General features: G+C 43.7%; 106 protein-coding genes. 37 read left to right on the top strand and 69 right to left on the bottom strand.

What is annotated here, in order from left to right:
- The 5 genes from GVN20_RS25530 to GVN20_RS25510 all read right to left on the bottom strand — a co-directional run.
- Nucleotides 1–2,074 (bottom strand): GEVED domain-containing protein (locus GVN20_RS25530; protein ID WP_166561049.1); only part of this gene is annotated, 2,074 nt, incomplete at its 3' end.
- A 245-nt stretch (nt 2,075–2,319) separates the two neighbouring features.
- Nucleotides 2,320–3,075, bottom strand: a complete 756-nt coding sequence (gene mtgA, locus GVN20_RS25525) for a monofunctional biosynthetic peptidoglycan transglycosylase (protein ID WP_166561048.1) — start codon at nt 3,073–3,075, stop codon at nt 2,320–2,322.
- A 94-nt stretch (nt 3,076–3,169) separates the two neighbouring features.
- Entirely contained in the window at nt 3,170–4,324 is a 1,155-nt protein-coding gene (gene hemW, locus GVN20_RS25520) for a radical SAM family heme chaperone HemW (protein WP_166561047.1), read from the bottom strand.
- 27 nt (nt 4,325–4,351) lie between these two features.
- On the bottom strand, nt 4,352–5,062 hold the full coding sequence (locus GVN20_RS25515; RefSeq protein ID WP_166561046.1) for an OmpA family protein: 711 nt from the start codon (nt 5,060–5,062) through the stop codon (nt 4,352–4,354).
- A 413-nt stretch (nt 5,063–5,475) separates the two neighbouring features.
- Nucleotides 5,476–5,673, bottom strand: coding sequence for a ribbon-helix-helix domain-containing protein (locus tag GVN20_RS25510; RefSeq protein ID WP_166561045.1), 198 nt, complete (start codon nt 5,671–5,673; stop codon nt 5,476–5,478).
- Between the two features lie 207 nt (nt 5,674–5,880).
- Here GVN20_RS25510 and lysS point away from each other — a divergent pair, with 207 nt between their 5' ends.
- Both lysS and GVN20_RS25500 read left to right on the top strand, forming a co-directional pair.
- The gene (gene lysS / locus GVN20_RS25505; RefSeq protein WP_229599183.1) at nt 5,881–7,593 is read left to right on the top strand and encodes a lysine--tRNA ligase; all 1,713 of its coding nucleotides are present in this window, start codon (nt 5,881–5,883) and stop codon (nt 7,591–7,593) included.
- A 47-nt stretch (nt 7,594–7,640) separates the two neighbouring features.
- Complete coding sequence (locus GVN20_RS25500) at nt 7,641–8,678, top strand: ferredoxin--NADP reductase (protein WP_166561043.1); 1,038 nt, start codon at nt 7,641–7,643, stop codon at nt 8,676–8,678.
- On the opposite strand, the gene GVN20_RS25495 is transcribed toward GVN20_RS25500, so the two are convergent.
- Entirely contained in the window at nt 8,675–9,835 is a 1,161-nt protein-coding gene (locus GVN20_RS25495) for a cysteine desulfurase family protein (RefSeq protein WP_166561042.1), read from the bottom strand. The genes GVN20_RS25500 and GVN20_RS25495 overlap by 4 nt on opposite strands.
- Before the next feature lie 199 nt (nt 9,836–10,034).
- Between GVN20_RS25495 and GVN20_RS25490 the strand changes: the two genes are divergently transcribed.
- Nucleotides 10,035–10,994: a YheT family hydrolase gene (locus GVN20_RS25490; protein ID WP_166561041.1), complete on the top strand. Its 960-nt coding sequence runs from the start codon at nt 10,035–10,037 to the stop codon at nt 10,992–10,994.
- Nucleotides 10,995–11,035: 41 nt separating this feature from the next.
- Here GVN20_RS25490 and GVN20_RS25485 read toward each other — a convergent pair whose 3' ends face one another.
- Nucleotides 11,036–11,293: a hypothetical protein gene (locus tag GVN20_RS25485; RefSeq protein WP_114462471.1), complete on the bottom strand. Its 258-nt coding sequence runs from the start codon at nt 11,291–11,293 to the stop codon at nt 11,036–11,038.
- A 43-nt stretch (nt 11,294–11,336) separates the two neighbouring features.
- Nucleotides 11,337–11,861, bottom strand: a complete 525-nt coding sequence (locus GVN20_RS25480; RefSeq protein ID WP_166561040.1) for an NADPH-dependent FMN reductase — start codon at nt 11,859–11,861, stop codon at nt 11,337–11,339.
- Between the two features lie 296 nt (nt 11,862–12,157).
- On the opposite strand from GVN20_RS25480, the gene GVN20_RS25475 reads away from it, so the two are divergent.
- Complete coding sequence (locus GVN20_RS25475) at nt 12,158–12,688, top strand: RNA polymerase sigma factor (protein WP_114068091.1); 531 nt, start codon at nt 12,158–12,160, stop codon at nt 12,686–12,688.
- A 20-nt stretch (nt 12,689–12,708) separates the two neighbouring features.
- Nucleotides 12,709–14,292: a hypothetical protein gene (locus GVN20_RS25470; RefSeq protein ID WP_166561039.1), complete on the top strand. Its 1,584-nt coding sequence runs from the start codon at nt 12,709–12,711 to the stop codon at nt 14,290–14,292.
- A 26-nt stretch (nt 14,293–14,318) separates the two neighbouring features.
- On the opposite strand, the gene GVN20_RS25465 is transcribed toward GVN20_RS25470, so the two are convergent.
- From GVN20_RS25465 to GVN20_RS25445, 5 genes are all read right to left on the bottom strand, one after another.
- A complete protein-coding gene (locus GVN20_RS25465) occupies nt 14,319–15,176 on the bottom strand; it encodes an SDR family oxidoreductase (RefSeq protein ID WP_166561038.1) in 858 nt (285 codons plus the stop codon).
- Nucleotides 15,177–15,246: 70 nt separating this feature from the next.
- A complete protein-coding gene (locus GVN20_RS25460; RefSeq protein ID WP_166561037.1) occupies nt 15,247–16,785 on the bottom strand; it encodes a 4Fe-4S dicluster domain-containing protein in 1,539 nt (512 codons plus the stop codon).
- A gap of 117 nt (nt 16,786–16,902) precedes the next feature.
- Nucleotides 16,903–17,142, bottom strand: coding sequence for an ATP synthase F1 subunit epsilon (gene atpC / locus GVN20_RS25455; protein ID WP_166561036.1), 240 nt, complete (start codon nt 17,140–17,142; stop codon nt 16,903–16,905).
- Nucleotides 17,143–17,158: 16 nt separating this feature from the next.
- Entirely contained in the window at nt 17,159–18,679 is a 1,521-nt protein-coding gene (gene atpD / locus GVN20_RS25450) for a F0F1 ATP synthase subunit beta (protein ID WP_114068095.1), read from the bottom strand.
- 343 nt (nt 18,680–19,022) lie between these two features.
- Entirely contained in the window at nt 19,023–20,222 is a 1,200-nt protein-coding gene (locus GVN20_RS25445; RefSeq protein ID WP_166561035.1) for a PAS domain-containing sensor histidine kinase, read from the bottom strand.
- Nucleotides 20,223–20,632: 410 nt separating this feature from the next.
- Here GVN20_RS25445 and hemA point away from each other — a divergent pair, with 410 nt between their 5' ends.
- Nucleotides 20,633–21,904, top strand: a complete 1,272-nt coding sequence (gene hemA / locus GVN20_RS25440) for a glutamyl-tRNA reductase (protein ID WP_166561034.1) — start codon at nt 20,633–20,635, stop codon at nt 21,902–21,904.
- 9 nt (nt 21,905–21,913) lie between these two features.
- On the opposite strand, the gene GVN20_RS25435 is transcribed toward hemA, so the two are convergent.
- The gene (locus GVN20_RS25435; RefSeq protein WP_166561033.1) at nt 21,914–23,044 is read right to left on the bottom strand and encodes a P1 family peptidase; all 1,131 of its coding nucleotides are present in this window, start codon (nt 23,042–23,044) and stop codon (nt 21,914–21,916) included.
- A gap of 238 nt (nt 23,045–23,282) precedes the next feature.
- On the opposite strand from GVN20_RS25435, the gene GVN20_RS25430 reads away from it, so the two are divergent.
- Nucleotides 23,283–24,863, top strand: coding sequence for a hypothetical protein (locus GVN20_RS25430; RefSeq protein ID WP_166561032.1), 1,581 nt, complete (start codon nt 23,283–23,285; stop codon nt 24,861–24,863).
- 102 nt (nt 24,864–24,965) lie between these two features.
- Here the strand turns inward: GVN20_RS25430 and GVN20_RS25425 are convergent, their stop codons facing one another.
- Both GVN20_RS25425 and mdh read right to left on the bottom strand, forming a co-directional pair.
- Nucleotides 24,966–26,984: a plastocyanin/azurin family copper-binding protein gene (locus tag GVN20_RS25425; protein ID WP_166561031.1), complete on the bottom strand. Its 2,019-nt coding sequence runs from the start codon at nt 26,982–26,984 to the stop codon at nt 24,966–24,968.
- Nucleotides 26,985–27,094: 110 nt separating this feature from the next.
- On the bottom strand, nt 27,095–28,024 hold the full coding sequence (gene mdh / locus GVN20_RS25420) for a malate dehydrogenase (RefSeq protein WP_114068101.1): 930 nt from the start codon (nt 28,022–28,024) through the stop codon (nt 27,095–27,097).
- 453 nt (nt 28,025–28,477) lie between these two features.
- Here mdh and GVN20_RS25415 point away from each other — a divergent pair, with 453 nt between their 5' ends.
- Together GVN20_RS25415 and GVN20_RS25410 are read left to right on the top strand one after the other, a co-directional pair.
- Nucleotides 28,478–29,104 carry a hypothetical protein gene (locus GVN20_RS25415; protein ID WP_166561030.1) on the top strand — a complete coding sequence of 209 codons (627 nt, stop codon included), beginning with the start codon at nt 28,478–28,480 and terminating at the stop codon, nt 29,102–29,104.
- An 89-nt stretch (nt 29,105–29,193) separates the two neighbouring features.
- On the top strand, nt 29,194–30,366 hold the full coding sequence (locus GVN20_RS25410) for a glutathionylspermidine synthase family protein (protein WP_166561029.1): 1,173 nt from the start codon (nt 29,194–29,196) through the stop codon (nt 30,364–30,366).
- A 33-nt stretch (nt 30,367–30,399) separates the two neighbouring features.
- Here GVN20_RS25410 and GVN20_RS25405 read toward each other — a convergent pair whose 3' ends face one another.
- Genes GVN20_RS25405 through GVN20_RS25385 form a run of 5 tightly spaced genes read right to left on the bottom strand, consistent with a single transcriptional unit; the run spans nt 30,400 to nt 35,359 of the window.
- Nucleotides 30,400–31,086 carry an ABC transporter ATP-binding protein gene (locus GVN20_RS25405; protein ID WP_114463860.1) on the bottom strand — a complete coding sequence of 229 codons (687 nt, stop codon included), beginning with the start codon at nt 31,084–31,086 and terminating at the stop codon, nt 30,400–30,402.
- 43 nt (nt 31,087–31,129) lie between these two features.
- A complete protein-coding gene (locus GVN20_RS25400; RefSeq protein ID WP_166561028.1) occupies nt 31,130–32,386 on the bottom strand; it encodes an ABC transporter permease in 1,257 nt (418 codons plus the stop codon).
- A 38-nt stretch (nt 32,387–32,424) separates the two neighbouring features.
- Nucleotides 32,425–32,838 (bottom strand): hypothetical protein, encoded by a 414-nt coding sequence (locus GVN20_RS25395; protein WP_166561027.1) that lies wholly within the window; start codon nt 32,836–32,838, stop codon nt 32,425–32,427.
- Nucleotides 32,839–32,852: 14 nt separating this feature from the next.
- Nucleotides 32,853–33,959, bottom strand: a complete 1,107-nt coding sequence (locus tag GVN20_RS25390) for an efflux RND transporter periplasmic adaptor subunit (RefSeq protein WP_166561026.1) — start codon at nt 33,957–33,959, stop codon at nt 32,853–32,855.
- 32 nt (nt 33,960–33,991) lie between these two features.
- Nucleotides 33,992–35,359: a TolC family protein gene (locus tag GVN20_RS25385; RefSeq protein ID WP_166561025.1), complete on the bottom strand. Its 1,368-nt coding sequence runs from the start codon at nt 35,357–35,359 to the stop codon at nt 33,992–33,994.
- Between the two features lie 213 nt (nt 35,360–35,572).
- Here GVN20_RS25385 and GVN20_RS25380 point away from each other — a divergent pair, with 213 nt between their 5' ends.
- The 9 genes from GVN20_RS25380 to GVN20_RS25340 all read left to right on the top strand — a co-directional run bounded on the left by GVN20_RS25380 (nt 35,573) and on the right by GVN20_RS25340 (nt 48,578).
- Nucleotides 35,573–36,445, top strand: a complete 873-nt coding sequence (locus tag GVN20_RS25380) for a glycosyltransferase family 2 protein (protein WP_166561055.1) — start codon at nt 35,573–35,575, stop codon at nt 36,443–36,445.
- Between the two features lie 57 nt (nt 36,446–36,502).
- A complete protein-coding gene (locus tag GVN20_RS25375) occupies nt 36,503–36,856 on the top strand; it encodes a hypothetical protein (RefSeq protein WP_166561024.1) in 354 nt (117 codons plus the stop codon).
- Nucleotides 36,857–36,968: 112 nt separating this feature from the next.
- A complete protein-coding gene (locus tag GVN20_RS25370) occupies nt 36,969–38,159 on the top strand; it encodes a TolC family protein (RefSeq protein WP_166561023.1) in 1,191 nt (396 codons plus the stop codon).
- A complete protein-coding gene (locus GVN20_RS25365) occupies nt 38,156–39,958 on the top strand; it encodes an efflux RND transporter periplasmic adaptor subunit (protein ID WP_166561022.1) in 1,803 nt (600 codons plus the stop codon). The genes GVN20_RS25370 and GVN20_RS25365 overlap by 4 nt, the downstream gene beginning before the upstream one ends.
- Before the next feature lies 1 nt (nt 39,959).
- On the top strand, nt 39,960–43,115 hold the full coding sequence (locus GVN20_RS25360) for an efflux RND transporter permease subunit (RefSeq protein ID WP_166561021.1): 3,156 nt from the start codon (nt 39,960–39,962) through the stop codon (nt 43,113–43,115).
- A 35-nt stretch (nt 43,116–43,150) separates the two neighbouring features.
- Nucleotides 43,151–45,544, top strand: coding sequence for a TonB-dependent receptor domain-containing protein (locus GVN20_RS25355; protein ID WP_229599182.1), 2,394 nt, complete (start codon nt 43,151–43,153; stop codon nt 45,542–45,544).
- 21 nt (nt 45,545–45,565) lie between these two features.
- A complete protein-coding gene (locus GVN20_RS25350) occupies nt 45,566–46,189 on the top strand; it encodes a hypothetical protein (protein WP_166561019.1) in 624 nt (207 codons plus the stop codon).
- A gap of 15 nt (nt 46,190–46,204) precedes the next feature.
- Nucleotides 46,205–48,154, top strand: a complete 1,950-nt coding sequence (locus GVN20_RS25345; RefSeq protein ID WP_166561018.1) for a heavy metal translocating P-type ATPase — start codon at nt 46,205–46,207, stop codon at nt 48,152–48,154.
- A 4-nt stretch (nt 48,155–48,158) separates the two neighbouring features.
- Nucleotides 48,159–48,578 carry a DUF1801 domain-containing protein gene (locus tag GVN20_RS25340; protein WP_166561017.1) on the top strand — a complete coding sequence of 140 codons (420 nt, stop codon included), beginning with the start codon at nt 48,159–48,161 and terminating at the stop codon, nt 48,576–48,578.
- A gap of 52 nt (nt 48,579–48,630) precedes the next feature.
- On the opposite strand, the gene GVN20_RS25335 is transcribed toward GVN20_RS25340, so the two are convergent.
- From GVN20_RS25335 to GVN20_RS25325, 3 genes are all read right to left on the bottom strand, one after another.
- Complete coding sequence (locus GVN20_RS25335; RefSeq protein WP_206023373.1) at nt 48,631–50,658, bottom strand: OmpA family protein; 2,028 nt, start codon at nt 50,656–50,658, stop codon at nt 48,631–48,633.
- 157 nt (nt 50,659–50,815) lie between these two features.
- A complete protein-coding gene (locus tag GVN20_RS25330; RefSeq protein WP_166561016.1) occupies nt 50,816–52,234 on the bottom strand; it encodes an inorganic phosphate transporter in 1,419 nt (472 codons plus the stop codon).
- A gap of 186 nt (nt 52,235–52,420) precedes the next feature.
- A complete protein-coding gene (locus tag GVN20_RS25325; protein ID WP_166561015.1) occupies nt 52,421–54,874 on the bottom strand; it encodes an AsmA-like C-terminal region-containing protein in 2,454 nt (817 codons plus the stop codon).
- A 163-nt stretch (nt 54,875–55,037) separates the two neighbouring features.
- Between GVN20_RS25325 and GVN20_RS25320 the strand changes: the two genes are divergently transcribed.
- Nucleotides 55,038–56,009: an aldo/keto reductase gene (locus GVN20_RS25320; RefSeq protein WP_166561014.1), complete on the top strand. Its 972-nt coding sequence runs from the start codon at nt 55,038–55,040 to the stop codon at nt 56,007–56,009.
- A 50-nt stretch (nt 56,010–56,059) separates the two neighbouring features.
- Here GVN20_RS25320 and GVN20_RS25315 read toward each other — a convergent pair whose 3' ends face one another.
- Together GVN20_RS25315 and GVN20_RS25310 are read right to left on the bottom strand one after the other, a co-directional pair.
- Entirely contained in the window at nt 56,060–57,442 is a 1,383-nt protein-coding gene (locus GVN20_RS25315; protein WP_166561013.1) for a DUF2254 domain-containing protein, read from the bottom strand.
- Nucleotides 57,443–57,531: 89 nt separating this feature from the next.
- A complete protein-coding gene (locus GVN20_RS25310) occupies nt 57,532–58,431 on the bottom strand; it encodes a DMT family transporter (protein ID WP_166561012.1) in 900 nt (299 codons plus the stop codon).
- Between the two features lie 97 nt (nt 58,432–58,528).
- Here GVN20_RS25310 and GVN20_RS25305 point away from each other — a divergent pair, with 97 nt between their 5' ends.
- The 4 genes from GVN20_RS25305 (at nt 58,529) to GVN20_RS25290 (ending at nt 61,312) form a co-directional block, all read left to right on the top strand.
- Nucleotides 58,529–59,710 (top strand): acetyl-CoA C-acyltransferase, encoded by a 1,182-nt coding sequence (locus GVN20_RS25305; RefSeq protein ID WP_166561011.1) that lies wholly within the window; start codon nt 58,529–58,531, stop codon nt 59,708–59,710.
- Between the two features lie 146 nt (nt 59,711–59,856).
- The gene (locus GVN20_RS25300; RefSeq protein ID WP_166561053.1) at nt 59,857–60,243 is read left to right on the top strand and encodes an antitoxin Xre-like helix-turn-helix domain-containing protein; all 387 of its coding nucleotides are present in this window, start codon (nt 59,857–59,859) and stop codon (nt 60,241–60,243) included.
- Nucleotides 60,244–60,245: 2 nt separating this feature from the next.
- Complete coding sequence (locus GVN20_RS25295) at nt 60,246–60,719, top strand: RES family NAD+ phosphorylase (RefSeq protein ID WP_166561010.1); 474 nt, start codon at nt 60,246–60,248, stop codon at nt 60,717–60,719.
- On the top strand, nt 60,716–61,312 hold the full coding sequence (locus GVN20_RS25290) for a pseudouridine synthase (protein ID WP_166561009.1): 597 nt from the start codon (nt 60,716–60,718) through the stop codon (nt 61,310–61,312). The genes GVN20_RS25295 and GVN20_RS25290 overlap by 4 nt, the downstream gene beginning before the upstream one ends.
- A gap of 16 nt (nt 61,313–61,328) precedes the next feature.
- Here GVN20_RS25290 and pyrF read toward each other — a convergent pair whose 3' ends face one another.
- Nucleotides 61,329–62,228 carry an orotidine-5'-phosphate decarboxylase gene (gene pyrF / locus GVN20_RS25285; protein WP_166561008.1) on the bottom strand — a complete coding sequence of 300 codons (900 nt, stop codon included), beginning with the start codon at nt 62,226–62,228 and terminating at the stop codon, nt 61,329–61,331.
- Between the two features lie 2 nt (nt 62,229–62,230).
- Nucleotides 62,231–62,866, bottom strand: a complete 636-nt coding sequence (locus GVN20_RS25280; protein ID WP_166561007.1) for a histidine phosphatase family protein — start codon at nt 62,864–62,866, stop codon at nt 62,231–62,233.
- A gap of 139 nt (nt 62,867–63,005) precedes the next feature.
- Here GVN20_RS25280 and GVN20_RS25275 point away from each other — a divergent pair, with 139 nt between their 5' ends.
- Nucleotides 63,006–63,425, top strand: a complete 420-nt coding sequence (locus tag GVN20_RS25275) for a hotdog fold thioesterase (RefSeq protein ID WP_166561006.1) — start codon at nt 63,006–63,008, stop codon at nt 63,423–63,425.
- A gap of 55 nt (nt 63,426–63,480) precedes the next feature.
- On the opposite strand, the gene GVN20_RS25270 is transcribed toward GVN20_RS25275, so the two are convergent.
- From GVN20_RS25270 to GVN20_RS25250, 5 genes are all read right to left on the bottom strand, one after another.
- Nucleotides 63,481–63,792 carry an isoamylase early set domain-containing protein gene (locus GVN20_RS25270; RefSeq protein WP_114070338.1) on the bottom strand — a complete coding sequence of 104 codons (312 nt, stop codon included), beginning with the start codon at nt 63,790–63,792 and terminating at the stop codon, nt 63,481–63,483.
- Between the two features lie 165 nt (nt 63,793–63,957).
- A complete protein-coding gene (locus tag GVN20_RS25265) occupies nt 63,958–64,356 on the bottom strand; it encodes a group III truncated hemoglobin (protein ID WP_166561005.1) in 399 nt (132 codons plus the stop codon).
- 79 nt (nt 64,357–64,435) lie between these two features.
- Nucleotides 64,436–64,900: a thioredoxin family protein gene (locus GVN20_RS25260; protein ID WP_166561004.1), complete on the bottom strand. Its 465-nt coding sequence runs from the start codon at nt 64,898–64,900 to the stop codon at nt 64,436–64,438.
- Complete coding sequence (locus GVN20_RS25255; RefSeq protein WP_166561003.1) at nt 64,897–67,191, bottom strand: TonB-dependent receptor; 2,295 nt, start codon at nt 67,189–67,191, stop codon at nt 64,897–64,899. The genes GVN20_RS25260 and GVN20_RS25255 overlap by 4 nt, the downstream gene beginning before the upstream one ends.
- A 94-nt stretch (nt 67,192–67,285) precedes the next feature.
- Nucleotides 67,286–67,666, bottom strand: coding sequence for a hypothetical protein (locus tag GVN20_RS25250; RefSeq protein WP_166561002.1), 381 nt, complete (start codon nt 67,664–67,666; stop codon nt 67,286–67,288).
- Nucleotides 67,667–67,784: 118 nt separating this feature from the next.
- On the opposite strand from GVN20_RS25250, the gene GVN20_RS25245 reads away from it, so the two are divergent.
- Nucleotides 67,785–68,198, top strand: coding sequence for a DoxX family protein (locus tag GVN20_RS25245; protein WP_166561001.1), 414 nt, complete (start codon nt 67,785–67,787; stop codon nt 68,196–68,198).
- Nucleotides 68,199–68,266: 68 nt separating this feature from the next.
- Here GVN20_RS25245 and accC read toward each other — a convergent pair whose 3' ends face one another.
- Nucleotides 68,267–69,766 carry an acetyl-CoA carboxylase biotin carboxylase subunit gene (accC, locus tag GVN20_RS25240; RefSeq protein ID WP_166561000.1) on the bottom strand — a complete coding sequence of 500 codons (1,500 nt, stop codon included), beginning with the start codon at nt 69,764–69,766 and terminating at the stop codon, nt 68,267–68,269.
- 156 nt (nt 69,767–69,922) lie between these two features.
- On the opposite strand from accC, the gene GVN20_RS25235 reads away from it, so the two are divergent.
- Both GVN20_RS25235 and GVN20_RS25230 read left to right on the top strand, forming a co-directional pair.
- On the top strand, nt 69,923–70,408 hold the full coding sequence (locus tag GVN20_RS25235) for a TlpA disulfide reductase family protein (protein WP_166560999.1): 486 nt from the start codon (nt 69,923–69,925) through the stop codon (nt 70,406–70,408).
- 44 nt (nt 70,409–70,452) lie between these two features.
- Nucleotides 70,453–71,094: a thioredoxin family protein gene (locus GVN20_RS25230; RefSeq protein WP_166560998.1), complete on the top strand. Its 642-nt coding sequence runs from the start codon at nt 70,453–70,455 to the stop codon at nt 71,092–71,094.
- Between the two features lie 53 nt (nt 71,095–71,147).
- Here GVN20_RS25230 and GVN20_RS25225 read toward each other — a convergent pair whose 3' ends face one another.
- Together GVN20_RS25225 and GVN20_RS25220 are read right to left on the bottom strand one after the other, a co-directional pair.
- Nucleotides 71,148–71,891, bottom strand: coding sequence for a glycosyltransferase family 2 protein (locus GVN20_RS25225; RefSeq protein WP_166560997.1), 744 nt, complete (start codon nt 71,889–71,891; stop codon nt 71,148–71,150).
- A 57-nt stretch (nt 71,892–71,948) separates the two neighbouring features.
- Nucleotides 71,949–74,054: a molybdopterin oxidoreductase family protein gene (locus tag GVN20_RS25220; protein WP_166560996.1), complete on the bottom strand. Its 2,106-nt coding sequence runs from the start codon at nt 74,052–74,054 to the stop codon at nt 71,949–71,951.
- A gap of 229 nt (nt 74,055–74,283) precedes the next feature.
- Here GVN20_RS25220 and GVN20_RS25215 point away from each other — a divergent pair, with 229 nt between their 5' ends.
- Nucleotides 74,284–74,526: a type B 50S ribosomal protein L31 gene (locus tag GVN20_RS25215; protein WP_013927405.1), complete on the top strand. Its 243-nt coding sequence runs from the start codon at nt 74,284–74,286 to the stop codon at nt 74,524–74,526.
- Between the two features lie 84 nt (nt 74,527–74,610).
- On the opposite strand, the gene GVN20_RS25210 is transcribed toward GVN20_RS25215, so the two are convergent.
- From GVN20_RS25210 to rplC, 33 genes are all read right to left on the bottom strand, one after another.
- Entirely contained in the window at nt 74,611–75,237 is a 627-nt protein-coding gene (locus GVN20_RS25210) for a LysE family translocator (RefSeq protein ID WP_166560995.1), read from the bottom strand.
- Between the two features lie 32 nt (nt 75,238–75,269).
- On the bottom strand, nt 75,270–76,037 hold the full coding sequence (locus GVN20_RS25205; RefSeq protein ID WP_166560994.1) for an SDR family NAD(P)-dependent oxidoreductase: 768 nt from the start codon (nt 76,035–76,037) through the stop codon (nt 75,270–75,272).
- Nucleotides 76,038–76,049: 12 nt separating this feature from the next.
- Entirely contained in the window at nt 76,050–76,988 is a 939-nt protein-coding gene (locus tag GVN20_RS25200) for a bile acid:sodium symporter family protein (RefSeq protein ID WP_166560993.1), read from the bottom strand.
- Between the two features lie 155 nt (nt 76,989–77,143).
- Nucleotides 77,144–78,277 (bottom strand): glutamine-hydrolyzing carbamoyl-phosphate synthase small subunit, encoded by a 1,134-nt coding sequence (gene carA, locus GVN20_RS25195; RefSeq protein WP_409033849.1) that lies wholly within the window; start codon nt 78,275–78,277, stop codon nt 77,144–77,146.
- Between the two features lie 139 nt (nt 78,278–78,416).
- On the bottom strand, nt 78,417–79,184 hold the full coding sequence (gene rplQ / locus GVN20_RS25190; RefSeq protein WP_166560992.1) for a 50S ribosomal protein L17: 768 nt from the start codon (nt 79,182–79,184) through the stop codon (nt 78,417–78,419).
- A gap of 137 nt (nt 79,185–79,321) precedes the next feature.
- On the bottom strand, nt 79,322–80,311 hold the full coding sequence (locus GVN20_RS25185; RefSeq protein WP_166560991.1) for a DNA-directed RNA polymerase subunit alpha: 990 nt from the start codon (nt 80,309–80,311) through the stop codon (nt 79,322–79,324).
- Nucleotides 80,312–80,441: 130 nt separating this feature from the next.
- Nucleotides 80,442–81,053 carry a 30S ribosomal protein S4 gene (rpsD, locus tag GVN20_RS25180; protein WP_166560990.1) on the bottom strand — a complete coding sequence of 204 codons (612 nt, stop codon included), beginning with the start codon at nt 81,051–81,053 and terminating at the stop codon, nt 80,442–80,444.
- Between the two features lie 103 nt (nt 81,054–81,156).
- Nucleotides 81,157–81,552 carry a 30S ribosomal protein S11 gene (gene rpsK, locus GVN20_RS25175; protein ID WP_114068142.1) on the bottom strand — a complete coding sequence of 132 codons (396 nt, stop codon included), beginning with the start codon at nt 81,550–81,552 and terminating at the stop codon, nt 81,157–81,159.
- A 111-nt stretch (nt 81,553–81,663) separates the two neighbouring features.
- Nucleotides 81,664–82,041: a 30S ribosomal protein S13 gene (gene rpsM / locus GVN20_RS25170; RefSeq protein WP_114463897.1), complete on the bottom strand. Its 378-nt coding sequence runs from the start codon at nt 82,039–82,041 to the stop codon at nt 81,664–81,666.
- Between the two features lie 9 nt (nt 82,042–82,050).
- Nucleotides 82,051–82,167 (bottom strand): 50S ribosomal protein L36, encoded by a 117-nt coding sequence (gene rpmJ / locus GVN20_RS25165; protein ID WP_013927415.1) that lies wholly within the window; start codon nt 82,165–82,167, stop codon nt 82,051–82,053.
- A gap of 106 nt (nt 82,168–82,273) precedes the next feature.
- Entirely contained in the window at nt 82,274–82,492 is a 219-nt protein-coding gene (infA, locus tag GVN20_RS25160; protein WP_013927416.1) for a translation initiation factor IF-1, read from the bottom strand.
- A gap of 22 nt (nt 82,493–82,514) precedes the next feature.
- Nucleotides 82,515–83,309, bottom strand: a complete 795-nt coding sequence (gene map, locus GVN20_RS25155) for a type I methionyl aminopeptidase (protein WP_166561051.1) — start codon at nt 83,307–83,309, stop codon at nt 82,515–82,517.
- Between the two features lie 8 nt (nt 83,310–83,317).
- Nucleotides 83,318–84,631, bottom strand: coding sequence for a preprotein translocase subunit SecY (gene secY, locus GVN20_RS25150; RefSeq protein WP_166560989.1), 1,314 nt, complete (start codon nt 84,629–84,631; stop codon nt 83,318–83,320).
- Between the two features lie 60 nt (nt 84,632–84,691).
- A complete protein-coding gene (rplO, locus tag GVN20_RS25145; protein WP_166560988.1) occupies nt 84,692–85,138 on the bottom strand; it encodes a 50S ribosomal protein L15 in 447 nt (148 codons plus the stop codon).
- 13 nt (nt 85,139–85,151) lie between these two features.
- Nucleotides 85,152–85,331, bottom strand: coding sequence for a 50S ribosomal protein L30 (rpmD, locus tag GVN20_RS25140; protein WP_013927420.1), 180 nt, complete (start codon nt 85,329–85,331; stop codon nt 85,152–85,154).
- 12 nt (nt 85,332–85,343) lie between these two features.
- Nucleotides 85,344–85,859: a 30S ribosomal protein S5 gene (gene rpsE / locus GVN20_RS25135; protein ID WP_114068145.1), complete on the bottom strand. Its 516-nt coding sequence runs from the start codon at nt 85,857–85,859 to the stop codon at nt 85,344–85,346.
- A 6-nt stretch (nt 85,860–85,865) separates the two neighbouring features.
- Nucleotides 85,866–86,222: a 50S ribosomal protein L18 gene (gene rplR, locus GVN20_RS25130; RefSeq protein ID WP_114068146.1), complete on the bottom strand. Its 357-nt coding sequence runs from the start codon at nt 86,220–86,222 to the stop codon at nt 85,866–85,868.
- Nucleotides 86,223–86,249: 27 nt separating this feature from the next.
- A complete protein-coding gene (rplF, locus tag GVN20_RS25125; protein WP_166560987.1) occupies nt 86,250–86,807 on the bottom strand; it encodes a 50S ribosomal protein L6 in 558 nt (185 codons plus the stop codon).
- Between the two features lie 19 nt (nt 86,808–86,826).
- The gene (rpsH, locus tag GVN20_RS25120; RefSeq protein WP_013927424.1) at nt 86,827–87,225 is read right to left on the bottom strand and encodes a 30S ribosomal protein S8; all 399 of its coding nucleotides are present in this window, start codon (nt 87,223–87,225) and stop codon (nt 86,827–86,829) included.
- A gap of 77 nt (nt 87,226–87,302) precedes the next feature.
- Nucleotides 87,303–87,572 (bottom strand): 30S ribosomal protein S14, encoded by a 270-nt coding sequence (rpsN, locus tag GVN20_RS25115; RefSeq protein ID WP_013927425.1) that lies wholly within the window; start codon nt 87,570–87,572, stop codon nt 87,303–87,305.
- Nucleotides 87,573–87,599: 27 nt separating this feature from the next.
- On the bottom strand, nt 87,600–88,154 hold the full coding sequence (gene rplE / locus GVN20_RS25110; protein WP_166560986.1) for a 50S ribosomal protein L5: 555 nt from the start codon (nt 88,152–88,154) through the stop codon (nt 87,600–87,602).
- 83 nt (nt 88,155–88,237) lie between these two features.
- Nucleotides 88,238–88,591, bottom strand: a complete 354-nt coding sequence (gene rplX, locus GVN20_RS25105) for a 50S ribosomal protein L24 (RefSeq protein WP_166560985.1) — start codon at nt 88,589–88,591, stop codon at nt 88,238–88,240.
- A gap of 5 nt (nt 88,592–88,596) precedes the next feature.
- Nucleotides 88,597–88,965 carry a 50S ribosomal protein L14 gene (gene rplN / locus GVN20_RS25100; RefSeq protein WP_114068150.1) on the bottom strand — a complete coding sequence of 123 codons (369 nt, stop codon included), beginning with the start codon at nt 88,963–88,965 and terminating at the stop codon, nt 88,597–88,599.
- Between the two features lie 2 nt (nt 88,966–88,967).
- On the bottom strand, nt 88,968–89,252 hold the full coding sequence (gene rpsQ / locus GVN20_RS25095; RefSeq protein ID WP_114068151.1) for a 30S ribosomal protein S17: 285 nt from the start codon (nt 89,250–89,252) through the stop codon (nt 88,968–88,970).
- Nucleotides 89,253–89,291: 39 nt separating this feature from the next.
- Nucleotides 89,292–89,492 (bottom strand): 50S ribosomal protein L29, encoded by a 201-nt coding sequence (gene rpmC / locus GVN20_RS25090; RefSeq protein ID WP_013927430.1) that lies wholly within the window; start codon nt 89,490–89,492, stop codon nt 89,292–89,294.
- 11 nt (nt 89,493–89,503) lie between these two features.
- On the bottom strand, nt 89,504–89,938 hold the full coding sequence (rplP, locus tag GVN20_RS25085; protein ID WP_114068152.1) for a 50S ribosomal protein L16: 435 nt from the start codon (nt 89,936–89,938) through the stop codon (nt 89,504–89,506).
- A 48-nt stretch (nt 89,939–89,986) separates the two neighbouring features.
- Complete coding sequence (gene rpsC, locus GVN20_RS25080; RefSeq protein ID WP_013927432.1) at nt 89,987–90,841, bottom strand: 30S ribosomal protein S3; 855 nt, start codon at nt 90,839–90,841, stop codon at nt 89,987–89,989.
- Nucleotides 90,842–90,855: 14 nt separating this feature from the next.
- The gene (rplV, locus tag GVN20_RS25075; protein ID WP_114068154.1) at nt 90,856–91,221 is read right to left on the bottom strand and encodes a 50S ribosomal protein L22; all 366 of its coding nucleotides are present in this window, start codon (nt 91,219–91,221) and stop codon (nt 90,856–90,858) included.
- A 77-nt stretch (nt 91,222–91,298) separates the two neighbouring features.
- Nucleotides 91,299–91,577, bottom strand: coding sequence for a 30S ribosomal protein S19 (rpsS, locus tag GVN20_RS25070; protein ID WP_013927434.1), 279 nt, complete (start codon nt 91,575–91,577; stop codon nt 91,299–91,301).
- A 10-nt stretch (nt 91,578–91,587) separates the two neighbouring features.
- Nucleotides 91,588–92,412 carry a 50S ribosomal protein L2 gene (gene rplB, locus GVN20_RS25065; protein ID WP_166560984.1) on the bottom strand — a complete coding sequence of 275 codons (825 nt, stop codon included), beginning with the start codon at nt 92,410–92,412 and terminating at the stop codon, nt 91,588–91,590.
- A 36-nt stretch (nt 92,413–92,448) separates the two neighbouring features.
- Nucleotides 92,449–92,739 (bottom strand): 50S ribosomal protein L23, encoded by a 291-nt coding sequence (gene rplW, locus GVN20_RS25060; RefSeq protein WP_013927436.1) that lies wholly within the window; start codon nt 92,737–92,739, stop codon nt 92,449–92,451.
- Between the two features lie 4 nt (nt 92,740–92,743).
- Nucleotides 92,744–93,373, bottom strand: coding sequence for a 50S ribosomal protein L4 (rplD, locus tag GVN20_RS25055; RefSeq protein WP_114068156.1), 630 nt, complete (start codon nt 93,371–93,373; stop codon nt 92,744–92,746).
- A 31-nt stretch (nt 93,374–93,404) separates the two neighbouring features.
- Nucleotides 93,405–94,025: a 50S ribosomal protein L3 gene (gene rplC / locus GVN20_RS25050; protein ID WP_114463903.1), complete on the bottom strand. Its 621-nt coding sequence runs from the start codon at nt 94,023–94,025 to the stop codon at nt 93,405–93,407.
- A 432-nt stretch (nt 94,026–94,457) separates the two neighbouring features.
- On the opposite strand from rplC, the gene GVN20_RS25045 reads away from it, so the two are divergent.
- The 9 genes from GVN20_RS25045 to GVN20_RS25005 all read left to right on the top strand — a co-directional run bounded on the left by GVN20_RS25045 (nt 94,458) and on the right by GVN20_RS25005 (nt 103,006).
- Nucleotides 94,458–95,315 carry a hypothetical protein gene (locus tag GVN20_RS25045; RefSeq protein ID WP_166560983.1) on the top strand — a complete coding sequence of 286 codons (858 nt, stop codon included), beginning with the start codon at nt 94,458–94,460 and terminating at the stop codon, nt 95,313–95,315.
- An 86-nt stretch (nt 95,316–95,401) separates the two neighbouring features.
- Entirely contained in the window at nt 95,402–96,229 is an 828-nt protein-coding gene (gene purU, locus GVN20_RS25040) for a formyltetrahydrofolate deformylase (protein ID WP_229599181.1), read from the top strand.
- 95 nt (nt 96,230–96,324) lie between these two features.
- Entirely contained in the window at nt 96,325–97,938 is a 1,614-nt protein-coding gene (locus tag GVN20_RS25035) for a sodium/sugar symporter (RefSeq protein ID WP_166560982.1), read from the top strand.
- A gap of 150 nt (nt 97,939–98,088) precedes the next feature.
- A complete protein-coding gene (locus tag GVN20_RS25030) occupies nt 98,089–99,525 on the top strand; it encodes a DUF1800 family protein (protein ID WP_166560981.1) in 1,437 nt (478 codons plus the stop codon).
- A 28-nt stretch (nt 99,526–99,553) separates the two neighbouring features.
- Nucleotides 99,554–100,756 carry a DUF1501 domain-containing protein gene (locus GVN20_RS25025; RefSeq protein ID WP_166560980.1) on the top strand — a complete coding sequence of 401 codons (1,203 nt, stop codon included), beginning with the start codon at nt 99,554–99,556 and terminating at the stop codon, nt 100,754–100,756.
- A 114-nt stretch (nt 100,757–100,870) separates the two neighbouring features.
- Nucleotides 100,871–101,587: a phosphatase gene (locus GVN20_RS25020; RefSeq protein WP_166560979.1), complete on the top strand. Its 717-nt coding sequence runs from the start codon at nt 100,871–100,873 to the stop codon at nt 101,585–101,587.
- Between the two features lie 12 nt (nt 101,588–101,599).
- Nucleotides 101,600–102,142: an NADH-quinone oxidoreductase subunit NuoB gene (gene nuoB, locus GVN20_RS25015; protein ID WP_166560978.1), complete on the top strand. Its 543-nt coding sequence runs from the start codon at nt 101,600–101,602 to the stop codon at nt 102,140–102,142.
- Nucleotides 102,143–102,146: 4 nt separating this feature from the next.
- Nucleotides 102,147–102,644, top strand: a complete 498-nt coding sequence (locus GVN20_RS25010) for an NADH-quinone oxidoreductase subunit C (protein WP_166560977.1) — start codon at nt 102,147–102,149, stop codon at nt 102,642–102,644.
- Nucleotides 102,645–102,784: 140 nt separating this feature from the next.
- Nucleotides 102,785–103,006, top strand: coding sequence for a DUF2795 domain-containing protein (locus GVN20_RS25005; protein WP_013927448.1), 222 nt, complete (start codon nt 102,785–102,787; stop codon nt 103,004–103,006).
- Nucleotides 103,007–103,171: the final 165 nt, after the last annotated feature.

Raw genomic sequence — 103,171 nt, 5'->3', positions numbered from 1 at the left:
TGCCAACTGCGCTTAAAGCAGACGCTGTTTGGCCTTGACAGTAACTTATCGGTGTGACTACTCCTGGGGAAGTGGGAAGCGCATTGATGGTAAATGTGCTACTTGCCGACCCAGTGACGCTCGGAGAATTGGAAATAACCCTTACCTTATAACTCGTTCCAGAAGTTATATTTACTGGTATCTCAGCGATTAGCGGACTTGCCGTACCAGTAGTAGGAAGAATAATAAAATTATTTCCAGTATTATCAGAAAGCTGTACGGCATAAGAAGTCGATGAAAGATTAACCGCCGTAAATCCCACATTGATTGTACTCCCCGCACATACAGGATTTGGAGTAACTGTATTAGTAGTGATTGTTGGAGGAGACATAGATGTTACCTCCAACATATAGTCTTCAGCTTCACCAAAAGAAAGTAGCCCACATGGATCTGTGACAGCACTACCTGGTCCAAAATTATAACCTGAACGTACCCGAACCCGTACTAATCCTTGAACGGAGCTAGGTATAAGAAAGGACCCGGATGCCGTTGGATTCATACGAGGCATCGACGCCAAACTATCACTTCGATACACCCTCTCGTTTAATTCAAAATTACCATCTTGGTCAAAATCTGCCCACACAGACACATGTTGGTCATAATAATTACCCGCACTTTGTCCAATAGTAAAAGTATACGTATTCCCAGCCGTTACGGGGTAGGCAGTACTCGTGTAGTCTCCATAGTTGGCGGGGGAACAATTTGAGTCCTTATTATTAATAATAGTCGTTGTTCCTTGCTTCAATACAAATTCATTTATAAGAACTGCCGTAGTGCTACAAGGATAGGTATATTTAGGTACACAGTAATTTAGTCCTGTTGAAACTGAAAGCACCTCACTATATTGCACAGAAGAATTAGAAGCTTTGACACGATAATAGTAATTTGTGTACGAGGTAATTGTTTGGTCTATGTAATTGGTTGTGTTGGGAGGTAAGCCGCCAATCGGCATAAAACCCTCTGCTGCTGAAATGCTAGATCGCTCGATGACGAAGCCTGCCTCATCGGAGGAGTTATCAGCAAAGGTCAAAGAACACCCTGAAGCCAACAACATTCCCGTCAAATTTCCTGGCGCATTATTTCCCGTGACGGTAGGTCCACAGGAAAAATTATATTGATTGGAAGGGTCGCTACGTAGCAGAAAACCGTCGGCCATTCTTGCGTATTGACCTGAGGTAAAATCGCTACCACAACTCAACGGGTAATAGGACATCACATTTGACAACGACGGCATGTATAATTGACCCTGGGGGTCACGGGCAGTTCCAGTATAAGTACAGCCTTGGATGGTGACCGAATCCCGTCCGTACGGATCCGCTGGCGTATCGCACAATAAATCACCCTTAAGTGTGCAATTTGCCCCCTGCATTGTATTACGCGTTACATATTCTCGCTCTGCATTATTTGTATTATTACTGTTTTGAAATGTGTGTAGTAAATTAAAATAATGGCCTAATTCATGCGCCAATGTACGATTATCCGTTGCTGACTGCGCCTGAACGAAGATACTATTTGAAATACTTAACGTACTCGGAAAATAAGCATAACCCGAAACCATGAGTGTGCCAAAGCGAATACTGTTGGGAAAATAGATATTGATTGCATTCGAAACATTATTAGCATTGCATAATGCTAGTTCATCCGTTTTGTTGTAGTCGTAGTACGCGGTATTGTTGATGATGTTGGGAAAACCGCAAAAATATAATTGCAGCCCCGAACCTACATTCTGAAAATACTGATTGATCTGTACCAATGCCGTGTTTAAATCCGCCAAGCTGAGGCCTCCAGTGCCATCATTTTTACGAAGAATATGCGCTTTAACAGGGATATACTCAACAGCAGTCAAGCCCGAAGTCCGGGCATTTTTAACAAATTGACTTTTTAATTTTAAAAGCCTTTTTTCCAAAGCGAGGACACTGTCGCTAGATGGGTCGGCCACGGCACAAGGTACAATCTGTGCAGTAGCCTTGTTGCAAAGCCACACCCCACTTGAAACCATTATCAAAATAAGAAAACGTAAACCGTTTAATCTCATAACCCTACTTCTTTATTTCCTTATTATACCCCGTAATTTGTTTCACAGGGATAGAGATTCATTGTTTTGATTTACGGTCAGGTAAATCAAATAATTATCAGGATAAGTAGGGTATTTATTGATTTTTTTGAGCAATTAGTATGCCAAATATTAGAGAAACTTAGCAGAGCACGATTTGTGTTATTCGTCTAAATAATATGGTTTTTATCTATTCTCCAAGGGATAAACAAAAATACTTAATGGATTTATAAATTCAGTATATAGTCGCGACCCAGCATCCGCATTTGGCGCGCTATTTGGGCCGTGCGCCGTTGGACATAACTAGATGGATTTTTGGCCGAAAAACGAAGCGGACTTGGTAGCACCGCGGCAATCCTTGCCGCTTCATTTCGGGTTAGGGAAGATACTGGTTTATAAAAAAAACGCTGCGCTGCCGCCCCATACCCAAAAGTCATATTGCCTGTTTCGGCTACGTTTAAGTATACCTCCAAAATGCGTTCTTTTCCCCATATTATTTCAATCAAGACCGTGAAATACGCTTCCAATCCTTTTCGAATGTAACTACGTCCTTGCCAGAGAAATACGTTTTTGGCTACCTGCTGAGAAATAGTGCTGGCCCCCCTGATTTTTTTGCCTCGGAGGTTGTGTTTGAAAGCGTTGCCCATTGATTTAAAGTCAAATCCCCAATGTTCTGGAAACAACTGATCTTCAGAAGCTACGACTGACAACGGCGCTTCTTTAGACATCTCACTCATCGGTGTCCAATCTGAATAAATTTTACTACTACGCCCTTCTGAAATGGCCTCCATTTTTCGGGCAATCATCAATGGCGTAACCCAAACGGGAACAAACTTTAAAACCGTTACCCATATCACTGAGCCAATCACAAAATAAAGAATTGTTTTGAGTAAAATCCGCACAATAAGTGAACGCCACCCAGCAGAAGCAGACTTAGATTTCGGTACGGTGCCGGTAGCAGGACGTATACGATTAGCGGCCATAAAAATATCTTTGTTGAGCTATTAAATATATTAAAAATTAGAGAGATGATTCAAAAATTCAGTGGCACAAAAATTACAATTTTGGCGAAAACCCTTAGATAACAAATAAATCTGACGCGATTCGGTCGGCAAATAATTTGCCTTTGGGCGTAAGAAACAGAACGTTATTTTCAATAAGTATCCACCCATTATCCATAAACGCCGCCATATATTTTTTTTGTATTTCTCTCAAATCAATTCCCGCCAGTTGTTCAATAATTCCTAAATCACACCCCCAAATCGTGCGTAGGCTAGTGAGAAGATAATCATTTACCTGATCAAAAGGGCTCAGGATTTCGGCTTCAAAAGGCAAATTCCCCGCTTTAATTGACTGAATGTAAAGGGCATTATTAGCAATGTTGTAGTGCCTGGAAGTTCCGTTAAATGAATGCGCACTTGGACCGACGCCCAAATAAGAACGACGCTTCCAATAGCTGCTGTTGTGCCGAGCGTACTGACCATCGCGGGCAAAATTAGATATTTCATATTGCTCGTACTCCTTTGAGCCAAGGTACGTGAACATTTGCTCAAAATGACGCGCCGAGACCTCCTCATCTACGGGATTTATTTTCTCCTTTTTGAGCCAATTTCCCAAAGTTGTTTTGGGCTCAATGGTTAGATTGTAGGCCGAAATATGGGGGGTATTTAAGGCAACGGCCATTTCCAAATCCCTCTGCCATAATTGCTCATCAGAAGCTGTCGGTATATGTTCTATTCCCAATTGTGTTTCGCTCATCCCGTACATCAAATCAATGGTCAAGTTATGAAAACCATAATCTTGCGCCCGTTTTACCGAGGCTTCTGATTCAACTGCGTTGTGTGCCCGATTCATAAAACGTAGGTACGGTTCATGAAACGACTGCAGCCCGATACTGAGGCGATTAATAAAAGGCTGTAACGAAAGGAGTTTCTGGGAAGTTAAATCATCTGGGTTGGCCTCCAAAGTAATTTCGGCCGACGGCCGAACGTGGTAAATTTGGTGAATAGTTTCAAAAATTTGCCCTAATTCTGCCTCTGTCAGCAACGAGGGCGTACCTCCCCCAAAGTAAATGGTTTCGAGCTCGCGCGTTGGCAAATAATCTTTTTGAAGCACTATTTCACGACAAATAGCCGTCACCAATTCTGCTTTTGACTTCAGACTAGTACTGAAATGAAAATCACAGTAATGACAGGCTTGCTTGCAGAAAGGAATATGGAGGTACAGATGCATCCAGCAAAATTACGCAAAAGCCTCCCATCACAATACAACAAACTCCACCCGGCGGTTCTTTTTTCTGTTTTCTTCAGACGTATTGGGGGCAATGGGGTCAAGGCTACCGCGCCCCTTGCTTTGAAGGCGCGAGCGTTGAATTCCCTTTTTAATCAGATATGATTCTACCGCTTGGCAGCGCTCTTGGGAAAGCTTTACGTTCAGGTCAAAATCACCCGCATTGTCGGTATGACCGCGTATTTCAATACGGACTGTAGGGTTTTGGCGCAATGCTTCGGCCAGCGCATCCAATTCGGGCTGTGAGTCGGCGCGAAGCACAGGGCTGCTGCGGTCAAAATAAATATTTTTCAGTGTGATGGTTTTGCCTTTTTCGAGTTGAGCAAAAGTTTCCACTTCCTTCTTGGCCGGAATCATTTTAAACTGTACCACATTTTGAGGACGCAAATCACGAATGGGCATAACAAGCGTCATAAAGCCTTCCGCTATGCATTCTACGAGGTAATTGGCTTTACGCGGAAGTTTGGCCGAAGCCTTACCAGCGGCATCGGCCCGTAATTCAAAAACGCGTTTGCCTTCTTCATTGGTCACAAAAAATTTAGCACTTGAGACGGGTTGTTTTGTTTCTATATGGGAGGCATCAATCAAAACATAATATTCTGCGGGTTTTGCACTTTCCTGCGCAAATGTCGTAATAGAAAAACATGCGTACAGGGCCCAAAAAAGGGAGGTGATTTTCATTGTTTGAAGTGATTTTCGCCCCCAAGTTAATAAATGTGAAGTGCAGAAAAGCAAAAAGTTTATATCTATTATAAAGCTATTTACCTTTTTAAGCAAATGCCTGCGGATATAAGCACTTACCTTCTACCCGCATCCGTTCATAGACCTCAATCGTTGCCCATGTACACAAAATACTCGTTACGATAAGAAATGTAGCAAAAACGGCAAAGTGGGGAGCACGTAATCCTGAAAAGAGTGAGCCTAAGAAAAAGTTTAAAAGTACTTTGAAGAACTGCGGGGTGAAAACTCAGTCTAGACAAGCATTATTATCAATAATTTAGTGATTCATAACCATTTATTGTTCCCGTAATTATATTTTTACTTTGTATAACTACGGGAATAATACATCTTAAAGACAATGATTTTTAAGCGGTTTAAATGCCATTTGCATCCGATGGGTCAACTGCTGGCGGCAGCTTCCCCAGCGACTTTCGTCGTTTTTTGAGCGCATCGCTCAAAAGAAATTCAATTTGGCCGTTTGTGCTTCTAAATTCTTCCTGTGCCCATCGCTCCAACTCTTTCAGCATTTCGGCACTGACGCGAAGCACAAACGCCTTTTTTTCGTTGGCCATTGGGACACATAAGCTGATTTTACAGCGACAGCACAAAGGATTAACCCAACGTAACCCATTATTTTTGCCCCAGTTGGCCTTCTAAGAAAAGCATTCAAAATCAACCGAAAGGGTAGCAAAAACACAGATTAACCGTAATTTTTTTTAATTTTGCGGCCTCATAAAATGACAAAAGCGGTAATTCCCTGCCGCAAACTGCTGAATACAATGCTAAGCGAACAAGAAATATTGCGCCGACAAAAGCGCGAAGATTTGATGAAACTGGGGATAGACCCCTACCCTGCCGAATCGTTTGATGTAAACGTCACTGCGGCCGACATCCATAAGAACTACGAAAACGATAAGTTAAATTATAAGAATATCTCCATCGCTGGCCGTTTGATGAGCTTCCGTATCATGGGAAGTGCCTCTTTTGTGGAGCTTCAGGACAGTACCGGTCGTATTCAGTTATATTTCCGTCGCGATGATCTTTGCCCGGATGAAGATAAAACGCTGTACAACACGGTATTCAAAAAACTGCTCGACATCGGTGATATCATCGGTGTTAAAGGATTTGTATTTACGACTCAAACCAACGAGATTTCCATTCACGTACAGGAATTTAAAATCCTGAACAAGTCATTGAAACCGCTCCCTGTGGTCAAAGAAGCCGACGGAAAAACCTACGACGGTTTTACCGACCCCGAGCAACGTTATCGTCAGCGGTACGTGGACCTGATCGTGAATCCGCACGTAAAAGATATTTTCATCAAGCGCGCCAAAATCATCAGTACCATGCGGCGCATTTTTGATGATAAAGGTTGGTTGGAAGTAGAAACGCCTATTTTGCAGCCCATCCACGGCGGTGCAACGGCCCGTCCTTTCAAAACCCACCACAATACGTTGGATATGCCGCTGTATATGCGTATTGCTAACGAATTGTACCTCAAACGCCTCATCGTAGGTGGTTTTGACGGGGTGTATGAGTTCGGAAAAATGTTTCGCAACGAAGGCATGGACCGCACGCACAACCCCGAGTTTACATCCTTGGAATTTTACGTGGCCTACAAAGACTACCACTGGATGATGAGTATTACCGAAGAACTGCTGGAAAAAGTAGCTTTGGCGGTAAATGGTCAAACAAAAATACAATCATGGGGTAACGAAATCGACTTTGCGGGTCCGTATGAGCGGCTGAGTATTTTTGAAGCCATCGAAAAATTCACGGGAGTCAATGTTGAAGGAAAAACCGAAGCCGAATTGATTGCGCACTGCAACGAATGGGGCATCGAAACCGACGGAACCATGGGCGTCGCCAAATTGATCGATGAAATCTTTGGGGCTAAGGTGGAAGATAACCTGATTCAACCGACGTTCATCATTGATTATCCCGTCGAAATGTCGCCGTTGACCAAAAAGCACCGCAGCAAACCGGGTCTGGTGGAGCGTTTTGAATTATTCATCAACGGAAAAGAAGTTGCCAACGCGTATTCTGAGTTGAATGACCCCATCGACCAACGCGAACGCTTTGAGGAGCAACTCCGTCTGGCCGAGCGCGGCGACGAAGAAGCCATGGCGATGGACGAAGATTTCATCCGCTCACTAGAATACGGAATGCCGACCACGTCGGGTATCGGTATCGGCATCGACCGTCTTACGATGATGATGACCGATCAGACGAGCATTCAGGAAGTGCTGTTCTTCCCGCAAATGCGTCCTGAAAAGAAAGTGGAAATGGCGTCCGAAAATGATTACATGACACAGGGCGTACCGACCATTTGGATTCCGGCGTTGCAGAAAATGGGCTTTTTGACCATCGAAGCACTCAAAGCCGCTAACCCCAACAAAGTCTTCAACGATCTGGGCGGCCTGCGTAAAAAACTGAAAATCGAAGCTCCCATGCCGAAGAAAGAGGAAGTGGAGAGCTGGATAAACGGATAATCACCCAAGCACAAGGCGAGGCAAACCCCTCGCCTTCTTTCTGACCTATGGACCTGACTACTCGCAAATTCCGCATCGCGCAAATCATCCCCGAAACAGCCGATACAAAGACGTTTGTCTTACAGCCCATTGATGATGCTCCTTTTGAGTATCAAGCAGGGCAATTTGTGACGTTGTTATTTGATGAATACGGTCAGGAGGTCAGGCGCTCTTTTTCTTTTTCGACCGCACCAGGAGTAGATGATCTGCCTGCGATTACCATCAAGCGCGTACCCAACGGGCTGGTTTCCCGCCGATTGCTTGATTATGCAAAAGAAGGTGATGTACTCACGGCCTTAGAGCCGTCGGGACGCTTCATTGTTCCAAGCCAAGCGGTACCGCGACATGTATTTTTGATGGGGGCCGGGAGTGGTATTACCCCGTTGTTTTCGTTGCTGAAACATCTTCTGTACGCTGCCCCGGAAACGTCCGTTACGCTGCTGTACAGCAACCGAACCATTGAGTCCACTATTTATTACGAGCAACTACAGAAGCTGCAAGTGGCTTATCCGGACCGTTTGAAGGTAATCTTCTTTTGGGGAAACGCCAAAAACCTGCGTCAGGCGCGTCTTAACAATTCGATGTTGGAAGAGATCGTGACCCAACACCTTATATCTTCCAAAGACGATGTGCTTTTTTACACCTGCGGGCCGTTGCATTTTATGCTTATGGTGCAAATTACCCTCCTTACCATGGGCTTCGCCAAAGACAGCATCCACCGCGAATTTTATACAGTCGATACCAAACCCCCTACTCCAAAGCAGTACAAACCGCAATTCGTTACACTTGATTTTAAAGGCACATCTACAACGGTTGAAGTCAGCAACAACCTAACCATTTTGGATGCGGGATTAAAAGTAGGCTTGCCTTTGCCTTACAACTGCCGCTCAGGCCAATGCGGAAGTTGCATTGCCCAATGCGCAAAAGGAGTAGTTGAAATGGAATACAACGAAATCCTAACCGACGAAGAAGTAACACTCGGCCGCGTGCTCACCTGCATGGCGCACCCACTCACGGCCGATGTGCGCGTGTCGTGGGATGTTTAGACCGTCACTGCTTTATACATTTCTGCAACGGTATTTACGGCGTAGTCAATATCCGCTTCGGTATTATATTTTCCAAATGAAAAACGCACATTCCCACGGTCTGGAGCCACGCCAAGGGCCCCTAACACGTGCGAGCCTACTTCTGAGCCGCTAGAACATGCACTTCCGCCCGAAGCTGAAATCTTGGCAATATCTAAATTAAAAAGCAACATATCGCTGATGTCCGACGGCGGCAGGCTGACGTTCAGTACGGTATAATTACTGCGCTCCATGTTTTCACAATCACCGTTAAAACACACATCTTCTATCTTTTCGCGGAAGCCCGCAATCATACGTTTTTTCAAATGTTCAATATGAGCACGGTGGCTGTCCATGTCGCGATACGCAATTTCTAGGGCTTTTCCCAACCCCACAATTCCGTACACGTTCTCTGTTCCGCCGCGCATATTGCGCTCCTGCGAACCACCATGAATGTAAGGGTGAATTTTTACATCGGCATTGATGTACAAGAAGCCAACGCCTTTCGGGCCGTTGAATTTATGAGCCGCTCCAACGATAAAATGCGTTTTGAGTTGTTTCATATCATGACGTAAATGCCCCACAGTTTGAACCGTGTCGCTGTGAAAAATGGCGTTATACTGCGCACACAAATCACCTACTACATTCAAATCCAGCAAGTTGCCAATTTCATTGTTGCCGTGCATCAAAGATACCAACGAACGCGGATTCGTCTGAAGTAATTCCTCCAAATGATTCAAATCTACATGGCCTTTGGCATCGATATTCACAAGGCTTAACTTGATTTTGCCCGCTTTGGCCAGATATTCCAAGGTATGCAATACCGCGTGGTGTTCCAACGGTGACGTAATGGCGTGCGTTAAGCCATAATTATCAATGCTGCACGTAATAGCCGTATTGTCGGCTTCTGTACCACCCGAAGTGAAAAATATCTGTGCTGGTGAAGTATTCAACAGCCCCGCTACTGTTTTACGCGCCTGTTCAATGGCCGATTTCACCACACGTCCGTGTCCATGAATAGAAGATGGATTGCCGTACTGCTCCGTCATCCAGGGAAGCATGGCTTCGATAACTTCGGGGGATATACGGGTGGTGGCGGCATTGTCCAGATAAACGCGGTCGGCTACGGAGCGAATCATGGGAGTAGTTTTGGGAGATGTTGAAGTGTTTTAAGACACTGAAAAATTATTAACTGCAAAAATACGCTGAAAGTTCTACTCTATCAACCTATCGAGTCGACCGAGTAATGATTTTTTTGAACAATATCCAAAGAATGTTTGGCGCAAAAATTGACGATTTCTTAAAAATTACCGTCAATTTTGTAAAAAATATGTTCTAATGCCCATTATTAATCAGTCAACCTATCCAGGCCCACCTCGTTATCTGTTCAATGGTCATTTGCAAACCATCGTTCCCAGCGTTTTTCGAAAGGTTGAAGGAGTAATATATGAGCGCGAACGATTCTTGCTCTCAGACGGTGATTTTGTGGATATAGATTGGCTAGATACACGTAGTAAAAAACTGGTGGTACTAACGCACGGTTTGGAAGGTGATTCGGGAAGACATTATATCAAAGGAACTGCCAAATTGTTTTCGCAAAACGGGTGGGATGTATTGGCATGGAACTGCCGCTCCTGTAGCGGTGAAATGAACAAAGCCTTTCGGTTATACAATCACGGTGAAATTGGTGACATCAGCGAACTCATCAACCACGCCCTGCGCACCAAACACTACGAAAAAATAGTACTTGTGGGATACAGCATGGGCGGAAATATCTCCTTGAAATACGTGGGAGCAAAGGGCAAAGAGCTGCCAGACGTTGTACGAGGCGCGGCCGCCTTTTCAGCCCCTACCAATCTAAAAACCAGCGCAGAACTGCTCGATTTACCAAAAAATCGGTTTTACCGCGACCGGTTTATGAGAAAACTAACGAAAAAAATCAGCGCTAAATCGGAGCTATACCCAGGCAAATTGGACATGAGCCGCTTAAAAAACGTTAAAGTTTGGAAAGATTTTGACGATTTTTTTTCTGCGCCCGTCAACGGCTACCGCGATGCCGACGATTTTTACGAACAGGCATCCGCCGTCAATTTCATCAAAGAAGTATGCATTCCCATTTTGATTTGTAACGCCCAAAACGACCCTATTTTAAATGCCGACTGCGCTCCGAAAGCATTGGCAGAAAAACACCCCTTTATTTTTGTAGAAACCCCAAAAACGGGCGGACACGTAGGTTTTTTGGTCAAAAATGATGAGTTTACATGGGCAGAACGTCGAGCATTAGATTTTTTGAGTTAAGGCTAAAAGCCCTCGGAATTTGGACTTTCGAGGGCTTTTAGTTACGAAAGGTGCTTTTTGAGAATATTCTCAATCATGTCGCCACTTACATAAATCGGCTTGTCGGTAATGGTTATTTTGAGTTTGTTATCTTCTACTGCGTATTCACCTTTTACCTTGCTGATTCCAGCAGGAAGCGAAAAAGAACCCGCTGCGCTGTCGCCAGTCATGGTGCCGTTTCCTGATTCAATGGCGCGTTTTGCTTTCGCCAAAATTGTTTCTGCGGTTCCTTCAAACGGAATATCGAAATTGTGTGCCATAAGTTCTGTTACTTTAATACATTGACCAGTTTAGGCCGCGAAGTTAAAAATTTACCAACAATTCCGCTTGCTCCCGAATAAGTTGATTGATAAGAGCATCTTTAATTTCTCCTTCTTGAAAATTTTTCTTCATAAACGGGATCTTCACCCGCTGGGCCAACACATTCAATCCTAGGTAATGAAATACATCAATCAAGTGACTCAACGCCAACGCTGACCCTTGCACACCGTCTGAAATTCCGACCAAGGCGGCTTTTTTATGCTTCAATTCGCTAGGATAACCCAGCCCGTCAATGAATCCTTTTAGTGCCCCAGGATAAGATCCGTTGTATTCTGGTACGATAAAAACAAATTTATCGGCCTCCTTCATCATCTTACGATAGGCATTAAAAACTTCATTTTTTCCGTTATTTTCGTACAAGGCGGTCCTTATAAAGTCATCAGGAAGTTCGGCAATGTCCAAAATTTGACTTTCGGCATTGAATTCGGCGAGTAACTTTTGATAAAACAAAGCTACGTCTTTTGATTTGGAGTTTCGCCGATTGGTACCGACTACGATTGTTATCATTTTGATAAATGGAACGTTATATACCAGATAAATGACAAGCAGCCCTAAATTGTTCAATAAAAACAAAAATCATCTTGTATTCGCCTAAACTTTTCTGGCCCAATGGTCTGTTTTTTTCATTTGTCGGAAACAAATCACACTCATTATCACGTTTTTACCTTTAATTGAGAGTCCGTAATAATGATAACTCGTCAAATCACCTCTGCAGTTTTTCTCTAAAAGAAATGCATACAAAATTTTACAACCCATTCCAACCTTTCTTTAAACCTGTGCGTCATTAGAACATACCGGCATACATGAAAGATGAACGAACGTTAGTTGAAGGGTGTCGAAATAAAGACCGCATAGCCCAGCGAACGCTTTATGAGCGTTTTGCGGGGAGAATGTTTGCCGTTTGTCAACGCTACACGCGCAGCCGTTTTGAGGCCGAGGATGTTCTTCAAGAAGCGTTTATTAAGGTTTTTTCCCAGATACATACGTTCAGATATGATTGTCCGTTGGAAGCGTGGATTAAACGTGTGGTCATCAATACCGCCATTTCATACTTGCGCAAAGAAAAAGCGTATTTAGAGCAAGCAGATATTGATAATCATACCGATGCCGTAGCAGAAAACGAAACAGCCCTGTCGGGTATTCAATACCAGCAGTTGCTGTCGTTGGTACGCGAATTACCCCCTGGCTGCCAATCGGTGTTCAACCTGTACGCAATCGAGGGTTATCAACACAATGAAATTGCCGAAATGCTAGGAATTTCAGAAGGTACGTCCAAATCGCAATACGCCCGGGCAAAACAGTTGTTACAGGCAAAGATGTTGGAAAGTTTTTAATTAGGTTTCAGTTAGAAAAAATGGATACGTCGGAACAGAATAATTTTGAGGAAAACTGGCGCAGAGCGTTTGACGACACCTCTGAGACGCCCCCCGATTCGGTGTGGGCGCGGATAGAGGAACGTTTGGACGAAGAGGAGAAGGAGCGCGTGGTAGTGCTGCCGTTGTGGCGTCGTTGGCAAAATATGCATTGGATGGCGGCGGCGGGTGTGGCTTTGTTGGCTATTTCGTTAGGTGGCTGGTGGTTGAGTCAAAACACCAGTTCAGATACGTTGCGTGGAAACATCGCCCAAAATGAAGCGAAAGTAATTGTCCCCAATAAAGAGGCTATTTCAAAGGAACAAAACAAAAAACCAGCCCCTGAAATCGCTTCTGCCGAACAAACTGCCCAATTGACGATTGAACAAAAAGAAGATAAACAAGTTTACGAAAATCCACTCCAACTTTCTAAAAAAACATCTTTTGCCTCAACAGACAATTCATCTAACAAAAAAAACAAGGCGAGCGATACCGATATTGTTAAAAAATTGCCCAAAAATTTGGCGATAAAAGAAGAGAGTGCCGTTGCTAAAACGCAGTCTTCCAGCCCAATGCCCGTTTTATCCGCCACTCCACCATCAAATTCAATCCTTAAAGAAAACAGCCTGCAAACGAATGATTTGATTACTAACCAATTGACTATATCTACACCTATTTTTGAATCAACACCAGCGGCAGAGATTAATGCGCTCGACGGCAAAAATCTTCGCAACTTACCTGGCTTACCAAAAAAACAAATTTGGGTAGCCTATCAGGCACCAGAAAGCAGTACTGAAGCACCCAAAAAAGCCTCAACGAAAGAGTACTGGGCGTCGGTTGGTATTATGCCTGCCAGCTATAACGCAGGGGTGGCTATTGGAGGAAGCTCTGCAGGTCGGGCATTTGCAATGTCGGGCCAAAATGCATTGGCCAATACAACCAACTCTACCAACGCTGGCTCAAACCGCGCGGCCCTTTCGTACGCGGTTCAGTGGCAGGGAGGTTTACAACTGAACCAACGTTGGTCTATCGAAACAGGAGTCAACTATTTACAGGGGAATTCTGTCTTTGAAGGGACAAATGGATTTAATGTGTACACCAACAGTTACGTGAACAACCTCGAAGCAGCCGTCAACCTGAGCAATAATCTTACAAAACAGTATGATTTTGTCAGTGCAGGGAACGATAAATCCCAAATTCAGTCGTTTGCCACCAATCAAAACATTTCGAACGCTTACCAGTATTTACAAGTCCCAGTACAAGCTGGATTTGCGTTGGTCAAGCCCAAACGCAAGCTATCTCTTTGGCTTATAGGCGGATTTATCAATAATATTTTCTTACGAAACAGCTTTGAATCAGGACAGGAGCGCATCGTTTCAGTAAGCGGAGCCGACAATCCTTACAAGACACTGTCACTGTCGGCAAGTACGGGAATGCGGGTTCAATACAAAATGAGCAAGCGCTGGACCACGTTGATTTCGGGAAATTACCAACAGGCGCTTGGCTCCAATACCCGTTCTAACGCACTTTTTGACGCCAAACCTCACCTTTTTGGTGTAGGAGCCGGATTGCGGTACGGATTTTAAACAGCAGTCATTGCTGGATCATTTCGCTACCGACTTTTTGCAAACTGAGCCAAAGTAATCGTTGGTTTTCCGAGTTCATCCCACGTGTTTTGGGCCTGAAAAGGCTCTGGATGTTCAATCATGGCTTTTACAACATGGTAGCCGTAGCCCGCCTGTGCGTTGAACAAACCGGCCCATTTTAATACCCAAAGCGGCACCTTGGCTATTTTCAGCTTTGGCTGAGTTGTATTTTTAACATACACGTCGGCTCCTTCGTCTACGGTGAGCGCTTCGGGGCCCTGTACTGCGTAATCGCGGTTTTCAGAAGTAAGCTTGAGAAACGATTGTGCCACCTGTCGTCCATAATCCTCGCCTGCGATCCAATAGTTTTTGACTTTGGGTGTGCCCGCCAGCAATACACGATTATTCTGGATCATCCGCCCCGGCAGGGTTTCCATAAAATTGGAAGGATAAAAAATTGTATACGGAATACCCGTTGCCTTGATGAGCGCAATCGCTTCGCGTTTCCAATCAAAAATCCACCAACGAAATCCTTCATAGGCCTGAATGATGGACGACAAATAGGCAATGCGCTGAATCGGGTAGTCATGAATAACCGACAGGATGTTGCGGAGCCCGTCGCGTTCTCCGATAAAATCGGCGGATTTGGCGGTTTGTTCGAACGATAAACTTAGATAAACCCCTTCTGCTCCTTGCAGCGAGCGGCGAATTGCGGCTATATTTTCTAAATCCCCTTCGACTAACGTCACGGTTGAAGGTAACACGACGCTGGCTTTTTGGGTATTTCTTACCAAAGCCGTTACTTCAAATCCCGCGTCTGCCAAGGCTTTTACTACGGGCTGGCCCAACATACCCGTTGCTCCAAAAACAGTTATTTTTTTCATGAATAAGTTTACTGCAAAGTCATTTCCACCAAGGTTGACCCTTTGCGTCGGTTTTGATTTATGAAACTGTTTAGTGTTTCATATCATTGCCTAACATCACTTCCGGGGCCACCATTACGCGCGTGCCTTCGGAAGCATTTTCCAAATTAAGTACTCCACGCGGACATACCGCCGAACAAATACCACATCCCACGCATGAGGACCGTACGATGTCTTGTCCGCGTTGCGCATAGGCACGAACATCAATGCCCATTTCACAATACGTCGAACAATTTCCGCAGGAGATACATTGCCCGCCGTTGGTTGTAATGCGGAAACGCGATTTTTTACGTTGCCAAAGACCTAAATATGCAGCCAATGGACAACCGAAACGGCACCAAACGCGGTTGCCCATAAGCGGATAAAAACCCGTTCCGACCACGCCTGCAAAAATACCTCCAATCCAAAAACCATAAGCCGACCGCACACTGTAACTGTCAATAAATAGGACATTGGACGAGCCCGTAAAGTACGTGTAAAGAACCATCGCAGTCATCAACACCGCAAATACCAACACCCCATGCACAATATAACGCTCTATTTTCCAAGACTTTAATGACTTATCCGAAAGTTGGCGATACGGGTCACCTAGGGTTTCGGCCAAGCCTCCACAGCCACACACCCACGAGCAGTACCAGCGTTTTCCAAAGAAATACGTCATAATCGGCACCCCGATTAGAAACAACAAGATGCCCCAAACCAACATAAAAATCCCCAAACCACCACTTTGAACCAAACTATTGAGATTGTAATCAAAGAAAAAGTCGTAATCAAGCGGCCAGATATTTTTAAAATCGTAATAAGGCTTGTTCAAACTCACCAGTATCTCGGGAATAATAAACGCCACCGCCGTCTGAAAAAACATCACCGATAGTGTCCGTACCTGCTGATACCTGCTGTGGCGGTATTTGATCAACATTCTAATGCCCATCACCATTACACAAATGGTGTACAAAAATCCGTATAAAAACCACCGACTTGCCTCGCTACCGTTAAGGGCTTTACTCAGTGGGTCTACAAGCAGTGTCCAATTGACGAGGTACTGTGGGAAATAATAAAGTAAAATATAAAAACCAATCAGAAAAGTACCTACCATCCACCCCAAAGCCCCTCTTGCAGTAGATGATTGTTGAAAGATATGATTGTTTTTAATACCAGGTAGTAACCGTAATTGGGGCAATATGTAAAGCAATGCCCCTAAAATAGCCAAGCCAAAGGTTAAGAAAAACCACTTGGAAGGGGTATCTTTCAACGGCCCGTGGGCGGCGGCTTTGGTAATGGCAAAACTATATTCATCATAAATCACCTTATCCCACTGTTGGGCGGCTTTGTACTTCGAATTGAGTCCATTTAGCTCATTATCAAACGCATAAGTAAAGGCCCAACCGTTACTGTAGGTTTTGTTGAGCATAGGTTGCAGGCATGTACCCAATGTAGACTGATGCTCTGGCTTGAGGTTTTGTTTCAAAATGGCGGAAGTGAGTGTAAACTCATTCATAGTCAACGTATAAAGCCATAACCCGAAACCTGCCAAAAACAGGCCTAAGCCCAAACCAGAGAGAATTTTCATGCCAAAAAGGGAGTTTTACTTCCCCTAATATACAGCAAAAACCGTTAAAAACATTTCTGCATAAAAAAGCGCGGGGCTCAAAGAGCTCCGCGCCTGTAATATATTCGAAAAAAAATCTTACGAAATAGATTCGGCCAGTACTAGTACTTTGTTGTTCAGTACTTCTACTACGCCGCCATCTACCGTGAAGGTCTCCTTGTGGGCCCCTTCTACAATGATAGCGCCTTGTCCGAGGGTACTTACAAGGGCAGCGTGGTTATTTAAAACCTGAAACTGTCCTTCTGTACCTGGAAAAGTTACCGCAGAAACTTCGCCAGAGAAGATTTTTTTATCGGGAGTGATGATTTCTAAATTCATATCGGAAACGATTTAATTATCTACCCGCCGCTTCTTTCAACAGACGCTCTCCTTTTTCGATGGCATCTTCGATGGTTCCAACAAGGTTGAACGCTGATTCGGGCAAGTGGTCAAACTCACCGTCCATGATTTGATTAAAGCCTTTGATGGTATCGTTGATATCTACCAAAACTCCTTTCAAACCTGTAAAGGCTTCTGCCACGAAGAACGGCTGTGATAAGAAACGCTGTACACGACGAGCGCGGTTTACCGTCAACTTATCTTCTTCCGACAATTCTTCCATACCCAAAATCGCGATGATATCCTGCAATTCTTTGTAGCGTTGGAGGATTTGTTTTACGCGTTGAGCACAGTTATAGTGCGCATCTCCTAGGTTTTCAGCGCTCAAAATACGGCTTGAAGAATCGAGTGGATCCACCGCAGGATAGATACCCAACTCGGCAATCTTACGGCTCAATACCGTCGTAGCGTCCAAGTGAGCAAATGTCGTAGCAGGAGCAGGGTCAGTCAAGTCATCGGCAGGTACGTAAACGGCCTGTACCGAAGTGATTGAACCACGCTTGGTAGATGTAATACGCTCTTGCATCGCACCCATTTCGGTTGCGAGTGTAGGCTGATAACCTACGGCTGATGGCATACGACCCAAAAGAGCAGATACCTCAGAACCAGCCTGCGTAAAACGGAAAATGTTATCAATAAAGAAAAGGATATCACGACCTTGACCAGTACCGTCTCCATCACGGAAATACTCAGCAATCGTCAAACCTGACAACGCCACGCGGGCACGTGCTCCTGGAGGCTCGTTCATCTGACCAAACACGAACGTAGCTTGCGATTTTTTCAATTCTTCGTAATCTACTTTCGATAAGTCCCAACCGCCTTCTTCCATGCTGTGTTTGAACGCGTCACCGTATTTGATGATACCCGCTTCAATCATCTCACGCATCAAGTCGTTTCCTTCACGAGTACGCTCACCTACTCCGGCAAACACCGAAAGACCAGCATACGCCTTAGCGATGTTGTTAATCAGCTCTTGGATCAATACGGTCTTACCTACCCCAGCACCACCAAACAAACCGATTTTACCTCCTTTTACGTAAGGAGCCAAAAGGTCAATCACTTTGATACCTGTGAAAAGAACTTCGGTAGCCGTAGCCAAATCCTCAAACTTAGGAGCTGAACGGTGAATAGATAAGCCATTTTCTTTGCTTACCTGCTTCATTCCGTCGATAGCATCTCCCACTACGTTGAACAGACGCCCTTTGATATCTTCACCGATGGGCATTGTGATGGGGCTTCCCAAGTCAAATACGTCCATCCCGCGTTGAATCCCTTCGGTACCCTCCATTGCGATGGTGCGTACGCGGTCTTCGCCGAGGTGTTGCTGACATTCCAGAATTACCTTCTGTCCGTTGGGTTTGGTTAGTTCCAAAGCGTCAAGGATAGATGGTAGGCGCTTGCCTTCCCCCTCAAAACTCACGTCCACAACTGGGCCAATCACCTGCGTTACTTTGCCTATGTTTGTTGTGTTTGCCATTGTATATGTTATAGTGTTATTCGTTATGAGTTTATACGTTAGTAGTTAATTTTTCAATCTTTGACCGCAACGGAGTGCAGCGGCGGATTTGCTACTAAGCATTAACTGTTTAAGTTTCAGGCCGCAAAATTAGTCGTTTGTTTTATTAAAGCCAAACACCCTTGAGTAGTATTTTGGATATTTTCTATAGAAATGCCATTTTTTTTCAATAATCCTTGTGCAAAAACGGGTTTTGGAAAAATTTAGTCGCACAAAAACTACCTGCTTAAATTAGCTAAATGACTTGCCAGAACGGAGTTTTGAGTAAATGTTTTTCAACCCTTAAAAAAACTTTAGCCATCTACTATGAAGTCGACGGTTGTTTGAGGATAATCCGGAAAGTCGTTCCTTTTCCTACTTCCGAATTTTTGACGAATAATTTTCCCCCGTGATACTCCTCAATAATCCGCTTGGCAAGCGTCAGGCCTAAGCCCCAGCCGCGTTTTTTGGTACTGATGCCAGGTTTGAATACTTTTTGCCAGTTTCCTCTCGAAATCCCTTTCCCAGTATCGCTGATATCAATGGCTATTTCTTGCTTGTTCAACACAAAAATTCGCACTTTAAGCGCACCGACGCCCGTCATGGCATCGACGGCGTTTTTACAGATATTTTCAATCACCCATTCAAATAAATTTCGATTGATGTTCATTTGACGCTCTTCGGGCAGGTCATTCACAAATGTTACTTTTACTTTGGTTGAAATTCGTCGTTTGAGATAATCTAAAAAAGTGGACACAACCTCGGCCACATTTTCATGCCTCATCGCGGGCGTTGAACCGATACTAGAAAAGCGCGTAGTAATCATTTCCAAGCGTTTTACATCTTTCTCAATCTCACCAGTGTATTCATCGGGATAACGTTCGGGGTCGGTCCGAAAAAACTCCACCCACCCCATAAGAGAGGCAATCGGTGTTCCTAACTGATGCGCTGTTTCTTTCGCCAATCCTACCCAAACGCGGTTTTGTTCGGCGGTGCGCGATGCACTGAACACCAGATAGGCGAGGAACCCCAGCACCAACAAGCTCAACAACTGAACATAAGGATAGTACCTCATTTGTACCAATAGAGAAGAATCGCTGAAATAAATGTACTGTTTGGTACCAGCCACATCCACTTCAATCGGCGGATGTTCATCTTTCATTTCCTCGAAGGCTTCAATGAGTAACTTTTGTTTTTCTGAAGGGTCGTGCGCAGGCAAATCCAAGTTCGTGCCGTCGATGGGCACTTTGTCCTCTCCCACCAAAATAGTAGGGATTCGACTTTGAAAAATATTGTCTTTTACAACTTCAAACAGGAAAGTATAGTCTTCCGTAATCGAGTGATTGGCCGAATATTCAATCAATTGGGCATATAATTTCAACTGACGTTTTTCACGGGCATCTACATTTTCAACAATATTGTAGGTATAGATAATGGAAGCGATGCCGATCAAAGCTAGATTGATTCCGATAAAAATTTGATAAAGATTCTTTTGACTGTAAATGTCGATTGCCGGTAGCTTCATAGCATTGATAAGACGCAAAGGTTTCTATAAAAATACATTGAAAATGGCGAAAACACCTTTGCTCCTTTGATTAATTTAGAATGAGTATAAATTACAGCGCCTAATTTCAATCACGCATCTAATTTTTGAGAGAATGCGTACGTACAATCAAACGATGGCATAAAATTAAAAGTACAGACATTCTTTTGATTAATCAAAGCTTGGGGATGCACCTCTTCAGTTTCCAAAATATGACTTTAATCATATTATAAACTTCCAAAGGTCATCTTACGCATTCTCAACTAATCAGATATTGTCAAGGAATTACGGTTAATAATTTATACTCATTCTAAATTACTAACTAGGCGCATTTTAATTCTTTGAAATAGGTTTTTGAAATAACTTTGTAGACTTTTTGTTAGGCAAGTGACATGGAATCATTACAGTTTAGAAGTATAGGCATTTCGTACAAAACCGCTCCCCTCGAAATCCGGGAGCAAATTGCATTAAACGAAGACGAAGCGAAAGCTTTGATGTTGAAAGTGCAGGAATTTTTTGGTGGTTCAGACATCCTGGTGGTTTCAACCTGTAACCGCACGGAAATCTATTACAACGCACCTCAGGATTTCAACGTAGCCATTGCCAAGTTACTTCTGATTGAAAAAGGCCTAATCAATACCGAAGCCTATCTCTCCTATTTCACTTTTTACGCTTCTCAAGATGCCGCGGCACGTCATTTATTTGAGGTAGCCACAGGATTGCACTCGCAGGTAGTAGGTGACATGCAGATTCCCAATCAAGTCAAACACGCATACCAGTGGTCGGTTGATTTGGGCATGGCGGGGCCGTTTTTGCACCGATTATTGCACACAATTTTCTTTGCCAATAAGCGCGTAGCCCAAGAAACCTCTTTCCGGGACGGTGCCGCTTCAACTTCGTATGTTGCAGTAGAGCTGATTGAGCACGTTACTACTTTAAAAGAAAACCCTTCCATTTTGGTCGTGGGTGTGGGTGAAATCGGAACGGATGTTTGCCGCAATTTGAAAGAAAAGAAATATACCAATATAAAGGTTATCAACCGTACCCGCGCCAAAGCAGAACAACTCGCCCTTGAACTCGGATTTGAAGTAGGAGATTTTGAAAATGTAGAAGAAGAAATCCGTAAAGCAGACGTGGTTATCTCTTCGATTCAGCGCGACGAACCTTTTATTACCAAAGAACTTCTCCGTAAACAATCCCTGTACTCATTCAAATACCTGATTGACTTATCGGTACCACGCAGCGTAGCAATGGATGCTGAACAAGTTCCTGGGGTGATTGTATACAACATTGATAACATTCAGCAACGCGCCAACGAAGCACTCAGCCGCCGTTTGGCTTCTATCCCACAGGTCGAGGCCATCATTACACAAGCCTTGGATGAGTTTGGAGACTGGTCGAAAGAAATGGTTGTTTCTCCCACCATCCAAAAGCTAAAAAATGCGTTGGAGCAAATTCGTCAAGAAGAATTGGCTCGTTATATGAAATCAATGAACGAAGATGAAGCTGCAAAAGTGGATAAAATCACATCGAGCATGATGCAAAAAATCCTCAAGCTGCCCGTTCTTCAGCTCAAAGCAGCCTGTAAGCGCGGAGAAGCCGAAACACTCATTGACGTGCTCAATGATTTGTTTAATCTGGAACAACTGCCAGAGCGCAAATAAGCCAGCTCCTTATTTTACCTTTCCGTACTTTTTCATAATTTCTACCACTTTCTGCACAGGAAGAGCCTCTACGGTGTGCCCTTGGTAGCCTTTTGTCGTTTTTGCCATCAATAATGAATTAAGGATGGCTTCTTCGGTTGCTTCAATCACAGCCAAAAACAAGGGCGACGTATCGTCATTTCTAAGCAATTTCTGCTCTTCAAATTTTGACTTCGTATCGTGCGGAATGGTGTACGCCGTCGAAAATGCAATGACATAATCGCCGCTTCCATTGGCCATGATTCCCCCCGTTTTACCCAAGCCAATCAAGGCTCGTGTTGCCAAACGTTTCAGGTTTCGGGCGTCCAAAGGCGCATCGGTGGCTACGACAATCATACAAGAGCCATCGCCAGATTTATCAAGGGTTTCTTTGAAAGAATACTTACCAAGTTCTACTCCTACGGGTACTCCAGCCACTTCTAATACACCCCCAAAATTGGTTTGAACCAACACACCTACCGTGTATCCACCCAACAGGGCGGGCAGTTTTCGGGAAGAAGTACCGATGCCGCCTTTCCACCCAAAACACACTGTTCCTGTGCCCGCACCCACATTCCCTTCTTCCACGCTGCCCGAGGAAGCCGTTTGCAAAGCCTTTATCACATGCGCCTGTTTTACATGCCGCCCTCTAATATCATTTAAGTAACTATCGTTGGTTTCGCCCACAATCGGATTGACCGAACGCACATTTTCGTTCCCTTTTTGGGTTAATGTCCAATCGACCAGCGCGGCGGCCGCCGTCGAAACATTTAAGGTGTTGGTCAAGACGATGGGAGTTTCGATGTTACCCAATTCGGCCACTTGGCTATAACCTGCGAGTTTCCCAAATCCGTTTCCTAATTCAATGGCAGCGGGGATTTTTTGTTGGAATACATTACCATCGTGTGGTAAAATAACCGTTGCACCCGTACGTATACTATCTCCCGCATTCAGCGTGGTTTGCCCAACTTTTACCCCTGCCACATCCGTAATGGCATTTAATTTACCCGTTGGCAGTATTCCTATTTTTGCCCCAAGGTCGCGCAGGCGTTTGTTTTGGGCAAAAGTAGCATGGTGGATTCCAACAACTAATCCTATCAAGAGGGCATAATAGCGATTCATTTTGAGATGATATTTTTTCGTGAACAAAGGTCTCGTTTATTAAATATCGAGTATTTAGAGTACGATACAAATGAAGAATGAATGATTTTAAAAGATTCTTAAAATTATACAATTAAACGTCGTCATTTTCAATCTTTTAAGTAGATTAGTGTAGAAATAAAGCAATTTTTTAGGGAGAGGTAAAATCAAAGCCGTAATTTTACGTTTTATTAAATCAGATGAGAATTTAGCTGTTATTATGAAATATTCGGTTCATTTCCTTGTCCTGCTGTTTCTTTTCTCCTATACATTACTCCGAGCGCAGGACAATCGTTCCAGTTTCCAAATCGAAGTCCCTACCGAACCCAATTGGAATTGGGTGTCGGAAGGAAGTCGTTTAGAATTTACATTAAAAACATCAGGTGGCAAAGGCGACTCGGTGACTTTCGTCATTATGCAAGGGTTGATTGAAGGAATGTCGTTTGACTCAACGGGCCACTTTGCGTGGGTTCCCTCCTATGACTTGGCCGACCGCACCAATACACAAAAAAATATTCAAGTTATTTTTGAGGCCCGAAACAATCAAAACGAAACCACTACCCGTTCGGTAGAGCTTAAGGTATTTCACGTCAATCGCCCACCACGGGTCGAAGATTTAAAGCCTTTTTACGTACAAAACCGCACGCAGAATGTTTATAAAATAGACGCCAATACGCTCAAAGACGATGATAGCGACCCTTTGGTTATCATTCCCGTCACGGAGACCTTACCCGAAGGCGCAAAGCTTAGTTCGGCAGGAGAACTTACGTGGCAACCTTCATTGACGCAGTTTAATAACCTCAAATCAAACCCGATTTTTATTGATTTTTTTGTGGAAGACCAGCCCGCCAAAGCGCGGGCCAAAGGACGTCTAAAAATTGAGGCTACGCAGATGGATTTGCCACCGAGCATTATTCAGATTCCTAAAGGAGAATATTTTAAGTCCAAAGAAAACGCCACTATCAATCTTAAGTTTTTCCTGTCTGACCCTAATGGCGATGATGATATTGCCACGTTTGATCTGGTGACCGACAATCCCGAAGTGCCAGGCACCACGCTGGTACAAAATACGCCCAACCAATATGAGTTTATTTGGACGCCCACGTACGACTTTGTCAAAGACCCCTACGATTCATTGTCTTTTCAAATAACGTTTTTTGTGATCGACAAAGAACAGAATCGTGACGAACGAAAAGTACGATTTACCATTCTTAATGCTGTCAATGAAGCCGAAAAAGACCGTCAGCTATATGATATGTACCGGGCGGCATTGGTAGAGGCCTGGAATCTGGTCACGCAGCTCAGCGAGAAAGAACAGGAGCTGAAAAGGTCATATTTGAAAGCGAAAAAAGGGAAAAAGAACCGATCAATGGTCAATGCCGGCTTAGGAGCTACCACGGGTCTTTCTCCGGCGGTCATCAAAACCCCGCAAACCAAATCCATCGTATCGGCGGTAGGCGGTACGACCATTGTCACCATCAGTTCGCTCGAGGCCGCCGAGGTCATTGGAAAACCGTTACGCGATTTGCTGGACCGATATAATTATGTGTTGGAAAAGAAAATCGAGATTCAAAATAAAGGCGACGTTTTTGCGCGTGAATATGCACTCAAAGCGGCCCGGCGTCAGCCAGATTACGCCAAAAAACGCGATGAATTCAAAGCAGCACTATCCATCAAAGGACTCGTAACGCTTGATTTAGATGCTGGTTGGGAAAACAAAAAAGAAGCCACCGATAAAGCCATTGGTCGCGCTTTCAAGGATTTTACACCGTTGGAATCACAGAATCGCGCCCGTCAATAAGTAATAAATTAATTAACAAAAAACGACCGTCAAGCAAGCTTGGCGGTCGTTTTTTGTTAATTAATTGTCAGTAGTAAAGCCCCCTGTCAATCATCCTATTTTTTATTTGGTCACTTTCAACTTGCCTTGCATCAAGGTATGGTGTCCAGGAAATGTACACAGGAAAGTGTAGTCGCCAGGTTCGTTGGGGGCAATAAAATAAATGGCTTCGCTTGTTTCGGGCTGCAAAATATTGGTATGAAACAACACGTTTGCTGACTTAGGAACATATTGTAAATCAGGTCCTTTGAGCCCTAACTTAATGGCGGCTTCGCCGATTGGATTGGCCGTTCCAGGTTTTACAATGACGCAATTGTGAAGCATATCATCATTGTTGTTGAATACCCATTTTATCCGGCTTCCCGCTTTTACTTGTACCTGAGTTATGTCAAACTTTAATCCTGGCACTGTACCAAGGGTTATCACTTGATCTGGACCGTTTGTCCAGTCCGCAGGTTGGTCAACGTTTCTTTTTGCAGTACTTGGCCCTTTGGGCGCAGCGGTGGTAGCCGCAGGCATGGTATGCCCGCTGTGGGCCGTCATTGAATTATCGGCTGGCTTTGATACACTTACCGTCCATTGAGACGCGGGGATTTTTTCACCTTCTGCAATTTCATTCAGAGTATAATAACCTACGTTATGTAACAAAGGCAAACCCGCCGCCGACCGAATTCCTTCGGCTTTGATTTCGTGGATGTATCCCAGTTTCAAGCTATCCAACACAATTCTAGCTTTCAGGCCATTGTCCGACACAACAATGTGGCGTATTACGCGCTCAGAAGCATTGATGATGGGGCTTCCGTAGTTGTGGTGATATTTGTAGGTAAACGAATTGAACTGGTACGAGGCTGGATCCTGCGCCGTTTTTTTATCAACTGGCAACGTAAATTCTACTTCAAAACCATCAGGCTTCGAGATAACTTTTTTCATTTCAAAAGGCATTTGTCCAGTCCACACCAACCGTTGGATACCAAACGGGTCTTTGCCAGTAGCCGACCAACCCCGACTGGTTTGCCCTACAAACATCGAACCATCCAATCCCCAGACCATCCGTAAAATCCCCGACTGAAATCCTTCCCGAAAAGGAAAACAGATACCCTGCCAGCGGCCTTTTACTTTCTCAAGCATCACCCGCATAATTTTACTATGGCCTTGGTCCCCCACAAACAATTGCCCTTCAAAAGGCCCAAAAGCCCCTTTTGTCATGTCTTCTTTAATATCTGACGTTGAAATCCCCATCAAAGTATGCGGAAACCAAACCGCCGGAGCTTTCAGGCCAGGCACCCGTTTGGCAACATCATATAAAGGCTCGCCCGTATCAGGGATGTCTTTCATGGTCAATTTTACAGGGGATTCGGGGTCTTGACTCCAAACAAGCCCTTCGGGATTACCCGCAAAATCTCCTGTTTCTAAGTGCGTCATGCGGCCAGACCCAACCCAGTCACCTTGGTTTTCGGTATAAAACATGTCGCCGTTTTGTAGCGCAATATAACCCGCAGGTGAGCGCAAGCCCGTGGCAATGGGCTTCATATTGGCTTTGTCATCGAACTTCAACAACCAGCCGCGCCACTTTGCCAAACTCGCCCCGTGGCCAATCCAGTCCAAATTGAGCGTAACCAGCAAATCACCGTTGGGGGCCAATACTGGGCCATACGAATATTCGTGGTAATTGCCCGACAAAGGCCATTTATAAAATGACTCGTAAACATCTGCAACCCCGTCGCCATCAGAGTCTACCAAATGCGTAATTTCTCCCCGTTGCGAAAGCAAAAAGGAGCCATCTGGACGGTACAGGAGGCCCAATGGCTCGTGCAAACCGTGCGCGAATCGCTTGTAAGTAGGTTGTCCAGAACCTTTTAGGTAAGGATTGTTAATCATCCAAACTTCTCCGCGACGGGTAGAGGCCGCCAAACGGCCATCTGGTAATACTGACAAGCCCCCGACTTCCAGTTGGATATTTTCGGGAATGGGAAGCGTGACAATTCGATAATAATCATCTTCGGTCATGGGACGGTTTTGCGTCTGGCCCACGAGTACCGAAGCAAACGACAGAATGAATGAATATAAAACGATTTTTTTCATAAACAGCAACCTTATTTTAACTGATAAAGACCACTTAGCCCTGCTTTTACCCAAAAGAAAAGCGAGGTACACAAGGCGCCCCGCTTTTCTTGTTAAGAACTTAACGTCAATTACATCGTTGAAAGTACGTTGTTCATCGTACGAACAGCATCGGCCGATTTGGCAAACGTTGCTTTTTCAGCTTCGCTCAAGCGTAGGCTGATGATTTTTTCCCAACCACCAGCACCGATTACTACTGGAACACCTAAGCAAATGTCTTTTTGGCCATATTCGCCATTAAGATACACTGAGCAAGGGAAAATGCGCTTTTGGTCACGAACGATGCTTTCTACCAACGTAGCTACCGCCGCACCTGGGGCGTACCAAGCTGAAGTACCAATCAATTTAGTCAGGGTAGCTCCGCCCACCATGGTGTCGGCGGCTACCTGTTGCAATTTTTCTTCAGATAAGAAACGGCTTACAGGAATACCGTTGTAGGTAGCCAAACGGGTCAAAGGAATCATGGTGGTGTCACCGTGCCCACCGATTACCATCCCGTGAAGGTCGTTTGGAGATACGTTCATCGCCATTGATAAGTAGGTTTTGAAACGTGCGCTGTCCAAAATACCACCCATTCCGATGATGCGTTTTTTGGGCAATCCCAATTCTTTAAACGCCAAGTATGTCATGGTGTCCATTGGATTGGAAACGATGATGATGATGGCTTTTGGAGAATATTTTAGAATATTTTCGGCAACTCCCTTAACGATACCCGCGTTGATGCCAATGAGTTCTTCGCGCGTCATGCCAGGCTTGCGCGGAATTCCTGAAGTGATTACTACTACTTCCGAACCTTTGGTTTTTTCGTAGTCGTTGGTCGAACCAGTGATTTTGGTATCGAATCCGTTCAAAGTAGCGGTTTGAAACATATCAAGGGCTTTTCCTTCCGACAAGCCTTCTTTGATGTCGAGCAATACTACTTCCTGAGCCAACTGACGGCGAGCGATGTTGTCAGCGCAGGTTGCGCCTACTGCCCCTGCTCCTACTACGGTAATTTTCATTGGGATTATGAATTTATTGGTGAATTAACGTTTTTTTTAAACCGGCCGTAAATATAGGGTGAAAACCTTTTAAAGCTACTCTTAAAGGCATTTTTAATGCTAAAAACATATAGTGAAGCGGTAGTTAGAAAGTTACAGAGCAAACTTTCTTCCATCTGTGAGAGAGGGCTAGGAACAAGACTTCCTAACCTGTTCGAAGGAACCATGCGTCTGACGATTCTTAACCGTCGGTCAGCGTGATACTGCATCTGGCTGCCTGAGTGCACCCGTTCAAACCGTCTGGCGCATTCTTTCTTTTACCGTTCATCCAAGGTTTACAAGAGCGACTTTCAAAAAAATGGCTGTTCATCCGATTTCGTTGGTGGCCTTTAAATCAATACCTTACCTTTACATTACCTTTTTCAGCCATGAAACATTAACTTTATCGTTGATTATCAAACAACCTTTACACACATGACACCTAAACGTCAAGGGGCCGTCGTCAAGACTGTCAAAGACATTACAATCGGCGCTGCCCTGACGGTGGCGTTATTGAACGGAGGAATGATGCTCCAAAGCTGCGGCAGTTCCGACGACGAGCAAAAGCAACAGGAGGCCCCTTTTAAAGGACGTCCTGTAAAAACGTACATCACCGAAATGAAACCCGGTGAGTATAAAATCACGGACGAAGTCGCCGTGAGTAGTGATAAAGAAGCGGGCGCCATAGTACGTTATTTTGACGGGCGACGCGACACGCTCACCGTGGCGGAAGCACAAAGATTGGTCAAAACCGACTCGACCACCCGCGACTATTACAACAACCCGAATCACTACCATTCGCATCATCATCACAGTAGTTCATTATCAAATGCTCTGCTGTGGGGCGGCATGGGCTACATGTTGGGTCGGAACAATAATTCTCAATTCTATAATGAAGGGCGCGAGCGCCAATACAGCTCAGGGGCTTATGCCAACTCTTCCGTTTATCAGCGTTCGGCTGGTATTCATGAAAGTTACCACAGCCACCGCAAAAGTTTTGCTTCACGGCCCAGCAGCAGCCGAAGTGGATTTTTCAGCCGCAGCCGTAGTTCTGGGAGTTAGTTTTTTATTCACTTAAAGAAGCATAAGATGCAGAGACGCAAAAACACTGCGACTTAGCGGCTCTGCGTGAACTTATATTTGATAAATAAATGATCAACACAAGATATTTGAATAACAGCCCGGAAGCCCAATTGCGTAATGTAGGCTGGGACTGGATGCTCGGGGCTGATACGTTACCTTACCTGACCAATGAGGCGGTCACGGTGAAGACCTACGAAGCAGACGCTTATTACAATGCCGCCAACGAACTGTATGAGATTTATGCAGAGGCCGCTCAACACGCCATTGACCGCAATCTGTGGAAGGAAATGGGCATTCCAGAAAGTCTCATTGAATTAATAAAACTGACGTGGGAAGACGACCGTCATTGGCACATCTATGGGCGTTTTGACTTGGCGGGAGGCGTAAGCAGAGAACCCATCAAACTCATTGAATTCAACGCCGACACTGCTACCTGCATTCCCGAAACGGCCGTAGTGCAATGGGCGCACCTCAAGGCCAACCACATGGATGAAAGCAAGCAGTTCAACAATGTGTATGAGGCCTTGAAAGAGCAGTTTGCCGAGCTTCGCCGCCGCAATATGCACCTCACGCCCACACTGCTGTTCTCAACCATGCGCGACGCCCCCGAAGACGACACCAACGTGGCCGTACTCGGAGAAGCCGCTCGTGAAGCTGGTTTTGACGTAGAATTCAGCTACATGGACGAAGTGGAATTTACGGCCACCGAAGGGATTTTCAAGCAAAATCTCAAAAACGGGAAGTTTGAGCAATTTGACTTTTGGTTTAAGCTCGTACCCTGGGAATACATCGGCTACGACGAACCTGAATTGGCGGAATTATTAACAAAAATCGTTAAAAACGGCAAAGCGGTCATCATCAACCCCGCGTATACGCTGTTGTTTCAATCAAAATATATCTTGAAATTGTTGTGGGATTTGTACCCGAATCACCCTCTTTTGTTGCCCACTACGGCACAGCCGCTTCCCAACAAAGTAAGTGTGGAAAAGGTACTCTTTGGCCGGGAAGGGGCCAATGTACGCATTCTGGAAACCAACGGCACGGTCATCACGGCCGCCGACGGCGATTACGGGGATTATGACAAAATCTATCAGGAATACGTAGAGTTCCCGCGCGACGCCCTCGGCCAGCGCTACCAAGCTGGCGTGTTTTGGGCGGGCGACGCTTGCGGTCTGGGCTACCGTCGTGGTGGAAAAATCATTGACAATACCGCCCAGTTTGTGGGGCATTTGGTGGAGTGAAAGTGATAATTTGAAGGTTGCAACGACTTATCGCTACCTTCCCCCGCTCACAATCTTCCCATCCGACATTTCAATGATTCTATCGCCTCCTTTGGCGAAGTCGGGGTCGTGGGTAACGGTGATGATGGTTTGATGGTTTTCGTGGGAGATTTTACGAAAAATATCAAAGACCAAATTTGAATTGGCTTTGTCGAGGTTGCCTGTGGGCTCGTCGCCCATGATGATGGTGGGGTCGTTGATGAGCGCACGGGCAATGGCTACACGCTGCTGCTGTCCGCCCGACAGTTTGGAAGATTGCTTTCGGGCGTAGTCTTCCATGTTGACCAATTTTAGTTTTTCGTAGGCGCGCGCTTCAATCTCTTTGGTGCTGTATTTTCCCAATTTTTGCGCGGGCAACATCACATTTTGTAATACCGTAAACTCCGCCAGCAAAAAGTGAAACTGAAACACAAAGCCCAGATGCTCATTGCGAAAGTCGGCAAGGCGGTCTTGACTGAGGCCCGTGAGGCGACTGCCGTTCATTTCCAGATTGCCTTCGTAGTCGGTATCCATGGTCGAAAGGATATACAGCAATGTAGACTTGCCGCAACCAGATTTACCGACGATTGACAAAAACTCCCCTTTTTTCACTTCAAAGTTGACATTCTCCAACACCTGAAACTTTTCTGGCTCGTAGAAGTATTTGTTGATATGGCTGGCTTGAAGAACCGTATTGCTCATGGTTAGTGTTGTTTGTTGCTAAGCAGACACAGAAAAAAAACAATTACCCTCTCAATATCGCTACCGGGTCAATTTTAGAGGCTTTTTTGGAAGGGAAATACCCCGCTAAAATGGTCGTAATCAAGCCAAAAGCCAGCCCCATCACGTAATATTCGACGCGAAAAACCACGGGAAATGTTTTGAGACTAATCATATCGCCCGTTTCAAACGGGGAAATGGACAAAAGATAGCTGATTCCGAATCCAATAACCAACCCCAACAATCCTCCCGCCAAGCCAATGATGATGGCTTGCAACAGAAATACCGCCACCACATCTTTGCCGCCAAAACCCGTCGCTTTCAGAATGGCAATGTCTTTGAGTTTATTAATAACGTTCATGTTCATGATGTTGTAAATTCCAAAACCTGCCACCACTAGCAGTGTCATGGACACCACAAACGTCATTACATTACGGATTTTCTCGCCCGCCAGAATGGCCTGATTGGCCGTAGACCAATCTTCGGTATAGGTATTGAATTGCTTGCTGAGATTTTTACCAAAGGCAATGGCTTGCAACGGGTCGTTCATTTTGATGTGAATATCAGTGATATAACTCGCGTCTTTTCCGAGTATCTCCTGCACCGTGCTGATGCTCGTATAACAACGAATATTGTCGACCGTACCAATGCCAAATCCAAAAGTACCGACTACCCGTAAAGTGATATTGCCACCGAGTGGTGTCGTAACGCTTACTTTATCACCCACTTTTACATTCAGTTTTCGGGCCAATGTAGCCCCTAACACAATGCCGTTGGGATTGGCCAAAAGCGACTTAAAACTGCCCGTTTTTATCCGGCTATCCAGATTATACAATCGGTTTTCGCGCGGGTAATCAATCCCCGCAATCACGCCCGAAATCTGAATGGGGCCATTATTGAAAAATGCCTGCGAACTTACCTCTGGCGAAACACCCAACACGCCCGGCATTTGCTCAATCATGCTCACCATTTGTAGCCCGTTTTTGATGCGGGTCAGTTGTTGTTTGGGTTTTTGGTGATAGACAATGTTTATTTGGTCGTCACCATTTTCAACCGCATCAAGGATGCTAGGCCGCTGGGTATTGACATCGTTGTAAATGCGTACGTGTGGACTGGCATCCAGCGCGGAATCTTCCAAAAATTGGTTGACGCCCTGCATGAAGCTAATCATGACGATAAACATCGCTATCCCAAAGGTGACGCCCAACATGGCCACCAACGTTTGGCGTTTTTTGGCTAAAAGGTGGGTTTTAGCAATTTGGAAGGAGAGATTGAGGTTCATGGTTTTTGTTTTTTCGAAAAAAGAGGCCCGTTTATCGCTTATTTTTCTTTCCAAAATTCTTCCACATCTACCGGCAAATACCCGCGCTCCTGAGCAATGAGTTCGAGGCCCTCGATGATGGTTCTGTAGTCGTTATACGTGATAATGTCTGCTACTTTTTGGCGATAATGGGTCTTTGCCAAAATATCCCGGCGGTCTTTGTAAGCATCTTCGATTCCTTCCCATAAGCCCTTGTCGACCACCGGGTGAATCCATTTGAACAGATCGGGACGCCCGAAACCGGCTACGTTGACTGTAGTTTTTAAAAAATAATTCAGCACTTTAGCGGCCCACCCCACGGATAAATTCGGCATTTCGATGAGCATTTCCAGTACCGTGCGTTGGTGCCAGGCCTCAAATTCAGGTTTGGTGATGGGACAGTCTCCATCAAAGATTTGTGCATAGTCGGGCATAGCATCCGTTGTTTTTACTCTTTTACCAATACACTTTTCTCCGTCAGCCCTGCTTTAACCTCTACCAATTCAAAGTTTTCGGCCCCTTTTAGCACTTTTATCTTTTTCTTTTCTTTACCTTCTTCAATCCACACACTGTCTTTTCCCACCAAATAGGCTTTGGGAATGGTCAATGCTTTAGGGTTTTTGGAAATAACGATGTTGGCTTCGACCGTCAGGCCGTAATAGGCCAAGGGACTTTCGCCCACAAAATCGGCATCAACCCTAAACGACTGGTCTACTTTGTTGAGCTTTGGATAAATCTTGGTGACTTTGGCTTTAAACACTTTGTCGCCATAAGCATCCATTTTAATCAATACATCCTGCCCTTCTTTGAGTTTGGAAAAATCCGTTTCGTCCACCGCCAATTGCAGATATACTTCGTTGGGATTTCCCAACAGCGCAATGGCTTCGCCTTTACGGACCAATTCTCCCACTTTTTTATAGACTTCATACACCCGCGCCGCCTCGATGCTCCGAATCCGATAATTATCGCCTTCACGGGCATTTACCCGAAAATTGGAACGTGTGTTCTGTAAGTCGACATACAATTGGCTTTTGGTCCTGGCCAGGGCTTTCTGACGCGCCGACACATCATTTTTGGCCGTACGATAAGCCAATTCCACGCGTTCCAAATCGGCCTTAGACGTGGCATTTTGTTCGTACAGCGCCTTATAACGAAAGTAATTGACCGAGTCATTTTCCAACTTAGTACGGGCGCTGCGCAGGGCCGCTTCCAACTCGGCTAAAATCGGTGAGCCATCCGCATAATTGGCTTCGGCCTGGCGGTAAATATTGGCGGCCGCCTCGGCCCGGGCATCCTGCGAGAGACTTTCGAGCGAAAACAGCAGTTGATTCCCTTTCACCACATCTCCTTCATTGACCGACTGCTGCTGCAAATACCCATCGGCATTGGCCACGACTTTGTACTCATTTTTCGGAAACACATTCCCCGAAGCGTAGACTGCTTCGGTAAGGTCTTTATAAGCGGGCGAGGTCGTTTCGGACTTTGGTTGACAACCCACAAAAAATAAGGAGAGAATGAGTAAATAAGTGTATAAGCGAATAACTGTCTTTTCCATTGCTATGAGGTCTAATAATCTCCAATCTGTCATTAATAGGAATTTCTGATTTCCAGCAGTTTGCCATTGATCATTACATCGGCCAACGTGCGGAGGTATTTATTTTGGGCGTTGAGCACTTCATTGAACACATTCAGGTATTGGTCATAACTCAGGATACCGCCTTTGTACTTAATGAGCACTAATTGCATGTTTTCCTCATTCAATTGATACGCCTCCCGGTTAATTTTCAGCGAGTTAAGCGATTGATTGTAAGTAATGAGCAAATCCTGCGTTTCAGATTCATATTTGCGTTTTTCGTTGTCAAGTTGCATTTGTGCAATGTCAGCGTTGACCCGAGCGCGGGCAATGCCGCTTTCCCGAATCCGTCCGCTGTAAATCGGTGCTTCAAAACGCAGCCCCGCTACGCCAATTCCAAACCATTTTTCATTGAAATTCAGAAAATTCAATTGGTTTCGCTGCGCCTGTTCAGAATAACGGGCGTAGGCTGAAAGCGTAGGTAATCGGAGCTTTTGCTCTTTTTTAACCTGCTCTTTGGCCAACGAAAACTGCGCCGCCCGGAGTTGAAGGCGGGGAACAGCCACCTCATCCGTAACGACGGACCGCCCCAGCCCCTTCTCCTTGTCTAAGGAGAAGGGGGGCTCTTTTTGGAGTGTACTCCCTTCTCCTGATAGTAGTAGAAGGGCAGAGGATGAGGTAATGACAGAGGAATCGCCTACAACCACCCTTAACTGATTCAGGTTCTTTTGATACGCCATTTCATTTTGATGAAGTACGTCTTCGATGGCCAAACGCGTGGAGCGCACACGATTGTATTCGAGTTGGTCAATCAGGCCTTTTTCTTTGCGCTCCGCAACTATACGAGCAATGCTGTCAGTATTGGCAAGATTTTGTTGGGTAATGGTAATGTATTGTTGGGTAAAAACCGTCGCAAAATACAACCGTGCGACTTGCGTGCTGAGGTCATCTTGCAAGACTAGGGTTTGTAAAATACCGATTTTTTGGTTGGCTTTGGCAATCTCTACCTCCTGTTTTAAGCCCGCATTCCAAAGGGGAACATTTCCTTCCAGACCTGCCGTGAGGTTGAACGGAACGCCGAATTGAATACTGCGAAACTCCCCTTCTCTACCACCAAAAAACTGCGCAGGAATCAACTGCGTAGGTAAGACAAAATTATAATCAAAGGCCGTCGTCAATTTTAACTGCGGCAACCGGGCGCCTTTAGCCGCCGTCACATTCCACTGCTGTACCTGAGCGGTTCGTCGTGAAATTTGAAGGTCAAGATTATTTTTTTTGGCCAATTCAATCGCTTCATTTACATCCTTGATAACAGTTTGGCTAAAAATGGGATGCGATAACGAGAGAACGAGAATATAAATCAGCGTTGTCTTTTTCATCATGCTGTATGAACTAGGTTCCTAAATATAATGGCAATGATTACGATTCAAAACAACATAACCTATGACCAATATCAAAGTCAAGGTTTTTGAAACGGACAAAAAGCGCCATAAAACGGAAGAAAGCCCTTACCTTTGCGTACCACCTACCTCATAGATTTTTCGTCAACCATCCTCCGATTTCTTGGCCAAAAGACAACCGACAACCGAAACAAAATGCACGTTACAGGCTTTACTTTTATTCGCAACGCCGTCAAATTTGACTTCCCGATTGTGGAGGCAATCACCTCTATTTTACCCATTTGCGATGAGTTTGTGGTGGCCGTCGGGAAAAGTGAAGATGAAACCCTGCAACTCATTCAAGAAATAGATCCCGTAAAAATTCGAATCATCGAAACAATCTGGGATGAGTCATTGCGGGAAGGCGGGACGGTCTATGCCAAAGAAACCGACAAGGCTTTTCAGGCAATTTCCGAAAAATCAGACTGGGCATTTTACATTCAGGGCGACGAAGTAATCCACGAAAAGGACCTTCCAGCCATCCAAGCTGCCATGCAAAGCTGGAAAAATGACGAAAACGTTGACGGTCTTTTGTTTAAGTACATCCATTTTTACGGTTCATACGATTACGTGGGCGACTCGCCCCAATGGTATCGCCAAGAAATACGCATTGTCAAAAACAACAAAAACATCTATTCATACCGTGATGCGCAAGGGTTTCGGAAAAACGACAACCAAAAGCTGCGCGTCAAGCCTATTGAAGCGAGTGTTTATCATTACGGATGGGTGAAAGACCCGCGTGTGATGCAGCAAAAACACCTTCATATTCATAAATATTGGCACCCAGGCGATCCCGAAAAGCACATTAAAGTCTCCTCTGAGGGTTTTGATTATTCACAAATTGATTCTCTGGCCAAATTTACGGGTACGCATCCCCACATAATGCAAGCGCGGTTGAAGCGACAAAATTGGCAGTTCAGCCACGACATTTCTCATAAAAACCTGAGCCTAAAATACCGACTGAAACTTTGGGTCGCCAAACTGACGGGCTGGTATATTGGTGAATACAAGAATTATAAAGTGGTGTAATACAATGATTCTTAACTTGAAACCCTGTTGCACCCGTTTTTTATTTAAACTTGCCTCATGAAATGGTTTTCACTCCTTTGGGCAAGCTATCTGGTGATTTTGTCGTGCATTCCATGCACACACCACCACGATTTGCGTATGATTACCGATAGAGAAACGATTTTTCATCACGCGTCACACGACGACGAAAACGAGCATGACGAGAATGAAAACGAGCACCATCACGTTTGTTCTCCTTTTTGCCAATGTACCTGCAATGGCGGCTTTACAGTTCCTACGCCTTATTTCGAACTTCAAATTATATCGCTGATTTGCTCAGCCCAAACGCTTGTTTTTAGCAACCAATCTTCTTATACACCAAGCATTTTTGCTGCCATCTGGCAACCGCCCAAATTGCCAGTACAGGGATAATTATGCACTTTTTTCACTGAATTCAATTCATTTCATCCGATTTTGAGGAAAAACACCTCCTCATTGAAGTACGAACCAACGCGCTCCTTGGGATTGGAGTTGCTTTTTTTCAATGAAACACTATTGGCAAAAATCCATTCTTGCTTTTGGATTGACAATGCAATTCAGCCCTCTAATTATTGGGCAAGTAAGGCTGCCTGTTGAGGAGGCCGTCAAAATCGCTTTGCAGAAAAATCCAGCAATTAAAGCCTCGGCATTGGCCGTGCAGCGCAACGAACAGCTATTGGGCGCAGCCCGTAACGTTCCCAATCCTGACCTGACCTTTGATAGCCCAACGGGTGTTTTTTATACCCTTGGGTTCCAGCAATCCTTTCGCTTTCCTACAGTGTACGGCCGTCAATATCAACAACAGCAGCAGCAAATACTGTTGTCCCAAAAAGAACAGGTCATTACGGCCAACAACCTTAAATACCGCGTCCGTACCATTTATTCCGCTATCCAATCGGCCGAAGCTTATCAACGGCAACTACTTTCTCAAGACAGCTTGTACACCCAAATCAGTCAAGCGGCACAACGTAACTTTGATGCGGGAACCATTGATAAACTGGCACTTCTATACGCCCAAACACAAGCAGCAGAGGTAAAAAATCAGGCACGAGTTGCTGGATTTCAGATTGCGAGTCAGAAAAAACAATTAGAGATTTTAATGGGTATCTCGCTTTCTGCTTCTGTATTCACGACTTTAGTAAAACTTCCATCTCCCGCATTGGATACCTCAACCATTGTCCAAAACCCCGTGGTTCAGGTGGCGCAGCAATGGGAAACCGTGGCTCAAAAAGCCGTTGAAGTGGAGCGCGCCAATGCCCTGCCAGGTTTTATGGTAGGGTATTATAACCAAGGCACTCAAGAAGCTACTTTCGGATTACGCTGGCGGGCAGGAATCAGCCTTCCGCTGTGGTCAGGACAATATAAAAGCCGCATCAATGCCGCGCAAACTGAGCACCAGATGGCCCGACAAAACACCGAAGTGCAAAAACAAACGGTTAGCTCGGCGTTGCAACAAGCGCAAGATGATCTGACTTCGTCGGCCAATTCTCTGATTTTTTACGAAACCGTTGCTTTGGGCCAAGCCGACGCGATTATCGGCACAGCAAGGCGTTTTTTTGAAAATGGTCAAACCGACTACACCAATTTTTTACGCACTACCAACGACGCATACGCCATCAAACTACGCTATTTGGAAGCCCTACAAAATTATAATCAAGCAGTTTTGGCCCTTCATTATTTGACAGGAAACTTATGAAAAAGATACTTAAAAAAGCAATGGGAATAGCGCACGGAAACATGTTCTTATCCAAAGTTTACCCAACCTTTCACCAAAAATACGCAAGGTTGCTAATCCTCGTATTTATTACCCAATCCTTTCTGCTTACTTCTGCTTACGCCCAGCACGACCATGACCACGGTGACGGTGGCCACAGTCACGGCGAAGAAACGGCAAAGACAGAAGAGGTAAAATTACAGAAATCCGAAGCCGTCTCCGATAAGTACGAAGCGGTGTTGAAATACGAACACCTTCACGCTGGCGAAGCCGAAAAAATGACCCTTTATCTCGCCGACCCTACCACCAATCGAGCCCTTGGGGGCGCATCATTGAAATTGACGACTTCATTGGACAGCAAGGCTAAATTTGACATTATCCCCAAAGAATCAGGAATTTACGAAGTATCCGCCACTTTCTCTCGCGATAGAACTTTTACGCTAACGTTGGCCATCAACGGCACAAATGGCACCGATATACTTCTTTTAAAAGGAATCAGAGTAGGCCACAACGAAGGAGCTCATGTCCACGACGAAGCCAACGGATGGCAGGTAGCCTTAGGAAATTGGCGAACTTGGGGCATCTTTGGTGGCGGGCTTTTGGTAGGGTTAGGAGTCATGTTTTTGATCATGAAAAGCCGAAATCGGACGTTATTTGTCATTCTGATTTTAGGATTTTGTCTTTTGCCTCTCGCCAATTACCAGCCTGTTTCTGCCCAACATGACCACGACCACGAGGGAGAAAATATCCATCAGGCCAATGCAACGTTGACCGATGTATTTGAAGTACCGAAAGAAACCCAATTTTTGTTTGAAGTCTTGACCCAACCAGTCAGCGCGGGTGGTTTTCTTCCCACTACGCAGCTCAACGGCACAGTCATTCCTTCTTCCACGGGGCTGGCGGTGGTACAACCTCCCCAACCCGGGCGAATCATTTCGCTGAATGTGCGGGTAGGCCAAAAAGTATCTAAAGGCCAGACCTTAGCCATCATAGAACAGACTTTGGACGCAACAGCATTGATAAATCTCCAAGTAGAGCGCAATACCCTTGAAGCCGAGCTTTCTGTGGCCCAACGAGAATATGACCGCCTCAAAAAAATCGAAGACATTGCCGCCAAGCGTGAGGTATCAGAGGCCGCTGCACGCTTGCAAAAAGCACAGGAAAATCTCAAAGTGTTCAACGACATTGCACAAGGCGGCAAAGGTACCCATCGTCGCTTTCCGCTCGTTGCGCCCATCAGCGGGCTGGTATCGCCCTTTAGTGTCGCTATCGGCTCTACCGTTGGGACGGGCGATACAGTTTTTCAACTGACCAATTTAGCCAAAGTATACGTGGAAGCACAGCTATTTGAACGCGATGCTGAGAGCCTCTTTTCGGCAACGGGCTACGAAGTTATCTGTCAACGCGAAGCAGGACAACACCGTACAACCCGCGTGCGACTATTATCCGCTGCGCAGTCGGTCAATGCCAATCAGTCCCAAAAAGCACTTTTTGAAGTAGAAAATCCTACTGATGATTTTAAAATTGGCGAGTTTGTGTCGATTCGAATTCAGGGGAAAACGAATGGAAATACGCTCTCCTTACCCAATTCAGCCCTGAGCCAAATCAATGGTAAATCCTGCGTTTTTATCAAAGAATCCCCAGAAAATTACCGAATTCAATACGTGGCCACTGGTCCCAACAACGGCGACTTTACGACCATTCCCAAAGGCATTAACAACGATGATAAAGTAGTGGTGGCTTCGACGTATCAATTAAAAATGATCTTTATAAATCGGTAATATGCTCGACAGAATCATTAAGTTTTCGTTACACAACCGTCTGTTGGTCATCGCATTATCAGCAATGTTGTTGGTCTATGGCGTGTACGTAAGTCTTCAACTTCCCATCGACGTTTTACCCGATTTGAATCGCCCTAGGGTGACTGTTTTTCTGGAATCCAATGGATTAGCACCCGAAGAAATAGAAACACAGGTGGTATTGCCCGTCGAAACAGCCCTCAACGGCGCTCCAGGCGTAGAAACTGTCCGAAGCACTTCTGCCATCGGATTGGGAATGGTGTTTGTGGAGTTTGACTGGAATGTTGAGATTTACAAAGCTCGTCAACTGGTGGCTGAAAAGCTCCAAACGGTGCAGCTCCCCAATGGAATCACGCCCATCATGGGGCCCATCAGCTCCGTCATGGGGCAGATTATGTACGTAGGCGTGAGCGCCGATACTACCAATCCCGCCGACCTTCGAACGTTGGCAGATTTCAGCATTCGGCGCAGGTTATTGAGTATCAAAGGCGTATCTCAAGTAATTCCGATTGGTGGCGAGCGACGTCAGTATCAAGTACAAGTTTCTGGTCAACGGCTCAAGCAGTACAAGGTAAGTTTGGACCAAGTTGAAAATGCGCTCTCAAAAGCTTCTCAAAACACGTCGGGAAACTTTTATTATGAATACGGCAGCGAGGTGTTGATTCGTAACATTGGCCGCGCCCAATCGTTGGAAGACTTGGCCAATACCGTGGTCACAAGTCAGGGCGGTGTGCCCATTCTGCTATCGCAGGTGGCAGATGTCAAATTTGGCTCTGCCTTCAAACGAGGCGACGGTAGCATCAACGGAAAACCCGCTGTGATATTGGCGGTAGAAAAACAACCGGGCGCGAATACGGTCGGTCTCACAAAACAGATTGAACAAGCCTGTAGCGAACTTCAACGGTCACTTCCGAAAGACATTACGATAAATCCGTCCATTTTTCAGCAAAGCAAGTTCATTCAAGCATCCATTGACAATGTTTTGGAAGCGCTCCGCGATGGGTTCATTTTGGTCGTCATTGTGCTATTTTTGTTCTTAATGAATCTCCGCACCACCGTCATTACCTTGACAGCCATCCCATTATCATTGGTCATTACCGCCCTGATTTTCAAAGCGTTTGATTTGTCTATCAACACCCTGACCTTGGGGGGCTTGGCCATTGCCATTGGCGAATTGGTAGATGACGCCATCGTCGATGTCGAAAATGTGTTTAGGCGTTTGCGCGAAAATCAGCAACTCGATACGCCCAAATCTACCTTACGCGTGGTGTACGAAGCCAGTTCTGAGGTTAGAAATTCCATTGTCTATGCCACGGTCATTGTCGTGCTGGTTTTTATTCCGCTGTTTTACATGGAAGGCATCGAAGGGCGGATTTTTGCCCCTTTGGGCATTGCTTACATTACGTCCATTACCGCTTCGCTGTTTGTGTCCCTCACGCTTACGCCCGTCTTGTGCAGTTATTTTTTAAAAATAAAAAGTGCCAGTAAGCACTCAAAAAGTTTTTGGAATCGAATTTCAACACTAGCCGCCTCAGAGACCGACACACGTTTGGTGAGATGGTTAAAAACAAAAGACACGCACATACTTCATTGGTCGCTCAATCGGCCTAAGGCCATTATTGGCACCGCTATTGTGCTGATTTTAATTTCTTTAGGAACGATTCCTTTTTTTGGAACTGAGTTTTTGCCGCCATTTAATGAAGGAGCTTTTACCGTTAATTTAATTGCCCCCACGGGAACTTCGCTTGAGGAATCCAATAAGATAGGGACGCTGGCCGAAAAACTGATGCTGCAAATCCCCGAAGTGGAATACGCCAGCCGTCGAACAGGTCGGGCCGAGTTGGACGAGCACGTTGAACCCGTGAGTCGGTCAGAAATTGATGTTACTATACGGCCTGATATTGAGCGGAGTCGTAGCGAAATCATTGCCGATATTCGCAAAAAGCTGAGCATTTTAAAGGGTGTTTCCGTGGGCGTGGGGCAACCGATTTCACACCGCATTGAGCATTTGCTGTCGGGGGTTCAGGCGCAGGTTGTGTTGAAGATTTACGGAAACGATTTGGCCGAACTGCGCTCCATGGCTCAGAAGGTGCAGGCTACCATGCAAGGGGTAGAGGGCGTCACTGACCTTGCCATCGAACGCCAAACGCTGGTTCCCCAATTGTTGATTCGGGTACGGCGCAATGACCTGCAACGTTTTGGATTACAGGCGGGAAAAGTCACCGAAGAATTGGAAGTATTTTATAACGGAAAGATAACGGGGCAAATCTACGAAGGGCAAAAATCATTTGACATCCTGATTCGTACCAACGAGCGCGAGCGCAGCAATTTAGAAGCCATCCGAAATACCCAAATCTCCACGCCCGAAGGAGAGCTTATTCCGCTTCATCAAATCGCGGATATTGAACAAACCATGACTGTCAATCAAGTAGTACACGAAAATACCCAACGGCGCATGGTAGTTTCGGCCAATGTGCACGGACGTGATTTGGGGAGTACGGTTGAAGAAATCAAGCAGAAAATGAGCAAAGTGTCGTTGCCTCAAGGCTATTTTATTGTGTATTCTGGCCTGATTGAGAGCCAGGAGTCGGCCTCGCAATTGATTATATTTTTAGCCATTTTCTCGATTTTGGCCATTTTTTTGGTGCTTTATACTCATTTCAAATCTATCGCCATCGTATTGCAAATCATGCTCAATATTCCGCTGGCGTTGATTGGCAGCGTGGTAGCGGTAATGCTTACGGGCGGCACTTTTTCGGTTGCTACGCTGGTTGGATTTATCACACTAACGGGCATCGCGAGTCGAAATGGAATTATGATGATTTCCCACTACATTCACTTGGTGGAAAAAGAAGGTGAGACATTCAGCAAACCCATGATTATCCGAGGTTCTCTCGAACGGCTTGTCCCCGTATTAATGACGGCACTAGTAGCCGCCTTAGCGCTCGTTCCGCTCACGCTCGACCCACAAGCGGCGGGTAAAGAAATTCTTTACCCCGTTGCAACGGTTATTCTGGGCGGGCTACTTTCGAGTACATTCTTGGATATTATTGTAACGCCCGTGGTATTTTATACGTTTGGTAAAAAAGCATTGCAAACTTATTTTTCCTCAAAAAACAAGCAAGATATTTTAAGTTAAATTCTATCATAATGGTTAGCAAACCTTCCTCAATTTTGCTTTTTATTCTAACATTTTGCACATCTGTACTTTTGGCGCAAACCAAAGGAACTGTTCTGTCAGGCAAAATCAGAGATGCCCAAACCAAAGCAGCGCTCCCATTTGTAAATATTGTATTAACAACCGACATAGACAGTGCTTTTGTGGTTGGCACAATCACCAATGACGAAGGGATTTTTTCGCTGCCTTCCGTCAAAAAAGGTAAATACAAATTGACCGCTTCGTTTGTGGGGTATCAGGTCACGAAACAAACGGTATCGGTGGGGCAACTGAGCGATTTTTTAGATTTAGGCACCATTGACTTGCCTGAAGACCGCCAGACACTTGAAGAAGTAAAGGTAGTGGCGCAGCAACAGGGTATTGCGGGCACAATGGATAAAAAAACATTTTTGACCGCTGATAATATCAGCCAAACCAGCGGCTCAGTGTTACAAATGATGAACAATCTGCCTGGAATTACCACCTCCCAGGAAGGCAAAATTCAGCTCAGGGGCTCCGATAAAGTAGTGGTGCTGATTGATGGAAAACAAACGGCATTGACGGGCTTTGGCAGTCAAACTGGGCTTGATAATTTGCCAGCTTCAGCTATTGAAAAAATCGAAATCATCAACAACCCCTCCGCCAAATACGATGCCAACGGCAACGCGGGCATTATCAATATCATTTTCAAAAAGAATGAACAATACGGCTGGAACGGCAAAGTCGGCTTGGCGGCAGGCTTGGGCGCTTTATGGGTTAGAAAAGAGAACCTGCCTACGATTCGTCCCCAGTTTCAGAATACGCCTAAGCTGAATCCTTCCTTTTCCATCAATCACCGCAAACACAAAGCCAATGTATTCTTACAGGGCGATTGGCTTTATACCCAAACGCTCAATAAAAATGAGTTTTCTACCCGCACCTATGATACGGGAGAAAACGTCATTCAGCAAATCAAACGCAACCGAACCACCACCTATGCCACCGTCAAAACGGGAATAGACTACGCTTTCAATTCCAGCAATACGCTGACGGTTTCGGGGCTTTTTAACCGTGAGAAGATCCTTGATAACGGCGATAACCCTTATTTTAAGGACGATTTCTCCAATCGGTATCGTTTATGGCAGTTTTTGGAAGATGAGGTAAAATATACGGCCATGGCCACGGCGGTATTTGTTCATAAGTTCAGACAACCAGGACGTTTGCTGAATTTCAATTATAATTACACGTTTCACCGCGAAGACGAAAAATACTTTTTCACCAACACCCTTCCAGCATCTACTGGCACTGATTCCTTCAAATTGCTTTCGGATGAGCAAGTTTCCGATTTCAACGTTGACTATGTCCGCCCTCTTCGGCAGGGCAAGCTGGAAACGGGCGTCAAGTTGAGAAGACGGAGTATTCCCGTCAATATGCAATTCTTTCCAGGTCAAAATTCACCGTTGGACGTAAATGCCGGCGGTTGGGCCAATTATTACGAAACCATTCCCGCCCTGTACGGAAATTATGTGTTTGAAAACGATAAGATAGAATTGGAAAGTGGCCTTCGGGTGGAGTACGTAAAGGTCAATTACGAAGTAAATCCCAACCATAATACCTACAAAAGCGACGGCTATAACTACACACAGCCTTTTCCAAACCTGAGGCTGGCGTATAAATTCAATGATAAAAACAAAATTTCGTTCTTTTTTAACAGGCGCGTAGACCGTCCCAATGAAGTAGATATTCGCATTTTTCCCAAATACGATGAACCTGAGCTGATAAAGGTCGGCAACCCAACTCTCAAACCTCAGTTTACAAGTTCTTTTGAAATGGGGTATAAAACCAATTGGCTAAACGGTAACCTTTATGCCGCAGCGTACCAACGCATTACCGACGGTACCATTACACGCATTGCCACTCAGGTGCCAGGGAGTGTTTTACTGTATAATATCTTTCAAAACATTGGGCGAAGCTACAACACCGGCATAGAAATGGTATGGCAACAGCAACTTACCAAACCAGTCTCGCTGAATGCAAGTGTGAATATTTATCAAAATACGATTAACGCATTTTCGGTTATCAACAAATATCCCGTGCCCACAACCTATACCGCCGATAAACAGCAACTCGTATCTGGAAACGTGAAGCTCAACAGTCTGGCACATTTGTCAAACGGCTTTGATGTGCAGGTCAGTGCCGTATATCTAGCCCCCGACCTTATTCCGCAGGGGCGCATCGAACAACGCTTTTCTCTTGATTTAGGCATTAAGAAAAATGTACAAAAAGGTAAAGGTGACATCTTTTTGAACGCCACCGACCTACTGAATACTATGCAAATCAGAAAAAAAATTACGGGAAATGGTTTTGTACTACAAAGCACTGACTATTACGAAACGCAGGTAGTGCGCTTAGGATATAATCGCAAGTTTTAATCAGAAATAAGCTAAACAACCATGAATGAAATCCTCTTTGGCGCTTTGATTTTAAGCATTTTACACGCACTAATTCCTAGCCACTGGCTGCCTTTTGTGACCATCGGCAAAACCGAACATTGGTCTGAAAGCCGCACGCTGGCCGTGACGGGTTTAGCGGGCTTGGCCCATACCGTCAGCACAAGCATTTTGGGGCTTATCATCGGATATGCGGGCTACGAATTATCAGAAAGCTACCATGAGCTTGCCGAAAGCGTTATTCCTGCGGTTTTGTTGATGTTGGGCCTTTGGTACTTGATGCAACACATTCGCCATTCGCACGCTCACGAGCACATTGACCCTGCTGCCATTAATGGAAAATCGTTCAAAACCCTGCTTTTATCGCTTTGTGTGGGCATGTTTTTATCGCCTTGCATGGAAATCAACGCCTACTTCCTGAGTGCGGGCGCGCTGGGCTGGCAGGCGTTGGGTTTAGTTGCTTTGATTTACAACGTGGTTACGTTGGCAGGAATGATTCTGATGGTTTGGGTAGCGAGTCGTGGTTTACGATTGGTCAATGCGCACTGGTTTGAACACAACGAGAATCTTATTACTGGTCTCACACTCATTGGGTTAGCCATTTTAAATTTCTTTATTGAGTTCTAAAAAAAGGCATTTCTTATGAAAAATACCGATAGTGTACCTTTGGCGCAACAAGCTCCCGAAAAAGCCAATAAGCCTACCCACGAACATAATCACTCAAAAGCCCCTGAAGAAAGTCTCCTGAAAATTTATTGGCGGTTGTGGTTGAGCTTGACTATTTTGATAGGTTTTCTGCTGCTAAAATTTGTGTTATCCTACGAACTGACTCAACCCGTAGAGATAGGCCTGATGGTGGCGGCCTACTTATTGGCGGGTTATCCTACCCTCGAACGCGCTTTTCTCTCATTAAAACGCAGCGATTTTTTCAATGAATTTACCTTAATGTCAATCGCTACACTCGGTGCTTTTTACATTGGCGAATACAGCGAAGGCGTGGCCGTAATGGTCTTTTATGAAATCGGCGAGTTGTTTCAAAGTCTGGCGGTAAATCGTTCCAAACGTTCTATCAAAGCCTTATTGGATATTCGTCCCGATTCAGTTACTGTTGTACGCAATGGAAATCATCAGGTAATTCATCCTTCCGACGTGGCAGTTGGGGAAATGATTATAGTAAAAGCGGGCGAAAAAATTGCGCTTGATGGTACACTACTTACTCAAAAAGCTACTTTCAATACCTCCGCCCTAACGGGAGAATCTCGCCCCGCTACCAAACACGCTGGCGATGCTGTATTGGCAGGAATGATTAACTTAGAGAGGCTTATTGAAATGCAGGTTTCGACCGCTTTCAAGGACTCTAAGCTTTCGCGCATTTTGTCTATGGTGCAGGACGCCACCTCCCGAAAAGCCCCTACCCAACTGTTTATCAGCCGTTTTGCCAAAGTTTATACGCCCATTGTTTTCTTTTTGGCATTATCGGTGATTCTCCTTCCTTTCTTTTTTGTGGATACCTATCAATTCAAAGAATGGCTATACCGAGGCATGGTTTTTTTGGTGATTGCCTGCCCGTGCGCCTTAACGGTCTCCATTCCACTGGGCTACTTTGGGGGAATCGGGCTGGCTTCTCGTCATGGAATCTTGGTTAAAGGCTCTAATTTTTTGGATGTAATGACCGAGTTAACCACGGTTGTTTCTGATAAAACGGGGACCCTCACCCGAGGGGTTTTCAAGGTTCAGGAAATAAAAACAAGCCTTGACGAACAGGAATTTATTCAAACAGTAGCCGCGCTGGAAAAGGCTTCAACACACCCTATTGCCAAAGCCATCGCCGAATATGCCCTTGACCAAACCCAAATACACCACGTTGAACGGGTAGAAGAAATAGCGGGACAGGGTTTAAAAGGAATCGTTGCTGGCAAAAACGTTCTGTGCGGCAATCTTAAACTTCTGCAAAAATTCAACATTACCTATCCCACCGAGCTAGAACAAATCGTTGACACCATCGTAGCTGTTAGTATTGATAATCAATATGTTGGTTATCTTACCATTGCCGATGAAGTAAAAGAAGATGCCGCCCAAACCGTAGCTGAATTAAAAAAAATGGGTATTGAGACCATTATGCTCTCGGGCGATAAAGCGGCAGTGGTTCAAAAAATAGCCGACCAACTTCACATCTCAACCGCCTACGGAGAGTTGCTTCCAGAAGATAAAGTACAAAAAGTACAGGAGCTCAAAAACGCCGGCAAACGCATCGCGTTCGTTGGCGATGGAGTCAACGATGCGCCCGTTGTGGCCCTTGCCGATGCGGGCATCGCCATGGGCGGCTTAGGCTCAGATGCCACCATTGAAACCGCTGATATTGTGATTCAAAATGACCAACCTTCGCGCATTGTGGCCGCCATTAAAATCGGCAAACTCACCAAACAAGTGGTTTGGCAAAACATTATCTTGGCAATGGGTGTAAAAATAGCCGTTATGGCGCTGGGTGCAGGCGGCGTTGCCAACCTCTGGGAAGCCGTTTTTGCTGACGTAGGCGTAGCGTTATTGGCGATTTTGAATGCTTACAGAATTCAATCCAAAACCCTCTCCTAAAGGCATGACCACGTATTCAGACATCGACGATTTTTTTGCCAATCAAACCCCCGAAATCCGACAGGTACTCCAATACATTCGGCAGTTATTGCTGGTCGCCCACCCAAAAATGCGCGAAAAGTTTATGTACAGCAATACTATTTTTTTTATTTGCCTAGACTACGTCTGTTATTTTGGAAAAATACACAAAACGAAAGGCGTTGAAATTGGCTTTGTAAAAGGGTTTTTGTTGTCAAACGAGCAGGGATTGCTGGAAGATAAAGGCCGCAAGCTAATTCGGGGGATAACGGTACGCAACCTTCAGGAATTCCGAGCTATTGAAGATGCCTTTCTGGAAATTGTGCAGGAAGCCATTCTGATTAATGAAACACAGCCCGAGAAAACCTTCGCCAAAATCATTTTTGGAACGCGTAAAAAAAAGTAGCGACGCATGATGGCGCGTCGCTACACAATTAATTCCTTAAAACTCCATTTTCTTAATAACTCAAAATCGTAAACTCGGTACGGCGGTTTTTCTGGTGTTCTTCTTCGGTTTTGGCCTCCTTGATAATCAACCGCGACTCACCGTAACCTTTGGCAATCAATCGTTCTTTTTCAATTCCTTTCGTCACGATATAATCTACCGCCGATTGTGCCCGATTTTGCGACAGTTTGTTGTTGTAGCTCTCCGAAGCACGCGCATCCGTATGCGAACTCAGCTCAATACTTACGGTAGGGTTATCTTTCAGGATTTGAACCAATTTGTCCAGTTCAATGGCCGCATCTGAACGGATATTGAATTTATCCAAGTCGTAGTAAATATTTTCTAGGACGAAGGTTTTGTTCACCGCCAAACGGTCCATTTTCAGCGCTACATAAAACGTGGTATCCATCGTCAGCTTCTTACGGAAAATTTGCGGAATGGATTTGCCCGCCATCGTAAATGGCTCGCGTTTAGTGATATATCCCCGCTTTTCAATCAACAACGAATAATCCTTGCCTTCTTCCAGCGGAAACGTACCAAATACACCGCCACCTGTTGAAACGCCTTGCCCTACCAAGCTATCGGCACTGATTTCAAATATTTTTACAATGGCCGAATCGAGCAACGCCGCTGGTGTTTCATTGGATGAAATGGTTCCTGCCAAATAATAATTAACAATTTTAGGCGGCTCGGGCTTACCAACCGTCCGACGACGAGGGTCATCCAGAGGCAGTTTTTCAAGCTCGGCAATTTGGGTAGAATCCAATCCTACGCTTTCGTCTTCAAAGGCATAAATATCGTCATCTCCTTTGCCACCCACTCGGTTGGAGGAGAAGAAACCATATTTCATATCTTCATCAAGATAGACCAGCCCGAAATCGTCAAAGCGGGAATTGATGGGAGCGCCGAGGTTTTCGATGGTAATTACCCCTTGAGAACGCGTTGCCACAAATAAATCCAGTTTGCCTAAGCCCGGATGACCATCAGACGCGAAATACAGTTTCGCATCGGGGCCTACGTACGGAAACATCTCATCGCCAGGCGTATTGATATCTTTACCCATATTGACGGGCTTACTAAAACGCCCAGAGGCATCCATATTGGCTCGATAAATATCAATTCCTCCTACGCCACCAGGACGATTGGAACAGAAATACAAAGTCCGCCCGTCGCGCGAAAAGGCAGGGCTTCCGTCCCAAGCGGCTGAATCACTGACTGGAATCAGGCGCGGCTCGGTCCATTTATTACTCGCAAAGCGGCTCAGGTACAAATCTACATCGGCCGTTCCTTTCTTTTTACCCGTATTTCCTCGCGCAAACACAACGGTTTTTCCGTCTTTGGTAAACGTAACGTTGGCTTCATTGACCCCTTCCAAAAATAAGGCAGGACTGAATATTTCGGGTTCTCCACCTGTTTCGTCATAGTTTTCCGCCAATTTTACTTTATAAATCCCCGTCATTGGCATACCGTTGTTTTTGTACTGGGTCTCTTTGCGGGTAGCGGCAAAAATCAAGTCTTCATCTTTGACGAAAGGCGAAAATTCCGCACCAGCAGTATTGAGTTTCTCCAAATTCTTGATTTGGTAAAAGGTCTTTTTCTGCTGGATAATGTCAATAGCTTTGAGCGTATACAACTCACGGTTTGCTTTTTCGGTTGCTACTTTATTGGTAGGGTTGCTCGCGATGTATTTTTCGAGTTGAGCGGCAGCTTCAGCGTATTTGCCAGCGGCTTTGAGTGCAAAGGCATAATTAAAAGGAGCTTCTGGGTTGGTTATCCCGTTTTCTAAGGCTTTTTGATAATACGGAACCGCCAACTCAAAACGATTCGACATGCGAAACGATTCAGCAATGAGATAATTGGCACGACCAAGTTCGTAACCAGCGGTAACTGCCGTCTGTAAATCCTTAATTGCCAGGCTGTATTCACCGTTGTCAAACTTGCGAACTCCCTGTTTAAAAATAGATTGTGTAGAATTACACGCGGTCAAAATGGCCATTAAACCCACAAAGGCCAAGCCGGATATGAATGTATGCTTTTGCATAATAAGTCAGGTGCGATGCGTAAGCGGCTAAGTTAGCAAAATGATTAATTTCTGCTAAACTTTAACGCGAAATAGTGCTCAAATGTTGCATAAAAAAACCTGACGGAGTCGAAATTCCGTCAGGTTTTTAAAAGATATTTCCGTCAGTATTTTTGAGTTATAAAATCCAGCGGAAAAATACATAGAGTGTAAACGAAAGAAAAATAGAAACGGGTAACGTCAAAACCCACGCAAGCAAAATATTTCGAACCGTTTTAGCTTGCAGGTTTTTGATTCCTTTGCTGGCCACCATCGTGCCCGCAATCCCCGACGAGAGCATGTGCGTAGTACTCACGGGAAGTCCCAATCCAGATGCCAAGCCTATCGTACTGGCTGCTACCAGTTCTGCCGATGCGCCCTGCGCATAGGTAAGGTGAGACTTACCGATTTTTTCGCCCACGGTCACTACAATACGTTTCCAACCCACCATCGTACCCAAACCCAACGAAAGTGAAATCATCAATACCACCCAAAAAGGTGCATAATCGGTATACCGCCGCAGCCCTTTTTTATCATCGGTATTTTCTTTGATGGACGCTTTATCCTGCTCACTAAAGTTGGCCGAAGCACTTTCTGTCAGTTTTTTCAAATTGCTGTTAATCACCAATATATCACGGCGCGCATTCAGGCGCTCATCCTGCCGTATTTTCCCTTCTGTGGTGTGCACCACTAAGGTATTCAGGTCATTGCTGCTACTTCTGATTTTTGAGAGTTGTTTTTTCTCTTCGATTCCTAGCAATGTGGTATCAATCTTCGCCAATGTTTGTTCGATAGTCACCAAGTTTTGCTTCAGTGACTTAGGGTCTACTTCATTGTTAAGTGCAAAATAGGTGGGTACAATACCAATCAAAATCAGCATAACTAGCCCCACTCCCTTCTGTCCGTCGTTGTTACCATGGAAAAAACTTACCCCTGTACATGTTACAATCAGCACAATTCGAATCCACAAAGGCGGCTTTTGGTTTTTCTTAGGTTCACTAAATACTTGTTCGCGGGCTTCTTTACTTAAGGCACGTCGTAAAACAAACATGAGAATAACGGCCAAACTAAACCCAACCAGCGGCGACAATAGCAACGACCCAAAGATTTCGGTGGCCTTGCCCCAGTTTACGCCCGCACCGTCGGTGGCTTCGGGCATCACCGAAAACGCCAAACCGACTCCCAAGATAGAGCCAATCAACGTATGCGAGCTCGAAGATGGCAATCCAAAATACCAAGTTCCAAAATTCCAGATGATGGCGCTCAATAGCAATGCAAGCACCATTGCGATGCTGTGATATACATTTTGGTCAATGAGCAACTCAACGGGCAAAAGATTCACAATTCCCATTGCCACGGCAATCCCCCCCAAGATAACACCCAAAAAATTACAAAAACCCGACCAGATAACAGCGGTTGTGGGTTTGAGGGAATTGGTGTAAATAACGGTAGCAACGGCGTTGGCGGTATCATGAAAACCATTGACAAATTCAAAAGCACAGGCGCATAAAATGCAAATACAGAGAAGAATAAAAATGTCTGTTTCTAAGCCAAACATGGGGAGTTCGTAGTTTATCGTTTATAGTTCACTCTTCACCTTCTTTTTGATACTTAAAGGCTTACACCTATGTAAACTATCTACTTATGTGTTTATTAAGTTAGGTTTTGAGGGCAAAGGTAAAGTAAACTTTTGAGGCGTATGTTAAGAAATTGTTAACACCATCTTTCAAAAATAAAGGTTATCTTAGTTTAAGAGCGGCGAGTCTGGTCGGTCGGCCCGTCTTAGCTTCTTGCGCCAATCCAATTGATATTTCAATTTGATTTCCCCTTTTTCGTCCAAAGCCCTTATGACCAAATTATTTCCATTTAAGTTATGCATTATGGTATCATCGGTGCTCCGTTTCAGGTTGCTTAGCGGTACCTGCACCAACAAGTCCGTTTTATCTCTGAAACTGTAGGTGCCTCCCACAAAAAAGGTCAGCACGCTGGACTCGATTTTCATTTGCTCCATATTTAGCTCTTGCCCCTGTAGAATAAACTGGTTTTTGATGTTCTCAAACCGCACGTTTTCAAAATCTCTTTTTCTAAAAAATATCTTTTGAATCCGTTGAATTGGTTCAAAATGATTCAGTTCACCATTGGACAGCTCAAATGAAAGACGCCCTTTCATACTCGCTGGTACAAACTTAAATGAAGTCGTCAATTGACTGCTGTAAGTGAAATCCGTGCTGATTTTTCCGCTGAGATTACGGTCCGAAATGGTGGTCTGGCCAAAATTTTCAAATGCATAAAAAACCTTTTGAACATCTGCATGATTTACATTTCCACGTGCATATAGGCGGTGCACCGGGCGATCAAAATCCTCAATCCCTCCAGTGACTTGAAAATCACCGCCAAAGGCGTTCATTCTTACATTTTCACATTTTACTGATTTCTCGCTGAAATAGATGTGCCCTTTTACATTCGTAGCTTCAAACTTACGATAATGCACTTTTTTGGCCATCACCACCGCCTTCAATTCAAGCTGTGAAGCGATTTTGGCAATCAATTTGGTAAAAAGTTTATTGTTTTTTCTGGAAAGTGTTTTGTTATAATCTCGAATCCAATCCAAACCCAAATCTGGCGTAAACAGAGCTATGTATCCATTGACTTTATCGGACGAATTGAACGCATAAGGCAACAGCCCCGTCACTTTGCCACTTATCCGAATTTTGTTTCGCCGGTGGTTAAAATGTAGGTAGGACAAATCGACCGTTTTTTCATTGAATCGGATAGTGCTGTACATACGGGTAAAATTCATTCGTTGAGGAAAATACGTAAAAGCGGCATTTTCGAGTTTGGCGTTCCCGTCCAACTTCCCATTCAATTCATTGGTTTTTTCGTTAAAAATAGGGTTCATTTTGCCCGTATAACAATAACTGATAAGTGCTTTTCCTGCATTTAATTTAAAGTAATGCTCGTCAAACAATGAATTTAATTGGGGTAAATCTGCTTTAAAATTGCCCTCCATGGACAGAAAGGGTGCCTCAAAATCAGTGACCGTAAAAAAAGTGTTCAACGGGATATTTCCATACAATTGACCCGTTATATGCTTGGCAATCAGGCGGGAGTTTTGATCACTTGCCGGCAGCGCAGGATTGGCCTGATTGGTAAAATGGGCCGTTGCCAATACATTTAGTATAGCGCCAATGGGGCTTTCATAATTAAACCTTTTGGTCTGAAAATCAATTGACACCGTTGGGTTTTCCCGTTGAAACAACGGCGCATCCAACTGGACGGTAGCAGTTACGACGGGCAAAATATTAAACCGACTAATTGTATCGGCTAACCGTTTGGGGATAATCGCCAATGCCCGCGTCGCGTGAATTGTATCAGTCTTAATTTCAAGGCGAGCGTGGCCTTGAGGTGCAAAATCAAAGCTGCCTTTCAATTCAAATGTATCGTCATAGACTTTGACTTTGGAAGGAAAAATGCGCAAAAAGGACGTTTGAGAGCTAAACGTCATGTTCATATCCAGTTCGGTGGGCTTATGGCTCAGAAACGCACCCCGCTTTTTATTGAACGCCATTTCATCAAAATAGACATTCCCTTTCAACTCCAACTCCCAAAGCGTATCCCTTCGGTTGACGTAATTGGTCAAATCTTCGGCTTTTAAGGCAATGTGTTGGTCTTTGCGGATATTTTCCAAAGAGAAGGACACATTTTTGAGGCACACATCCTTTAAATTTCCAATTACTTTATTGAGGGATGTAGAGTCTCTCTTTTGGCCTACTGACAAGCTATCTCGTGGACGAAAAACGCTGAGATTACTGTACCCTTCTTTATCGACAAGGATATTGATTTTACCTTCTTTCAAACAAATTGATTTAATCTGAAATTCTTTTTTAAACAGACTTTTCATATCTACCTGAATCGTAAGTTGCTGAATAAAAAGAAATTCTGCACGATGCCTTGCATAAGCCGTATCTTGCAAATGAACATCAAAAAGCGAGAAAGAGAAGCCAATTCCGTTAGCAAAAGGCGTAAAACCAAAATCACGGGCCGTCAACCGACCATTAATCTCTTGATTTGCTTTTTTTAGAATGTATTGAAAAGCGTCGTCGCGGTATTGATAGGCCCAAGTCAACATACCTCCCATCACAACCGCTAACACGCCGAATAAGGAAAGGATGATTTGAGTTGTTTTGGAAAAAGACATACTTGAAACCGAAAAATAACAAACTGTCAAACGTAAATAAAAAGATATTGATAACGAGCACTTTGCAAACTAAAATGGTCACTTTGCGCCAAAGTCATTTTTATATAAAAGTAATACTACAATATACATTACTTTTATTACATAAAAATATCATACCAACACGATGCAATATAGAAGATTTGGAAGAACTGATTGGCAGGTAAGCGAAATCGGCTACGGAATGTGGGGGCTAGCAGGATGGACTGGCTCCGAAGAAAATGAATACAATGCGGCATTGAATCGCTCCGTCGAACTAGGCTGTAATTTCTTTGACACCGCCTGGGGATACGGTGCTGGGCAAAGCGAACGAACCCTCGGCGAGCTAGTAAAACGTCATCCAGACCAACGTCTGTACGTGGCCACCAAAATCCCGCCCAAGAACTTTAAATGGCCATCCAAAGCAGAATATCCGTTGGAAGAATGCTTTCCAGCGTCACATATTATTGAGTACACCGAAAAAAGCCTTCAGAATCTCGGCGTTGAAACCATTGATTTACAGCAGTTTCACGTATGGGAAGACCATTGGGCACAGCATGAAGAATGGCAAAAAGCGATTGAGCAACTAACCCGCGACGGAAAAGTACTTCACTGGGGCATCAGTGTAAATCGCTGGGAACCCGATAATGTACTGAACACCCTCAAAACAGGGCTTATTTCGTCGGTGCAAGTCATTTATAATATTTTTGACCAAGCGCCCGAAGACAATCTGTTTCCGTTATGCCGCGAGTTGGACGTAGCCGTGATTGCCCGTGTGCCATTTGATGAAGGTACGCTCACTGGAACAATGACCAAAGAAACCACATTCCCCTCGAACGATTGGCGAGCTACGTATTTTGTACCCGAAAACCTCAACTCCAGCGTCGACCACGCCGATGCGCTACGGCCACTGATTCCGTCGGGGATGACCATGCCAGAAATGGCGCTGCGGTTTATTTTAAGTAATCCCGATGTGGCAACCACCATTCCAGGAATGCGCAAACTTCGTAACGTAGAAGCCAATATGGCCTCTTCTGACGGCGCGGGATTAGAGGCAGAATTGCTCGAAATACTCAAAGGCCACCGCTGGGACCGCGAACCAACCAGCTGGAGTCAATAGGAGCAAAATAAAATGCTGAAGGCATTGTTTCTGCCTTCAGCATTTTATTTTCAAAACCGCGCTTCTTCCCAGCTCGAATCTAAGTCTTTCAGATAACGCTTATATACCGCCACTTTCTTTTGAATCCTTTCTTCTTTGGCATCCAGCTGCTCGATTCGTTTAATGACGGCCTCATAAAATTCCGTCAAATGATCCCGAAGACTATTTCGGTGTTCGCACCTAGCAAAAGAACCCGCATATTTTGTTGACGAATCTGGAGTTATGGTATGGAGGTACTGCAATTCCAAATCATCTACTTGATGGGCTATTACCAAAAGTCTGTCAGAGGTAGGCATAAAGGGCACCAAATTAGTGATGGTCTTGATAATGTGCCTCACAACGATGTAATCCTCTCTTCCCCAAAAATAAATTTGATCGAAGGCCAAATCCACGAGTTGTTCGAAGCTAAATTCCCGAATAAAAATATTTTTCTCGGCCAACAGTTTTGCCTCTTTCGAGACAGTTTCACTCAACGCTGCTTTTTCGATGATTGTTCCTAGATAATCAAGGCAGTTTAGGGCAGTAGTTGGGTCATTGACGGCTGGCGAGATGGCTTTAATGGCTATATCGACCAATTGCCTGATTCCGAAGGGAATATCCTGTTTATAACTGCGAAATTTATCCACCACAAAACAAGCCGACATTTCTTTTTCTAATGCCTTAAAAAGGGATTTTTTCTCAGAAGGGCACTTTATTTCGGCTAAAATTCCCCCTTGAATAACAAAACTGCCAATGTGCGGACGCACGTCCATTCTAACATGACGGTCATCGGGAAAAATTTGGGCTAACTTTTGATACCGCAAAGAATCCAAGTACCCGCTGATGGGTGACCTAATCCGAATCACCGTTTCTGTTTCAGGCAGGGGCGGTAGTGCCTCGTACAATTCGTCGATTTCTCGAACGGTTCGAAGGGCAATGTTGTGTGTAATACTGGACGCGTTGATGTTGCCAATAATGTGATGAATGAATAACGGAAACACCATTATAATCAGGTAAAAGCTACCAACAATCCCGAATTTGGGATAGATCAGGGCCGCATCTGACCACCCAAAATATTGTAAACCCATCAAGTACGCTACACACGCAAGAAATGACCACAGAAAAAAGCGGCTAAATTGATCATATTCAAAAAAAGACCGTATGATACGCGGTGAAAACTGAACCGAAGCCAATTGCAGTGCCACAAATACAAACGAAAAAGTAGTCACTACAATCGTGGTTAAAATGCCGGCCAGAGCCGTCAAAAACCCATCTAAAAGCACTCCCGCCTCCCCTGGTCGCCAAGCGTGGAGGCCAAGCGTCAACAAAGCGGTAATCAAATAAGAAGTCAAAACCAACCACAGCCAATTTGACTTGATTCGTTCATGAAATTGATAAATGCGGCGAAAAAACATACGATTAAGAAAAAAAACAACTCCAATGTTGAAGTGTACGATAAAATGAAATCAGGTCAAAATTAGGCGATTATCAGCATTTTCCTAATTCACTTTTTACCTTTCCAACTTATCAGAAATACACCCACAAGCACCAGCAATGTTCCGAAAATCTGAAGTGCGGTAATTTGTTCGTCTAAAATAGTGGTAGCCAGAAAAATCGTAAAAATGGGACCGATACTGGCAATAATAGACGCATTTCCTGCTCCTACCCGCTTGATTCCCTCCGCCAACGCAAACGTAGGCAGTACCGTAACCACAATGGCCATCGTGATTCCAATCCAATATACCTGCGGCGGATAGTGCCAAATTTCGAGACCGTTGACGACATAACAATGTAAAATGGTTGGAATGGTGGCTGCAATCATTGCGTAGCTCGTAAATTTTTGTGAGCCTACTTTGGGAATGATTTTATCACCCCCTACCAAATAAAACGCATACACCAACCCGCTCAACGTAACCCAAAAAGCACCTAAAATGAGGTTTTTTTGCTGCCCCGGCTCAATGTTTTGCAGAAATGCCACCAAAATCCCAAAGTAGGTTAAGCCCAAGGCCGCCATTTGCAGTTTGGTTACACGTTTTCTTCTAAAAAAGGCGTTAATAACCAATACAAACGTAGGATACGTAAACAAGAGGATTCGTTCTAGTCCTGCACTGATGTAATTAAACGCCAAAAAATTAAAATAACTTGAAAAATAATACCCCGTAATTCCCAAACCTGCTACCCACAACCAATCTTTTATGGTAAACCGAACATTGGTTTCTTGTGCAGTAAGGCGAAAGGCAAAAAATGCATAAATAGGAAACGAAAGCCCCATCCTAAGCGTCAAAAGTGAAATAGTATCTATCTCATAACGGTACGCCAATTTGATAAATATTCCTTTCAGTGCAAAGCAAAAAGCCGCTAAAAAAACCATTGCGGCCCCCAACCAATAGTATGTTTTAGACATATTGACTAAACTGAAAAACCTTTACCTTTGGTTCTTGCTTATCAAAAAAATCAGGCATTAATACTCATTCCAAAATCACTTCAACTCATCAACTCTAATGCAATCCGTCTACATTGTTTCGGCCGTAAGAACACCCATTGGTAGCTTCGGTGGCACATTATCTAGTCTCTCAGCTACGAATTTAGGCGCGGCAGCCATTCGTGGCGCGCTATCATCTCTGCCCCTCGACCCACAACTGATAGAGGCCGTGTACATGGGCAACGTGGTATCCGCCAACCTTGGGCAGGCTCCCGCGCGTCAGGCGGCCATTTTGGGAGGCCTCAGCAAATACGCTACCTGCACAACCGTCAACAAAGTATGCGCATCTGGTATGAAATCTGTGATGATGGGCGCACAGGATATTTTACTGGGTCAAGCTGATGTGGTGGTAGCTGGTGGTATGGAAAGCATGTCAAATGCTCCTTTTTATCTCGACAAGGCCCGTTTTGGCGGCTATGGCTACGGCAACGGCACCTTTATCGACGGTCTCGCCAAGGATGGTTTGGTCGATGCTTACGGCGGGATGGCCATGGGCGTATGCGCCGATGCTACTGCCGTCAAATACGGTTTCACGCGCGAAGAGCAGGATGCCTTTACCATCGCGTCCTATCAACGCAGCGCCGAAACATGGCAGGCAGGCTACTTTGATAAAGAAGTGATTTCGGTTGAAGTACCTCAGCGCAAAGGCGATGCCATCGTTGTGGCACAGGACGAAGAGTACAAAAACGTTAAATTCGATAAAATTCCTACACTACGACCTGCCTTCAACAAAGACGGCACCGTAACGGCGGCGAATTCCTCCACCATCAACGACGGTGCCGCAGCACTGGTCTTAATGAGCGAACGAAAAGTAAACGAATTGGGCATTACCCCTTTGGCCCGCATTGTTTCCTTTGCCGATGCCGAGCATGAGCCAGAATGGTTTACAACCGCTCCCACGGTAGCGGCTCCCAAAGCCCTCAAAAGAGCGGGCCTCACTACCGATCAAATTGATTATTTTGAAGTAAATGAGGCGTTTGCCGTAGTGACGATGGCATTTATGAAAGAAATGGGCATCGCACATGAAAAAATCAACGTGTTTGGTGGCGCCGTATCGCTAGGCCATCCATTAGGGTGCTCGGGGGCGCGTATTGTAGTCACCCTCCAAAATGTATTGAACCAAAAAGGCGGCAAATACGGCCTTGCCGCTATTTGTAACGGCGGTGGTGGGGCATCGGCGATCGTCATTGAAAAGGTTTAACCAGCGTTCTACCTAGCTAATGAGTCACTTATGAGAGAATTCATAGGTGACTTTTTGGTAGCAAATTTGACTATACGCCAAATGTCACTTATATTTGTGTCAAATAGCACACTATCATGATAGCGCCATCAAGAAAATCAACCTTCATGCTGCTGACCTTCGATGATCCTTTTTTGCTCATCCAAAAAACCCGCGAAGGTCTCACCAAAGACGACGCCGATGCGTTGGCAGAAGTTTATGGCCTGACCGACCGTGAAATGGCCCGAATCCTTAACCTTTCGGAACGTACCTATCACCGATATAAAGAGGAAGCACGCCTTGATGTAAGTGCCTCTGACCGACTTTTGCAGTTAAAGAAATTACTTCAATACGGAGAAGAAGTGTTTGAAGAACGGGAAAAGTTTAAGCGTTGGATGCGACGACCCCTGCGCACTATGTATGGTGAAGCCCCACTTGCCCTACTCAATACAATAACTGGTATGAAAATCGTTGAAACTGCCTTAGGACGCATTGAACACAGCGTGTATATCTAACAATGATTCATGTATTTCGTCTTCAGAAAGCGAGGTTTTCTTCCATTGAAAACATTTTATCGGGATATGGCGCAGAACTGTTTGGGGGTCGTTGGAACACCATTGGCAATGCCGTTGTTTACACTTCTGCTTCTCCAGAATTAGCTCTTTTAGAAACGTTAGTGCATATTGAAGAAATCTACCTTGATGACTTACCTAAGCACGTTTTGGCAACAATCGAAATCCCGTCAGACTCTATTTTTCAGGTGAATACTGAACTATTACCTGAAAACTGGGCCGATGTTCATATATCAGCCGCTACTCAACAATTTACGGAGAATTGGTTTGCCCAACAAACGCATTTAACGATCGCATTACCTTCTGTTATTGTACCAATGTCCTTCAACTACCTTATCAATCCAAATCATCCCCGCATGAAAGAAGCAAAAGTTGTAGAAATTGTCCCATTCTCCTTCGATAGCCGTCTTTTTAAATGAAATACCGTTATTTTCTCATTTACAAGCCTTTTGGCATGATGTCGCAGTTTTCGCGAGAAGGCGACAAGGCTACTTTGGCAGATTTATCTTTTGATTTTTCCAAAGATGTATACCCCGTCGGCCGGTTAGATGCCGATAGTGAAGGACTGCTTTTGTTAACCAACGACACTTTTCTCAACAATCGTCTGCTAAATCCAAAATTCAAACATCAGCGGACTTACTTTGTGCAGGTAGACGGACAAATTACAGACACCGCTCTTGAAGAACTTCAAAAAGGGGTAAAAATTTCGATAGATGGCAAGCCCCACCAAACGCTTCCCGCAAAGGTAGAATTATTGGTCAATGAACCACCTTTACCACAGCGCATTCCCCCGATTAGAGTCCGCCAAAATATTCCGACAAGTTGGATAGCACTTACCCTTCATGAAGGAAAAAACCGCCAAGTGAGGCGCATGACCGCAGCCGTGGGATTTCCCACACTCCGCTTGGTCCGTTGGGCCATTGAAAATATTAAACTAGGCACAATTCAACCTGCCGAAGTAGTTGAAATAGAGAAGGAATGGCTATTTAAAAAACTAAAAATCAACAGATAACAACCATTCTCTTATCTTATATTATCTTAAACGCTTGTAATTGCTGCTCCATTTCCTGCTGCATTCGTTTTGCCTCCTCGCCCGCCTTTTGGGCAAAATCAATCCCTGAAGACGCGTAAATAATGCTCCGAGAAGCATTGACCAACAATCCACATTCTTTGGTCATGCCGTATTTACATACTTCTTCTAAGCTGCCCCCTTGCGCACCTACGCCTGGAATAAGCAAAAAATGCTCGGGCGCGAGCTTACGGATTTGCTGCAGCATGGGTGCCTGCGTGGCCCCCACAACATACATAAGGCGGTCATTGCCCCCCCACTGTTGAGATACCCGAACGACCCGCTCAAACAAATATTCGTTTTCATTATCCAGCACCACCTGACTGTTGGAAAGCCCAAAATCATCGTCATCATTGCGAGAGAGCTTGGGGTTCATCATCATGGTTTGAAAATCAGCGCTGCCTTCGTTGGAAGTTAAGGCCAACAAAATCACCCATTTATCTTTAAATTCTAAAAATGGAATGACCGAATCGCGCCCCATGTAAGGAGCTACCGTAATGCTGTCAAACGACATTCCCGAAGAACCTTTATCAAAAAAAGCCTGAGCGTAGAGAGAAGATGTATTGCCAATGTCACCCCGCTTGGCATCAGCAATGGTAAAACAATCCTTGGGTATGTACCCTAAAGTCCGCTGCAAACTATTCCAACCGCGTGGGCCGAGGGCTTCATAAAAAGCAATGTTGGGTTTATAAGCTACGGCATAAGGGGCGGTGGCGTCAATGAGTCGTTTGTTAAACTCAAAAATGGCATCTGGCTCACGGAGAATATGCTTGGGGAGTTTTTTTAAATCAGGGTCAAGGCCAACACAGAGGAATGATTTTTTTCGTTTTATCTGTTCAATCAGTTGGGTACGATTCATGATTAGAGGGTTTCGAGAGATTGTAAATGAGCAATATCGTTTTCTTTTTGGAGGGAAAAACTTTTTGAATTGTAATCGTAATGCAACAGATATAAGCCCAAATTAGTGTGCAGAAACTCATCCATTAAGTGCAAAGGTCGATTAAAAATAGTGGCTAAAAGTACCCTCATTGCCCGGCCGTGCATGGCCACCAGCACCGTTTTCTCTTCGGGGCGGGCTAGAATCAAGTCAATGACTGGCAACTGCCTTTTTTGAACATCTTCGGGGCTTTCTCCTCCTTCGGCCTGCAAATCGGTTTTTCCTTGCTGCCAACTAGTCACCAGCCAACGATAATAGTCATTGTCCATGCTGTTGGGCGTACGCCCCTCTCTAATTCCCCAACTAATCTCATTCAGTCCCTCATACGCCTCATGCGGCAGCCCCTTATCCAAAAAACCGCGTACACTTTGTACCGTCCTGATCAACTTTGACGTGTATACTTTATCAAATTTGATGTCATGATATACCTCAAAAAACGCTTTTGCTTGTGCTTCACCAAGTTCGTTAAGATGGGCATCAATGCCGCTTCCTTGTACTACGCCGCGACGATTATAATCTGTTTCGCCGTGGCGAATCAAATAAATAGTTTTTGAAGACAATTTGTGGGTAATTTTAAGTTTAATGTATGTTTGACGGTTCTTTGTAGTTTTGTGAAGAAAGAAAATGTTAGTCAACTTTCTAAAATCAAACGACCCGCCCCCGACTTAAATTCTGTTTACAAAAATACCCCTTTTCCTGATGTTCAACAAAAATATTGCGCTCGTACAACTTCAGCAATGGAACAAAAACACCATTGGCGACCATTTAGGCATCGAATACCTTGAAATCGGCGAGGATTATCTCGTGGCGCGAATGCCCGTTGACCACCGTACGCATCAACCGTTTGGTATATTGCACGGGGGGGCATCTGTTGTGTTGGCCGAAACCCTCGGTAGCCTCTCGTCATTCCTGCTCTTGCCCGACACCACCAAGCAGCAAGCCGTAGGGCTTGACATTAATGCCAATCATATTAGAGCGGTAAAAAGTGGGTGGGTATACGGAAAATCTACCCCTCTTCACATCGGTCGAACGACGCACGTCTGGGAAATCCGAATTACGAACGAAGAAAACAAACTGGTTTGTATCAGCCGTTTAACAATGGCCATTATCAACCTATGAAACAAAAAACGCCTCTCTCTAAAGGTAGAAAGAGGCGTTTTGGCTGTGTTTTTTCTTACAGAACGATTACTGAGTTCTCTTCGTAAGATACTCCGCTTGGGATATATTTATCAGCGGCTTCGTCGTTGGTCCAGGTAGCGCCGTCGATTAAATAACGGAAAGCATATTCTTTTCCGGCTTCCAATTCGAGCGTTGCTTTATATGAACCATCTTTCTGTTTCTTCAATTTAGTAGCGGCTTCGGCAGCCCAGTCATTAAACTCGCCTACTACTGCTACATCTTTAGCATCTGCCACTACATCAGCAGACAGAGAGAACGTTACTTTGCAGACAGGTTTGCTTTTCAAAAATTGCTTTGCAATAGCCATAGTGTTTTTGTTGGTTTTGGTTTGCAGCACAAAGGTATAAAATAAATACAATTAAAGTCAATGAATACCAATTAGTTACCTACCAATATTCTTCTAAAAGTACATTTAAAAACTTCATCATTACAATTAACCCCAAAAAAACCATTTTATCTAACCCCTTCAAAATCAATTTTCTTCCGAAATCTGCGCATTTACCTGCTGAACCCGTTGGTTCATAATTGTTGCTATACTGTAAGCACGGTACTTGGCTTCGGCAGCAATATCACCTTCAAACAACGCGTCCACATTTTCAAAAAACAAATGAAGCCAACGGTCGAAGTGCTCGGGCGTAAGTGTATACTTAGTGGTAAGGCGAAAATGAGGGGGCATAGGTCGACCCATATAATTGGCCGTTCCCAGCAAAATTCCTTCCCAAAAATCATACATTTTGGGAAGATGCAGCTCCCAATCTATGTGTGCAACCTCCTCAAAAATATACCCAAGCTCAGCATCCTGACGAATTTTTTGGTAAAACTGATTAACCATCAGCTCTACATCTTCACGGGTTTCTAATAGTTTTGGCATGGTATAAAAACAAATGTCCGGCAAGATAGGTGCCGGACTTGGTTGAATGTAATGACAAAAATCATGTAAAAATGCCTAGTCATTCAAAAAGCTGCTGCAACTGTTTGGCTTCCAGGGCTCCTACCATTCTATTTTGCAATTGCAGATGTTGATCAAAGAAAACCGTCGTAGGATACGTTAACCGGCCTTTGTCGGTTCCGAGTAGTTCTGCCAATTCATGCACGCCAGTATTGACGCCCGTGGGTTTAAATTTATACTTTTTATTTAAAAACAGAATCGTACGGGTATCTTCGGCATTAAGGTCTAAACAGTAAAATTGAGCGTTTAACACCTTCACAAGCTCGGGTTCGGTAAATGTTTTCAACTCCATCATTTTGCAATACTTACACCAATCTGTATGGATAAAAATCAGCAAAGGACGGCGCTCTTTCCGCAGGCTGTCATTTAGATTCTCAAATGACGTCCATTGCAGGGTTTGGGCTTCTACCTGAGTGGTATAAAGCCCAAACCAAGCGAAAATCAAGATGAGAATGCCTTTTTTCATTTGAATAAATTATATCTAATTCCCAAAAATGTACGAATGCCTTGGTTGGGTGCATATACGTACGTGGGGTCAAACGTTAACGCATTGGGGTTATTGGGCGTCGGAATCACCTGCCCGTCGGCACCAAAAGTCACCTGTTTATCAAAAGGGTCAAAAGCCCGGGCAATGGCATCGCGCAGCGGGGTAAAGTTCAGCAGATTTTTTACACCTCCATAAATTTCTAGCCCGTTGTTAAATTTCTTGGTCACTTGAATATTCTGTAAGCTCCACCAAGGAGAATACGCTGGGCGCGGGTCCATCGGCCCTAAGACGGGTAATTTCATCGGGCCATAGAGATTTCCAGTATAATCAATCGACAAACCGATGCGCTGGAAAGAGTACGAAACAGACCACACACCCGTAAATTTCTCCGTCAGCAATTGCGTCATTTTTACCAACTCCCCACTTCCGTCATCCTCTCGTTGGAATACATCCATAGCCGTAGCGCCCGCCATGGCTTTCAGGCCGTTAGCAAAAGAAAAATCCACATTTAGCGAAATCCCGCGCGACACGGCGTTACCCGCTAAATTGCTGTAAATGATTTTGTTGGGGTCGGTTAAGTAGTCGGGAATAATACGATTGTTGAAATAAGTATAAAAGGCCGTGGCGTCCAAGCCAATAAAGCTTCCGTTTGTCAGGAAGAATTTGCGAACGTAATTCACGTTACCGTTCCACGAGCGTTCGGGCTTCAATTCTTCCGTAAATACCACCTGCCGCGCTCCTGTCAGGGCAGCGTGGTCTTCGGTAAATACGTTGGCTACGCGGTAGCCATTGCCAAAACTCGCCCGCAATACATTTCGCTTGTCCGTGGAGGTCCATTTGTAGTTTAAACGGGGCGTCAGAATACTTCCGTGAATGGAGTTGTAGTCATAGCGAAGTCCCAACAACAATTTGTTATTGGCATTCAGTGAAATTTCATCTTGAGCAAATATTCCAGGTAGTTTCACAACAGAAGGCGCATTCCGACCATCAATAGCAGTGGCAGGGGTATTATCGTCGTAATGTGTGTAGCGAAGGGCCGTTCCAATTAGCAAATCGTGATTTTCTCCCGCTTTCTTATCCCACGTCAACTGTCCGAAAGCAATCGTTTGCAGCGCGTTAAAGGGAGTCGTGCCGTAATATGAATCCTGATTGTGGCCGTTGGCCGAAAATTGAAACGTGATTTTCTCTTTGATAGGCAATTGATACGCTCCTATCACCTCCCATCGTTTGGTTTGAATCGTTTCACCGTATACTTCATTACTTCCTCGGTATTTGGGGGTCCATTGAGTTTGACCTCCCCAACGGTCTTCGTACACGTAGCGGGCACCTACCGTAAACAAACGATTATCTTTACGTTCAACACTAAATTTATTGAATAATGAAATACGGTTTTGAAGGGTAATATCCGTAAATCCGTCGCCGTTTTTATCGGTTGGTTGCTGAAAATTAAAGTAGTTTAGACCAAACAATGATTGAACTTTTTCACCTACTCGGTATTTAACCCCCAAATCAGTATTAAACTCAGACCATGAAGTTCCCATTACATCAGCCGACACCAAAGGAGCAGAAGATGGTTTTTTAGTAATAACATTTATCAAACCACCTACCGCTTCGGAGCCATACAGCGTTGATGCAGGGCCTTTTACGATTTCTACCCGCTCAATAAGCGCACTCGGAATTCCGCTCAAACCATACACCGTCGACAAGCCCGAAACGATGGGCATTCCGTCAATCATAATCATGGTGTAAGGGCCTTCCAAGCCATTGATGTGAATGTCGCCAGTGTTGCAAACATTACAGTTTAGCTGGGGGCGAATACCGTTGATGTTTTGCAGTGATTCAAAGAGGTTTGGCACTGGGTTTCGCTTAAAAAAAACAGGGGTGTAAATTTCAACGGGAACAGGACTGTCTAGCTTTGATACTTCTTTCATGGTCCCTGTAACCACCACCTCACTGAGCGAATTTTCCAATTCTTCGGTTTGAAGAGTAAGCTCCTGAAAAAACTTCGCTTCCGAAATCGTCACCGACTTGGTGATGTTGCGGTATCCGATAGACGATATAACCAACTGATACGTTCCGTACTTTACATTTTTAAGTTCAAAAACCCCTAATTCATTGGTGGTAGTACCATATTGTGTACCCTTGAGGGCTGCCGTAGCAAACTCAAGCGGTTTTCCTTTTACGGTCACCGTACCCCTTATACTTCCTGTTTGGGCATACGTAGAAAGTTGTACCAGCAAAAATGCCAGCAATACATATAGTTTATTCATTGAGAATCAGTGTAAATAAATAATGATGCAATACATTCACATCAAGCCCATATTGCAGGTTTTGACATGGAAATCCATTAAAGAAATGAAATTATTAACACTGATGAGCAGGCGGGCCTCGATGAGAGAAATTGCCAAAGAATGGCTTACGATAAGCCGTTAATAAGTAGAAGGAATGATTTTGGGAAAAAACAATCTGACCAATTTTGACGCTTGCCAAAGCTACCGTTAAGGTCAATCCCACAAACACCGCATTGGTGACCGTCTCCAGCAAAAAAATCTCATTGCTGGTGTGATCGTTGGGCTGAAAAGGAGTATTAGGATTGGACGGTTTGTAAGGGTGGGCGTGGGTAATTATTTTCCCGCTCGACAGTTTGTGCGCGTGCCGGAATACAATGCCATTCAGGAGCATCAGGGCAAAAAGCACCAAGATGCCATTGGCGATTGTTTTTCGTATGCGCTGACTGAAGAGCATGGAGATGGTGTTATTTCGTAAATTTAACTACGTTATTTGATAAAAAGTTTAAATCGACAAAATAATTGCCAAAAACCGCGAAATTTACACGCGTCTCACCCTTACAACATTAATTTCTATGGAACTTTTTGGATTTTCTGTATTACTACTTTCTAAACTCTTTTTTGCGGCGTTTAACGGAATTCTATTCACCCAGTCAGGCTTGGACAAAGTCTTTCATTATCAAGGAAATCTGGATTATTTTAAAGACCATTTCAAAAAATCGCCCCTTGCTTCTACCGTTGGTTTACTGATGCCCGTCATTACCCTGCTCGAAACATCGGCGGGTGTCACCTCATTGGTTGGCTTACTTTTACTGCTACTTGGACACGACGCGGGCAACAGTGTTGCAGCTACGGGCATGGGCTTAGGAGGGTTATCGTTGGTATGTTTGTTTTTTGGACAACGAGTAGCACAGGATTATGCAGGAGCAGCGGCATTAGTACCTTACTTTCTGATGACAATGGCGGGGTTTGTTTTGTACGCCTTTTAAGAATACACCGCTAAAGTGCCCAATTTTTCGGTCTTTAGCGGCGTATAAAATGTACTATACTTTTACGGTTAGTTCATTCGGTTGGCTTTCCACTTACTTTTAACGGGTACTGCCGCTCCCGTGCTGCCACTAGCTGGCTTCTTTGCCTGCTCCATCAAATACCCCACCAACGCTGCCGCAATTTGGGCCTCCTCTTCATCGATGCCTTTTTTGAGTACATCTGGGGTAAAATAGTGCTTCACAAAATGAGTATCAAATTGACCCGAAGTAAATGCTTCGTGTAACATCACAAATCGGCAGAAGCCCAAAGTCGTTTGTACGCCCGTGATTTCGTACTCATCGATGGCCCTTACCATCTTATCAATAGACTCCTGACGCGTAGCCGCATACGTTATCAATTTTGCAATCATTGGGTCGTAGTAAATCGGAATAGCCATGCCTTGCTCAAACCCATCATCTACTCGGACACCATTACCCTGCGGACGAACGTAGGTATGTAAAGTGCCTACATCTGGCAAAAAATTGTTGGTCGGGTCTTCGGCATACACGCGTACTTCCATCGCGTGGCCGTTGATTTTCAGATCTTCTTGTTTGATTTCCAAGGCCTTTCCTTCCGCGATATAAATCATTTGCCGCACCAAGTCTACGCCCGTAATCATCTCCGACACGGGGTGTTCTACCTGCAAACGGGTATTCATTTCCAAAAAATAGAAATTGAGTTTTTCGTCGACAATAAATTCTACCGTTCCAGCACCATAATACCCGCACGAACGTGCCACGTCAACAGCGCATTTACCCATGGCTTCCCGGATTTCGGGCGTCAGGCAGGACGAAGGTGCTTCTTCCACCACTTTCTGGTGCCGGCGCTGTACCGAGCATTCACGCTCAAATAAATGAATGATGTTTCCGTGTTGGTCCCCCAACACTTGAATTTCTACGTGACGAGGCGATGCGACGTATTTTTCGACAAAAACGGCACCATCGCCAAACGAGGAAATCGCCTCACTAACGGCACGCTCCATTTGTTCATCAAACTCTTCTTCATTTTCAACAATCCGCATCCCTTTTCCACCACCACCAGCACTGGCCTTAATCAAGACAGGATAACCAATTTGATTCGCAATTAATTTAGCCTCAGCGCGGTCTTCAACCGCATCGGGCGTGCCGGGCACCATCGGAATATTATACTTTGCCACAGTTCGTTTGGCCGATAATTTATCACCCATAATCTCAATGCTCTCCGCCGACGGGCCAATAAAAATGAGCCCTGCGTCTTTTACCATCTGCGAAAAGCGGGCATTTTCCGACAAAAATCCGTATCCCGGATGAATTGCGTCGACTCCTAACTGCTTACACACCTCAATGATTTTGTCGCCTCGCAAATAAGATTCTGAGGAGGCTGCCGGACCAATACACACCGACTCATCGGCGTATCTGACATGCAAGGCCGTACGGTCAGGCTCGCTATATACGGCTACTGTTTTGATGCCCATTTCACGGGCGGTGCGCATCACACGCAACGCAATTTCACCACGGTTGGCAACGAGGATTTTTTTTATAGAAGGCATTGGAAATCATTAGATTATATAAATTCAAATCGGCTGTTGCCCAGAAACACACAACCTACTTAAATCAATGAATAACTTTTGTGCTTTTAAAAGCACCGAAAGTTACAACTTATCGTTAAATGAGTTAAATTTATATTGGTAAATCACTATAGGCTAATGATAAAAAGCATTAGATTGTTGGGCGCCTGGCTATTTTTTGGGCATCAACTCGTTCAGGCTCAGGAGGTATCGGTTGTGAAATGGAAAGAAATCCAAAACATTTTGTCACAGTCGTCTGATACAACATACATTGTCAACTTCTGGGCAACGTGGTGCAAACCCTGCGTGGCAGAATTGCCGCACTTTGAAGAGGTTCAAAAAAATTACAAAGACCGGAATGTCAAAGTAATCATGGTTAGCATGGATTTTGCAAAGGATTTAACGGCGCGGGTAATTCCGTTTGTAAGTCAACATCAACTCACTGGAAAAGTTTGGTTATTGAATGAACCCGACGCCAACAATTGGATTGATAAAATCAGCACCGAATGGTCGGGGGCGATTCCGGCAACGTTGATTGTCAACAATCAAAAAAAGAAAAAAGTCTTTTTTGAACAAAAATTAGACTATGACCGTTTGGTGAAGGAACTATCTGATTTTCTGTGACTTTTTAATCGAATAGGGTCAAAACAGCAGTTAATATAACTAATATGAAAAAGAAATTTTGGGTACCATTTATCATAACCCTGACCTTAGGTACTTTGGTCAGCGCTGCACTCCGAAAAGAGAGCACTCAAACCCCGCCTGCGGGCTATCCGATAGGTGGAACCGTGGCCGACTTCAAGCTTAAAAACGTAGACGGCAACGTTGTTTCTTTATCCAATTACAAAGATAAAAAAGGCGTAATTGTGGTGTTTACTAGCAATCATTGTCCTTTTTCGAAGGCCTATGAAGAGCGTATCATCGGACTGGATAAAAAATACGCCGCGCAGGGCTTTCCGGTATTAGCCATCAACTCTAACGATGCTGGCGATTACGAAGAAAATTCCTTTGACAACATGAAAAAACGCGCTCAGGAAAAAGGGTTTACATTTCCTTATTTACAAGACGAAACACAGGGGGTCGCGAAAGCATTCGGCGCTACCCGTACTCCTCACGTGTTTATACTACGGAACGATGGTGGTAAATTTACGGTACAGTACATCGGAACCATCGACGACAATTATCAAGATCCCGCTGGAGTAACCAAAAGATACGTGGAAGATGCCGTCTCTAATATTCTGATGGGCAAGCCAGTAGTTGTAACCCAAACAAAAGCCGTTGGCTGCGCCATTGGGTGGAAAGACGCTTAAATTTTCGGATACCATCTAAAATAAAAGGACCAACGTTTGTTGGTCCTTTTATTTTAGGCTTCCAGTAAACTCCACTTCCAAAGGCCCAACTTGGCCAAACAATAACGGCCAGAGACTCTCAAAACCCCTAACCCATATTTCATACTTCGTTGAAAATTAATGGAAGAGGCTTCATCAAAATACTTGGTCGGACACGTCACTTCTGCAATTTCGTAACCTTTCCAGAAAACTTGGGCAATCATTTCGTTGTCAAAGACAAAATCATCATCGCACTTATTAAAAGGAACATTTCGCAGTACTTCGCCAGAAAATGCACGATACCCCGTGTGGTATTCCGACAATTTTTGATTCATTAGAATATTTTGCGCAAGCGTCAAAAACCGATTAGCAATGTATTTATACATCGGCATTCCTCCTTTGAGCGCACCTTTCCCCAAAATTCTTGACCCAAATACTACTTGGTAAAGATCATTACCAATGATTGAAATCATGGCCGTAAGTAGCAAGGGAGTGTACTGATAATCAGGATGAAGCATGATAACGATATCGCCCCCAAGTTCAAGTGCTTTAGAATAGCAGGTTTTTTGGTTGCCCCCATAACCTTTATTTTTATCATGGCGAATGACGTGTTTAATCCCAAGCCGCTCTGCCACTTCAGCAGTGTTGTCTGGACTGGCATCATCCACCAAAATCACCTCATCGACCAAATCAAAAGGTATTTCAAGATACGTTTTTTCGAGCGTAAGCGCTGCCTTGTACGCAGGCATTACAACAATCACTTTTTTGTTTTTATACATAAATCAGATTCCGCAATTCAACGTTTTATGAACTGCACAGCGGCAAAATTAGTCTTATCAAACAGTATTTCCAATCCCTTCCAAAACTTCCACTCGGACAGGCACTCCCACAAAAACCGCATTGCCAGTCAATTCATCAATGACCAAGTCATCCGTCAAGTCGTTGACACTCACTCCTGCGTGCGTTTGCGCTACCGAAAGTTGGACGCCCTCTCGCCCATGGCCGTATCCGTGAGGCAGACTCACGGTGCCTTTCATTACCTTCTCCGTAATTTCGACAGGAACCGTCACCTCCCCTACCCGTGAACTGATTTTTACACTATCCATCTCAGAAATAGTACGTTGCCTAGCATCGTCGGGATGTATCATTAATGTACACCGATTGCGGCCCTTTACCAGTCGATGCGAGTTGTGCAGCCAGGAGTTGTTATCACGTAAATGCCGACGATTGGTCAATAACAAGTCAAAGTGCGTATTTATCTTACTTTCTTGCCAAACCTTCCTGATACGGCTCATATCTTTTACCAATAGCTCGGGAGCAAGATGTATTTTTTTATCCTGCGTCAATAACCGATTTGGTAAATCAGGCCGTAACGGTCCCAAATCCAATCCATGAGGATGTTGACGGAGCTGTTCTAAGCTTAAATTATACCCACCAAAACGCAGGCCCAAGTCAACTTTTACGTGCGGGTCTTGAGGAACGGCCCCAATTTCTTCTGAAAGCCGCGCCGATAATTCTTGAAAAATTTCCCAATCGTATTTTCCATTTTCTGCTTTGGGAAACAAGGGCTCCGAAAAACGTGTAACGTTTCGAACGGCCAAGGCGTTGAATGTCAAATCGTAATGTGCCACCTCTAAGCCTGTAGCGGGTGGTAAAATATAATCTGCATGGCGGGTGGTTTCATTAATATAAATATCAATCGCGACCATGAATTCCAGTCGTTCAAGTGCTTTATCCAATTGCCGACCATTGGGTGTTGACAGGATTGGATTGCCACAACTGGTAATTAGTGCTTTTATTTGGCCCTGCCCTTCGGTTAGTATTTCTTCTGCAAGCACGGATACAGGAAGCTCACCCATGAATTCGGGTAAACCCCGAACTCGGCTGCGATGACGATTGTACTTATTATAAACTCCTTTAGTATTGGCCAATATATCAACGGCAGGGTGAGTAAACATGGCTGTACCAGCCCGGTCAATATTGCCAGTCACTACATTCAATGCATTTAAGAGCCATTGACATGCCCCACCAAATGCTTGCATTGAAAGCCCGACGCGTCCATACACAACGGCTGAAGGAGCATTTGCAAACGCCCGGGTTAAGTTTCGAATAGAATCAGCCGCGATGCCCGTTTGCACTTCTACTTTTTCTGGTAAAAATTCAGCCACCAGTGCCCTTAACTCATCCAATCCCGTGACAAAGGAGGGTGTTTTGTCTAAGCCTTCATCAAAAACAACCTGCAACATCGCCAACAGTAAAAACACATCTGTACCTGGGCGAATAAAATGATGGGCATCGGCTTTGGCGGCAGTTTCGGTAAAACGCGGGTCAATCACTACCACTTTTCCACCCCGTTGTTGGATGGCTTTTAGTCGGTTAGCCACATCGGGAACCGTCATTAGACTTCCATTAGAAGCAATGGGATTAGCGCCCATAATAAGCCAAAAATCAGTACGGTCAATGTCGGGAATAGGCAACAGAAAGGGATGCCCGAACATTTGCCAAGCCGCAAAATGATGAGGCAGCTGGTCTACAGAAGTAGCAGAATATATATTTTGGGTCTTTAATGCCCGCATCAACCCCGTTCCAGAGAGGAATGTCCCCGAATTATGGACCGACGGATTGCCGGCATACATAGCAACAGCGTTATCGCCATCACGCACCTGAATTGCTTTTAGTTTGGCCGCTATATCATCAAAAGCTTCCGTCCAACTTATTGTTTCCCACCCTGTTTCGGTACGCTTTAATGGCAATTTAAGTCGGTTAGTGTCTTCATATATATCCTTTAATGCCAATGCTTTAGGACAAATATGACCTTTGCTAAACGGATCGTTTTTATCCCCGTTGATGGCCAAAACTTCAGCGCCTGAGTAAGCAATCTCTAATCCACAAATAGCTTCGCATAAATTGCACGCGCGGTAATGAATACTAGGATTCGTCATGTTTTTAATTTGTTTGATGCAATTTATCAATTTTCTGAATGCTGATTGTGTGTTTTTTAGGCGAAAAACAATAAAGCGACAACACACTGTAAATGAACACTTTACTTTTTCTTTCTACTTCCACTTTCTAACTTCTTTTTTTAGATACTTTTTTGATTTTCAAAAAGTTACTATCTTTGCGTCCCGTTTTAGAAAAAGCACAGTAACATCATAAATAGTTGATACAGAAATGAAAAAGGGCATTCATCCAGATTACAGAGAGGTAGTTTTTTGGGATTTGTCGAGCGATCACAAATTCATCACGCGTTCTTGCGCTCCTACCAAAGAAACCATTGATTTCGAAGGCAAAAACTATCCTGTTTACAAAGTCGAAGTTAGTTCAGAATCTCATCCATTCTATACTGGCAAAAACACTTTGATTGACACAACAGGTCGTGTTGATAAATTCTTCAAGAAATACGGAAAGAAGTAATCATCCGTCATTTCCTGATTTAATTGGAAATCGAAATAAAAAAGCGGTAAGTTGCCTCAGGCAGTTTATCGCTTTTTTGTTTTTTCAGTGGATAAGTTTAAAAAACTGCAAACCTGCCATTCCTAAAAATATCCAACCCAGTAATTGATTAAGGTTAATTCTTCCCAACTTCCCAAGCAATTTTTCCCGGTATCGGCTGGTTAAATAGGCGACTCCAAACAATAAGCCTACCGCCCCTAAAACTGCTCCCATCACAAAGGCAATCTGCTCACTTGGTAGATGAACTTTTAGTTGTTCATACCCTTGAAATTGCACCAGTATAAACAGCCAATACGGAAAGAGCTGAGGGTTCAAAATCGCTAAAGAGAAGCCTTTTAATACATCCGACTGCACCGTAGACGATTCCGCTTTATTCATGGTTTGGCCACCGCTCCGAAGAAGTACAATTCCTATCGCAACGAGTATCGGAATAGAAGCCCATTCAAGCAGTCGCCAAATATCGGGGTGTTTTTCCAACCACATTCCAGCCCATACGGCGGCGGCGGAATAAATCAATTCGGGCACACACCCTCCCAGCGCAACCAGTAATCCAGCCTTTAAGCGACGTTTCAAGACCGTATGTATCACCGTAAGATTTACGGGGCCTAATTGAAGCGAACCTACAAAACTAATTCCTGCCGTGGTCAGAAGGATAAGAAGAGCTTTTTCCATGCATCCTTAACGCACAATGTCCTACGGTGGTTTCAACTTTCATAAGGCGACGGGCTCACGGCCGTCCATCCTCCGTCCACCACGAGCGATTGCCCCGTTATATGCCCCGCTAGAGGTGAAACCAAAAACAACGCCGCATTTGCAATATCCTGCACTTTGGCGGGCCGACCGATTGGCGTTATGCGTCCCCAAGTTTTTTCATACTCGGGGTCTTCAGCGGTGCGTTCGGTCATGGTAGCTCCAGGAGCGACGGCGTTAATGGTAATACCGTAAGGGGAAAGTTCAACAACTAAACTTTTAGCTAACATTTCGAGCGCCGCTTTTGTCATGCCATAAGCTGCCAGAAATTGGTGCGCTTGATGGCCCGTTACCGACGACATCAACAAAATGCGTCCTCCTTCTCCTTGTGCGCGCATTTGTCGCGCCGCAGCCTGTGTTAAGAAGAAACTACCCCGGAGGTTTAAATCTAACAGTTTTTGTAAAGATTCGGGCGTGTATTCAAAAAAGTCCCCGAAGGTAGTGATACCCGCATTCGCAACAATTATCGTAAGTTTTCCAAACGCGCGTACAGCTTCATTCACCATGGCCTGCACAAAATCTACATCTGCGGCATTGCCACTGTAAGCAACGCACTCTCCTCCCGACTTTTTAATAAATCCAGCAGCTTTCTCGGCTAGTTCTTCATCCAAATCATTGAGCAAAACCGCCGCCCCCTGCTCCGCCAATTGTCGCGCAATCTCCAGTCCAATGCCTTGCCCTGCGCCAGTTACGATGGCAACTTGAGTTTTAAATTGTAACATTAATCGTTGTACTTATTTATTTTGAGATGAATCAATGGTGGGCTTTTTACTCCACCAACTCGCCAATAATGAGCCTGTGATATTCATAATGGGGCCAAAAAGTGCGGGCGCAAGGCCGACGGTAGCTACTTTTCCCATTTGTAACGCAATGCCTGATGCTAATCCACCATTTTGCAATCCTACCTCAATCGCCACGGTGCGGCAATCCTGCTCGGGAAGTTTTAAAACTCGTGCGCTCCAATAGCCCAACAAATAGCCACTTATATTATGGATTAAGGTACAGATAATCAATACCCCCCCTACTTTGAGTAAACTTTCGCGCCCTGCTGCCGTAATGATGCAAATAATCAGAGCAATACCAGCCATAGAAACCAGCGGCATGTACTTATTTAAAAACGCAGCTTGATTTCTAAACACTTTATTGACTATCAATCCCACGCCAATGGGTAATATGATAATTTTCAGAATTTCAACCATCATTTTGAAGAAATCAACTTCAATAAATGCGCCTCCCAATAATTTCATCAACAATGGAGTCAAAATAGGAGCCAACAAAGTCGCACATGAAGTAATGGTAAGCGACAATGCTACGTTAGCTTTGGCAATATAAGCCATTACATTAGAGGCCAAGCCACTGGGTGAACATCCTATCAGAATTACGCCCGCGGCAATTTCAGGGGGGAAATTAAAACTTGTCGCTAAGGTGTACCCAATGAGTGGCATGATCGTAAACTGACAAATTAGTCCGATAACTACACTTTTTGGTGATTTTACAACGGCTTCAAAATCTTTAGGACTCATGGTTGTACCCATGCCAAACATAATGATTTGGAGCAAAGGCACAATGAGTGTTTTTAGTTGAAAGTCTCCGACTTGGGTGAAGTATTCTGGAAAAATCATGGCCAGTGTTGCAGCCACTATAATGGATAGCGTATACAGGTAACTTTTCATTCGTTAAGATAGTCAGAGGTTTAAAAGCATAAATGCACCTACAAAAGCAAAAGCAAAGCCTGAATTACTGCCAGTCGGCTATAAAGCCCCTTTTAAATTCAAAAAGCTTCCTGCCATTGGCAAGAAGCTTTTTGAATTTAACTATTTATATTTTTTTATGCTTCAAACAATTTTACAAAATCATCGAAAAGATAACGTGAATCATGAGGGCCTGGCGAAGCTTCGGGGTGATATTGCACCGAAAATGCTGGCTTATCTTTTCTTTTAATTCCTTCTATGGTTTTGTCATTAAGATTGATGTGGGTTACTTCTACATCAGGATGCGCCTCGATTTCATCAGGGCTCACCGCAAAACCATGGTTTTGTGAGGTTATTTCACACAGACCTGTTTGGAAGTTTTTCACAGGGTGATTTAACCCCCGGTGACCATGGTGCATTTTAAAAGTAGAAATTCCACTGGCTAAACCCAAAATTTGATGCCCTAAACAGATACCGAAAAGGGGTTTATTGGTGTCCAAAAACTGTTGAACGGTCTTCACTGCATAAGGCATTGCCGAAGGATCACCGGGGCCATTTGAGATAAAAAATCCATCTGGATTCCATGCCATAACCTCTTCAAAAGAGGTTTTAGCAGGAAACACTTTACAAAAACATCCCCGTTGGGTTAAATTCAACAAAATGCTTTTTTTTACCCCATAATCCATCACCGCTATACGATACTGAGCCGTTGATTCATCGCCCATAAAATAGGGCTCGGTCGTACTCACCAACGACGACAGCTCCAATCCATCCATGCTCGGAACCTCTTTCAAGTGTTCCATTAATTTTTTCTCATCGAGTATTTCGGACGAAATAATCGCATTCATAACTCCTTTTTGTCGCACATGACGTACTAACTGGCGGGTATCCACTTCGCTTATGCCAACGATATTGGCTTTTTCGAAGTATGATTGAAGCGATAAGTCGGCTGTTTTCCGAGAATAAATCTGCGAAAATGAATTACAGACCATCCCGCTTATTTTGATTGAGCTGGATTCTTCCTCACTTTCTAATTGTACACCATAATTGCCGATGTGCGCATTTGTATTAACTACAATTTGACCATAGTAAGATGGATCAGTATAGATTTCCTGATAACCCGTCATACCAGTGTTGAAACATATTTCACCACCCATGGTACCGATTTTACCGAGAGCTAAACCTTTCAGTGCTGTTCCGTCTTCAAGAAGTAAGAGTGCCGGTTGTTGAGAACCCATTTTATATTGGTATTGTATGGTTACGGTTGTCATAAAAGAGCTTATTTTTTCCCCCTCTTCATGCCAACTTTAATTTGATTTTGCAAATTTCAAAAAAAAGGGGCTAAACTTTCGTTTAACCCCTTCTATATTTTAACTTTTCTTCATTTTATTAAAGTATATATGAGAAAAGTTATTCTTGGCCACCGTTCAATTCATCTTGCCAAGCTTTCAATTCATCAAATTTGCCATCACGTGCAAGGGCAGCTTGCTGAGGCCATGTTGCGGGGCTTTTTGAACCGATGCCAGCTGCCGATACAATTTCCTGAATTGCTTCAGGAGTCATGTCTGCCAATTGAGCAAAAGTCGTTACACCTGCATCTGCAAGAGCTTCGGCGATTTTCGGTCCAATTCCCTCTACAACTTCCAAATCATCAGCGCTTGAAGTTTCAGCTTCTGCTACTGGAGCTTCTTCAATAACTGGAGTTGCTTTTACTTCTTTCACTTCTACGGCCGAGGTCTCAGCATCAGCACTTTTCTTACCACCGCGGCGGCTACGACGTGTTTTTGTTGCTTTTTCTTCGGCAGCAGTCAATAATGTTTCGTTGAAATCAACCAATTCCATCAAACAAACTTCAGCGGCATCACCTTGACGGGTACCCAGTTTGATAATACGAGTGTAACCACCCGGACGGTCAGCGATTTTGTCAGCTACAGTACTGAAAAGTTCTTTCACTACATCCTTCTCAGGAATGTAAGAGAACACAATACGACGGTTGTGCGTATTATCTTCTTTTGCACGGGTCAAAATTGGCTCAATGTACTTTTTCAGTTCTTTTGCTTTTGCCAATGTTGTCTGAATGCGTTTGTGTAAAATCAAAGACGCCGCCATGTTACGCAACAAAGCGCTGCGGTGTGAGGAGGTACGTCCTAAATGATTGTCTTTCTTACCGTGTCTCATTGGTTTGAGTTTGTGATTAGCTTCGAGCGGCGGTTCACGCGCTTCAGAATACTAACCGGTGAAACAATTTACTTAAAGTTTGGGCTTCGAAAGGCGGTGATTTATTGCTAAATCAGCTTTCGAAGCCCAATAATTACTTAGTCCTCATCCAAGCGGTACTTCACAACGTCCATACCGAATGTCAGATTTTTCTCAGCGACAAGTTGTTCCAATTCTGTAAGTGATTTTTTACCGAAATTACGGAACTTCATCATATCAGCTACTTCAAGTTTCACAAGGTCACCCAAGGTCTTGATATCAGCTGATTTGAGACAGTTGTAAGCTCTAACTGACAAATCAAGGTCAGCAAGAGGCGTTTTCAGAAGTTTACGCATACGCAACATTTCTTCATCAACCTCGCTTACTTCGTCGTTTTTCTGAGTCTCAAACGTCATAGTTTGATCTGAGAACAACATAAAGTGCTGAATCAAAATGTAAGCTGCGCCTTTCAGTGCTTCTTCTGGGTGAATTGACCCATCAGTTGTCACTTCAATTAACAATTTTTCGTAGTCAGTTTTCTGCTCAACGCGCGTGTTTTCAACGCTGTACTTAACATTTTTGATAGGTGTGTAAATCGCATCAATAGGGATATGGCCGATTGGCAACTCCTGATTACGCGGTTCATCAGCTGGTACATAACCACGACCTTTTTCAATCAAGATTTCCATCTCAAATGTCATCTGGTCGTCAATATGGCAAATAACTAAATCAGGGTTTAAAACCTGGAACGATGACGTAAACTTGGCGATGTCGCCAGCAGTCACTACCGATTGATTTTTAACGCTTACTGTGATTTTGTTATCAACCATTTCCGAAACCTTTTTAAAGCGAACCATTTTGAGGTTCAGCACGATTTCGGTAACATCTTCCACAACTCCTTCAATCGAAGAGAATTCGTGGAGCACACTGGGAAATCTGACGCTGGTGATGGCATAGCCTTCCAACGACGAAAGTAGGATACGACGCAACGCATTACCGATGGTTACACCGAAACCTTTCTCCAGTGGCTTGAACTCAAACAACCCGTGAAAGTCGTCGGCTTTTTCCATTACGACTTTGTCGGGCATTTGGAATGCTAAAATAGACATAGGATTAGCAGTTTTTTTAGAGTCCGAAGGGCGGTAATTAACCGCAAAAAAGTATGTTTTACCAAACACACAAAAACAAAACCCCTGATATGGAAACACCACATCAAATGGGTTTTGTAATGATTTAAGACTATTTAGAGTACAATTCGACGATTGCTTGCTCGTTCACGTTCTCAGGAATCTGATCACGTTCTGGATACTGAACAAACTTTCCAACCAACAAACTGCTATCCCATTCAAGCCAATTGAAACGTTTTGCAGTAGCTGTACGTGCCGCCAAGCTTTCGGTGATTGCTTCAAGAGATTTTGATTTCTCACGAACACCAACGATTTGCCCAGGACGCAATGAGAATGATGGAACATTCACTACTTCTCCGTCAATTGTAATGTGCTTGTGGCTTACTAATTGACGAGCCGCACGGCGAGTAGGCGCAATCCCTAAACGATAAACGGTGTTATCAAGACGGGCTTCGCAAAGTTTTAAAAGGTTTACCCCAGTAATACCTTCACGAACAGCTGCACGGTGAAATAAATTACGGAATTGGCGTTCCAATATTCCGTAGGTATATTTTACCTTTTGTTTTTCTTGCAATTGAAGTGCATATTCAGACTTCTTGCTGCGACGTCCGCGACCATGTTGGCCGGGAGGATAGTTTTTCTTATTCAGCGCCTTGCTGGGACCCATGATGGGCTCACCAAAACGACGCGAAATTTTGGACTTTGGACCTGTATAACGTGCCATTTGAATTTGATTTATTTAAACACAAAAATTACCGTAGGAACAATCCTGCAACCCCAGTGTCCAAATTGCGGATTGTCCTTACGGCCTTATAAAAACTTAAAAATTAAACTCTTCTACGTTTGGGGGGACGGCAACCATTGTGTGGCAGCGGAGTAATATCTTTGATCGTAGTAACCTCAATACCGACATTCTGTACGGTACGGATGGCTGATTCACGACCTGAACCCGGGCCTTTTACAAAGACTTCTGCTTTACGCATGCCAAGGTCGTAGGCAACTTGAGCACAGCTTTGAGCGGCAGTTTGAGCGGCATAAGGAGTGTTTTTCTTAGAGCCTTTGAACCCCATTTTACCAGCTGATGCCCAAGAAATCACTTGTCCAGACATGTTGGTAACCGAAATAATGATGTTGTTAAATGAAGCTCTAATGTGAACTTGACCCACCTGCTCCACCTGTACAACGCGCTTTTTAGCTTTATCTTTACGCTTATTTTGAGCCATTTTTTTGTAATGTTAATCGTTAGTTGTTATCGCTTCGGAAAGCCGTTTGTTAATGGTTATCTGTTACAGATGTTCACACATTAACAAACAGATAACGGATAACTTTACTTACTACTTAGTAGCTTTTTTCTTGTTGGCTACAGTCTTACGCTTACCTTTACGAGTACGGCTATTATTTTTTGTTCTTTGGCCACGTACAGGTAATCCTTTACGGTGACGCAAGCCACGATAACAACCGATATCCATCAACCGTTTGATACTTAGCTGTACTTCTGAACGAAGTGCACCTTCGGTATTAAATTCACCGTTAATGATTCCACGAACAGCATTGGACTCTTCGTCAGACCATTCAGATACTTTTTTGTCAAAATTGATTCCAGCTTTCTCCAAAATTTTACGAGCAGAGCTACGGCCTATCCCGTAGATGTAAGTCAACGAGATTTCTCCGCGTTTTTTGTCTGGAATGTCAACACCTGCAATACGTGCCATATCTTATAATTATCCTTGTCTTTGTTTGTACTTGGGATTTTTCTTATTGATAACGTAAAGTTTACCTTTTCGGCGAATAACTTTACAATCAGCACTGCGCTTTTTAATAGACGCTTTTACTTTCATTGTTGTATGTGATTTTGGATTTAAGATTTCGGCCTCTCATGACGGGAATTCATTCTACTAAACTCCTTTATCCTATTTTAACCTACAATCTACAATCAAGTTACTACTATTTATATCGGTAAATAATCCGAGCCTTTGACAAGTCGTAAGGCGACATTTCGAGTTTAACTCTGTCACCCTGCAAAATTTTAATGTAGTTCATTCGCATTTTACCAGAGATATGAGCAATTACCTCATGTTTATTCTCCAGCTGTACTCGAAACATAGCGTTAGAGAGCGCTTCTACTATAATTCCGTCAACTTCGATGAGTCCTTGTTTTGCCATATACTGCTTTTCGGTAAGTGAATTAGATGCTTACCATTAACGTCGTATTCTCAGTTACTTCTTCTATGTACTTAAACGTCGTTAAAATTTCTGCTTTGCCTTTACGAACCAACACAGTGTGCTCAAAATGTGCAGCAGGTTTTCGGTCTGTGGTCCGGATAGTCCAACCGTCTTTTTCCTGAACAACGGATCTTTTTCCTAACGTAATCATTGGTTCAATCGCAATCACAATTCCTTCCCGTAACTTAGGTCCTTGTCCTCGTTTCCCATAATTTGGTACTTCAGGACTTTCATGTAAATTACGGCCTACACCATGACCAACCAACTCTCGAACAACACCGTAGCCAAATTTTTCAACGTATGATTGAATTACATAGCCAATGTCACCTACTCTTTTACCTTCTACTGCCTGCTCAATCCCTAAATACAGTGACTGTTTAGTGCGCTTTAGAAGGTTCATAACTTCATAACTTATATTTCCTACTGGGTAGGTATATGCACTGTCACTATGAAATCCATTTAACTTAACTCCACAATCTATAGAGATTACATCTCCTTCTCGCAATTGATATTGGCTTGGAAAACCATGTACCACAATATCATTTAGTGAGATACAGAGTGATGCTGGAAAACCATTATACCCTTTGAAAGAAGGCTGACCTTTATGGTCTTTTATAAACTCTTCAGCGACTTTATCTAATTGCTTAGTGGTAATACCAGGCTTTATCCATTTTGCCACTTCGGCATGGGCTTTTCCCAAAACTTGAGCACTTTCTTTAATCAGTAAAACTTCTTCTTCTGATTTAAGAAAAATCATTTTTGTCATTATACCGCTACCGTTTCAGTACGGCCTTTTACTCGGCCAGACTTCATTAAACCTTCATAGCGTTTCATGAGGAGGTAACTTTCTACTTGTTGCAAAGTATCAAGTACAACACCAACCAAAATCAGCAATGATGTACCTCCAAAAAACTGTGCAAATTCTCTCGTCATTCCAGTCATACTTGCCAATGATGGCAGAATAGCAACCACCGCAAGAAGTATACCTCCAGGTAAAGTAATACGATCTAATACCGTGGCAATAAAGTCAGAAGTGGAAAGCCCTGGTTTAACTCCTGGGATAAACCCTCCTCCTCTTTTCATATCGTCAGCAATTTGCTGAGGACTAATTGCAATGGCAGTGTAGAAAAAAGTAAATACAATAATCAGGGTTGCAAAAAGACCGTTGTATTGCCAAGTTGTGTAATCATTGAAAGTAGTAGCTATTGAGCTAGCGAAATCACTTTTTTCGGCAAATAACCCTGCAACCAATGACGGTATAAACATTAAAGCCTGAGCAAAGATAATTGGCATCACACCAGAGGTATTGAGTTTAAGTGGCAGATACTGTCTTTGACCACCCATCACTTTATTCCCAACTACTTGCTTTGCATATTGAATAGGCACTCTTCGTACTGCCTGTGTTAAAGCTACTGCAAACATTACGACTAAGAAGAGTGCTACAATTTCAAGAACAAAAATTAACGCTTCTCCTGTACCTCTTGAAACAGCTTCCTGATAAATAGCTCTTGGAAAACGAGATACAATACCAATCATGATCAGCATTGATGTACCATTTCCAATTCCGCGGTCGGTGATTCTCTCCCCTAACCACATACAAAAAATTGTACCAGCTGTTAAAATAAAAACGGATGATATCGTAAAAGCTGCTCGAGTAATTAAAAGTGCATCCGTTGGTATTGTAGTCTGCAAATAACTTACCGACTGAGCAATTGTAACAAAAATGGTTAATACTCGCGTAATCTGATTCAATTTCTTGCGTCCAGATTCTCCTTCCTTCTGCATTTTTTGGAAATACGGAAGTGCCATTGTTAACAATTGAATGGCAATAGAAGCAGAAATATAGGGCATGATACCCAGAGCAAAGATTGAAGCCTTACTGAAAGCGCCTCCCAAAAATGTATCTAACAAGCCTAATAAGCCTGATGTATCGATATTAAGTTTGCTACTATCTACTCCAGGTAGAACAATGTAGTAACCAAGACGATAAACCGCAATCAAAAGGAGAGTATAAAGAATTCTATTCTTTAACTCTTCAATTGAAAAGATATTTTTTAAGGTCTGTATAAACCGTTTCATGCGTTTGTTAGATTTACCCGTGAAAAAATCAGGTAAAGTTACAAAAAATCTTTGGTAAGATTACAAAGTAACGGCTTTACCGCCTGCTTTTTCGATAGCCTCTGCTGCTGCTTTTGAAAAAGCATGAGCTTTCAATTCTACGGCAACTTTTAATTCGCCACGGCTAAGAATCTTTACTAAGTCAGTTTTTGAAACTAAACCGTTGTTGTACAACACTTCAATGTCAATTACAGTAGCATTTGTTTTTTCAACCAATGCCTGAATGGAATCTAAGTTGAGTGCTTTGTACTCTACGCGATTAACGTTTTTGAAACCAAATTTTGGAACACGTCTTTGGAGCGGCATTTGCCCTCCTTCGAAGTGACTTTTTTGGCTGTAGCCTGAACGTGATTGAGCACCTTTGTGTCCACGCGTAGATGTACCGCCCATTCCAGAGCCATGCCCTCTACCTAGGCGTTTTTTTGTTTTTACCGAGCCTGAGGCTGGTTTTAATGAGCTAAGATTCATTGTCATATGCCAATTAGATCTCTTCGACTTTCACCAAATGATTTACTTTCTGAATCATACCAGAAATGGCAGGATTGATTTCAATCTCTATACTGCGACTGATTTTACCTAATCCCAAAGCAGCTAAGGTGCGCTTTTGATCTTCGGGCCTACCAATCTTACTTCTAACTTGTGTTACTCTTACCTTTGCCATTTTCCCAAAAGATTATCCATTAAATACTTTGGCCAACTTTACTCCGCGTTGGAATGCAACTTGGTGGGGAGCTCTCATCTTAAGGAGTGCATCAATCGTTGCCTTCACTACGTTGTGAGGATTTGATGATCCTTTAGATTTTGCTAACACGTCGTGTATACCAGCGGCTTCTAAAACAGCACGCATAGCACCTCCTGCAATAACACCCGTTCCAGGGGCGGCTGGCTTAACAAAAACCAGACCTCCACTAAATTTACCGTGCATTTCATGAGGGACTGTTCCTTTCAAGAGAGGAACTTGTACAAGGTTTTTCTTGGCGTCCTCGATTCCTTTTGCAATAGCATCAGTTACTTCGTTAGCTTTACCTAAACCGTAACCTACTACACCTTTGCCGTCACCTACGACCACAATTGCTGAGAAACTAAAACGACGACCACCTTTTACTACTTTGGCAACGCGGTTGATAGCCACAACCTTTTCTTTCAGGTCTGCCTCGTTGTATTTCACAGGTTTGATACTGTTTGACATATCTTATTAGAATTTGAGACCCCCTTCGCGGGCGCCGTCTGCCAGTGCTTTTACTTTGCCGTGATATAAATAACCGTTGCGATCAAATACAACTGAACTAACGCCAGCTGCAATTGCTTTCTCAGCCAGTTTAATGCCTACTTTTTTCGCATCTTCTGCATTGACACTCGCTTTATTAGTGGTATCAAGCTCAATAGATGAAGCAGAGACTAAAGTTACTCCTTTTGTATCATCAATTACCTGCGCATAAATGCGCGCATTTGAACGAAATACTGAAAGGCGAGGCTTTTCTGTTGTTCCAGCTACTTTCTTCCGAATCCGGTACTTGATGCGCTGTCTTCTGTCGCTTCTTGCTAAAGCCATGATTGATTACAATTTTCAGATTACTGATTACTTCTTAGCTGCTGCTTTACCAGCTTTACGTCTGATTTGTTCTCCGATGAAGCGGATACCCTTACCTTTGTAAGGTTCTACTTTACGGAACGAGCGGATTTTAGCGGCAATTTGGCCTAAAAGTTCTTTGTCGATACACTCTAAAAAAACTTTTGGATTCTGTCCTTTTTCCATTGTTGCCGTTACCTTCACTTCTGAAGGAACTGCAAAATAAATACCATGTGAATAGCCAAGGCTCATCTCAAGAATATTATTATTCACGGACGCCTTATAACCTACCCCAACAATTTCCAGCTCAGCTTTGTAGCCTTCATGCACTCCCGTCACCATGTTACTGATGAGAGAACGGTAGAGACCGTGCAATGCTTTATGACGCTTTTGTTCAGTCGGACGTACGACTGTCAATTCGCTTCCTTCTACTTCTACCTTAATGTCGCGGTCAATAGTACGGGCTAACGTTCCTTTGGGACCTTTCACAGTCACAACGTTATCGTCAGATACACTTACTGTGACGTTTGCTGGTAGCGTAATCGGCTTTTTTCCTATACGTGACATGTTCTTTCTGTGAATTTTATCAGTAAACGTAACACAATACTTCTCCGCCCACGTTGAGCACGCGCGCTTCTTTGTCGGTCATTACCCCCTTAGAGGTAGATACAATCGCTACTCCAAGACCATTAAGAATGCGTGGAATATCGGTAGCTCCCGAATATTTACGCAAACCTGGCTTGCTTACACGTTGCAAGTCAACAATTGCTGATTGCTTTGTTACTGGGTTGTACTTTAAAGCAATCTTAATAATACCCTGCGGGCCATTATCTTCAAACTTGTAGTTTTGGATAAAGCCTTTATCGTAGAGTACCTTGGTGATCTCCTTCTTGATATTAGAAGCAGGTATCTCCACAACCCGGTGCTTCGCCTTTATGGCGTTTCTGATTCTCGTCAGATAATCTGCTATGGGATCGGTTAACATTTCTCTACTGATTTGTTGCGGCCCTTCCGTAAAAGGGCTGCAAAGTTACGGAATTGATTTTAAAAAACAAAAGAGATTTACCAGCTGGCTTTGGTAACACCAGGGATTTTTCCTGCCGAAGCCATTTCGCGGAATACCACCCGACAAATACCAAACTTACGCATGTATCCACGGGGACGTCCGGTTAAACGGCAACGGTTGTGCAAACGAACTGCTGATGAACTACGTGGCAGCTTGTCTAAACCTTCCCAATCGCCAGCTTCTTTCAATGCAGCTCTTTTGGAGGCATATTTAGCAACCAGCTTTTGTTTTTTCAATTCTCTTGCTTTTACGGATTCTTTAGCCATTTCCTTATTTCGTTGAAAAAGGGATTCTTATTTCTTACCTTTAGTAAAGGGCATACCAAGCGATTTAAGCAATTCGTAGCTTTCTTCGTCAGTATTGGCAGTAGTTACGAACGTGATATCCATACCAGAGATTTTGTTGATTTTATCAAACTGAATCTCAGGGAAGATAATTTGCTCTTTTACGCCAAATGTATAGTTACCACGTCCATCAAAACCTTTGTCGCTGATACCTTGAAAATCACGTACACGAGGTAGAGCAATAGAAGTCAACCGGTCTAAGAATTCAAACATGCGGTCGCCGCGTAGAGTAACTTTAACGCCGATTGGCATTTTTTCACGCAACTTAAAGTTTGAAATCGCTTTCTTAGAGATAGTAGGTACTGCTTTTTGACCAGCAATAATAGTAATCTCTTCAAGCCCCTGATCAATTAACTTCTTATCAGCTACCGCTGCACCAATTCCTTTGTTGATAACAATTTTCGACAAACGAGGTACTTGCATTACCGATTTATACTGGAACTTGTCTTGCAAATGCTTAACGACGTCCTTTGTGTATTTTTCTTTTAATCTCGGAGTTGCCATTTTTGATTTTTTTTTGTGGATTTCCGACCCACAGTTATTTATTAGAGTTTTTAATGGATGGTTTTACCCATTCATCAAACTACTTACTTTGAAGGATCAGCAATAAACTTCCCTGATTCTTTCGAGTAACGTTGCAACTTACCTTCTTCATTGGCTCTACGGCCGATACGAGTAGGTTGTCCAGTCGCAGGATCAACAAGCATCAGATTACTGATATGAATTGAACCTTCTGTTTTCTTCAGTTCACCTTGCGGATTGGCGGCTGTTGGCTTTATGTGTTTCGTGATCAAATTGACCCCTTCCACGATAGCGCGTTGCTTCTCTACCAATACTTTGGTGACTTTACCCGACTGGCCTTTAGAGTTACCAGCAATTACCTTCACCGTGTCACCGGTACGAATGTGTAATTTGGGTTGTTTGTTGTATTTTCTTTCCATTGCTTCTACAATACTTCAGGTGCCAATGAAACAATTTTCATAAAATTTTTCTCGCGCAATTCACGAGCAACAGGACCGAAGATACGAGTACCGCGAGGTTCATCTTGGTTGTTGAGTAATACGACGGCATTGTCTTCAAATCGAATATAAGAGCCGTCTTTGCGACGGATTTCTTTTTTGGTACGAACAACTACAGCTTTTGAAACTGTACCTTTCTTTACGTTACCTGAAGGAATTGCCTGCTTAACTGTCACTACTACTTTGTCTCCGATTGAGGCGTATCGTTTCCCAGTTCCGCCTAATACACGGATAACTAGTACTTCTTTTGCGCCACTGTTATCGGCCACAGACAGTCTTGATTCTTGCTGTACCATTGTTATTTCGCTTTTTCAATGATTTCGACTAATCTCCAACGCTTGTTCTTACTGAGCGGGCGGGTTTCCATTACGCGAATGGTATCTCCTACTCCACACTCATTGTTTTCGTCATGCACCATCAGTTTGGTAGTTTTTTTCATAAACTTACCGTATTTTGGGTGCTTAACTTTACGCTCTACCGCGACAACACAAGATTTTTCCATCTTGCTGCTTACCACGCGGCCAACTCTGACTTTGCGTAAATTTCTTTCTACAGTTGTAGTTGTTTGTGCTGCTGCCTCCATTGTGTCGGTTATTTTGCAATTGGGGTCTCCTGACCATTATTACGCGCTTGCGGCTTTATCCTTAGCCGACAACTCCGTCATCAACCTTGCAATCAGACGGCGCGTATTACGAATACGCATCGGATTTTCAATCGGAGATACGGCGTGAGCAAACTTCAACTTGAGTAGACGATCCTGCTCCTCAACAAGGGTTTGCTTCAATTGCTCTACCGTCAGCGCTTTGATTTCACTATTTTTCATTTGACTAATGCTTATTCTGCTTCTTCTTGATGATCGCGACGAACTACGAATTTAGTCTTAACAGGTAACTTTTGAGCGGCTAACCGAAGTGCTTCACTTGCGAGTTCGAGTGATACTCCTGTAGCTTCAAATAGAATCGTTCCTGCCTTAACGGGAGCTACCCAATATTCGGGAGCACCTTTACCTTTACCCATACGAACTTCTAGGGGTTTTTTGGTAATAGGTTTGTCAGGAAAAATTCGAATCCAAACCTGACCTTCACGCTTCATAGCACGCGTTACAGAAATACGAGCCGCTTCAATCTGTCTGGCTGTAATCCAGCCTGGTTCAAGCGTTTTGATGGCAAACGTACCGAAAGCGATCTGGTGGCCACGAGTGGCCATCCCTTTTTCAGACCCTTTACTTTTCTGTTGTTTGCGGAACTTGGTTCTTTTCGGTTGTAACATGGTTCAGCAGTATTTTCGGAGTCAATAAAGACCCGTTGCTTTCGATAATTACTTTTTCTTATTACGGTTATTGTTGCGGCCTTTACCAGGGCCGTTTCCAGCACCAGGACCGTTTCCGGCTCCGCGGCGGTCTCCACCTCCGTCACGATCTCCGCCACCACCTCGGCGACGGTCTCCATCACCACCTCGGCGACGATCTCCACGGTCTCCTCCACGATCATTACCACCAGCACGTTCTGCCGAAGCAGCACCACCACTTATTGGAGATAAATCACGCTTTCCGAAGATTTCACCTTTGAAAACCCATACCTTGATACCGATTTTTCCATATACGGTAAGCGCTTCTGAAATTGCATAATCAATATCTGCACGGAGTGTATGCAGAGGCACGCGTCCTTCTTTATATTCTTCTGTACGGGCCATTTCAGCACCACCCAGACGACCAGATACACGAACTTTGATTCCTTGAGCACCTACACGCATCGCAGACGATATCGCTTGCTTCATTGCACGACGATATGAGATACGATTTTCTAATTGTTGAGCTATAGACTCTCCCACCAATTTAGCATCGATTTCAGGACGCTTAATTTCGTAGATGTTGATTTGGATATCTTTACCCGTAATCTTCTTTAACTCTTCCTTAATCTTGTCGACCTCATTTCCGCCTTTACCGATTACAATTCCTGGACGAGCCGTGTGAATTGTAAGGGTGATACGCTTCAAAGTACGTTCAATGACTACTTTGGAGATAGCACCTTTAGGAATACGAGCGGAAATATATTTGCGGATCTGCTCGTCTTCAATCAGCTTGTCGGCAAACTCACGTCCTCCGTACCAGCTTGAATCCCAACCACGGACGATACCGAGTCGCAGACCTATAGGATTAACTTTCTGTCCCATTCGTTATTGAAATTTTAGGCTTCTTGTTGGATTACTTCTGCTGCATCATCTACCACAATTGTGATGTGGTTAGAGCGTTTACGAACACGGTAAGCACGACCCTGAGGTGCTGGACGCAGACGCTTCAACATTGCGCCACAATCAACAAAAATTGTTTTTACGTACAATTCAGCATCTTCGAGTTTAGCATCTTCGTTTCGTTGCTGCCAGTTGGCAACAGCCGACATCAATACTTTTTTCAAAACTGGAGCGGCACCCTGCGGTTGATATTGCAAAATTGCCAGCGCACGGCTCACTTTCTGCCCTCTAATCATATCAGCTACAAGCCGCATTTTACGAGGTGAAGTGGGTACGTTTCTTAATATAGCTCTTGCTTCCATTTTCTTGTTGTGCGTCGTTAGTGGTTAGTGTCAGTCATTAGGTCAAATGGCTATTGACTGAACAACTATTGACTATTCTATCTTTTGCCTTTATCTTTTTTGGCAATGTGCCCCCGGAAATTACGTGTTGGGGAAAACTCACCCAATTTGTGCCCGACCATGTTTTCGGTTACGTACACAGGGATGAACTTATTTCCATTGTGTACTGCAAAAGTATGACCAATAAAATCTGGGGAGATTGTACTGCGTCTTGACCAAGTCTTGATAACTGATTTCTTGCCGGCACCATTCATTACATCAATTTTGGTCTGAAGGCGGAAATCAATGTACGGTCCTTTTTTTATCGAACGTCCCATTTATCTTCGATTATTTTTTACGTTTGCTAATAATCAAACGGTTTGAATACTTTTTCGGAGTACGTGTCTTTTTACCTTTAGCGTATAAGCCCGTACGAGAACGAGGGTGACCTCCTGATGCACGACCTTCACCACCACCCATAGGGTGATCGACTGGGTTCATCGCAACCCCACGAACTCGTGGACGAATACCCAACCAACGCTTACGGCCTGCTTTTCCGAGGCTTACGTTCATGTGGTCAGCGTTAGATACTGAACCTACCGTAGCAATACACGTTGAAAGTATCATGCGCATTTCGCTTGATGGCATACGCAATACTGCATATTTACCATCACGAGCTACTAATTGGGCATAAGTACCAGCGCTGCGTACCAATTGTCCTCCTTTACCAGGATGTAATTCTACATTGTGAACAATTGTACCAATCGGCATTGAACTTAAAGGAAGTGCGTTACCTACTTCAGGTGCTACACTAGTTCCTGACACAACAGTTTGTCCTACTTTAATACCCTGCGGGGCAAGGATATAACGTTTTTCTCCATCTTGGTATTCAACCAATGCAATACGAGAAGAACGGTTAGGATCGTATTCGACTGATACTACTGTTGCTTCAACATCAAACTTGTCACGTTTGAAGTCGATAATACGGTACATGCGCTTGTGACCACCACCAATATAACGAGCTGTACGACGACCTTGGTTGTTACGTCCACCTGTCTTTTTAATAGGGGCCAACAAGCTTTTCTCAGGCTTGTCGGTTGTGATTTCATCAAACGACGGAGCCGTACGAAAGCGCTGACCGGGAGTTGTTGGTTTTAGCTTAATGACTGCCATTGTTTTTTTCAGTTATTTGCTACTTCAACGATTTATTTAGGCGATATCTGAATAAATATCAATTATTTCGCCTGCTTTTAGAGTCACGATGGCTTTCTTGTACGTTGAAGTAATACCACTAATTGCTTTACCTCGTGACATTCTTGATTTTTTTCTGCCGATTGAACGCATGGTATCTACACTTGCTACCTTAACACCATACACTTTTTCGATGGCGTTTGCAATTTCAATTTTATTGGCAGTTTTAGACACTTCAAATACATACTTGCCCAAATTGCTGAGCGCAGTAGCTTTTTCGGTCAATATCGGTCGCTTGAGTACACTCATTGTCTTACTTGTTCAAGAGATTTTCTAACTTCGACACTGCAGTCTCACTAATCAACAATACTTCAGCATTGATGAGATCGTAAGTATTTACAGAGTCAACCGTAGTGATGTTTACCTTTGGAATATTGCGGCCAGACAAAAATACGTTATCGTCGTGGTTGGGCAGAATAAGAAGTGTTTTCTTATTTGTTAAAGAGAAAGCACTCAAGAAAGAAAGATACTGCTTGGTTTTAGGACCTTCAAAAGTGAAATCTTCTACAATTGAGATACCATTTGCCTTCGCTTTTGTCGAAAGAACTGACTTACGCGCCAATACTTTCACTTTCTTATTAAGTTTGAAGCTGTAGTCACGAGGTCTTGGTCCAAATACTCGACCACCACCCACGAACAAAGGCGATTTGATTGACCCTGCACGGGCGCCTCCAGTTCCTTTTTGACGCTTAATTTTTCTTGTAGAGTACGAAACCTCTGCGCGCTCTTTTGATTTGTGCGTACCCTGACGTTGGTTAGCAAGATATTGCTTTACGTCTAAATACACTACGTGCTGATTTGGCTCAATGCCGAATACTGTTTCGGCAAGGGCTACTTTTTTGCCCGTATCTTGTCCTTTTATATCTAATACTGAAAGTTCCATTGTCTTGATCGGATTGAACGGTTCGCCTTAACTACTTTTCGATGATTACAAACGAATTTTTCGCACCTGGCACCGAACCACTAATAACAACGAGATTCTGCTCAGGAATTACTTTCAACACTTTAAGGTTTTGAACCTTAACGCGGTTATTCCCCATGCGTCCTGCCATACGAATCCCTTTGAATACTCGAGAAGGGAATGAACATGCACCAATTGAACCCGGGTGACGTTGGCGGTTGTGCTGACCGTGTGTTTGGCCGCCTACCCCTGCGAAACCGTGACGTTTTACTACACCTTGAAAACCACGTCCTTTGGCAGTACCTACCACATCAACGAAGTCTCCTTCACCAAATACATCTGCTACTGACAATGCTTGACCAAGGTTAAGTTCTTCTTCGAACTCCTTAAATTCAACCAATTTGCGCTTTGGCGTAGTACCTGCCTTCTTAAAATGACCCACGAGCGGTTGAGTCGTATGCTTTTCTTTCTTTTCTCCGAAACCGAGCTGGACAGCCTTGTATCCATCAGTTTCGTCGGTTTTGACTTGCGTAACAACACAAGGACCAGCTTCAATTACCGTACATGCCAGAGCCTGCCCGTCCGCACTGTACACACTAGTCATCCCGATTTTTTTTCCTATTAAACCAGACATCTTTTTGATTTACAGCAGGTTATAAAATTTATTTTACAAAACGGACTGCAAAAGTCTGAAATTAATTTCAGCAATCCAACTATTTTACTTTTTTTATTTTTCACTTCAACAAAAAAGGTCAGATGATAAACATCTGACCTCATTTTACTGTGGAAAAGTAATTGCTACTTAGCCTAAGTTATGAATCCAGATGTGGTTTCCTTTCGGACCTTCATCCAATCTATGTCGATTGAAACTTTAAAAGTGTCTTTTTTAAAGGCTCGCAAAGGTCTGAATTTTATTCTTGAAAAGCAAGCTATACTTTAAAAATTTCAGAAGATAATTTTAATCCTTTATTTTTGGCAGCTTTATACCTTAACAATTCAATTGTTCAATGTATAACTGTTGGCACAGTTTTCGTTAGTAGGCTATACGAGGAACAACCCGTAAACTATGACAAATGTATGTATTAGAGTGGCTTTCACCCTCTTAGCTATTTTCTTCTGTGCAGACGCCAGTGCTCAATCGAGGCGTTCTAGCCCTGTTCGCCGGAATGTTCCAGCGTTTGGCGTAATTAAAGTTTTTGCGGGAGGCGGCATATCTTATTATATGGGAGACATGCGTGCCAAAACTGATTTGAGGTTTATCCAGCCTCATTTAGCACTGGGGGTGAGTTATAGACTAGCCGAGCGCATTGCTTTACGGGGAGAAGTGGATATATATCGTATTTCGGGAAAACAGGCGGGTGGCCCAATTTGGTACAATAATCTTTCCTTTCGTTCTGATAACCCGGCTGGATATATAGGATTGCAAATTGACGCATTCCGTTATAACGACGAACGCCTATTAAAACCTTATTTATTGGGGGGGATAGGCATGACAAGAATTAATCCTAAAGCAAATTATCAGGGCAATTGGCATAGTTTACCGCCGCTAATGACTGAAGGAGTAGCTTACAAACGTAACGTGCGTATTGCTGTGATTGGGGTGGGAGTTTCTTGGAAACACGACGACCGTTGGAATTTTGCCGTTGAGCTTAGTGATAATTTTGCAAATTCAGATTATTTGGATGACGTCAGTACAAATTATCCTAATCCAGGAGGAATGTCTGAACTAGCACTGGCTTTGTCGGATAGGAGACCCGAATTAACCAATCTGCCGTCTGGGTATTCTCCACAAAATGAGCCTGGAAATCAACGAGGAAATCCTAAAGTAAAAGACTCTTACGGATTTTTATCGTTTAGGGCTGAGTATTTACTCGGTACCCAAGCCCGACGCGCCGAGCGCCGAAAGCTAAGATGTTACTATTAGGAACATAAAATACTATTTTAGATTTTTCAGAAAAGCGGTTATATAGCAATATAAACCGCTTTTTACGTATACAAAACTATTGAAATATGAAGCATATTCTACTTATGAACGGTCCTGATAATAAAGGGCTTATTTATAACGTAACCCATGTACTGTATAATCATAACCAAAATATTATCAGTCAGGATGAATACGTAAGTCCTTCCAAACAGTTTTTTATGAGAACCGAATTTGAAGGCGAAGGTGATCCTGAAAAAATAATTAACGACCTGTACAGTACACTACCTACTGGCATTAACTTACGTCTCAATCCCAAAAAAAAGAAAGACATTGTGGTGTTTGTAACAAAAGAGCATGACTGTTTGGGCGAATTGCTCATAAGGTATGCTTTTGACGAACTGGATGCCACAATCCAAGCTGTGATAAGCAATTACAATACTTTACAACCTTTGGTCAGCAAATTTGGCATTCCTTTTCATTTCATTTCTCACGAACACAAAACGCGTAACGAACATGAAGAGGCGATTCTAAGAACCCTTGATATTTACAAACCTGAGTATCTAGTTTTAGCTAAATATATGCGCATTCTGACCACAGATTTTGTACAACACTACCCCCATCGAATTGTAAATATTCATCATTCCTTTCTTCCCGCTTTTATTGGAGCCAACCCTTATCGTCAAGCATATGAACGAGGCGTCAAAATCATTGGAGCAACGGCCCATTTTGTCAATGATAACCTTGACGAGGGACCGATTATTGCACAGGATGTAAAGGAAGTAGATCACCGCCTATCGGCGCTAGATATGGCTACTTTGGGAAAAGATACCGAAAAATCTGTACTGTCTAAAGCCTTAAAGTTGGTATTCAATGACCGCGTCTTTATCCACGGCAATCGTACCGTTATATTGTAGATTATTACTAAAATGGTATTTTTCCTATTTTTTTATACACATTTAAGTATCTTGCACCCCGTTTTTTAACCCTCATACTAACCTTTCTGGAAGACATGCAAAAACTTCAAACCTTAGACTATCTAGTATTTCTTTTTTACTTCATAGTGGTCGCTGGCTACGGCTATTGGATTTATCAACGAAAAAAAACCAAAGAAGCTAGTACAACTGATTTCTTTCTGGCTGAAGGCTCGCTTACCTGGTGGGCAATCGGCGCATCCTTAATTGCCTCTAATATCTCGGCTGAACAATTCATTGGGATGTCGGGCAATGGTTTTTCAATGGGATTGGCCATTGCAACCTATGAATGGATGGCTGCCGCCACACTGTTAGTGGTGGGTATTTTCTTTATGCCTATCTATTTGAAGAATCGTATTTTTACGATGCCACAATTCCTGAATCAACGTTATAATACAACCGTTAGCTTAATTATGGCCATTTTTTGGCTGTTTTTGTACGTTTTAGTTAATTTAACCTCTATCCTGTTTTTAGGGGCGCTTGCAGTTTCTACCATTTCGGGAATTGATTTTACGGTATGTATGATTGGACTGGCCATTTTTGCCGTTATCATTACGGTAGGTGGAATGAAAGTAATTGGATATACCGACGTTATTCAGGTATTTTTCCTCATTTTGGGGGGATTAGCAACCACCTACCTAGCCATGGATTTGGTTTCTCAAGAGTTTGGCGTAGAGGGAATTACCAGTGCTTTCGGTACCATGCTTGAGAAGTCGGAAGATCACTTCCATATGATTTTCCAAGAAGGCAACCCGCACTACATGGCGTTGCCTGGTTTGACGGTACTCATTGGAGGAATGTGGATTGTCAACCTGAATTACTGGGGTTGCAATCAATATATCACGCAACGTGCGCTCGGTGCTGATCTCAAAACAGCACGTGAAGGAATTCTTTTTGCCGCGTTTTTAAAACTTTTAATGCCTGTCATTGTGGTACTACCAGGAATTGCCGCTTATACCTTATATCAAAAAGGCTTGTTTCAAATGGAAATGCTTGAAGGTGGCGAACTCAATCAGGACCGTGCCTATCCAGTATTACTAAATTTGCTGCCAGTTGGACTTAAAGGTCTTTCTTTTGCGGCCTTAACGGCGGCAATTGTAGCTTCTTTGGCAGGAAAAGCAAACAGTATTTCAACCATTTTTACCCTTGATATTTATAAAAAATACATCGGCCAAGATGCTGATGAAAAGAAACTTGTTTGGATTGGACGGGTAACGATTGTTGTTGCCATGATTTTAGCAATTATTATTTCTCCTTACATGGGCATTGACAAAAAGGGAGGTTTCCAGTTTATTCAGGAAATGACAGGGCTTGTTTCTCCAGGTGTATTTGCCGCTTTTATTCTGGGCTTTTTCTGGAAAAAAACCAATTCTGCGGGAGCCCTCTTTGCAATTGTCGGTGGCTTTCTTATTGCCTTCTCGATGCACAACAACTGGCTACCTGGTACTGACTGGACCTTGGTTCCGTTCTTAGACAGAATGGGAATCGTATTCCTAATCTGCGTGGCAGTAATGGTTGTACTAGGACTTTGGCAGCCTAGCAGTAAAGGTTTAGCAATTGATTCCTCCATGTTCAAAATCAAAGGAACCTTTGCCATCGGCACCGCAGTTATTTGTGCAATTATCGCAATACTTTATACCGTATTCTGGTAATTAATCTTACTTTTTTTTAAAATACCCCTGCCGATGCAATACTCGGTAGGGGTATTTTTTTGCCCTTCATTAAACTTTTGCTCCTCACCGTCCATCTAAGCTTTAAAGCTGCCTGAAAACTTACGCAAACGCTCAACACCATTCATCTGCATGGACGCTATCCAACACCAACGCACTATTCAACACCTATTTTGGAGAGCTGGCTTCGGAGCTTCACCAAGTGAAGTAAAAAAAGCGATATCAATGTCAAGACTTCAACTTGTTAAAAGTTTATTTAGAGATAGCAGCAACATAAAACTGTTGACACAGGTCTCCAATGCTCCTGCTCAGGATTTAAAAAATATGCGGCAGGCTGTTAAACAAAATGCAGGAGGCTCCCGTGAAGACCTCCGCGACAAGCTTAAACTCATGGCCCAAGAACGCCGTGAAAGCATTAGCAGTCTCAATGATGCGTGGGTCGCTCAAATGGGAAATGGAGCTTATGCATTTCGAGAGAAAATGGCTCTTTTTTGGCACAACCATTTCGCCTGCCGCAGCAGAGCAGTTAGCTTCATTCAACAACAAAATAACACCTTACGCACCCATGCACTTGGCAAATTCGGAGACTTGTTGATGGCTGTTTCAAAAGACGCAGCAATGCTGCAGTTTTTAAACAATCAGCAAAACAGAAAGCATAGCCCTAATGAAAATTTTGCCCGAGAAGTGATGGAACTATTTACGCTAGGGCGAGGGCAATACACCGAACAGGATATTAAAGAAGCAGCGCGGGCTTTTACAGGATGGGGCTTTAACATCAACGGTGAATTCGTTTTTAGAGAAAACTTTCATGACGATGGCCTCAAAACCATCTTTGGCAAATCTGGGAATTACATAGGAGAAGACGTAATCGAAATGCTCCTCGCAAATCCTAAAACAGCTCTACACATTTCGACTAAAATTTATCGCGCATTTGTCAATGAAAAAGTAGACGATGCTCACGTCACGGCAATGGCAAAACGTTTTTATCATAGCCAGTACGACATTGCCGACTTAATGCAATACGTTTTTACTTCTGACTGGTTTTACCATTCAATAAACATCGGTGCACAAATTAAATCTCCTGTAGAATATCTGTCTGGTTTACAACGAACTTTCAACCTCAATTTTGTGGATAAGACGCCCGTATTATACACCCAAAAAATATTAGGCCAAGTTCTTTTTAATCCCCCCAATGTAGCTGGTTGGCCTGGCGGAAAAGCTTGGATTGATAGTTCCAGTTTACTTTCGCGGTTGCAACTCCCTAGTGTACTCTTTCGCAACGAAACCATAAATATCAGCGTAAAAGAAAGTGGAGATGTCAATGAGGAAAAATTAGTCCGCAAGAATAAGTTTGAAATCAATATAAACTGGCAGGATTTTGCCCATTCGTTCGAATCAATTCCTGACTCTGTTCTTTGCAAAACCTTGGCATCTTATTTGTTACAGGTACCAATTAATGATGCAACCATAAAACGCATTGAAAATAAGGTTTCGGCACCCGAACGCACAGAGACGGTAAAACAACTTTGCATTTCTTTAATGAGTACACTCGAATATCAAGTTTGCTAACCCGTTTTTCATAAATAGTATTTCAATAATGAAACGTCGCACATTTCTCAAAAAAACGGCTTTTACAACTGCTGGTTCGCTTTTAATTCCTCAGTTTTTAAAAGCGTATGAGCAAAAACACTTTGGACAAAAACCGCTCAACGATAAAATTCTGGTGGTTATTCAACTCTCTGGCGGCAATGACGGCCTTAATACGGTAGTTCCGTTTCGGAATGATATTTACTACCGAGAGCGCCCCTCCATCGCCATCAATCAAAACAATGTGCTGCGACTCAACGATGAAATTGCTTTTAATCCAGCACTCGAAAAAATCAAAGAATTATATGACAATGGACTGGTTTCTGTCATCAATAATGTAGGCTATCCCAATCCTGACCGCTCTCATTTTCGCTCAATGGATATTTGGCAAACGGGAAGCAGTTCGGAAGAATATCTATCCAGCGGTTGGATTGGTCGTTATTTGGATGCTCAATGCATTGGCCAATCCTGCCTCCCGCACCAAGCTCTTGAAATTGACGATACATTAAGTTTAGCTTTAAAAGGGCAGCAAGTCAATGGATTATCGTTGCAAAACCCTGAGAAGTTATACCGACAAACGCAAAGTACGTTTGTCAAAACATTGACCGATATTCCTGCAGCAGATAACCATGACAATGTTGCGTATCTCTATAAAACGCTGGCCGAAACTGTGTCGTCTGCCGAATATGTTCATACAAAAGCAAAAGTCAATAAATCTCGAATGATGTATCCCACCACTGAATTAGGGAAAAGTCTTAATACCATTGCTGAACTTATTACATCTGGCGTAAGCACAAGCGTGTATTACGTTTCTTTGTCTGGTTTTGATACCCACATACGCCAAAATGACCAACAAGACCGCCTTCTTCGCCAATATGCTGAAGCGGTAAATGTTTTTGTCAATGATATGAAAGCCAATAGCCGCCTTGATGATGTTATGGTTTTGACATTCAGTGAATTTGGCCGACGAGTAAAGCAAAATGCGAGTAGCGGTACGGATCATGGAACTGCCAATAATGTATTTTTAATCGGGGGGCCGAAACGTACCCGCTCTATTTTAAACGAAGCTCCTGATTTAACAAACTTAGATAACGGAGACTTAAAATACAGCATTGATTTCCGAGAAATATACGCAACATTATTAGATGATTGGCTTCACACAGATTCTACCAAGATTCTTACTCAAAAATTCAACAAACTACCACTCTTCTAACTTAAAACGACTGCTTTAGGGCAGTCGTTTTAAGTTAGCCCCCAATTATCTTTCTTTATTCTCACCTTCCTTGAGAGGATTTCCCTATTTTTACGCTAATCAATAAAAAAGGGAATGACCGATACGATTCAAAATACTTCTACCATTTTCACCAAATTGGGAGGGGAGTTTATTATTCCTACGGAGCTTTTTGCCGAAAAATCAAAAAAAATAAAAGCCTTTATTTTTGACTGGGACGGCGTATTCAACGACGGTACAAAAAATGAACACGGAACCAGCAACTTCAGTGAAGTAGATTCAATGGGAATTAACTTACTTCGTTTTGGTTGGTGGATGTCTCAGTCCAAGATGCCATACACTGCCGTAATTTCGGGAGAGCGGAATACCATGTCTTTTCAGCTGGCCAAAAGAGAGCACTACGATTCCTGCTATTTTCGTATCAAACATAAAATTGCCGCTCTTGAACATTTTATGGCAATCCATCATCTCAAACCAGAAGAAATAGCCTTCTTTTTTGACGATGCCTTGGATTTATCCATTGCCGAGCAGTGCGGCATCCGCATCATGGTTCGGCACGGTGGCAATCCTCTGTTTCAAAAATACGTTATCGACCATAACCTTGTCGACTACATCACTGGACAGGCTGGTGGTGCTTTTGCGGTTCGAGAAGGGTGTGAACTCTTGCTGGGACTTTCCCAAATACATGATCAAACGATTACCAATAGGCTACGTTTTTATCCAGAGTATGACCAATACCTTTCCCAACGGCAATTGATTGAAACTTCTTTTTTTACGTTGTCGGATGGAAAATTTGAATCACAAACAATCTAGCGTTTATCACACATGTCGCAAGCAATAGATTTTCAGGAAAACAGATTAAAAACGGGTGAAGGTGGTATAATCCTTACGAGTGTTGAGGATTTACTCAACTGGTCAAGATTATCATCGCTGTGGCCAATGGGATTTGGCTTAGCTTGCTGCGCCATTGAAATGATGGCTTCCTACGCCTCAAACTATGACCTTGAAAGATTTGGGATATTCCCCCGCCCTTCTCCTCGTCAATCAGATGTAATGATTGTTGCTGGAACCGTTACCTTCAAAATGGCAGATAGGATTCGCCGTTTATATGAACAAATGCCAGAACCGCGCTACGTAATCTCCATGGGGAGCTGTTCAAATTGCGGAGGTCCTTACTGGGAACATGGCTACCACGTTGTAAAAGGAATAGATAGAATCATTCCAGTAGACGTTTACGTGCCTGGATGCCCGCCGCGCCCAGAAGCATTAATTGGAGGTTTTTTAAAATTGCAGGAAAAAATCCGTCAGGAACATCCAATTGCCCCCACGCTACTCTTGGAGTTGGAGGCCGAAAACCATACCACCTGATCACATGACCACACATGATATAGTAGAGAGATTAAAAAGTAAATTTAACACAGATGCGATTCTGGTTGTAAACGAAAAAACTGCTCAACCCATAATACAGATTCCCGCAAATTTACTTTTGGACATTTGTCAATTTTTACATGAAGATGAGTTACTGTACTTTGACTTTATGGCTTGCCTGACGGGAATTGATAATGGTCCAGAAAAAGGCTCAATGGAAGTAATTTACCATTTGACTTCAATTCCCTATCAAAGGAATCTAACTTTGAAAGTGATTCTTCCAAGGCAAATTGATGGTCAACCACCTTCTATCTCCAGCTTATCTAGTATTTGGAAAACAGCTGATTGGCATGAACGCGAGGCATTTGATTTAATCGGAATTAGCTTTGAAAATCATCCTGATTTGCGTCGAATTCTACTTCCAAAAGATTGGGAAGGTCATCCCCTCCGAAAAGATTATGAAGAGCAAGACTCATACCATGGAATAAAAGTAAAGTACTAATAATCAATGAGTTGAAAATTTTTCTTGACATAACCAAAAAAAATGCTATCCTTCGCAACAAATTCAACAAAAAAAGCGTTGGATTGGCAAGTTTGCTTGGTTTTTAAACCTTATTTTAGAACTAATAAAAGGAATTGAGTATGTATTGGACACTGGAATTAGCCTCTTATTTGGAGGATGCGCCTTGGCCCGCCACAAAGGACGAATTAATTGATTTTGCGATTCGCACGGGAGCTCCTCTGGAAGTCGTCGAAAACCTGCAGGAACTAGAAGATGATGGCCAACCTTATGAAAGTATTGAGGAAATATGGCCTGATTATCCTACAAAGGACGATTTCTTCTTTAACGAAGATGAATATTAATGATTAGAAGAAGCCCATTTACTGGGCTTTTTTTATAAATTATTTATTCAGGTTGTATTAACGCAAAAGAGCCCGCCTTTCAGCGAGCTCTTTCTTTTTTAATATTGTGGCGGCTACCTACTTTTCCAAGTTTTATCTCAGTATCATCGGCGGAGCGGGGCTTAA

Origin of the sequence: Runella sp. CRIBMP (assembly GCF_009905605.1) — a bacterium.
Taxonomy (GTDB): domain Bacteria; phylum Bacteroidota; class Bacteroidia; order Cytophagales; family Spirosomataceae; genus Runella.
Note: the sequence above shows the minus strand (reverse complement) of the source record. Positions and strands in the feature narration are given on the sequence as shown.

Bases quoted from the DNA above. Each gene is read 5' to 3' on its own strand.
- rpmD (WP_013927420.1), bottom strand. From the start codon at position 85,331: ATGGCAAAGGTAAGAGTAACACAAGTTAGAAGTAAGATTGGTAGGCCC.
- rplC (WP_114463903.1), bottom strand. From the start codon at position 94,025: ATGTCTGGTTTAATAGGAAAAAAAATCGGGATGACTAGTGTGTACAGT.
- atpD (WP_114068095.1), bottom strand. From the start codon at position 18,679: ATGGCAAACACAACAAACATAGGCAAAGTAACGCAGGTGATTGGCCCA.
- rpsQ (WP_114068151.1), bottom strand. From the start codon at position 89,252: ATGGAGGCAGCAGCACAAACAACTACAACTGTAGAAAGAAATTTACGC.
- GVN20_RS25475 (WP_114068091.1), top strand. From the start codon at position 12,158: ATGAAAGATGAACGAACGTTAGTTGAAGGGTGTCGAAATAAAGACCGC.
- GVN20_RS25435 (WP_166561033.1), bottom strand. From the start codon at position 23,044: ATGAATCGCTATTATGCCCTCTTGATAGGATTAGTTGTTGGAATCCAC.
- GVN20_RS25220 (WP_166560996.1), bottom strand. From the start codon at position 74,054: ATGACGAATCCTAGTATTCATTACCGCGCGTGCAATTTATGCGAAGCT.
- rplN (WP_114068150.1), bottom strand. From the start codon at position 88,965: ATGGTACAGCAAGAATCAAGACTGTCTGTGGCCGATAACAGTGGCGCA.
- GVN20_RS25370 (WP_166561023.1), top strand. From the start codon at position 36,969: ATGAAACACTATTGGCAAAAATCCATTCTTGCTTTTGGATTGACAATG.
- GVN20_RS25010 (WP_166560977.1), top strand. From the start codon at position 102,147: ATGACCACACATGATATAGTAGAGAGATTAAAAAGTAAATTTAACACA.
- GVN20_RS25510 (WP_166561045.1), bottom strand. From the start codon at position 5,673: ATGGCCAACGAAAAAAAGGCGTTTGTGCTTCGCGTCAGTGCCGAAATG.
- GVN20_RS25375 (WP_166561024.1), top strand. From the start codon at position 36,503: ATGAAATGGTTTTCACTCCTTTGGGCAAGCTATCTGGTGATTTTGTCG.
- rplW (WP_013927436.1), bottom strand. From the start codon at position 92,739: ATGAGTGTACTCAAGCGACCGATATTGACCGAAAAAGCTACTGCGCTC.
- GVN20_RS25045 (WP_166560983.1), top strand. From the start codon at position 94,458: ATGACAAATGTATGTATTAGAGTGGCTTTCACCCTCTTAGCTATTTTC.
- GVN20_RS25410 (WP_166561029.1), top strand. From the start codon at position 29,194: ATGATCAACACAAGATATTTGAATAACAGCCCGGAAGCCCAATTGCGT.
- rpsN (WP_013927425.1), bottom strand. From the start codon at position 87,572: ATGGCTAAAGAATCCGTAAAAGCAAGAGAATTGAAAAAACAAAAGCTG.
- rplO (WP_166560988.1), bottom strand. From the start codon at position 85,138: ATGAATCTTAGCTCATTAAAACCAGCCTCAGGCTCGGTAAAAACAAAA.
- pyrF (WP_166561008.1), bottom strand. From the start codon at position 62,228: ATGAATCGTACCCAACTGATTGAACAGATAAAACGAAAAAAATCATTC.
- rplR (WP_114068146.1), bottom strand. From the start codon at position 86,222: ATGGCTTTAGCAAGAAGCGACAGAAGACAGCGCATCAAGTACCGGATT.
- secY (WP_166560989.1), bottom strand. From the start codon at position 84,631: ATGAAACGGTTTATACAGACCTTAAAAAATATCTTTTCAATTGAAGAG.
- mdh (WP_114068101.1), bottom strand. From the start codon at position 28,024: ATGAAAATTACCGTAGTAGGAGCAGGGGCAGTAGGCGCAACCTGCGCT.
- GVN20_RS25025 (WP_166560980.1), top strand. From the start codon at position 99,554: ATGAAACGTCGCACATTTCTCAAAAAAACGGCTTTTACAACTGCTGGT.
- nuoB (WP_166560978.1), top strand. From the start codon at position 101,600: ATGTCGCAAGCAATAGATTTTCAGGAAAACAGATTAAAAACGGGTGAA.
- GVN20_RS25465 (WP_166561038.1), bottom strand. From the start codon at position 15,176: ATGAAAAAAATAACTGTTTTTGGAGCAACGGGTATGTTGGGCCAGCCC.
- GVN20_RS25315 (WP_166561013.1), bottom strand. From the start codon at position 57,442: ATGTTTTTTCGCCGCATTTATCAATTTCATGAACGAATCAAGTCAAAT.
- GVN20_RS25345 (WP_166561018.1), top strand. From the start codon at position 46,205: ATGAAAAATACCGATAGTGTACCTTTGGCGCAACAAGCTCCCGAAAAA.
- GVN20_RS25020 (WP_166560979.1), top strand. From the start codon at position 100,871: ATGACCGATACGATTCAAAATACTTCTACCATTTTCACCAAATTGGGA.
- GVN20_RS25425 (WP_166561031.1), bottom strand. From the start codon at position 26,984: ATGAAAAAAATCGTTTTATATTCATTCATTCTGTCGTTTGCTTCGGTA.
- GVN20_RS25200 (WP_166560993.1), bottom strand. From the start codon at position 76,988: ATGAAAAGTTACCTGTATACGCTATCCATTATAGTGGCTGCAACACTG.
- hemW (WP_166561047.1), bottom strand. From the start codon at position 4,324: ATGCATCTGTACCTCCATATTCCTTTCTGCAAGCAAGCCTGTCATTAC.
- GVN20_RS25295 (WP_166561010.1), top strand. From the start codon at position 60,246: ATGATTCATGTATTTCGTCTTCAGAAAGCGAGGTTTTCTTCCATTGAA.
- GVN20_RS25500 (WP_166561043.1), top strand. From the start codon at position 7,641: ATGGACCTGACTACTCGCAAATTCCGCATCGCGCAAATCATCCCCGAA.
- GVN20_RS25335 (WP_206023373.1), bottom strand. From the start codon at position 50,658: ATGCAAAAGCATACATTCATATCCGGCTTGGCCTTTGTGGGTTTAATG.
- accC (WP_166561000.1), bottom strand. From the start codon at position 69,766: ATGCCTTCTATAAAAAAAATCCTCGTTGCCAACCGTGGTGAAATTGCG.
- GVN20_RS25495 (WP_166561042.1), bottom strand. From the start codon at position 9,835: ATGATTCGCTCCGTAGCCGACCGCGTTTATCTGGACAATGCCGCCACC.
- GVN20_RS25325 (WP_166561015.1), bottom strand. From the start codon at position 54,874: ATGTCTTTTTCCAAAACAACTCAAATCATCCTTTCCTTATTCGGCGTG.
- GVN20_RS25380 (WP_166561055.1), top strand. From the start codon at position 35,573: ATGCACGTTACAGGCTTTACTTTTATTCGCAACGCCGTCAAATTTGAC.
- rplX (WP_166560985.1), bottom strand. From the start codon at position 88,591: ATGGAAAGAAAATACAACAAACAACCCAAATTACACATTCGTACCGGT.
- GVN20_RS25255 (WP_166561003.1), bottom strand. From the start codon at position 67,191: ATGAATAAACTATATGTATTGCTGGCATTTTTGCTGGTACAACTTTCT.
- map (WP_166561051.1), bottom strand. From the start codon at position 83,309: ATGATTTTTCTTAAATCAGAAGAAGAAGTTTTACTGATTAAAGAAAGT.
- GVN20_RS25265 (WP_166561005.1), bottom strand. From the start codon at position 64,356: ATGCCAAAACTATTAGAAACCCGTGAAGATGTAGAGCTGATGGTTAAT.
- GVN20_RS25245 (WP_166561001.1), top strand. From the start codon at position 67,785: ATGGAACTTTTTGGATTTTCTGTATTACTACTTTCTAAACTCTTTTTT.
- GVN20_RS25515 (WP_166561046.1), bottom strand. From the start codon at position 5,062: ATGAAAATCACCTCCCTTTTTTGGGCCCTGTACGCATGTTTTTCTATT.
- GVN20_RS25310 (WP_166561012.1), bottom strand. From the start codon at position 58,431: ATGTCTAAAACATACTATTGGTTGGGGGCCGCAATGGTTTTTTTAGCG.
- GVN20_RS25260 (WP_166561004.1), bottom strand. From the start codon at position 64,900: ATGAAAAAAGGCATTCTCATCTTGATTTTCGCTTGGTTTGGGCTTTAT.
- GVN20_RS25320 (WP_166561014.1), top strand. From the start codon at position 55,038: ATGCAATATAGAAGATTTGGAAGAACTGATTGGCAGGTAAGCGAAATC.
- rpsS (WP_013927434.1), bottom strand. From the start codon at position 91,577: ATGGGACGTTCGATAAAAAAAGGACCGTACATTGATTTCCGCCTTCAG.
- GVN20_RS25330 (WP_166561016.1), bottom strand. From the start codon at position 52,234: ATGTTTGGCTTAGAAACAGACATTTTTATTCTTCTCTGTATTTGCATT.
- GVN20_RS25385 (WP_166561025.1), bottom strand. From the start codon at position 35,359: ATGATGAAAAAGACAACGCTGATTTATATTCTCGTTCTCTCGTTATCG.
- GVN20_RS25430 (WP_166561032.1), top strand. From the start codon at position 23,283: ATGAAATATTCGGTTCATTTCCTTGTCCTGCTGTTTCTTTTCTCCTAT.
- GVN20_RS25460 (WP_166561037.1), bottom strand. From the start codon at position 16,785: ATGAAAATTCTCTCTGGTTTGGGCTTAGGCCTGTTTTTGGCAGGTTTC.
- GVN20_RS25185 (WP_166560991.1), bottom strand. From the start codon at position 80,311: ATGTCTATTTTAGCATTCCAAATGCCCGACAAAGTCGTAATGGAAAAA.
- GVN20_RS25215 (WP_013927405.1), top strand. From the start codon at position 74,284: ATGAAAAAGGGCATTCATCCAGATTACAGAGAGGTAGTTTTTTGGGAT.
- atpC (WP_166561036.1), bottom strand. From the start codon at position 17,142: ATGAATTTAGAAATCATCACTCCCGATAAAAAAATCTTCTCTGGCGAA.
- GVN20_RS25275 (WP_166561006.1), top strand. From the start codon at position 63,006: ATGTTCAACAAAAATATTGCGCTCGTACAACTTCAGCAATGGAACAAA.
- GVN20_RS25350 (WP_166561019.1), top strand. From the start codon at position 45,566: ATGAATGAAATCCTCTTTGGCGCTTTGATTTTAAGCATTTTACACGCA.
- rpmJ (WP_013927415.1), bottom strand. From the start codon at position 82,167: ATGAAAGTAAAAGCGTCTATTAAAAAGCGCAGTGCTGATTGTAAAGTT.
- GVN20_RS25490 (WP_166561041.1), top strand. From the start codon at position 10,035: ATGCCCATTATTAATCAGTCAACCTATCCAGGCCCACCTCGTTATCTG.
- rpsC (WP_013927432.1), bottom strand. From the start codon at position 90,841: ATGGGACAGAAAGTTAATCCTATAGGTCTGCGACTCGGTATCGTCCGT.
- rplV (WP_114068154.1), bottom strand. From the start codon at position 91,221: ATGGAAGCAAGAGCTATATTAAGAAACGTACCCACTTCACCTCGTAAA.
- hemA (WP_166561034.1), top strand. From the start codon at position 20,633: ATGGAATCATTACAGTTTAGAAGTATAGGCATTTCGTACAAAACCGCT.
- GVN20_RS25005 (WP_013927448.1), top strand. From the start codon at position 102,785: ATGTATTGGACACTGGAATTAGCCTCTTATTTGGAGGATGCGCCTTGG.
- rplQ (WP_166560992.1), bottom strand. From the start codon at position 79,184: ATGAGACACGGTAAGAAAGACAATCATTTAGGACGTACCTCCTCACAC.
- GVN20_RS25225 (WP_166560997.1), bottom strand. From the start codon at position 71,891: ATGTATAAAAACAAAAAAGTGATTGTTGTAATGCCTGCGTACAAGGCA.
- GVN20_RS25205 (WP_166560994.1), bottom strand. From the start codon at position 76,037: ATGTTACAATTTAAAACTCAAGTTGCCATCGTAACTGGCGCAGGGCAA.
- GVN20_RS25290 (WP_166561009.1), top strand. From the start codon at position 60,716: ATGAAATACCGTTATTTTCTCATTTACAAGCCTTTTGGCATGATGTCG.
- rpsK (WP_114068142.1), bottom strand. From the start codon at position 81,552: ATGGCTCAAAATAAGCGTAAAGATAAAGCTAAAAAGCGCGTTGTACAG.
- GVN20_RS25300 (WP_166561053.1), top strand. From the start codon at position 59,857: ATGCTGCTGACCTTCGATGATCCTTTTTTGCTCATCCAAAAAACCCGC.
- rplE (WP_166560986.1), bottom strand. From the start codon at position 88,154: ATGGCAACTCCGAGATTAAAAGAAAAATACACAAAGGACGTCGTTAAG.
- lysS (WP_229599183.1), top strand. From the start codon at position 5,881: ATGCTAAGCGAACAAGAAATATTGCGCCGACAAAAGCGCGAAGATTTG.
- GVN20_RS25340 (WP_166561017.1), top strand. From the start codon at position 48,159: ATGACCACGTATTCAGACATCGACGATTTTTTTGCCAATCAAACCCCC.
- carA (WP_409033849.1), bottom strand. From the start codon at position 78,277: ATGACAACCGTAACCATACAATACCAATATAAAATGGGTTCTCAACAA.
- GVN20_RS25210 (WP_166560995.1), bottom strand. From the start codon at position 75,237: ATGGAAAAAGCTCTTCTTATCCTTCTGACCACGGCAGGAATTAGTTTT.
- GVN20_RS25485 (WP_114462471.1), bottom strand. From the start codon at position 11,293: ATGGCACACAATTTCGATATTCCGTTTGAAGGAACCGCAGAAACAATT.
- GVN20_RS25400 (WP_166561028.1), bottom strand. From the start codon at position 32,386: ATGAACCTCAATCTCTCCTTCCAAATTGCTAAAACCCACCTTTTAGCC.
- rplD (WP_114068156.1), bottom strand. From the start codon at position 93,373: ATGGAACTTTCAGTATTAGATATAAAAGGACAAGATACGGGCAAAAAA.
- GVN20_RS25390 (WP_166561026.1), bottom strand. From the start codon at position 33,959: ATGGAAAAGACAGTTATTCGCTTATACACTTATTTACTCATTCTCTCC.
- GVN20_RS25365 (WP_166561022.1), top strand. From the start codon at position 38,156: ATGAAAAAGATACTTAAAAAAGCAATGGGAATAGCGCACGGAAACATG.
- GVN20_RS25235 (WP_166560999.1), top strand. From the start codon at position 69,923: ATGATAAAAAGCATTAGATTGTTGGGCGCCTGGCTATTTTTTGGGCAT.
- GVN20_RS25270 (WP_114070338.1), bottom strand. From the start codon at position 63,792: ATGGCTATTGCAAAGCAATTTTTGAAAAGCAAACCTGTCTGCAAAGTA.
- rplF (WP_166560987.1), bottom strand. From the start codon at position 86,807: ATGTCACGTATAGGAAAAAAGCCGATTACGCTACCAGCAAACGTCACA.
- GVN20_RS25415 (WP_166561030.1), top strand. From the start codon at position 28,478: ATGACACCTAAACGTCAAGGGGCCGTCGTCAAGACTGTCAAAGACATT.
- rpsH (WP_013927424.1), bottom strand. From the start codon at position 87,225: ATGTTAACCGATCCCATAGCAGATTATCTGACGAGAATCAGAAACGCC.
- rplB (WP_166560984.1), bottom strand. From the start codon at position 92,412: ATGGCAGTCATTAAGCTAAAACCAACAACTCCCGGTCAGCGCTTTCGT.
- GVN20_RS25405 (WP_114463860.1), bottom strand. From the start codon at position 31,086: ATGAGCAATACGGTTCTTCAAGCCAGCCATATCAACAAATACTTCTAC.
- GVN20_RS25360 (WP_166561021.1), top strand. From the start codon at position 39,960: ATGCTCGACAGAATCATTAAGTTTTCGTTACACAACCGTCTGTTGGTC.
- GVN20_RS25035 (WP_166560982.1), top strand. From the start codon at position 96,325: ATGCAAAAACTTCAAACCTTAGACTATCTAGTATTTCTTTTTTACTTC.
- GVN20_RS25305 (WP_166561011.1), top strand. From the start codon at position 58,529: ATGCAATCCGTCTACATTGTTTCGGCCGTAAGAACACCCATTGGTAGC.
- GVN20_RS25395 (WP_166561027.1), bottom strand. From the start codon at position 32,838: ATGCCCGACTATGCACAAATCTTTGATGGAGACTGTCCCATCACCAAA.
- mtgA (WP_166561048.1), bottom strand. From the start codon at position 3,075: ATGGCCGCTAATCGTATACGTCCTGCTACCGGCACCGTACCGAAATCT.
- GVN20_RS25470 (WP_166561039.1), top strand. From the start codon at position 12,709: ATGGATACGTCGGAACAGAATAATTTTGAGGAAAACTGGCGCAGAGCG.
- GVN20_RS25030 (WP_166560981.1), top strand. From the start codon at position 98,089: ATGGACGCTATCCAACACCAACGCACTATTCAACACCTATTTTGGAGA.
- rpsE (WP_114068145.1), bottom strand. From the start codon at position 85,859: ATGTCAAACAGTATCAAACCTGTGAAATACAACGAGGCAGACCTGAAA.
- rpmC (WP_013927430.1), bottom strand. From the start codon at position 89,492: ATGAAAAATAGTGAAATCAAAGCGCTGACGGTAGAGCAATTGAAGCAA.
- GVN20_RS25445 (WP_166561035.1), bottom strand. From the start codon at position 20,222: ATGAAGCTACCGGCAATCGACATTTACAGTCAAAAGAATCTTTATCAA.
- GVN20_RS25480 (WP_166561040.1), bottom strand. From the start codon at position 11,861: ATGATAACAATCGTAGTCGGTACCAATCGGCGAAACTCCAAATCAAAA.
- GVN20_RS25230 (WP_166560998.1), top strand. From the start codon at position 70,453: ATGAAAAAGAAATTTTGGGTACCATTTATCATAACCCTGACCTTAGGT.
- infA (WP_013927416.1), bottom strand. From the start codon at position 82,492: ATGGCAAAACAAGGACTCATCGAAGTTGACGGAATTATAGTAGAAGCG.
- GVN20_RS25250 (WP_166561002.1), bottom strand. From the start codon at position 67,666: ATGCTCTTCAGTCAGCGCATACGAAAAACAATCGCCAATGGCATCTTG.
- purU (WP_229599181.1), top strand. From the start codon at position 95,402: ATGAAGCATATTCTACTTATGAACGGTCCTGATAATAAAGGGCTTATT.
- rpsM (WP_114463897.1), bottom strand. From the start codon at position 82,041: ATGGCACGTATTGCAGGTGTTGACATTCCAGACAAAAAACGCGGAGAA.
- rplP (WP_114068152.1), bottom strand. From the start codon at position 89,938: ATGTTACAACCGAAAAGAACCAAGTTCCGCAAACAACAGAAAAGTAAA.
- rpsD (WP_166560990.1), bottom strand. From the start codon at position 81,053: ATGGCACGTTATACAGGTCCAAAGTCCAAAATTTCGCGTCGTTTTGGT.